Consider the following 115,343-nt stretch of genomic DNA (forward strand, 5'->3'; position numbering starts at 1 on the left):
GGGGCCACTGAAAATGCTGCGGCTGCATGGACGGATCGTTCTTCCGATCGCTGTTGTCCCCCGGATTTTTTAATTTCAACCCGCTTATAGCGGTCAAAATCCGGGGACAAAGGCGAATGCTTACGCTTCTACAGAACGATTCCGTCCACTCCGCCCGTTTTCAGCGGCCTCTGGCATCATAGAGAGCTTTTCATTTCATGCCTTGATTGATCCGGTTTATTTTAAATTGCACACCATCAAATGATTCCCATCGGGGTCTTTAAACGTAAACCAATGGTTATGTTCTATTGGCGACGTTAGATTCACCTGTTTGGATTTCATAAATTCGTATGTATATTTTCTGGGAATTACACACTACCTAACGGCATTCCATTTCACCAAACATAGATATAAAAATCGAATCCACTTAGCTTTTTCTCCGGAATATCTTCCTCACAAGGAGTAATAGCAGACTACCTGCTATCATAGTTATCCCTATTTTCATAACGATACTAGATCTGTAAGATTGTTTATTGAATATTTGTACTAATTCTGGTGTCGGGTCTTGATAAGGTAATATGGGGCCGATCCCAAATCCGATGATCACCGTGAGAATACCAAGACCGCAGCAGCACCATGCAGCGATATTCAAGGTCATGTTTCTTTTCACAAGTTCACGCTTCTCTCCTGAAAAATTGATGCTCTACCTGGCAAGAACTATATTCTCTATCGATCCATAATTTTCCTTCTGAGATCCCTCTCTACCCTTGCCGATGAGTTGAACGGAATCTGACCAGCACAGTCCCTATGATCACAAGAAAGAAGGCAACAGGCAGCCATAAAAGTACAACAGGACAATACCGCATCAAAGCCGCGGCGAGCACAGCACCCGAGCCATATATAACAATAGCTAGTAATCGAAGCACAGAGTCTGGAGAATAAGCAGACCTCGCATCTCCTCTTAAGTAGAATCGGCACTGATGCATGGTATCTTCCACGACATGGGCCAGGTTATTCGTCAGAACCGTAGTCGAAATCCCGGCAATACCCAATCGGCGTGCCACCGTAGTTTGAATCCCCATGGCTGTGCTTAACATCACGATTAGAAAATATACATTGATACCGGATGGCGGCGGTACCACTGATGCGACGGCAAATAGCAGAAGAAAGAAGCCCTCCATTCCGAGAGCCACCGTCACCCTGCTCGGCCAGAAGTCTTTATCCTTGCTGGAAGGACCCACGACAACAGCTGCGATTGCGATCCCTGCAATAAACCCAACCAAGGCCGTTACGGTCCGGAGTACCGCGAGTCCCTCCGCATGTCCCAAGGCCATTCCTAAAAGGACGATATTCCCCGTCATATTCGCGGTAAACACATGGCCTAAACCCAAATAACCCATCACATCGACAAGCCCACCGGTTAAACATAATAGAAGCAGTAAACCATTGCGGCAAGAAGTCAAATTCATCACGATAGCATCTCCTACTGTTGTTCCATCCTATTTAGCCTATCCGATAATATTTGCAAAGCCCTTCTGATTCAGTCATGCTCTGAAAGAAATAAAAGCCTTGTCAACGCCCGAATGGGATTGACAAGGCTTCTATCAATTTCAATTGCTCTATTCCACGAAAAAAAATGACGCACTGCAGTCTCGATCCTAATGGAGATTAGGCCTCCATCGCCGTTTCCTCCTGCTTGTCTGACTGCCAGGAGGGTCTTTTCTTGCCTGAGAATACGTTCAGCATCATTCCCGTGCCCAAGGCGGTACATTCAAGCGGGTTTTCTGCGATTTGAACCCTAACTCCCGTTTCTTTGCTGATGCGCTCACCGATTCCCTCCAGCAAAGCTCCGCCACCGCATAGCAAAATCCCTTGTTCAATCACATCCCCTGCAAGCTCAGGCGGGCATCGTTCCAGCGTAGCTCGAATCGCGTCTATGACCGACGTGAGGAAATCATTCACAACCGCATAAATTTCGGTCGAGACAAGCCGAACTGTCCGAGGCAGCCCGCTGATTCCGTCGCGTCCCCGTATATCCATCGACCGCTCGGTTGCCGTTGCGCTGGCCGTCCCGATTTGAATTTTGATCTGCTCAGCCGTCGGCTCGCCGATCTCCAGGCTGTACTGTTTTTTGACATAGTCCATAATGTCCCGATCGATCGACATCCCTGCCCGGTGGATGGTATGACTCGCAACGATCCCGCCAAGAGACAACACCGCCACCTGAGAGGTTCCTCCACCGATGTTAAGCACAAGATGGCCAATCGGCTCATCGATTCTAAGCTGAGATCCGAGCGCAGCTGCCAACGGCTCCTCTACGGCTATCGCTTTTTTGGCTCCTTTGTGAATCATCGTCTCTTCAATTGCCCGCTTCTGCACATTCGTAATCCCGCAGGGAACAGATATGTATATTTGTGAGCTTCGCATCAGCAAGGAGCGGCCTTGAATTTTTTTAATAAAATGCTGCAGCATGCTGCTTGTTTTGTCAAAATTCGCAATGACACCATTCGTCAGCGGATAGCTGATATCTACATGATCCGGTGCCCGTCCAATCATGGCCTGTGCTTCAGCGCCAACGGCCAACAGTTCTCCTGTGTCGAGATTCGTGGCTACCACGGAAGGTTCATTAAGGACGATTCCCTTTCCTTTTTCGTAGATTACGGTGTTGGATGTTCCCAGGTCAATCCCGTATAATTTATCAAATCGTTTCAACATTCTAACATTTCCTCCTTTATTGGAAAATCATGTCACAGCAGGGAGGGTGATGACTTTGTATAGTATTCTAGGACGACAGCGAATTTGTGGGGGCGTTATGAAAAATAGCCTGCTGCCAATACTTGACAACATACAAATGAACAAGAAAAAAGCCATCCCAAAGCGAGCTTTCCTGCTTGAGATGACTTTCCATTTTTTAGCGCTGCTAACCGCGTGTCGATTGAAACAGCTCGATCCGTTCCCCATCCGGACCCTCAATGAAGAAATAGCGCGAGCCGTTCGGCAGGGTTGTAATTTCACTGTCTACAAACGTAACCGCGAGTCCGCGAATCCGTTCCCATTCCTCTTCGATATCGTCCACCGTAAAAGCAAGATGATGCACCTTGCCTTCGTTCGGAAGGCTGTCATTATACCCCTCGACCAGCTCCATCTCTGTCTCGTCCTGGTTACGGAAGCCGAGAAACGCCAACCGGATAACGCCGTTCGTGTGCGGTATGATTTCTTTGAGCTCAAGTCCAAGCACTTTCTCATAAAAAGCCGCGGACGGTTCGATTTGCTTGACCATCACGCCGACATGCTCCATTCTTCTTACAGCCATTGTCGCATCCCTGCCCTATTCTGAAATATAGCTTTCGACTTGTTGGATTCGCCATCCGACTGCTCAAATCCTTTCGGAAGAAGTCAACTTCACAGAGCGTTTCTCTATAATCACTGGAACTAGCAGCAAGGAACCGATAAGGAACAAGATGCCGCTCCCTGCATATACGATAAAAGTGGAAAACATGCTTTTCCACACACCGGAGAACGACATCCCGATCACCATCATCCCCATAAACATTGGAGTCAGTACACCACCGACACGTCCGATGAAGGGTCCCTCTGTATTTTGATAAATCATGGTTTGAATCCCGATGTGAATGCAAGGGTAGCACAACCCGTTCAAGACCAGAAGCAGCATCGTCAAGACCACGCTTGTAGACCATCCTATACCGACGGTTCCGAAGGAGATGAAGAAGAGCCCTACCGCTAACAAGGTTTGCGGCTTTAGCCTTTTTCCGAATGTCATAATCAGGCTGCCGCCAACGAGCATAGCAGCGCCGTGTACCATCAGGAGCCACTGTAAGAACGATTTATCGTGTCCTAGATTATCCATCGTGACATAAATCATAAGAGGCTGAATCACGCCTGATGCCAGGCCCGACACAGCAAAGCTGGCCCCTAACGTCCTTAAAATACGTTTATTCCACACATAGCGTACCCCCGCCTTCAGTTCTTCCATAAAGCTTTGGGACTCTGCGTTCATACTTTGCTGCTCGTCGCGCGGCAGGGTTAATAAAATCAAGGAGGAACCGACGAACATCACACCCATCACTGCGACCGAGACCTCGATACCAAAGCGCTGGTAGACGTATGTCCCAATCATCGGGCCAATCACCATAAACACAGCCATTAAAGATTGGAACATCGCCATCACGCTCTGAAGCTGAGCTTCCGGAATGTGCTGTTTGAATAGCTTCATCGCAGAGGGCTGGGAGAATTGCGACAAAATGGCAGAAGCCAAAGTGGTGAAAAACAGCGCATACCAGGAGCCCTGAAGCAGGACAAGCAGCACGACCAATGCAGAAATAGCCGAAAGCACATCGCACCAAACCATGGTGCGTTTGGGCTGCCATCGATCCGCGAACGTCCCGCCGATGACGGAAAACATAAAAATTGGCGCAAATTCCGCTACAGAGATAAGCGATACATACAGCGGATCATTGTGCGTCACATCACTGACGTACAACAGAATCGCAAAATTCCTGATCCAAATCCCCAGCTGAAGCAGTATCCGGGACAAAATAATCGTGCGAACAAAACGGTTGTTCAACAAAGCACTTACTCCCTTTCGAAATAAAATTCTAATAAACAATCGAATCATTCGTCCGTTTATTTATAGACATTATATTTTAACATCTAGTTTTTATCAAGTCATATTTTATAAACGATCTCATGATTTGTTTGTATATTATTAGACGACGATTTTACTTGTTTGATTTTATGCAATAAAAAAAGCCATTCTCGCAGTCATCGGAGAATGGTTTTCAAATGCACCTGTTTATTTAAAATAAGCCCCCATTATAGTCTATCGATAAGATGCCGACAGGCTGTTCTTTTCGTTCCAGTTATCGCCTGTTGCTGCTTCGGATTCTTAACGATCGATCTCTCCCCTTACGGGGCTGAATCGACCGTTTTTTCATGTGATAACATCATCATCTGGCGTTGTTTTTTCCGGTCAGTGGGTGGGACAATTTGCTTCGTATTGGATGGTTTCGGATCGGATGTTTTTTGATATATTCATGGGGAATTGAATGTAAAATCCTGTGAGGTGTTATGATATGCCGTTATATGGCTACTATATTATGTTTGCAACCATTATGCTGTTTGCCCTTATTGCTACGGTTCTCGTCGGCCTTTCACAAAAAAACAAGGAAGGCAATCCAAACTATGACATGAAAACCAAAGGAAATTGGTCCCGGCTGACCTAGATATATGTGGCCGCGATCCTTCTAGGTTATATGGCATTAATTATTTATATCGTTAAGTCGAATACTTAGTTTCACGCTTTTTTCTGAAAAGCTTCCATCGATGGATAAGATAGACGATCGTCGGAATCACAGGGACATACGTTAAATCCCACGTAACCCAGTAACTGTTCGTGGAATTGAAGAATATGACATTCGGCGCCAGGATTAAAGCATATCCGTATGCAAGCATCCCTAGCGGAATGGTAAGACGGCGGTAGTCTTTCAATTGAAGCAGCTCTGCTACCCCTTTAATAAATGCATACACATAGATAACCATTCGAAAATAAGTGGAGAGCAGCCAGGTTACCGCGAATATGGCCTCCACTCTTTCGAGAAAATGTCCCACGCTTATTTTTTTGGCTAAGGTGTACGTCGAATACATTTGATGCTCGGTCAAGTAGGAGCCGAGAACTAACAGCGATATAATGACGATGCAAAATATGGCCAGCCCTGCAGTGGTTGTTGCAAGAATAAAGTCTCTGCGTTCGTGCTTGTTGGGCGTAACCTGAGGAAGAATCATCCACATCACAAATAGCTCGCAAAAAGGAAAAGAAGCGAAGTAGAGCGCACTTTGAATAAGCTCTGGTGTTCCGGCCTCCAATACGGGGGTCAGTTTGCTCCATTTGGCGTCCGGAATCAGAAGAATGATCGTTGCAGCAAACATGATGATAAATACAAGCAGGAATGCTTCGGCGGTCCGGGCAATCGATTCTAATCCGGATCGAATCGCAACGACGAGAACAATCACCATTAATAAGCAAATAGCCCTCATAGGCGTTTCCGTCATCATCTGTGTGGTGACCAAATCTCCGATTTCCCTAATTTGAGTCACACCGTTATTAAACATGGCCAACAGATACAACAAGGAAACGGTCGTTCCCAACCATTTCCCAAGCACCTGTCTATAAATCTGAACCAGATTTTGTCCCTTGAAGCATTGACTGAATTCATAAATGAACCACGCCATACCGACACCAACGACCAGACCGATTAATGCGGATATCCATGCATCCTGGTGGGAAATCGACGCCATATTGGAAGGAAGAAAGAGCAGCATGTCCCCTATGGTAAAAAAGATCAGGAGGACAGCCATCTGCTTGGTGTTTATTCGTTCCGCCTGCAACTGATCCAATTCGACTCAACCCCCTCCTGAGAAAGCATGGGCGAACCATGCATTCACCGGTTTATAAATCCATATCAAAAGCTTCAGCGGGCTCGGGAGACTATTATTCAAGCCTGTGACGATACATAAAACCGCGCCTGCTACGAACATCGCTCCATAGGTCCATGACTCCCTGGTCCAGCCCTTTCTAATGAGAATTGTCATTTCTATAACAGCTGCCGTCATGGCGGTGAAGAGAATAAAACCTGTAAATACACCGAACATGAGCGTTACTCCTTGAGATAATTTTTGAACGAATTGTTTGTTGTCCCGGTTCTAGGTATCGTAACCTGCATTTCATATTCGACTTTCAATTTGCTGAAGTACGATTCCCAATCAGCCTTGATTCTTTTCCATGCTTTGGGATCCGATTTGTAAATGGCTTGACCGAAGCCAAAGATATCGACATGGTAATTGTTTTGCACCTTGGCAATAACCTTTTGCATCAGCAGCTTAATTCGCTCTTGAACCTGCTGCTCCAGACTGGAGATGGTATTCGGATCAGTAATATCAATTTTACACTCCACCTCACCAATATTAGATTGATTTATGATTTTCAAATGAATGACTGGCTCTCCTTTCACCATTCGACCCTCCATTTTGGTATCCGAGCGCAGCGTTTCGAGAGCAATCTTGCCCCCATCAGGGCAATCCAGATGACCTACCGAGCTTTTCACATTGTTTCGTATATAGTTGTAGCCTCTGCCTTCATCCTCGTTAAGCCAGCCAATCAGCTTATCCTTCTTGAACATAGCTAACCCCGTCGTACGAAGATGGGACGAAGGCTCGATTTCCTCTACATTTGATTTCTGCTCACCTTTCTTCGTATTACCGATACGTCTCACCCCCGGCAGCACCAGATTCGTCCCTTCACTGACCATCTGATCAATGATTTCGTCCATTGTAATGGCGGTCGTTGGCGACCAAACCTTGGATGAAGTATCGATCGAATAAAACAAGTTATGGGCCGGAATTTTCTCCAATGAGGTCAGCACCTTGAGCGTATCCTCTGCCGGTGTGCCTCTTGAGACCACAACATAATAATCGGTCCTTGCTTCCGGGTTGCGGGAGAGCAGGTCCAGCACATTGGCAATTCCCTCTCTGGCAAGAGGCTCGCCAATCACCAGCGTACGAATATGAGCAGAATAAATTTTTCTTGGACTTGTTTCTGTCAGCTTCCGAAACGCTTCGAAAATGGTTGGTGCCGTCGCCTTGTACAATGTGACGGGAGCCCGTCCGCTGCTCAGCCGAGGAGTGACTTCCCCCGGTACGACCACCTGTACGGCGACTTGGTATTGATCCCCAACTTTATCGATAGCCGTCCCGACCTGAATGCCCAGCTCATTTAATTCCCTGCGGTTCCAGCAGCCTGCGCAGATGACCATCCAAAAAAGCAATAGACACAGCCTGATGATTTTATTCAACTTGCAGCGCCCCTTAGTCAAGACTTTTTGGACTCGCGTCTCAGATTGGCTTTCCCCGTGGACATCGGTCTGGTTGTCATTTGGGACCAGGGTACCCGGAACAGTGTGTCCTTCTGGTCTTTCCCGTGAAAAGGGGCGAGCGAGCTCATAAAGGGAACACCAAAGGAACGAAGGCACGATAAATGAATGACAAGCAGAAGCATCCCCGTCAGAATGCCTATCAAGCCGAATGATGCGGCAAGTCCCATCAGAACAAATCGGATCATTCGCACGGAAATGGACATACTGGGCGTCGGGATGACAAAGCTTGAAATAGCGGTGATCGCTACAATGATAACCATAACTGCAGACACAACTCCGGCTTCAACGGCCGATTGGCCTATGACCAGCGTCCCAACGATGGAAACGGCCTGTCCGACGTTTTTAGGCATGCGAACCCCTGCCTCCCTCAAGATTTCAAAGGTAACCTCCATTAGCAGCGCCTCCACGAAAGCAGGAAAAGGAACGCCTTCCCGTTGGGCAGCTAAATTGATTAGGAGGTTCGTGGGCAGCATTTCTTGATGAAAGGTCGTTACCGCAATATAGACCGATGGAGATAGCATGGTAATAAAAAAAGCGAGAAAACGGATCAGTCTCAGCAAGGTGCTGATATCGGCCCGCTGATAATAATCTTCGGCCGACTGAAAAAATTGAACGAACAGCGCCGGCACCAGCAGCACGAACGGAGTTCCATCCACAATAATGGCAACTTTGCCTTCCAGCAGTCCCGCCGCAATCGTATCCGGTCTCTCGGAATTGTAAACCGTCGGAAACGGTGTCAACGTCTTGTCCTGTATAAATTCCTCGATATAACCGCTCTCGAGTATACTATCGATCCGGATTTGATCCAGCCGGCGAAATACTTCCTCCACCAGGCTATCCTTAGCCAGCTGCTTCATATACATGACCGCGACATGCGTCTTTGTCAGTGTCCCGATCTCCCTGCCTTCCACCCACAATTGAGGATCCTTGATTTTACGACGGACAAGCGCAATATTCGTGCGTATATTCTCGGTAAAAGCTTCCATCGGACCGCGGACGACGGATTGGGTTGACGGCTCCCCTACATTGCGGTCCTCCCACCCCGCGGCCGCAATATGCAGCCCTTCGCAATAGCCGTCCACCAAGATAAGCACTTCACCGGACAGTAGACAATCCAGGAGTCCGTTCATTTCCTTCAGCATCCCGATATTTCCAACGGGAAGCACAATCTCTTTTAAAAAAACCGGCAGGCTTGCTCCCTGCTTGATTGCCTTGTAAGTATGCTGCTTCTCCTCTGAGAGCAAGGGTTGAATAATGGATTGATTCACCACATGAATATCAACCAATCCATCCATATAAATTATGCAAAGCCTCGTGTCCGAATAAAACATTTCCTTGATAATGACATCCTGGCTTGCTCCTAACCTCGCCTGAATCGCCTCAATGTTTGGGATCAGACTATTCCTTAAGCTGGTAAACTGTTCAACCTGTGGCGGCAATCGGTTCATCTCCCAACACCTCCCGCGATGCACGGCATGGTTGTAATATTATCCAGAGCAAGGAAGATTATGCATCCGTCTGACTGAGCGACTTAGCTTCTAAATTAACTTCTGGCGTGCAAAAAAACCGCGGTTTCCCGCGGTTCATCTACGAACAAGCTCTTGAATGTCCTCATGGACATCTATTCCCAAATCTTCTTTCCAGCGTTCTTCCATTTCCCGGTATAAGGCCTGCATTCCTTGTATGTTTCCGGAACGCTTCAATTCAACCAGCAACTCATAATAATAGGATTCGACGTAAGGATCCAGCTCGATGAGCTTGCGCCATATCGCTTGCTTTTGAAAGGTGTTCGCTTCAGACAAGCTTTCTTCCAATGCAAGCCGGTAGGCCGTTCTAATTTCGAGGCGCTTGGTATGCGCCCAACCATAGCTCTCCGTTTCCATGTAGTCTCCGCGATAGAGGGAGAGCAGCTTTTCCGGTCCCAATGGACGGCCTCCGCTGTCAGGGAACATTTCTTTTATCCTATCATAATCACTGCTGATCCATTCGCTTTGCAATCGGTAACGCTCATCGGCAAATGAAATAATATCCGGGAAGCCCAGAGCCTTTAACGTACTGCGTAAGCGGTACATCGTTGTATGCAGCAAGGCTTGGGCCCGATCCGAAGGTAATTGCGGCCATAACGCATCGAGAATATGGAGACGGTACACAGGTGCCCCGTTATGATGCCATAAATAAGCAAACAGCTCCTTCGTTTTCTTCGTTCGCCATGAAACAAGCTCCCCTGTCCGGTCGTACAGCTCGATACTTCCAAGCACATGAAGCTGAAGCTTGACCTCCTGGCCGGTTTGCTCTGCAAATTGCTGCTGTTTCTCCGCGGAAGGAGTCCCTTGCAGAGCCGGTGCAAGACTTCCTTCCTCACGCTCGCTTTTGAACCGATCCAGGCTTTTGACTAGCCTTTCTTTGGACACAGGCTTAAGCAGGTAATCTCTTGCATTGACTTCAAACGCATCAAGCGCGTATTGATGGTAGGCCGTAACAAAAATCACTTTCATGACCGGGAAACGGGTCATCAGCTGCTCAGCAGCGGTCAAACCATTCATTCCGGGCATCTCAATATCCAGGAAAATGACATCAGGCTGTAAAGTCTCCACTTGCTTCAAAGCCTCGGCCGCCTGCATAAACTTCCCGACAACCTGAATCCCACCGATGTCGTTCAATAAAATCTCCATCAAATCAAGCGCTATTTCTTCATCATCGATGAGCAGTGCTTTAAGCATTCTTATCCCCCGGTAAGCTGAATCGAATTTGTGTACCCTGACCAGGAACACTAGTAAGGTCCAGGGTTTGACCGAAAATCATGTGTAAACGGCGGTTTACATTGCTTAGGCCGACACCATTGCCTTGGTTGTGCCCCCGTCGGTTTGATTTTTCCTCATCCATACCAACTCCGTTATCTTCAACAAGGAATTCCACCCGCTGCTCCCGGTACCGGGCAATGATCCGAATGGTGCCGCCTTCGGGCTTCGGACCGATTCCGTGACGAACGGCATTTTCAACAAGAGGCTGGAGCGTCAGCGGGGGCAGCATGCAATCAATCTCTCCATCCAATAAGTATTCAACCTGAAGACGGCTGCCGAAACGGAGCTGCTCGATGGCCAAATACGCTTTGACGAGTTCCAGCTCCCTTTCGAACGGAACCAGCTGTTCCTGAAACACAAATGTAAACTTCGCCCGTAAATATACGGTCAGGTGGTGAATCGTTTCTCTCAGCTTATCGATATTTATATAGCTCAGACCCACTAATGCGTTCATACTGTTGTACAGAAAATGCGGTGTAATTTGAGCCTGCAAAAAATCCATCTCCCTGCGAATCGCCTGCTCTGAGGAGCGTTTCATCGCAAGCAGCGATTGGACACGCGCCCTGAGCTCCGCGAGCTCGAACGGCTTTTGGAGGATATCGTTCGCCCCGGCATCGAAGGATGCCGACATATCGCTCCATTGACCGGACGCTGTAAGCATGAGGACCGGAAGCTCCGACAAGCTGTGGCTGCTGCGGATCGATCGGCATATTTCCAAACCGGAAATGCCCGGCATCATCAGATCAAGCAGCACCAAATCGGGCTTGGGCGACCGCTGAAGCCTCTCCAGCGCTTCGCTTCCGCTTTGAACGGCTATATATCCCAGATTCATACCTGACAGGGTATCTACCAAAATTTTGAGATTGGACCACTCGTCATCGACAAGGAGTACGGTGAATTCACTGTTGTCTCCGCTTTGTTCCATTGTCAGCTCCAACTGCTGTGAGGGCTTATTGTCTGCAGCCGTCTGTGTGACTACTTCTATAGATTCCGCGATGGGTATGGTGAAGGTAAACCGGGATCCTTTGCCGATTTCACTCTTCATGTCCAACCGCCCTCCCTGAAGCTCGACAAGCTGCTTTGTAATACTTAATCCGAGTCCAATTCCATTCTGTACATCTCCGTCCGCCTGTTCCCCTTGCTCGAAGGGCCGGAACAACCTTTCCTGCACGTCCTCGGGAATCCCATGCCCCGTATCCGTTACCGAAACTGCAAGGGAACTCCCCTCTACAACCGCAGATAAGGTGACTGTTCCCTGCTTTGTGTACTTCAGGCCATTCTCCAGCAGATTATATAAAATCTGCCTCAGCCGGTTCTCATCCGCGTATACCAGCGGGAGGTCATCCGGGAGCTTGTCTACAATGATCACCTGCGAGTTTCTTGGTGTTATGGATAGCATCTCCTGTACGAAGCGGACAGACATTCGAAAATCTACAGGAGTTAAACGGATGCTCAGCTTGCCCTGCTTAATTAAGGACATGTCGAGAATATCATGAATCAGCCCTGCCAGGCGCCGCCCGACCAGGTTCAGCAATCGGATATTATCCCGATGCGGAGGGCTTAATGCCGTACTCCGGTCATCAAGCAGTGTCTGCGATAAATTAATAATCCCGTGCAGCGGCGTGCGCAGCTCATGGGACGTTTTGGCCAAAAATTCATCCTTCTGCCGGTCATAAGCTATCAGCTGCTTGGAAAGCTGCTCGTTCCTGTGAAAAGCTCTTTGCAGCCGGTCCGAGGATAAGAACGCTTGTGAAAATACGAGCAGCAGCGGCGTCACCATAATAAAATACGGATGGTCCAGCGCAAGCTCATATCGAAATTGGGCGAAGATCCACGAGATGATCATAAAGAACACGCCCAGCACAATAAACAGCGGCCTGTATACCTCCTTGCTCCTCTTACGGAATAAGGCGTAGAAAATAGTAATGAAAATGCCGCTCTGCAGAATCAGGTTGACGGCCAGCAGATGCGAAAGCCAACCATTCGGTGTCACCAGCACGATGAAGCATAGGGCATAGATGATCCACCGCAGCCAACGAAATATTCGATGGTCCGGTTCATCCAAGTAACGGTATATATAAAGGGCATAAAATACGAAGGACAAATAGACGGTCCAAAAAATCATTTTTTGCAGCCATACAAAGGAAAGACTGGGCAGAAGCGTTGCCGCTACAATTTCGTTATCGATACAAAAGAATAAGCCGGTCATTAAACAATACAGGCTGAAATACATCAAGTAAGGCTCTTTGTGCCACAGCTTGAACATACCTGCAAAATAAAGCGAAAAAACAAACATCGTTGTAATCAGAACCATGTCCGTCAAACGGGATTGATCGCGGCGCTCAGCCAGTACGAGATTCGTCCCGAATTCCGGCGCTTGCACCAGACCGCCGTTTATGAAGCTGTAGCTCGCAACCTGAATAATAATTTCAACATCGCCGGCCGCCGCTTTTTCCGAGCCAAAGAAGGGCAGGTTGCTTGGGATAAAATCCGTTTCGGTCAAGGAGGGCCTCCCGTTCCCCCCCACATCCATACCGTTGATAAAAACTTTGCTCGACAGACGCATTTTTTTGGCTCGAAGACTGTAAATATCGGTTTGATCCAGCTTGACGACAAGCCTGTACGTCCCCGCCCCATAGCCTGCAACCCCGTCGGTTTGCACCATGGCATTCCAATTTCCCGGTACGGCAGCCCATTGTTTCTCCTCAGCCAGCGTTTTGCGATCCCGGAAATCAGCAGGCGTCAGCAGCTGACCGCTGTAAAATTCCCATTCTCCCCGAAGCGGAAGGTATCCTCCCTGTTGGAAATCCCAACCCCTTGCATCCATAACGCCATTCCTTGCCTCCGGAAAGTGCCGCTGCTGATGAAGCCATTGAAACACAAAATAGACGGTCATCAAAATAAAACCAATTGTCATTCCTAGCATAAGCATACGTTGTTTTTTCATGATCTCGACCCGCCCAAGCAAATGATTCTCTAATCATAGCAGAAAGCACAAAAAGCCTCATTATAAAATCATATAAGAGGCTGCAAAGGCATCGATCATATTTTGGAAATCGCACTCAGGACACGTTCCTTTTGAAACGGCTTGACCAAAAAATCGATAGCTCCAGCTTTAATGGCTTCTACCACGGTAGGCTGCTCTCCCAGAGCAGAACAAATAATGACCTTGGCCCGACTGTCCTTCTTCTTAATTTCTTTCATAGCTGCAATGCCATCCATCCCCGGCATCGTTATATCCATTGTCACCATATCGGGCTTCAGCTGCCTGTAAAGCAGAATGGCATCCTTTCCGTTGGAAGCCTCTCCGATCACCACATGGCCTTCCGCTTCCAATATATCTCGTATGATATTCCTCATAAAGGCTGCATCGTCCACTATCAGTACTTTTGACATGTACACTCACCCCGGTGTCATCGTTATTTCCGTTGAATCCCACAAGTGTAGCACAACCATACTGAACAATTTCTAAACAAAGTCAAATGTTTGAGAATAACCACTAACGACGTCCATATGTGAACCCTATACGTTTAATGCATGGGGAGGGAGTCTGGTGTGGGGTCCCGGCAGCTGTTGAAACAAACGCAGACGCTTCCGCTGCTCCAGTCCACCCCACACCTGACTCCCTCCGTTCTACTCTGTGCTTGGCGCTCCTTCCTTTCCTAACCGGTCCTCAATCCGGTATTCGCATCCCATTTACATTTTCCAGCACGCGCCCTTCAAGCTTATCCGAGAATACTTGAAACATTCGGCTGACCGTGTAAAATCCTGCAGTAGAGACCAGCCCGATCCCCGCCAGCAATAAGAAGGCGCTGTGGAAGCCGAATTGAGCTACGTACAACCCGCCCAGCATCCCGCCAATAATCTTGCCTACGCTAAGCTGAATCATTGAATTCAGCATTTGTCCCGTTGCCCGCAGCTCCTTCACCACATGCTTGTTCACGTACTCGGCCAGACACATATAAAACAGGATGTAGGTCCCGCCGTGGAGTACCCAGCTTAAAATGTACGTGAACGGCGTTAAGGCGAAGGCATACAAGCACCACCTTAACGTATGAATGAAGCCGGAGAAAAGAAGAATACGCCGAATGCCGAATCGATTGTAAAATTTCTGGAAGAAAATCATAAACGGAAACTGACTGAACGAGCCGATCGCCAACCCGATCCCAATGACCTCCATGCTGATCCCCTGTTCTTTGCTGTAAATGGCCTGGAATGCCCATAAAAAGCCCATCGTTGTCGATAAAACCAACGTGTAGATGTACAGGACGACCAGCTGCCTGCTTCTAAATATTTCGGTCAGCTTCACTCGCTTGCTGCTTCCGCTCTGATGCCCAGCAACGGTCGGAATCCCGAGAGACAGGAAAAAGCAAGCCATCATGATCACCGAGGTAACCAAAAAGATAGTGTCGATATGCCGCGCAAACAGCCACCCGGCCGCAACCGAGATGAAGGCGTAGCCAACCGAACCGAAGGTCCGAATGGAAGAGAACCGTACAACCCCTTTGGAGGAAAGCTCCAATGTGATAGCATCACTCAAGGGATTGATGGCAATTTGAAAAACACTGAACAGCGCCATAGCAAGAAGCGCGGGAATGAACGCCGTACCTGCCCATGGGACAAGCCACACGGTTAATGCCGACAGCAAGGTGCACAGCATTAAGATCCGATTCTTCGTTCTTGATCTGTCACCAGCCAAGCCCCACAGGGGCTGAGCTACTAGGCCTACAACCGCACCGATTGAGGTAAGTATGCCGATCTCGGTATTCCCTATCCCCGCTTCAGTGAAATAAACGCCAATATAAGAGGAGAAAGACCCTGTACTCATATATATAAAGGCGTAAAACAACGCGAGAATGAACACATTTTTGTTCGGCATGTGAAAATACCGCCTTTCATCTGGTTTATAGTCGCTTCTCCAAACCATTTCCCGCTTCATTTCCCGGGCAACCGCACAATATGAACATATCTACGATTTATTGACACGGTTTTACAGCACGTGTAAAACGGTGCCGGAGGCACCACTCCTTATTTTATGAAATAAGCCTATGCAGGTTTGTGTCCGAGTATCCTTATTGGTTTAAGTATAGACTTTTTGGACACCAAGAGCTATGCTTGTTGCGAGAAAAAGAAAGGAAAGTTGTACCTATGGACATTCGCCAAATTTCTAAAGAAGCTGCATGGACTTTACGACATCAGGTCATGTGGCCTGAAAAGCCATTGGAATATGTTAAATTACGTGACGATGATCAAGGCACCCACTGGGGCTTTTATGCGGAGGATCGCCTCGTTTCCGTTCTATCCTTGTTCATCGAGCGGAACCGTGCGCAATTTCGCAAATTCGCTACATTACCCGAGGAGCAAGGCAAAGGCTTCGGCACCCGGCTGCTTCGGCATGTCATGGATGAAGCCCGCCGACACGGCGCAGATCAAATCAGGTGCAACGCCAGAGCGGATAAAGCTGCCTTTTACAAGCGGTTTGGTCTCATCGCAACGAATCAAGCCTTTGAAAAAGACGGCATTTCTTATGTGATTATGGAGACCCCGGTATCCGGCAACAACAAAGAGGAGACTTCATAGCAAGGCTATGAAATCCCCCCTTATCATTCAGATGGAGTGACGGTGAGCGGACCGCGCCGTCCCCGTTTTTTTCTCCAGAAAAGGAAAAGCATGACTGTATTTGCGGGCCTCTCTCTTTTCTTGACCCTCCTTGTCGAAGGTCAGCGTAGCATTGATTTCTCCGCCCAGCATCAGGAGAATCGAGCTCATATACAGCCAAAGCAACAGGACAATAATCCCGCCCAGACTACCGTACGTTCGGGTATAATTCGCAAAATGATTCACATAAAAGGAAAACAACACCGAAGCAATAATCCAGCCTCCGGTCGTAAACAACGCTCCCGGCACGACCTCACGGAACGTCAGCCTCCGGTTCGGAGTCATCCGGTACAGCAGGAGGAACACCGTCAGCATCGCTGCGATCGGCACGATATATTTCACAATCCCCCAAACCAGAGCAAAACTGTCCGGAAAGCCCGTCAGCTCGAACAAGTACGCGCCGATTGCTTTCCCGAAGATGAGCATAACGAGGGTTAAGCCAATAACAACCGCCAGCACGAATGTCGCTGCTAACGATATCCCTCGAACCTTCCAGTACGGACGGTCTTCCTCAACGTCGTACGCTTTATTCAAGCCTTTAATGACCGCATTGATGCCATTGGAGGCCGCCCAGAGCGTTGCGAGCATGCCAAAGGAAAGCAAGCTTCGGCTCTGATTCCCTGCCGCCTCACCCATCAGCTTCCGGACCATTTCTCCTGAATCCCTCGGCAGCATACCGATCCATTCATGCAGCAGCTCCTCCCCTGATAACGAAATGAAGCCCAGCAAACTCACCAGGAAGATAAGAAACGGAAAAAAAGCCAGGATTAAATAATACGTCAGCTGGGCGCCGAGCGCTGGAACCTCATCATCCCGAAATCGATACATGAGACAATGCAGAAATCGAACCGGCCTGGATTGTAAACTCATGGATTCCCCTCCTCCGCAAATGCAATTAAAGCTTATTACCCGCAGAGGACCGATGGATAACGCTGGAAACGATGGATTTACGTGTTGGGTTTCCCTTTAACGATTCGCCGTTATGGAAGGGATCATTTGCGGCTGGCCGTTGGCCGTCTGAAAAATCATTTTCTCCGTCAGCTCTACAGTTCGTTCACTCCCCAGCATGTGAATCCGATTCTGTTCGGGTGACAGCATATATAGCTTGCCTGATGAATCAGCATATACCTTTCCCTTCACATTGCTGTATAGCTTCTGGGCTGTACCGTCGGCTTGCACCTGCACCACATCCGCGGCTGTCCCATCCCAATCATTGTCTGATGCAAGCACAAGTACAGACCCATCCCGTAAACCTGTCAATACACGAATCATGGGAGCGCCCAGCAGCTCATGGATGGAACGGACATTGCCAGCTTTATCGATATGCCACAGATGCTGCTCATGTCTGGAGTAATAAGTATGTGTTTCACTCTGCTTGTACGCGCTGGAGAACCAATAGGAGCCGTCGGATGCCGAAACCAGTCTGTAAAATAAGTTATGGTCCAAGGAGGTCACTTGACCTGCATGCTCAAGGAGTAGAATGGATCCGAGTCCAGGCAATGAGGTGGATATGCGGATAAGACGGGATGCACCTAGCGGGATAACCGTATCTTCCAGCTCCATGTCCTGTTCTGTGAACGTTCGGGATGGGATGGAAGCATTCGCTTCGCTCAGAAGCGAATGTATGGACAGCAGCTTCACCTGGCCTAACAGAATAGCATCTCCTTCCATCCGCGTTTGCCCGCTTTGCGCCTCGGGATGTTTTTCCATGACCCTTAGGCCTTGATCCTGCGTATGGGGAGTGTTAACCTCATCAGAGGCTGCTTCAAGCATGCCCGTTAGCGACTTCGGGATCTTGATTGTCCCGTAAAGATTCGTGCTGACATATAAATGCGACTCGTCGTCAGTCACGATGCCTCTCATGATATATGCGTTGTTTCCCGAAATGAGGCGGAACCCTTGCACTGCATTCCAGGCAGTCGCCCAGCCGAATTCGTCATGTGCAAATCTCCAGGTTAATGGAAAATACGTGATTCCGCGAAAGGAGAGGATCGGATACGGCTCCTCGTCGTTATGTACCTGCTTGCCATTGACTGAAACGGGATAATCCGCAAGCTGAGCCTGATACGTTTGATTTAGGTCGTTAACCTTTTCGCCGGTCTCCGGTCCGGCCTCGGGTTGGCTCTTACCGTCTTCTTGCCGAATGGACAGTCCTTCACGCTCATTCCAATCCAGCCGGAGACCAAGTCTCTGACTGTTATCCCAAGTCATGGGAAGATATGTTACGTCTTGATACACAATAGGCGGATACGGGTTATACTCTACTAGAGGAGAATAAGCATTGACACTTACAGGAAAAGCGGGAAGATGCACCCTGACCTCATGAGATGAGGCCTCTGCCGTTGCTATCGCACTCAGACATAAAACGGCTGCTGTCATGAAGGTTACCGCCCAGCATCTTTTGACAGAGACAACCGACTTCCCCGCCCTTTGAAGGATATCATTCAAAAAAAAGCGCCTCCTTTGCAAGCTATCTGCAAATAAGACGCCTTCGTATTAAAAAAGTTGCAGCATCCGAATCGTTTCAATCTCCTTACTACGGCTTGCCCTGCCGCTTATTCCTCATATATCATTTTGCGGGTCATTCCCCCGTCGATCATGACGTTCGTTCCGGTAACGAAACGATTATCCGGATGCGTTAAATAAAGGCATGCACGGGCAATATCGTCCGGCCTCCCTACTCTGCCTGCAGGGTGCTGCGCATGATCGCTTGGTTTCAATGCGTTATAGTCTCCTGTCTCAATCCAACCTGGACTGATTGCATTAACTTGAATCTTATCCGGTCCCAGGGAGACTGCTAGCGCGTGAGTCAGCGCGACAATGCCTCCTTTGGAAGCAGCATAAGCTTCGGAGCTCGGTTCGGACATAAATGCTCTTGTCGATGCGATATTAACGATCGAGCCCCCCGTCTCTTGCTTCTTCATGAGCTTGGCCGCCTCCCTGGAGCAGACGAACGTGCCCCGAAGATTCGTGTTGATCACGTAATCCCAGTCCTTCAAGGAAAGTTCATACGGAGACACCCACCTGCCTAATCCCGCATTATTGATCAATATGTCCAGTCGACCGTGGTGGTCCGTAATTTGTTGAAAGCACGCCTCAAGCTGCTCTGGCTTGCTTACATCCACGATATATTCAAAGGCTTCCGCGCCTGCCTCCCGTATTCGCTGTACCGTATGCCGAAGCCGATCCTCTTCGCGGTCTACAACGATCAAACAGCCACCCTGTTGGGCATAAGCTATCGCAATCGCTTGGCCGATGCCTTGACCTGCTCCGGTCACCATAATCACTTTTCCTTGAAAACTCATTGTGTCTGCCTTCCTTCCGATGAAAGAAATGATTGATTATCGTTGTCGTATTCTTATTCACTCTGAAAAAGCATATCCAGCCACTCTTCCTTCGTCACCGGACCAAAGTAATAGGTTAAATCGATTGAATTCAGCACCTTCGCCACGGCAGCCGCTTCGAACCTTACGCCAATCAGCTTGTCTGCGACATCCTTCGCTTCTCCCATACCGAAGAAATCGCCATAGATGTGCATACTCCGAATAAGACCTTCCTCTACCACCAACTGGATATCAAAGGTGCCTGCACTGAGCCGCTTCATTTGACGGACGTTAAATACAGGAGAACGGCCATAATTCCAGTCCCAGCTGCGGTAACGTTCTTCAGCAATTGTATGTATGCCCGCCCAGTCCTGGTCCGTCAGCTCATACCGTTCTATCGCCTCGCCGCCGTATATCGATTCCAGGAGCTTGCTTCTGAACTGTTCAATCGTCAGCGGCTCCCGGATAAATTCCGAGATGTTCGCGACACGGCTGCGGATGGATTGGGTTGCTTTCGTCTTGAACTTCTCCGGGTTGACCTTCAACGCCGACACGACATTTTCAATCTCCGAAGCAAACATCAGCGTGCCATGGCTGAACATTCTGCCACGGGTTGAAAACTGGGCATTGCCCGATATTTTACGCTCTCCGACCTGAATATCATTGCGGCCTGTCAGTTCTGCTTCAACGCCAAGCTCTTTCAAGGCCTTCACAACCGGTTCCGTAAACTTCCGGTAATTATGGAACGATTTTCCGTCATCACGGGTAATAAAACTGAAATTCAAGTTGCCCAAGTCATGATAGACGGCCCCGCCTCCAGACAGTCTCCGGACGACATGAAGCTGCTGCTGTTGCACGTACTCTGTGTTAATCTCCTGAACCGTGTTCTGGTTCTTGCCTATAATAATGGACGGCTCATTTATATAGAACAGCAAGTAATCGTTCTCTGGAGGAAGCTGACGGAGTGCATATTCCTCTATAGCCAGGTTGATGGTCGGATCGTTTATATTCTTGTTATCGATAAACAGCATACCGTTGAACCCCTCCTCATACTATCGTGGTTCAAGGGTACCACAAATCGGCTATTGATCAAAGATTCCCCCTGCTTTCCCACGCAAAAAAAAGACAAAACCCCCACGACTCTAGAAATAGCCGCGGGGGTTGCCGGTGTTCAAAGTAATTTTATGGCTGTTTGGGCTTGTCGAAGGTATGCACTGCTTTCCAATGCTGCCCGCCATCTGCAGTCGTATACAGAACGGACGGATTCGCTGCGTCCTTGCTAATGAGCCAACCATTTTGCGGATCGCTGATCGCAAGCATCGCTCCGCTCGAGCCGGGAATTTGCTCTTTCCCGTTCACCCAGGTCTTGCCACCATCCGTCGTGTAGCCCACGGTATTCGGATTATCGCAAGCAGGACAATAGCCTCCCATGAACGCCGCCTTGGGATTGACTACGTAGAGCTCGCCCGGCTTGGAGCCTGCGTTCTTGGTCCCTGTATAATCCGCTGGAAACCCTGGAGCAGGACCGGCGCCGGCTGTAGAATTCGAAAGCACGGGCTGCCAGTTTTTCCCGCCATCCGAGGAGTGGAACAGCGAGTATGACGTTTGGGACATGCCCGAATCGCCTATCAGCTCAACCCACACGTCATCTGCACCGGCAGAACGAATGACTGTACCGTTCAGGAAAGTCGAGGTATCCCGGCTCAGGACGGTAGTCCAAGACTTCCCGGCATCCGTTGTCCGTTTCACAAGAATCTTTTTATCTTCTGCCGTCACGGCCCAGCCGTTAGTCTTGTCGTGGAAGTAAGCATCGCCAACCATATGATCGGGAACCGCTAACGATTGCCAGCTCTTGCCGCCATCCTTGGTGTACGCATTCGCAGCAAACCCTTCCTGCTTGGAAACAAAATGAACGAAGCCCGGATTAGGAAGCGGCCCTACCGTCGTCCATTGAGCTCCCCCGTCGGAAGTTTGAATGAGCTCCCGCTTTGTGCCATCCGCGGACTTCTCAATCATTCCCCAAGCATCCTGACCGTTTAGCGCAAAAATTTGGGCAATTTTGTCCTTGCCGCTGTACTGCATTTTCCACTGCTTGCCTCCGTCATCGGTACGGGCAATCCCCCCGTCTCCGCCTACCCAGCCCGAAGACGGATCTATAGCGCGTACCGCAGTCAAATGGCTCATGAGTCCACTTTCCGATACAGGCTTGGACGGCTGCTGATTGGTACTTCCGTTCACATTGCCGGTGCCTTCTGAAGAAGCGGCATCTCCCGGTTTTCCTTGTTCGGGTGCGTTCGTCTGACCGCTTTGCTGTGCGTTTGGCGCCGGATTTACGCTGGCAGGTGCCGGATCACTGCTGCACCCCGCTGCGAAGCTCAGAAAAAGAATAAGAAAAAGCAACGCGATCGGTTGTTGTATTGCACGGTTCATCCCTTTCCACTCCCTGCTGTTCAAATTATGCATCTCCATATCAGACGCAGCTTGAATCCTATTTGTTGCACTATACAATCAGTTCGGTGTCGTCTTCTTTAGTAAAACCAATTCCCGACTAAGCCGAAGGTTCCAATAACGAGATTGATCCATCCTAACCATTTGGACGTCTTATATTCCTTTTCCATCCCCCGTTTCTTATAGCGGTTCACATCAAATTGCAGAACGAACCAGCCGGATAAGAGGAGCAGAAACAGGATGAAGTTCATATAACTGACCACAACACCGGTAAACATGGCATTCATCCTTCCTTAGCGGGTGCTCTAGTGTTTAACGCTCCGTCTTAAGTAGCTTTCATTCCGATCCGCCGAACATGAATATCTACGCTGATATCCACCTTGAGCCCGCTATATTGCTCCTGCCAATGCTCTTCGGTTTTAATATGCTCATTCCAATATTTAGGCAGCTTGGCACGAATATGCTCACCGAAGCCAAAGATGTCAGAGCTGACAGCCTGTGTCTTGACAACCAACTGCTTGTAGCTTTGCATGGCAATCTTATCCAATTGGAGCTCAATGTCCCGAACAAGCGCCTCATTAAGTGTTACCGCTTCACTGCTTTTACTGAGCAGATTGCCTTCAATAATGACACGGACATTAATGTGCGGCTTCCCATCCTGCAGACTTACTTTAAATGTGGATTTGCGGGTGCGGCTTTGAAACATGAAATAATCGGATGAACCCTTTGGCTTGACATAACTCTCCCCGCCGCCTTCCCTGACCCCCATAATACCCATATACAATATAATTTCTCTTGGGTCCGTGACCGAAACCAGCTTGTCCCCTCTAAAAAGGGCAAGTCCGCTAATCTGGACGTTGTCATTCTCCATCATTTCCATATAAGGTAAATACCCTTCTTTGCCTTTGGCCGAAACGGAGCTCCAGAATATACCCAGAAAATCGTTGGGGAACCGGCCCATTTTGACTGCCTGGTCCATGGTCGTCATCAAGTATAGAGTCGGGACTCGTTCCAGTTGGGGGGATGCATGCATGATATTGGCTGCCTCTCCCTTGCAGATCACCATCCAGTTCGTACGCCGAACCTCTGGATTCCGTCGGAAATAATCGTTCAAATTTTCGATTCCTTTGCTTGCGACCACCTCGGATACCACAATGATACGCAAATGCCCGAAGAAGAGTGGGCGCGATACTCTTTGCTGAAGAACGTTGAAGGCATCCGCCACCGTATGTCCAACCGCTTCGACAACCCATACCGTCTTCTGACCGCCGCCTCCGCCTCCGCCTTCCCCCGGTCCTAACGGGATTCGGCCAGGAACAGCAATCTGTACGGTAACCTTGATAATATCCGTCCCCAACACTTTCATATCCTTATTGGCTGGGTGGGAGACCGCTTCATTCGGCTTCGTGTGTTTCTCCTTGGCCTTATCGATCCCAATTCCCAATACAACCGCCCTTTCCTCAATCTCCATCCGGTCCCAACAGCCAGCAAGAATAGGAAAGACGGTAATGACAAGAAGGAGAACACTAACCGTCTTGTTCCGTCGCTTTGCTGTCATCGAGCTCTCTCCTTTTCTTCCGCACCATCGCTACGACCAGCAGCAATAGCGGGTAGACGATCGTGATAAATAGTCCGGTTCGGGAAACCCACTGAATAATATGGTACATATGAAGAATGTTTTGCGGAATCATCGCCAGTACGAATAAGTAAGGCATAATAAACAAGGAAAGCATCTTGTGATCCCTCAACCGAAACAGTTTGCTGATGGCCCGGATCGTAAAATAATAACTGGAAAACAAGGTCGTGAACACCGCAGTTACCCACACGGCGAGAAATGCGGCGTCCAATCGTTCCAGCACGTTCCCCGGCAGCGTCGTGGTTTTGGCAAGCTCCAGGGTCGGCCATAGCAGCAGCTTCGTCTCCTCCTGTCCAAATACACTGACCGTCGCGACAACAATGGATAAATAGAGACCTCCTGCAATGAACATTCCCCAGAAGCTGGCCTGCATCGCCCGGTCCGGCCTCCGCATCGCTGGAATCACGATCGTATAGATGAATGTTCCTTGAAACAAGCCGGCAATCGTAAGCATTCCTTTGATCATGTTGCCCTGGCTTGCATCATTTCCATAAATAGGAAGGAGATTAATAACCTCCGCATTTTTCAATGAAAAGGCCACGATGAGAATGACCGGGAACACGAGCAGCGGTAAGTAGAAGTTATGTATGTAAGCGAAGGTCGTGACGGTGTTGCGGGAGGAAAAGGTCGCCAGCAGCAGCATCACAATGACCGTGACCTCCAGCGGGGTTCTTTTCAAAACCGTCGTAATCACGACTTCACCGAATTCCCGTGCCGTCAAGGAGGTCAGGACCCCGAAAAAAATAATAATCATCACACAGCCTAACCAGGCAAACCATTTGCCTATAATTTCCTCGCTGTATTGGATGATGGATTGGTTCGGAAAGCGCATGCCCAGCTTCGTAATGGTCCACAAGCCAACCGAAGCAATCAGTATGCCAAGAAAAGTGACAAGCGGCGCCCCGGTACCTGCGGCACGAACGGCAAACAAAGGCAGAGGAAGCACCCCGACCCCGATAATCGTACTAATCAGAACGGCTGCCGCTTGGATCATCGTGATCTGACGAGGATATTCCATCTTGGTTCCCCCATTTCTCATTTCCTACTTTAAGCGGATCTAACGTATTGTGCGTCGGTTTTTGCATCTCTCCTGCAACTTGATCCCCTACACGCTGGGGATTCGGCGAATGCAGCATGGAGGGTCTCTTTTTCATAGAAGAAAGCGGTGCGCGCATAACGGTATCCTTCATCCCTTGGAAGTTGCCCGGGATGACAGGACTCAAATAAGGAACGCCGAAGGAGCGCAGCGACAGCATATGGTTCGCAATAAGGATCAACCCCGCCATCACCCCATACAGGCCGAACATCCCCGCTGCGAATACAAGCGGAAAGCGGAGCAGCCGAAGCGCCAAAGCCGCATTATAAGCCGGCGTTGCAAAAGAACCGATCGTGGTCAACGCGATCACGACGACGGTAATCGGACTCACGAAGCCCGCAGCAACGGCCGCGGTTCCGATGACAAGTACCCCTACAATCGACAAAGCCCCGCCGATTTGCTGCGGCAGCCGCAAGGTCGCTTCCCGAAGCACCTCCATGGAGGCTTCCATAATCAGAACCTCCACAACGGAAGGAAACGGAACACCCGCCCGGCCGCCGGCTACCGCAACCGCGAATTCGGTAGGAATCAGTTCGGGGTTAAATGAAATGATAGCAACATATAGAGAGGGCGTGACCAAAGAAAAGGCAAGCGCCAGCAATCGTGCCAGCCGAATAAAGCTGACCATCACAAACCGTTCCGAATAATCTTCTGTCGTTTGATAAAACTGGCTGAATACACTCGGGGCAATTAACGCAAACGGAGAACCGTCAACGAGAACGATCACCCGGCCCTCCAGCATATTGGCTACCGCCTTATCCGGTCTTTCCGTATTCTGGATTTGAGGAAAAGGTGTGAAATGACTGTCCTCGATAAATTGCTCCAAGTAACCGACGTCCAGGACCCCGTCGATATCGATACCGGATAAACGGCTGATCACCTCTTCTACCAGCTCATTATTGGCAACCCCGTCCAGGTAGCATACCGCCACCTTGGATTTGGTCACCCGGCCGATCTTCATACTCTTGATGCGAAAAGCTGCCGTTGGAAGACGATACCTCATGAGAGCTATATTCGTTTCCAAGTTCTCGATAAAGCCTTCCCGCGGTCCACGGATGACCTGCTCCGTCTGCGGCTGGGTAATGCTGCGCATCGCAATGTTACACGACGGGAATACGAAGGCTTCGTTCATTCCCTCGATAAATACGAGGGTATATCCTCTTAGCAAGGATTCCATCAGCTTATCCATGTCGCTGTCCAGCTCGCCTTTGCAGTGATAGAGCGTGTCGTGAAGAAGCACCTTTTTCAATTGCTCCGGCTCCAGGCTTACTCCTTCGAATCGAGCTGGAGGATGCATGAGAGGCTTCAATATATCTGCACTCACGATATCCGGATCGATCATACTCGATAAGTACGTCATCACCGCTTTATATTGACCCAACGCGTCAAATCGCCGCAGCTTGAAATCTTCCGTCGAGCCCAGCATCTTCTCCAAGAACTTTATGTTGGCTTCCAAGCGGCTGCTGATCAGATGTTTTTGAGGTTGGTCTGGTGGTGCTGTGCTGCTTGTGGCCTCGTTTCTTGTCCCCCCTTGACGGGCAGCATGGTTCCGTGACTTTCCATATTTCATTTTTTGCCAAAAGAACATGCTGTCCACCTCCGGAGGTCGCCATTCGGTTGACCATTTTTTGTTTAGTATAGCCTGTAGGGCTATCCCTTATGTAAACTACCTACTATAACAACCAGTAACTTCCACACCTTTTCGCCGGCCCTCCTAAGAAGGTAGTCGAAGAAATAAAAAACAAGAGAAAGGATTTGCTCCCTCCTCTTGCCTTTTAACCTATGATTATTCCTTTGATAATACTTGCTTTGGCAGCCCTTCAAATGCCGGGACATCGACCAGATAAAGGTTGCCGTACCCGCTAAGGTCACTTGTGAACAGCACCTGGGTCCCATCGGGGCTGAACCGGGGATGCACATGAATTTTTTGGGACTGAAAGCTTCCCCGGTGCCGGCATAAGATCCGAGGGCCTTCCAGCCCTTCGTCCGTTTTTTTCCATAAGCAGATTGTATCCTGGAATTGATCGCCGTGATAAGCACTTGTTTGCTGGCCGTCTCCTACAATCAACTCGGAGTCATTGGAGTGAATATGCATGTTCTGAAAAGGAAACGCATACTCCTCGCACTCGGTATTATCGTAACGGACCGAACCGATAAATTTACCGTCTTGATTATGAAGCGATTCGGTATAGCCGTGATACCCGATTCGAAGCCCGTCGGCATGCCAGTATTCGTGCCCGACAAACACATTGTCCTCCGAGGTACGAATCTTCCATACCTCTCCGGTTTCAATGTTCATGCACCAAATCCGGTGATCGACAAGATCCCAGGGACCTTCATGGCAAAAGCTCAGCAGGTGCGGCTGGGTTGGGGAGGCGTTGACGTGACCGATCCAAACCTTCTCTTCATGTATGACTTTGGAAGCGCCGCCGTCCGCTGGAATAAGCACGATTTTGCAATGCGGCTTTGCTCTGGCCGTTTCTTCAAAGCCGATATACCCGGCCCCTAGCGAGGTTTGAATCCGGTCGCTCAAATCCTCCTTGATACAGGCGCAAATCCAGGCGCCGTCTGCAGTGCAGCTCAGATTGCCTAATCCAAAGCCAGCAGGCGCCTCATAGATCACTTGCTCCTCCAAGGTATCCAGATGAATCGAGATCATCTGCTTCTCCTTCGTGTAGTAGGCTTTGAGTCCGTCGGGACTTAGATAGCACTGTTGAATTGCGGCCGTGCTTCCCGAGTAATCGGTCAGCTGAGTGATATCCCCGCGGATCAGGTCCAGGCTGAATAAATTCGTCGCATTGCTTCGGTCGGACCCGAACAGCAGCTTCGACCCGTTATCATACCAGCCGTTATTGGTGAAATATAGGTGAAAGCTATGCGAAAGGTGATTCGTTAGCTGGCGCATCGGTATGCCAGTAATCAAGTCCTTCGTCCAGCTCCACTCTGCGGGCCACACTTTTCCTTTTGCCGAAGTACTCATTCTGTCCACTCCATTCGTCGATTGTAAGCTCTTGCAGACTCAGACTAATCGAAGATGTCCTGACTGGCAACGGGACTTTTTTGCAGGGGGCAAGACAGGGGTAGCACTTTTTTTCAATACTTGCACTTTGTTAACATGAAGAACACCCGGTCGCTTCCTTCCGAAGCATGCCGGGTGTTTATTGGTTTCTATAGCTGAAGCATCAAGCAGACTCTGGCGCTGACGATTCCGGACGGGTACGCTTCCGCTGCACATACAGAAGCCGGCAGAACAGCCCTATCGCACCGAAGGCGAGACCGGTGATTAACCCGATCCAATAGCCGAATGCCCCATATGAAGCCATGTGCGCGAGCGCATAGCCGACGGGCAGTCCGATGAGCCAATAAGACACTATCGCGACAACTAATGTGATATTGACGTCTTTATATCCGCGCAAGGCCCCTTGGATCGGTGCTGCCAACGCATCGGACAGCTGGAAAAATAACGCAAATACGAGAAATTGCTGCGTCAGGACAAGCACCTGTTCATCCGCGGTGTAGATCCCCGCGACCTGCTTACTGAACAGCAGAAGAATCGCAGCGCTGAAAATGGCCATACCCAGAGCCAACAAAATACCTAGGAAGCTGTACTGCTTGGCATCCTTGAACCTTCTTGCTCCCACCTCAAAGCCTACCATAATCGTCAAAGCCATGGAGATGCTTAGAGGGATCATGTACAAAAAGGAGGCGAAATTCAAGGCTGCCTGATGCGCGGCAATCGTAGCCGTGTTGAACTCGCTCATGAACAAAGTGACCGCTGCAAAAATGCTCACCTCGAAGAAGATCGCGAAGCCGATCGGCAGGCCGACCTTCAGCAGCTCCTTCCAAGCGGTTAAGGAGACTCGATACATTTTGCGGAAAATATGATAGTCAGCGAACGGTTTTACCCGAATAATAACGAACAGCGCGATAAGGCAAATGCACCAGTAGGTGATACCGGAGGCTACCCCTGCGCCAACGCCGCCCAGGCGGGGAAAGCCCCATTTACCGAAAATAAACACAAGATTCAAAAAGCTGTTTATGGGCAGGGAGATGAGTGTAATAAGCATCGACATTCTCGTCTGTCCCAGTCCGTCCATATAGCTGCGAAGCACCGAATAGACGAATAAAGGAAGGATACCTATCGCAATCGCCGTCAAAAAACCGTGCGCCGTCTGCCTTACCGCAGCTTCCAGATTCATGCGGTCAAGGATCGGATTCAGAGCAAAGCCCCCGATCGCTACGACAGCAACCGCAACGACGACCGCCAAATAGATGCTTTGGACAACCTTATACGGAACCAGTTCTTTGCGCTTCTCTCCCACCAGCTGAGCAACGATCGGCGTTACGGCAAACAAGATACCGGTCAAGCCCGTCTGAACAGGGATCCAAATACTGGTGCCGATAGCTACCCCGGCCAAATCCGCCGTGCTCGAATGGCCCGACATGAAGGTGTCGAGAAAGGACATGGCGAACATGGACACCTGGGTAACAAGAATCGGCAGTAAAATAACAAGCAGCTGACGTAATTTTTGCGGATATGAAAAGGTTTGTTTCATCGTTTGCAATTCCTCTGACTTCCATCGTTAGTCTCTGTTGAACAATAAATAAAGGTTAATCTTATCAGATTCCAACCCAGATTCCAACCCGGATGCCAACCATCAGGTTGCAAGGGTTTGCAGCAGTGTTCCCCATCCCGGACCTCACATAAATAGGAAGCCGCAGAATGGGATATTCTAGTATGCATAGCTTGGTTTTAATCAGGCATTGAAAAGGAGAGAGCCGCATTGGTTGCCGTCGTGTATTCCGTTCTTTGGATCATCAGTTCCTTCAAGCTCGTTCACTGGCGCTTGTGGTATACCTATTATCCTACCGCTTTATACGCGGCAATAGGCAATCTTCTCTATGAGGTCATATGCGATGATTACCCGCTCTGGCAGATGGAGCCGAATGGCCTTCCAAACCAGACAATGCCCGAAATTCTGTTGATCGTCATCGGCATGCCGTTATCCACGCTTGTCTTCTTATCCCATTTCCCGGAGCAAAGATTCATCAAACAGTTGCTGTACATCATCGGATTTGTCTTATTATTTCTTGTCATGGAGTGGATCTCGGTCCATTACGGCTCCATCACGTATCACAACGGCTGGAATCTGTATTGGTCCATTTTGTTCGATCTGATCATGTTTCCCTTACTTCGCATCCATTACCGTAATCCCCTGTTGTGCTTGTGCTTGTCCGCCGTCTTTGTCGCTTTTCTGTCCATCACCTTCCAATTGACCTTGGATAAAATGGAGTAGCTACCCGGCTGCGCTGGAATATCTCCGCAAGCCAATCCGCCAAAAGCTGTAGGCCAAAAGCATAATGACCATGGCGCCCAGCGGAACAACCCATCCGGCCCATGCATATCCCGAAGGTCGAAGCAAATAAGCGGCAGGGAAAAAGCTGCCAAGTGCATACGGAATGGCATAGGTGAGCAGTCCGCGCACAAACGGGTGAAAAATTTCGAGCGGATAGCGGGTAAAATCGTACAGCCAATTGACAGGGTAAATGACGGATCGGACCTCAAGCACCCAAAAGGAAGTAACACTGATGGTCAATAAAATCGCAAATTGAATGACCGCACTGCTGATCAGCGCGATAACGATATAGAGCAGTGTCCACGGGGTCCAGTTCAACTGAAGGTGCCACGCTGCATAACACAACATCGCAATTCCCGTCACCGATTGACCGACCCCATTGAGCTCCTGTGAATGGCCAACCGCCTGAAACAGCACGCCTACCGGTCTGGCCATCATCACATCCATCTGTCCTCTTCGAATCAAACCGTGCAGCGAGAACGGTGCATTAAAAAAGGTCTGGTTCAGTGCTTTCCCTGTTGCGGCGAGACCGAAAATAAACACCAGCTCATAAAAATTCCAATCCGCCAGCTGGGGGATACGTTGAAATATGACCGCCAAGAATAGCAGGGTGCTTCCCTGCACCATGATCCCGGCAAGTACCGAAATGATCGTATCCGCGCGGTATTCGACCAGCGTTTTGCAATAAATCTTCAAATATTGACCATACATCCCGATCCAGTACAGCAGCTGCTGCCCTGGATTTCGCTGCGGCATCAGCATGTTCTCACCCCCCATTGATGGACAGCCGTTTGGCCGCCCGCATCCACAATACCCGGCTGATGACAATCATAATCACAGCCCATACACATTGCTCCAGCAGCGCCTGCACCATAGCCGAGCCCGTTAATTTCCCGGTATAGATCGATAAAGGAATGTACGCCATCGACTGAAAGGGTAAATACTGCACGAGGGCTTTAAGCCAAACCGGAAAAAACTCAAAAGGAATCAGCGTTCCGGCGAAAATATCGACGATAGCCCGCTTGATCAGCTGGACACCAAACGTATTCGTCGTTAGAAAAGAAATCATCATCACGATTGAATTCAGGCTGAACGCCACCAAAAAGCCGATCATAAGGCTCAGGGCAAATCCGAATGCAGCGGCAAGATCGGCCGGCGGAGAAATGCCCAACACGAAAATAAGCAGGAACATGGCGGGAAGGTTCACCCACAGCATCTCGACGACAAAAAATCCGGCGGCCTCCAGAAACCGCTGCACTTGAAAATCGATCGGACGGATCAAATCCAGCGCGATATCTCCCGACCGCACCCTTGCAGCCGTTTCATAAGTAGGTGCACGTTCGGCAGGCGACCACCTGGCAAAATTGATCGCTTGCCCGATCATCACGTAGGTGATAAGCTGCTGCCAAGGCAGCGCCATGCTCACCGAATTGCTGTAGATCGCTTTCCACAGCATATAATACATGACACTGAACATAAGGGTAGACAGCAAGGTCATCATAAAATCAAACCGGAAATGCAGCCGCTGCCTCACTGCAATCCCGGACATTCCCGCCATACGTTGAATCGCGTTCATTATTGCGCCACCCCCCCGGTGACCCGGAGCGGTTCCCCAATATGCCGGTGAGGGTGTTTGGACTCCGTTATCCCTTCGCGATAAATGCGGCTGATCAGCGCATCCACACTCTCGTCCTGCATCGTCAAATCCCTTGGATTGGCCCGCTGCAGCAGCAATCGCAGCAGTTCGGCCGTATCCGTCACATGCTGGTCGTAGGTCAGACGGAGCACTTGCTCCTCCAGACGGACACTCACACCGGCCATGTCCATGTATACACCTGCAGCCAATTGGGCAGCCACGGCATCAGGAAAAACAGCTCGAATTTGCCGTTCCGTCGCAAAATGCTCTTTAATATACTGGAGGCTGCCATCGTAGATCAAATGGCCTTTGTCAATAATCATGGTTCGATGGCACAGCCTCTCAATGTCGTTCATATCGTGAGTCGTCAGCAGTAAAGTAACCCCCTTCTCACGATTAATTTTCTCGATAAACGCCCGTATTCGTTCCTTAGCCACCACATCAAGGCCAATCGTAGGCTCGTCGAGAAACAATATTTCCGGCTCGTGCAGCAGCGCCGCCAAGATTTCACAACGCATCCGCTGACCTAAAGAAAGCGTTCTCACTGGCCGGCTGAGCAAATGCCCCACTTCTAATACATCGGCAAACTCATCCAGATTCCGGCGGTATACAGAATGCGGGATGCTGTACATGTAGCGAAGCAGCTCATAGGAGTCCTTGACCGGCAGATCGAACAGCAGCTGAGACCTTTGACCGAACACGACGCCAACCTGATAGCTGTTCCGTTTGCGGTTCTTGTGTGGAATCAGCCCTCCGATGCGAATCGTTCCGCCGCTTGGCTCCAATATGCCTGTCAGCATTTTGATCGTCGTTGATTTCCCGGCACCGTTGGGACCGAGATAGGCAACACTTTCCCCTTGCTCAATACTGAAGCTGATGTCCTCCACAGCGGTTAAGGTCTTCATCTGCGGCCGGATTAAGCTTTTGAGCATGCCGAAACGTCCCTCCCGCCTTATGGAGGTTTGGAAAACCTTTTGAATGTGATTCACTTCAATAAGCGACAACCGATTCTCCCCCAATCTGGTTTCAATCTATAAAATATGTAAATTTCTATAGTATATCAGATTCATTCCAGATTGTGGCATATTTTCGCGTATTACCTTGTAAAATCACAAACGAACGGCTTCGTTCGCAACAAAAAGCCGACGTACCTGAGAGACGGCAGCCGGCTTGTCAACATGCAGCATATTCTTATGCCTTACGGCAAATTAAATTTCAATATCAACAATAAGACTATCGACTCTTCCCACTTCACGGATAAAGGCAGCGACCTCTTGATGCTGAGGATTCGGACCGTAGGCTTGCAGTGCCGCCCTGTCCTCAAAGCGGACGGATAAGACCACCTGGTAGCCTTGGTTTTTTTCCGAGAAATTGATTCCGGCCTGCAGGTCGACAATCCCTGTCAAATGGCTGCGCAGCGCCTTAAAACGATCCACGACTTCCTGGAGCTGCTCCTGTGTCGTGCTCTCCCCGAATTTCACCAGTACAATATGATCTATCATAGCAAGACCCTCTTTTCTAGTATAATCTAGTACACTATATCATGTTATTCCCGTTTCTTCCAGGACAGCGATGGGATCGTTCGGCCTTGCTCCGAATCCTCAATCAGAACAGCCAGTCTTTTAGCCCGCGTTTCCTCCTTCTTGGCACTCATGACCCAGTGAATGGCGGTTTTCCTGTACCACGGCGCCTGGGCTTGGAAATAGCTCCACGCCTGTGGATTGGCGCGTAGCCTCTCCTCGAAAGCATCGCTAAGCTTCGCAGGCTCCTTCTGCTCAAAGGAATACACGGCGGACCGCTCCTTGGAACGCAATTCATACGCACGCAGCCCTTCCGGCTTCATTCGCCCCTGGCGTTTCAGCTCCTCCACGCGGTTCATATTCACAACGCTCCATATGCTGCGAGGCTTCCGCGGCGTGAAACGAATCATATAGCTTTCCGCGCCAAGGCTTTTGCGAAGGCCGTCAATCCATCCGTAACAAAGCGCTTCGTCCACCGATTCAGGCCAAGTAATGGTTGGCTTGCCGGCGCCTTTCTTATAATAGCCGACCCAAAGCTCCTGCTCGCGGTTATGGTGTTGCTCCAGCCACTGCCCAAACTCCCCCGGTTCCGTGAAAAATTGTGGTGTCACTTCAGCCTCTCCTTTCGCCAAGATATATTTGGTTCATTTTACCATAAAAAGGCTGGTGCACCAAGATTCAACGGCTTCGAGGTATTCAGTACTGCTTGTGGGAGAAAATTCTGTGTGTGCTTTCTCTACCATTCGTTATTTTTTATTGCTGCCAAGCGAGTTGAGATCAATGAACGGCGTAGCGCCGCTTGTCACGGCAGGTAAATGACCATCCCATTTCTCCAGCGCCTTTTCCTGCACCTCGATCTGCTTGAGCTGTACCAATTCAGCTGTAACCTCTTGCTTTTTCAGCTTTAGCGATTCGGCTTCGGCTTGAGCCTGAGCAACCTTTTGCTTCGCCTCGATTTCAATCCGCTTCAAGTCGTTTTCCGCTTTCAATGCCTGCTGCTGGGCAACCTGCTTGGCTTCGATCGACTGATTAAATGCATCGGAAAATTTAAAGTTTACAATGTTAATGTCATTTACAATCAAATCGTACTTCGCCAATCTCTTCGTCAAATGATCGCTAATCTCTGAAGCGACGACGTCCCGCTTTGCGATTAAATCCTCAGCCGGGTATTTGGCGGTCACTTCCTTCACGATTTCCTGAATTGCCGGGGCAATGATGACCGTATCATAGGAGCCGCCTATATTATTCATCAAATGGAAGGCCGCTGCTTTATCGACGGAATAGTTGACGGCCACATGGGTGGATACCGGCTGAAGATCCTTGGAGGAGGCAGAGGTATCCGTCTCCGCTTTGGTTACCTGGGTGTTGACCTGGATGACGCTTTGAATAAACGGAAATTTCAGATGGATGCCCGGACCCAGGATATCATCGTTTAATTTGCCGAATGTCTTGTATAATCCGACATGGCCGTACTGGACAGAAGCGAAGCTGTTGAACGCTAGCACGAGTACAATAAACGCTCCCAAACCCAAATTAATAAACAACCCGATCGGACTTTTTTTCGTATTCTTGCTTACTTCCGTATTCATCATATCGACCTCCAGCGTAGAGTAAGGATGCATATCTTACATACGTATGCCGAAGGCTGTTGTTTCAGGCTGCTGGCTATAAAAAAAGAAGCAGGCATATGCCCCCTTTTATTCATCTTACCTATAAATGCCCAAGCCTTAGCGTATCTCTTTACATAAGCTAAATCGTCTTCATCCTAACTCTTTTTGCAAACGGCCTTCCCTGTTCGATTCAGGAGGTCGTTTTTTTTCGTTACCTTCGTCAGAAAAACCAGGACACCCATTGGGCCAGGAAGACCAAAGTGAAAAATACGGTAACGGGTATAACAAGGGAAGTCACCTTCAAGTATTCACCCCAGGTGATTCTTACCTTACCTTTTTTTATCATGTGCATCCACATCAGCGTGGCTAATGTACCGATCGGCAGCAGCAAGGAGCCCATATCACTGCCAATGACACTGGCCAGATACGATATTTTCAAAGTTAACGGGTCAAGACCCATATGGGTTAAGGTGAGGGTACCAACCATCAAGGCAGGATGATTATTAAAAATATTGGACAAAACGGACATCACGAAACCCATGACGACACTTGCGTGAAGCAAGCTGCCCTTAATAACAGGCTGCAGAAGCTGAATCAGCATTTCCGTCAGTCCGATATTGTGCAGGCCGTAAATAATCACATACATACTGAATGCGAATATCAAAATATACCATGGTGTTTTCTTCAGCATATCCAGGGGGGAGATTTTCAGGTAATACCAACGCCATGCGAGCAAAAAAGCGGATCCGATGACCGCCATCCACGGGACAGGGAAATGAAGGTATGAAGCGGCAAAGAGGCTTAATCTTACACCCAAGACGAAAATGAAGATGTTGCGCATGAGTTTCGTCTGCTTCTCCCTTGGAACAACCGGCTTCGTATCCTTGAGCGGATGGTGCCCGGGGGCAGCAGGATAGGGCTGGTACCAGGGATCGAGTTGAACGTTAGCCAGCCTGCGCGGCAGCACCCGGTAGAAAATAAAATAAAGCATGAATGTCAGCAGTACAAGCCCTGCCGAAGCCGGTACGAACATCATGGCCGTGTGCATGTATAAATCCATATTGACAATTTTGAGCGCGATCAGATTCACGATATTGCTAACCCCGATAGGGGCGCTGGACGCCGTGGCTATGAGTGCACCGGACAGCAGATAAGGAATCTTTTGATGATTTTTCAAACGCAGCCGCTGCAGCAGCATGAGCAGAATCGGTGTTGTGATCAAGATACTCCCGTCGTTGTTCACGAACAGCGTCATAAGGAAGCAGAACCCGTTGGTATACCAAAATAATCGCCTGCCCGAGCCCTTTGCTTGCTTCAGCAGCAGCGAGGCGGCCCAATGAAAGAAACCGAAGCTTTCCAATACAATGGCCATAACAATGGTAGCTATAATAGTAATGGCGGCGCCGCCTATCGTTTCAGTAATCAATCCCAAGTCTTGCAATGAAACGCTGCCACTGATCAGGACCACCAAGGCGCCGACGCTTGCCGGTATCGCCTCATTAACATGAGGCCGCCAAAATATAAAGGATACGGTACATAGAAAGCTTATTATAGTAATCGGGACCATCAGATCATGCATGTGACCTCACCTTCTTTTCTATATTTCTATTATTTTTTGCTTTATCCATTTCGGGCTATCATCGTTACCGCCTCCATCTTTATATGTCCTCTATGCTCATTCGTATTGTATGTATACGTAACCTAGCAAGTACTAAGCCATTTCATCATTTCTAGCATTTCCAACTATTAGCTCTCATTCCTATTTATCTGCTAGTTATATTTATCTAGCATTGACATTTGGCTCTGAACTTCCGCCCTCTTATGTGCACGCAAAAAAAAGAAGACCGCAGGCGCCCCGGCGATCTCCCTTACTCATTTTAAAATATCCTGCTGTGATGAGCCTCCCGCACCTTACCTGTCCATAATATCAGCGAACAGCTGGTCTCTTTCCGCCTGCTTGTCCCGATAAATATCCAGATAATCAAAAATAGCAAAGGAAAAGTCGACAAATGCCCGCCCTTTGGCCGTAATGACATGACCGTCTTGGACCACTCGCTGCTCGAGGTATTGCTCCCTCGGAAACGGATCCGCTACGCCCAGCCTGATGATGCGTTCAACTGCGCATGACGTCGTGAATTGACGGCGGTTCAGCACTCCGGCTCTCCCCAAATACTGCGGGCCGTTGCATACGGCAGCAAGCAGCTTTTCCTCTTGATCCAGCTTCTGGATCAGCTCTGTCAGCTCCTCCTTCTGATCGCGTATCGGCCCTCCCGGAATCAGCAGCCCCTCGACCTCATGGAGATTCAAGGCATCCTTGATCGCTAGATCCGGCTTGTAGGTCAAGCCGGATTCGCTCATGACGGGATCCAAATTGTACCCGGCACACAAAACCTGTTTCTGACCGACTTGCGTCAATTTATGGCATGCCAAAGTGATCTCAAAATCGGCAAACTGATCGGATATAAAGCAAATGATCGTTCCCATGCTGCCTCCCCGGATAAGTATATTTTATAATTCCTTGTAAGCAAATTCACGGTAAGTTTGAAATCCGTGCTTGGCGTAAAATTTTATGCCCAAGCTAGAGTAAGCCTTGAAGCTCAGTCAGCTCGCCAATGGTGAATTTGGGCTTTTGATGCTCCGGCACCATTCGATTTCTTCGGTTATAATAGCAAAAATCGACTCCGGCATTGACAGCGCCCATATAATCATCCGTTAACGAATCCCCTACGAATAAAACTTCATGCTTTCTGAGATCCAGCTCCTTCAACGCAATATCAAATATCGCTTTGTCGGGCTTCCAATACCCAACCTCATCGGAGATCACAACCGAATCAAAATAGTGACCCAAATTACCGGCCGCCAGCCTTTTTCTTTGGGCTTCTCCAATCCCATTCGTAATCATCCCCATGGCATAGCGGCCATGAAGCTGCTCCAGCAACCGATCCGCGCTTGGCTCCAAATGGCAGGAATTGCAAAACAATCCCCAATACGTTTGTGAAATGGACCCGGCTCTAGAGAAGTCCCGATTCAATTCCTTCAATGTGTCGGCAAACGAATATTCCAGCACCTGAGAGATGTGATGGTTGTTCGTATTGCGGCTTACCCAGTAACGGTCGTTAATCGGAGCAAAGATCCCCCAGAACTCCTCCCAAACCAGGTCGTTCAATTGATGCTGGGCAAGAGTTTGTTTCATACAATGAAGCTCGCTCCGGCTATAATCCAGTAATGTATTATCCAAATCAAATATAATCGCCTTGTACATAGACAGCCCCTCTCCTAAAGTAGTTATTCACCTAGTAAATAGCAGGATTCGCCCCATATTCACCACATTTTACCATGCTATGCTGAGTTTGTATTTATCTAATTTTGAAAGGATGATGTATCATGAAAATGCGCAAGTGGACCACCGTTCTGCTCTTGGCTCTATCTTTAATATTGGTCGCTCTTCCCGTTCATGCCGCAGGCTACAAGTATTTTGAGCTGGACTCCAGGTATGACAAGGACTATTACCTAACGAATCTGATTCCCGGATCGCATGCTCAGGTTAGTGTTGCTAACGGCGGCTTCTACCATCCTTACGAAAGCAATGTGAATTATATTTTATACGATGGAATGATGAATGTGTTAGCCAGCGGCTCCTTAATCCCGTATTACGATTACATTAACGACATCCGGTCGGGAGAATCAGGATTCGGCGGCGAGTTTAATACGACAACCGGAGGATTCCAATTATATGTAGAATGTGACTCCGCAGCCCCTTGCTACGCTGAGAATTGGCTTGATGTCACAGACTAGAGGCATGCCGCTCCGATCCTCATGACAAGGATAACCGGCTTCGCCATCTTTCCAGATGGCATGCGTTTGTCTTATCTACTGAAGAAAATCCGCCCCCCACGGGGCGGATTTTTTAACTACAATCGAATTTAGAAGTTTGCGGGGTCATCGGATGTGAAGGTTGTATTTGGTGATAAAACCAGCTATAGAAGCTGTCCCTCATTGTACCGGCTGCTCAGTCCTCCGGCAATAGGGACAGCTCGAAGCTTTCATTCCGGTCGCAGATCAGCCGGCCATCCTTCACATCCAGCCTTGCAACCTGAATGGATGTACGCCGTTCGGCGTAGGTTTGAGGCAGCTTGTGATGGTCAGGCCGGTCCGGATGCGTGAAATAGAAGATGTAGGCCTGATCCTGCTGCACCACGACGTCTGCGTGAAGGCCGATGGTTGCATCGTCTGTACGAGTACCGGGTTCATTCAGAATCCATCCGTTCCTTTCCCATGCTTCCCCGTCTGCCGACTTGAAGACACCTTGCCCTCTCCATTCATCAACGACCATCCAGAAGCTTCCCTTGAAATAAAATACGTTAGGGCCTTCGTGCGCCCGTTCCGTCAAGACGGGCCCCATAACCTCCCAGTGGTACAGGTCTTGGCTGTCGGCTGCGTAAGTATGGGAATGATGATTTTCGTCCTTATACCACATCCGGAAACGTCCGTCCGGGAGCTGATGAATGCAGGCATCGATAACCCGCTCCGAGCTTAGACGAAGCTCAGATTGAAACTTCCATTGCAATAAGTCCTTGCTTGTGTAATGCAGCATTTTCCGGGGATGTCCGTCCCAGTCATAGGGCACGCCTTGAATATAGCTGACATACATGTGGTATTGTCCCTCATGCCAGATGACTTCCGGTGCCCAGAACGTATTGCGGCCCCATTCGATATCCAGACCTTCCATAATCCCGCGATACAGCCACGTCTTCCCTCCGTCTCGAGAAGAAGCGATGCCCAAGTCCGTCCCATGCACCCAGGCAAATTTTGGCCCTTCCGCCGTGGCCCTTCGGTTCGTATAAATCATCCACCATTCCTCTGTTTGGCGGTTCCAGATTAAGACGGGATCGGCTGCACCATCATACATCGGGTCTCGGAACAACGGCGATTGCATGCTACACACCCTCCTTTTTATTGTACAGGGAACCATCCAGCCCTTTGGATAATCATCTGCCAGAGAGGATCGGGAATGACCAAACGCTGCTGATCCTCCTTCGTCAGGAAAGTGGCGATCTCCGATTCCCGTCCTGAAGCAACTTTCTCCACCCAGTCCGGCTCGATAATAAGCTCACGACCGAGAGCCAGCAGGGCAATACCGGTTTCCATCGCTTTGGCAGCTTCCTCTGCTGTATGGATGCCGCCCACTCCGATGACCGGCACTTTATCGCCTATCCGCTCCTGAATAATCTCTACCCTTGATCTAGAGTCATCGACACCACGGCGTGGAGCGGACCAGAATTCATTCAGCGAAATATGCAGATAATCAATTGACTTGGCTGCCAGTGCATCCAGAAGAACGAATGTTTCGGCCATCGTAATTCCAGGTGTCTCCGCCTCTTCCGGTGAGAACCGATAGCCTACGATGAACGGCTGTTTGGCATGTTTCGCTACGACATCCTGTATTTCATCCACGAGCGCCAAAGGAAAAGCAAGCCGCTTCTCGACGCTTCCTCCCCACTCGTCTTCCCGACGGTTCGCATGCGGGGAGAAAAATTGCTGTATCAAATAGCCGTTGGCTCCATGAATTTCAACTCCGTCGAAGCCCGCCTCAATCGCCCGTCTTGTCGTGTCCCCGAAGCGCTTAATCATAGCATGAATCTCTTCGGATTCAAGCGCTCTCGGGACTATCGCGCCTTCCCTCTCGCTCGCTACAGCACTTGCACTTACGACATCGCCGTTTGGAACCGCATCCGGCGGACAAAGGCGGCCGCCATGAAAAATTTGCAGCACCGCTTTGGCACCTTTGGATTGTATGGCGGCAGCAAGCCGCCGCAGGCTTGGAATGAAGGAGTCGTCATCGGCAGAAAACTGGCCGGGAAAACCTTTTCCATTCGGCGTCACATACGTGCATGCCGTTATGACCATGCCTGCTCCTGCAGATCTTCGCGCATAGTAATCCAGCTCTGCATCGGAGACAGTGCCGTCCGGGTTGGAAGAGCAATGAGTCATGGGTGCCATGACAATCCGATTTTTTAATACGATGCCGTTATGCAGCGTTAGGCTTTCCAGCAGGGAGCTATACTTAGCGTTCATGTATGTACTTCCTCTCCATATATGTTTTGTAAGACTCTCACTTAATTATAGTAAAGGATAACGCCGTTGTACAATTTTACCAGCTGCATCATGATTTGGAGCGGTACGCCCTCTCGTGAAAGCTCGTAATGTAGCGAAAGAGCGTCTTACCGTCCTCAGGCAGCCGGTTATCCTCCGTTAAATGAAGTATCATCGCACGGTAAAGCTCAGGCACCCAAATATATTGATGCACTTCGTCGGTAAGACGGAACCCGTTGCGTTCCCAAAACCGGATACGGCCAAGATTCGCCTCCGTCGGCTCAGCCTCCACCTCAATGACGATTCCGCGGCAGACGGACTGCTGCTCTGACCAGGCTCTAATGTAGTCTATGAGCCTCCGGCCCAAACCTTGATTGCGGTACCCTTCATCAACAGCGAGATAGTCAATGATCGTCACCTCCCCCTTGGCACTGTGCCCCGTTAAAGCCATGGCAATCGTTTCCTTATGAAGCACAGCCGTATGCAGCTGCCCTATTCCTCTCTCGAGCATCCTACGGATAATCGCAGGACTCTTCCTCCCTGCTGCGGGAAACGCCTGCTCATAGACGGGCTCCGCTTCCTTCCAATGTCGCTCATTCCACTCCGTGGTCGTGTTAAATTCCAATGAGGTCACCCTCTCTTTATATGCGATAAATCAAAGTGAAATGGCTTCACATTCTTTCAGGCTGGCATGTGTTTGTCAAGGTAGATCAAGCAGGAGAAGCTTATGCTGACTTATCTGCTGAGAAAAAAGCCCGTAGCAACGGGCTCTCATGAGGGTTCTGGATGTCATTAGACACTTGGGCTTGTATTTAGTCATGCTCCTGATTCGGCGACTCTTTAACAAGCTTATCGTATTTGGCATACCGGTCATCGACCTCTTGGGCCATTTGACGGAATCTGCGGGTTTCATCCACGACAGGATCCAGCACGGCCTGAATCCGGATTTCAGTTTGGGGCGGAAGCTTCTTCACAGCGGCTTCGTCAGGCTCTTCACTTTGTAATTCACCTTCTGTCAGCTTCTGCACCAGCTCTTCTTCAATTTTCTTTGAATCCATGCGTAAGCACCTCCCATATCCTTATTATGGCTTTATTTTGTCTATTTTGTCCAATAGAGGGCGTTCGGCATTCACCAAAAGTAGGAGTGGTGTGATGATTCATTCCACTCCTATAAAGTAACAAAAACATACCTGCACACGTAATTATATATTACATAAGAATCTCATTAAACTCCGCAGCATCCATATACTATACCAACAACAAAGAAATGCGAGAGGGGAACGAGCCCTATGGGGAGTACATTACGCAAGGTGGCCATTGTCGGTACCGGTTATGTCGGCGCCAGCTGCGCCTATTCCTTAATCAATCAATCGATCTGCGATGAAATTATGCTCATCAACCGCACCCCGGACCGCGCTTACGCGCAAGCCCTTGACTTGTCCCACTGTATGGATTTCATCCATTCCCGCACCAAGGTATACACTGGCACGTACGCACAGTGCCGCGATATGGATATCGTCATTTTATGCGCAGGCGAGACACCTCCTAACAGCAAAAACCGTTTGGATGCCCTCGATTCGGCCGAACGGATCCACCTGCCTATGATCGATCAAATTACGTCAAGCGGATTTGACGGCATTTTCCTGGTTGCGTCCAATCCAGTTGATCTTGTCACTTATATGGTCTGGAAGCGATCCGGAATGCCTCGCAATCAGGTGCTGGGCAGCGGTACTTCCATCGACTCCGCCCGCTTGAAGACGCTGCTGTCCAATTATTTGCCTGTCGATCCCCGAAGCGTTCAAGGGTATGTCCTTGGTGAGCACGGGGAATCCCAATTCCCCTGCTGGTCGCACGTGACCATCGGCGGCAAGCCGATTCTTGATATTTTATCCCAGCATCCGGAACGGTTCGGTCATATGAAACTCGAGGAAATCGCTGTGCAAACGAAGGATGCAGGCTGGGAAATTTATAACCGTAAAGGTTCTACACATTACGGCATCGGGAATGCTCTTGCTTTCATTACCCGCTCTATCCTGAATGATGATCATAAAGTCATTGCCGTCTCGGCCGTCCTGGAGCAGGAATACGGGCAGTCTGATTTATGCGCAGGCGTCCCTGCTATCATCAACCGACAGGGAGTTAAGGAAATTGTGGAGCTTAACCTATCACCGAAAGAAAAAGTCCAATTCAACCATTCCTGCACCGTCATTCGTCAAGCGATGAAACGCTTAGCCTTATGAGCTTGCTCCGCTCAGGCAACCAGGAGCATGGAAGCAGCAACCCAAAGAACCCGGTCCGCCCACCGACTGATCGTCCTGTCGTCCCATGACAGAACCTGCAGTTATCGGGTAAACCGGGTTCACATTGAACGAAGCTGGCCTGCTTCGCTCTTGTTTATTTACTAACCCAAAACTTAATATTGCCGCCGGTCGTAACGGTCGTATTCGGCATCGGCTCTTGCTTGAATACGGTGTTGTTGGGCGTTTGGTCGTTCGCCTCGATCACAAATTCATAATGAAGCCCCGAAGCCAGCGCCTGCTTCTCCGCCTGCTCCCGTGTAAGTCCCATCAATGATGGCGCAGGGATCGGCTGTCCCGCGGCCGGAGGAGTCACGGCAGCCGAATCCGGCTTCGTTTCCTTCGGGGTGACCGTCTGCTGCGGCTGCGTTTGCGTTGTCGGAGGCGTCTGCTCGGCAAACGTCTGCTCCTCCCCACGGCCAGGCTTGCGATTATCCAGTAAGCCAATCAGTATGGCTCCCGCCAATACGATGACGCCCGCAAAGACGGTTCCGTAAATCAGCACCCGTTTGGCAAGGGTGCCGAACGTTCTTTTCTCGGGCTTCACCGCTCCGAGCACCATGGTAGCCGTATCATCTTCTTCCTCTTCTTCGATACGCACCGGCTGTGGACGCGGCTTCGAATCGGACCTGGAACGCGAAGGAGGCGCCACCGCCTTCTTCAGCTCCTCGATCCGCTCAAGTTCGATTTCCTTCGTCAGGCCCGAAGCAGAAGACCGGGATTGAAGGGCGGCTGCATCCGGCTTCGCGGATCCTATGGCTTGGCTGCCCCGAAAGCTCAGCAGCTGCCGAAGCTGGAACGTAAAATCTTGAAGCGTCAGCAGGCCCGAGGCGGCGCTGTCGTAAATGTGCAAAAGCCCTTCCTTCTGCTGGGCAGGCAATGCAGCTATCGACTCCCGAAGCAGCAGTATCAAGCTGTTCCAGGAAGCAGGAACGGTCAAGGCACCGGTGATGAGCTGGTACAGCAAGCCGCACAAGCCGGTCACGCCCCGGTGCCGTTCAGCCCCCGTCTCCCAATAATTCATCACAACGATCTGCTTCTCCTCATTCAGCCACAGATTATCGGCGTGCACCGAAAACTGCGGAATGCCTTCCGCAGAAGCCTTTTGCATCGTGACCCCAAGCTCGCAAACCAGCCGTACGCTCTCCTCGAAGCCTGCGGTCCGACGGCCGATTTCCTGAATTAACGGATTGCCGTTGCACGGCTTCAAGATCGCCATCAGACGATTGGATTCCGTGTCGATGCCCAGATCCAAAATATGCATGAAGTTTTCCCCTGTAAACTGGGAAGCTTCTCGCAGCTGACGGATGTATTGGGCCGCGAACGTTTCATCCGGGCTATCAACTCCGTAAAGAATAATTTGACGCTTTAACGATAAATCTGTCCCCAGATAGATCATCCCGCCCGGCAATGGCAATATCGGTTTCTCTGGAACATACCGGTTCCCAATGCTACCTTCCATTAGGTTGACCCCCTTATCTCTGCTCACCGGTAATACTATACAAATGAGTCCTTACACATCTTACTTATATAGTTCGTACCATAGTCCTGTTTTCCGCGTCATTTGGCAAAAGTTTTCAAGCTTGCTGAGGAAGCTGCGCCTGGTTCAGCACCGCGTCTACCTTTTGCAGATGCAGCAGCATGAGCTTCTCAGCCAAGGCTTCGTCCTTATTCATAATTGCCTGATAAATATCCGTATGCTCCAGAAGCAATCGTTCCGCAGAGGCCAGCTCCCCATAGAACCATAACGCTCGTGACTTGCCCATACTTTCCTGAAGCCGGTGTGTCAAGGATTCCATAATTTGAATTAACAGCTTATTATGGCTGGCCGCCGCAATTTGCAGATGAAAGTCAACGTCCGCCTGTTCCCCTTGACGCTCATCGGACAGAACCTCCTTCATTAAGGCAATTGTCCGTTCCATTGCACTGAGGTCCGCTTCCGTTCGGTTCCTTGCCGCCAAGGCCACGCAGCCGACTTCAATATATTTACGAACCTCCAACACCTCCTTCAAGGAATCGGCCCCTTCAAAAAGCGGCTGGGCAGCAGAAGGCTGCTCTGTTCCCGGAAGCTCTTTACAGACGAAGGTCCCTCCGCCATGCCGGATATCCAGCCATCCCATAGCTTTTAACGCGCTCAATGCTTCGCGGATCGTGGATCGGCCTAATTGAAAGCTGCTGGCGAGCTCCACAACGGAGGGCAGGCGGTCGCCGGGCTTTAATTCTCCCGATAGTATGCGTTGTCGGATCGCTTCCATCACCAGGTCTGAGCCTTTTTGCGGCTTCACGTTCGTAAATTGATTCATACAATCCCCCAAGGATAAACGGATTCGCCATCTTTGTATGATGGCACGCGTTTGTCAAGGTAGACGAAAGTTGTGAAACTTATCCTTTCATATCTACCGAAAAAAAGAATATACACTTATTCAAGCATACGTTATAATGAAAGAAAAGTCATCTGATGACCTGTTCTCTTTTTTAAAAAATTCGATTAGCGAACAAATCAAAATGTTACCCTTAGGGAGGCTGCCATTCCATATGTTGATTGATTCCATTCGCCATCAGCTCCGCTCCATTGTAGGCGAAGCTTATTTCAAAGATGATCCCGAAGCGCTCGTATCCTATTCTTACGACGCCACTCCGATGCATCAATCGCTGCCTGACGGGGTCATTTATCCTGCCGATACAGCCCAGGTTGCTGCCATCCTGCGCATTGCCAACGAGCACCGCATTCCTGTCATCGGCCGCGGCGCCGGTACGAACCTGAGTGCGGGAACCGTCCCTGTAGCCGGAGGCCTCGTCATGGTGATGAACCGGATGAACCGGTTAATCGAGATCGACCGGGATAATCTTACCGCCACCTTTCAGCCCGGGCTCAACACGAAGCAGTTTCACCAAGCGGTTGAGCAGCTGGGATATTTTTACCCTCCGGATCCGAGCAGCATGGTCATCTCGACGATGGGCGGCAATATTATGGAATGTGCCGGCGGACTGCGCGGGCTGAAGTATGGCACGACCAAGGATTATGTCATTGGTCTGGAGGCCGTACTTCCTTCAGGGGAAATCATCCGTACAGGCGGCAAGCTGTACAAAGACGTTGCCGGCTATGACCTCACGAAGCTGCTCGTCGGCTCGGAAGGAACGCTCGCTATCATTACGGAAGCGACCGTAAAGCTGCTAACCGCTCCTACATACAAGAAAACAATGCTAGCCATGTATAAGGATATTTATGCCGCTGCCCGTACCGTTTCCAGCATTATCGGCCAGCACCGAATTACGCCGTCGACGCTGGAGTTCATTGATAATCCGACACTGCGGGTCGTCGAGGACTTTAACAAAATCGGTCTCCCGCTCGACATGGAAGCGATTCTCCTCATCGAGCAGGACGGCTCCGACGAAGCGACGATTGATGCCGATATTGAGAAAATTAGGCATATATGCTTGGAGGAAGGCGCAGCCGAGGTACAGCTGGCCCGCAGTGCCGAGGAGGCAGAGAAGCTGATGAAAGCCCGCCGCAGCGCATTATCAACCTTGGCGAGAATCAGCCCGACTACCATTCTGGAGGACGCTACGGTGCCCCGTTCCAAAATCGCCGAAATGGTTATTGCCATTAACGACATTGCGAAGAAATACAACGTCAATATATGCACCTTCGGTCATGCCGGAGACGGGAACCTCCACCCTACCTGTACGACCGACGCCCGGAATCCGGAGGAAATTCATCGCGTCGAGCAGGCGTTCGAGGAAATTTTCGAAAAGGCTATCGGCCTCGGGGGAACCATCACCGGGGAGCATGGCGTAGGCGCTGTCAAAGCCCCTTACCTGGAATGGAAAGTAGGAGCCGCCGGAATCGAGCTGATGAAGGCCATCAAGCATGCGTTCGACCCGAACCAGATTATGAACCCCGGCAAAATTTTTGCCAAGCCTTCACGGAAAAGAGTGGTGATCCAGCATTGAGTACGTCTGTTCAAACCAAATCAGCAACGATGACACCTGCCAAGCTATCCGCACCAACCAATGCCATTATGGAACAAATGAAGCTGAAAATAAATTATGACGAGCTTACCAACTGTATGCGCTGCGGGTTTTGCCAACCCGCCTGTCCGACCTTTCAGGAAACCGGCTATGAGGCTGCTTCCCCCCGTGGACGGATCGCCCTGATGAAAGCGGTGACTGATGGATTGATGGAACCGGACGCCTCCTTCCGGCAGCAGATGGACCTGTGCCTAGGCTGCCGCGCCTGTGAGCCCGTTTGTCCGGCCGATGTGAAATACGGACAGCTGCTGGAGCAAACGCGGGCAGTGCTGGAAGAAGAGCCGGAGCATCACCGCTGGTGGGTTCGAATCGCCCGGCGCGTCACGTTCACGCATTTGTTTCCGTATCCGAAGCGGATGCGGCTGATGGGCAGCGCCCTGAAGCTGTACCAGCGGTCAGGTCTTCGGGGCTTGGCTCAAGCCTCGGTCATGAAAATGTTTCCTGAGCATCTCCGCCAGATGGAGTCGATCCTTCCCCCCGCAGCCTCCAAAGGGGTTGTGGAGCAGCTCGGCACCTTTTACCCGGCCAAAGGCGAACCGATTGCAACCGTCGGCATGTTTCGCGGCTGTGTCATGGATATTCTTTTTACCGAAACGAATATCCGTACGGTGAAGCTGTTGGCTGAAGCCGGCTTTAACGTCGTCATTCCGGAAGCCCAGCAGTGCTGCGGCGCACTTCATGCCCACAGCGGCGAGCTGGAGCAGGCCAAGCAGCTGGCCAAGCAAAACATTAAGGCGTTTCAGGATGCGCAGGTCGATTATATTATTAGCAATGCCGGCGGCTGCGGCGCGCTTCTGGTCGAATATGACCACCTGCTGCATGACGATGCGGAATCGGCCGGCGCTGCCGGATGGTTTGCCTCCCGAGTCAAGGACGTTGCCCAGATGATTATGGAAAAAGGACGCATCTCCGCGGTCATTCCCTGGGCCTCCACAACCGGGCAGGCAGCAGCAAGCAGCGATGCAGGCAGGAGCAAAACGAAAGTCACTTACCAGGATTCCTGCCATCTGCGCAATGTGATGAAAGCCGGTAACGCACCGCGTGACTTGTTGAAGCGTACAGGAGATATTACTTTTGTTGAGCTGCCGGAAGGAGACCGCTGCTGCGGCTCAGCCGGTATTTATAACATCGTCCAGCCGGACATGTCGATGCAGCTTCTCGATCACAAGATGGAGCATGTGAAGCAAACCGAGGCCCATGTGCTGCTGACAAGCAACCCCGGCTGTCTACTGCAGATGAAGCTTGGAGCCGAACGTGAGCAGTTGTCTGACCGGCTGAAAGTTATGCATGTGGTCGATTTCCTGCATGAGCGCTTGGAAAAGCAGCGGCAATAAGCGTTCCGGGGCTTCACCCGCGGCAGCAAATGGTTGCCGCAACGCAGCATGCACCGGACTCCCGCTCACCGCTCTGGGCGTATGACCTCCCTGCGGCCATGCGGAGCTGCAATGTACGCGCGGCATTCGTGAACCCATAGAACAGAGGCTGTCCCCTTAACAGAATCGTAAAGGGATAGCCTCTTTCTTTTCTTCCAAGCCATTACGTAGCGCACACACGACTGCGGTAATCCTGAGGCGACACGCCGACATATTTTTTGAACGCTTTGCTGAAGTAATTGCTGTCATGGTAGCCAACCTTTTCGCAAACCAGTTGAATTTTGAGCTCGGTATCCGCCAGCAGCTCCTTCGCCCGCTCCATCCTTACCTTCAGGATGTACTCGTACAGGCCGCAGCCGTATTTTTGCTTGAACAGCCGGATCAGATGCTCTTTACTGAGATAATATTTGTCCGTAAAAAAAGCGATCGACAAGTCTTCGTAATAATTCGTATCGATATACGCTTTAATTTGCTCGACATTGACTTTGTCCTTCGGCTTCCGATGAAGCCTGTATTCGCGAAATAAAGCCACGAGCCACGCTGAAGCCTGCTCGACAAAGGCTTCATACTCCTTCACAGGGTAGGCAAACAACCGGTTGTACTCATGCCAGACCTCACCGAAATCGATTCCCGGGTTCGGATGCTCCGATACGATCTGCTCGACCATCAGCCGAAGCTCCGATTCGGTCTTCAACAAATCGTCGATGGTGAACAAGCCTGACGTTCGCAGCCCGCTGAACATGTCCCGAATGACATGCTCGGCATACACCTCACTGCCGGTTTCCAGCGCATGCACCAGCAAATCCTTCTTATTCCATAACGAGGGACGTTCTGTCCGGGCCTCCGGCAGCGGCTCTCGAATATAGACAGGCTCCGGGTGAAGCAGATCGGACTGCAGGAGCAACGACTTCGCTTGGGTGTACGCCCCGTCAAGCTCCTTAAGTGAGGCTGGCTCCGGCCCCATCGCTGCCATCGCCTTCACACCGAAGGTGTCACTCATCTGCTGAAGCACCTGCTTCAATTCCCACTGTGTACGCTGCAGCTCCAGACGATGGGATGTCGTCACGACGGTGACCATCTCCTGGTCATCCCGTCCGCTTTTGAAGGTGAACGCCTTGCCCAGGCTTTCCAGCAGCTCATTCATCGCATTGGTCAGCGCATAATAGCAGGCGTGCAGGTCACCCGCGAATTTGGTGCGGCATACGTCAGACATATTCAGCACGACCATCACGATGGTGTAATAAAAATGTGTACCGGATGTTGGAAGAATGAGCCCTTCCAGCTCCTTCATTTGATGAAACCGGCCGTTCTGTTCGATGATGGAGGTGAAAATTTTCTCCTTCAGCAGCGGCGAAGAAATGTTCTGAAAGATCATTTCCTCGCGCTCCCGATTTTGCTGCTCCCGTTCCTGCCCGAGCTGCTCCGCCACCTTCTGCAGCGCTTGATTCAGCTCCTGCTTCTTGATCGGCTTCAGCAAATAATCCAACGCGCCTGCCTGGATCGCGCTGCGTGTATATTGAAAATCATCGTAGCCGCTGATGACGATATATTTCGCCTCGCGCACGAGCTGTCTGGCACGCTCCAAAAATTCCACGCCGCCAAGCAGCGGCATTCGCATATCCACAAACACAAGCTCCGGCCGGTGCTCGGCCAACAGCTCCAGGCCCATTTGCCCGTTCCACGCCTCCAAAATCGTACTAAAGCCATAGGTTTCCCAGGCTCCAAGGGCGCGTATCGCCCGTCTTGCCGGATCCTCGTCATCAATAATCAGTACTTTGTACATATTGTCGTACCTCCTTTCTTACAGGCAGGTCCATGCGGATCTCCGCTCCATGCCCCGGTTCACTTGCAATCGTAAGCTCAGCCGCTTCACCGAACAGCAGCTTGATGCGGGAATATAAGTTCTTCAAGCCGATTTCATCCTGGTAATCAAGGTAATGATCGTTAAAGCTGTTTCGTACGTAGGCCAGCCTCTCCGGAAGAAACCCCGGTCCGTCGTCCTTCACCTGCAGACGGAGCCCTTCCTGCGATACGGCAGCCGTAATCTCGATATGGATCGCTTGGCTCATTTGCTCCAGCGCATGCTCGATTGCGTTCTCCAGCAAAATTTGGAGCGACATCTTCGGAATCATGCAGTCCAGCGCTTGATCGGCAATTTGTGTTTCGACATGAAGCCGGGTGCCGAAACGAGCGTGCTGGAGAATCAAATAATGGCGAATGTGCTCAACCTCGTCCGACAGCCGCACGGTTTCCCCATCCTTGATGCAGTAGCGCAGCGATGACGCAAGCGCATCCACCATCAAATGGATCGAATCCATTTCATATATAATCGCCTCGGTTGATATCGCCTGAAGCGAATTGTACAGAAAGTGCGGGTTGATTTGCGCCTCCAGCGCACGCAGCCGGGCATTCCGCTCACTGATTTTGATTTCATAGCGCTCTGCAATCAGCTCATTGATATTCACTACCATCTGATTGAATTTTTTGGATAGCTGAGCAATTTCATCCGTCCCTTTAAACTCGTAATCCAGAGTAAAATTCCCTTCGCCAAGCTGCTCGATCCGGCGGGAAAAGGTTTTCAGCCTGCTGGTAATCGCATTCGATAAAACCACAATTACGATAATAAAAAAGACGAGCAGACCGCCGCCCACCACAAGGTTCAACGTCCTCGCATTGGATGCAGCCTGATTCAGCACCGCAACCGGTGTCAGCTTGACCAGCTTCCAGTGGTAAACCTGCGAAATATGATCTATCAACACAAAGTTAGTGTTATCGGAGCTCCAGTTGGAATACTCCGCTTCTCCCTCTCTATCCTTGATGTAAGGAAGGAAATCATAATGCCCTTCGGTTCTATCCATCCCTTGCTTATAGATCAATTGATTCGACTCGTCAAAAATACCGATAAACTCCTCCGGGTTATCGGCAGCGTCGAGCAAAATTTTATTAAACTCCCGGTCGTTCAATGTAATCGAAATCGCGGCCAGCGGCGCTTTATTCGTAATGTTGATGAGTACCCTATGAAAGGTTAACCATTCCGACGAGGAAGCCGCTGTGCCTTGCGCGCCAGGCTCAATGCTGCGAAATTTCGGTCCCCGTATGGCCTCGCGATACCAGGCGGACTGCTCCGTCTCGTTATCCAGACGCTGGGTCAGATTGACCGTCTTGCGGGAAATCGTATAGCCCTGCTTCGTGAGAGGCGTATATACGGAAATTTTCTCAATATCGTCCCGGGAGTAAAACATATTTTTTATCTGATTCTGAATATACACCTGGTCCAAATAATCTCCCGACAGTAAGGAGTCCATAAATTCCGTGTCGTTTCTCGGAGACAAGCTTAAATCGTCAATTTGACCGATATACCGGTCCAAATTTTGATTGACCAGCTTGATCAGCTTCTGATTGTTCACTAAATAATTTTGCCCGTTGATCAGCACCGTCTGCCTGTACGATAAGTAAGTCAGCAGGATCACAATGAGGACCACGATCGTCGAAAAAGTAAAGATGAGCTTGTTGCGCAGCCGCCCCGTCACAAATCTTGATGCCCTTTCCGCCCATTTTGTACCCATAACCGCCTCCAACTGGTAATCCCTCAATAAAATGTATGAAATCCCCCTTGGTTCCTTCAATCGAAGGCAAGGGGGAACGCTTAAAATCAATTATAAACTTATGTGTATCGTTGCATTCGTTGAATCCGGCAGGATTCGCACACCGTGATCGCCGGTTTCTGCAGTCCCTCCGGCAACGGAAGCCACCTTTTCGATTCCGCGCAGAATCAGGCTCCAAGGCTTACCTGCCTCTAAGTCGGTAACAACCGTCAGCCGATCCTTTGTACGGTTGATAGTGATTCTCGCCGCAGGCTCGCCCTTGCGGTCCACCACTTGAGCCGTCGCGCTGCGTCCCTCCTCCAGCTCGAACAGGTGGTATTCCACGCCATCCGCATAATCGTAATCCGGACGCTGATTCACACTGCCGACCGCGACGATGGAATTTGGACGCGCCATCAGCGGAATGCTCAGGTACGAATGCTTCTCACTGTGCCATACGCCGCCCTCGAGTTTTTCACCGGTCAGGAAGTTCGTCCAGGTCCCTTTCGGCAAATAATAAGAGGACATCCCCTCATCATTGAAGATCGGAGCCACGAGCAGCGAATCCCCCAGCATATATTGGCGATCCAGCGTATCGCAGTTCGGGTCACCGGCAAATTCGAGCATCATCGCCCTCATCAAAGGCAAGCCGTATTGTGATGCGTCCGCGGCCGCGGAGAACAGGTACGGCATCAGGCTGCATTTCAGCTTCGTGAAGAAACGAAGGACATCCACTGCTTCTTCATCATAGAGCCAAGGTACCCGGTACGACTGGTTGCCATGCAGGCGGCTGTGGCTCGACAGCAGGCCGAAGCCAAGCCAACGCTTGTATAAATCTGCTGTCGAATTGCTTTCGAAGCCGCCGATATCATGACTCCAGAAGCCAAAGCCCGACATACCGAGCGATAGTCCGCCGCGCAAGCTCTCGGCCATCGATTCATACGTAGCCGTGCAATCGCCACCCCAATGGACGGGAAACTGCTGGCCTCCAACCGTCGCAGAACGAGCGAACAGCGCCGCTTCGCCTTTGCCCAGCTTTTCCTCCAGTACATCAAACACGGTTTTATTATACAAGTATGTGTAGTAGTTGTGCATCTTTTCCGGGTCCGAGCCGTCAAAATATACGACATCCGTCGGAATCCGCTCGCCGAAGTCGGTTTTGAAGCTGTCGACACCCATATCGACGAGTCTTCGCAAATGGCCTGCGAACCATTCGCAAGCTTCCGGGTTTGTGAAATCGACAATGCCCATGCCCGGCTGCCACAAGTCCCACTGCCATACGCTGCCATTCGGTCTTTTCAACAGGTAGCCCTTCTCCATACCCTCATCGAACAATCGGGAGCGCTGGGCAATGTACGGATTGATCCATACGCAAATTTTAAGTCCGCGGTCTTTCAGACGCTGAAGCATTTGCTCCGGCTCCGGGAACACCCGCTTATCCCATTCGAAGTTCGTCCATTCGAACTCCTTCATCCAGAAGCAGTCAAAATGGAACACATGCAAGGGCAAATCCCGCTCCGCCATGCCGTTAATAAACCCCGTTACCGTCTCTTCATCATAATTCGTTGTGAACGAGGTCGTAAGCCACAGGCCAAACGTCCAATCGGGTGGCAGCGCCGGCTTGCCTGTCAGCGTCGTATAATTGTCCAGCACTTGCTTTCTGGAATCGCCGCCGATAATATAATACTCCAAATATTCTCCCTTGACGCTGAATTGAACCTTCGACACTTTCTCCGAGCCGACCTCGAAGGAAACAAGCTCGGGATGATTGACGAAAACCCCGTAGCCTTTATTCGTCAAATAAAAAGGAATATTTTTATATGCCTGCTCGGAATTGGTCCCGCCGTCACGGTTCCAAATATCGATGCTTTGCCCGTTCTTCACCAGCGGCGCAAACCGCTCCCCGAGACCGTATACATATTCGCCGACCGAGAGGTTCAGCTGCTCTCTCATGTACGTTTGCTCGTCATCCCCAATAATGTACCCCATGCTTTTGAAGCCGCTTGTGGTCAGCAAACGTCCCTTGTATTCAAACCGCACTGTCCAAGGCTGGTCCTTCGCAACGCTCACGCTCAAATCCCCGCTCGTCAATCCCGCTGCCGTTGCGTCGTCGTACACCTGAACGGGATGGTCTTCCGTTGGAAAAAGCTGAAAGTGAGGTCCTTTGCGGACCTGCCCTTTATAGTGAAACATTTGCACCTTAATTACATCCGGCAAGGGGGAGGAGAATTTCACCTCAATCAGCGGCGTATCCAGCTCTCCCATTCTGTCATGAATCGGCTTCGGAGGAGCAAAGATCGTGAGTGATTTCTCCTGCGCCTCCACATCATGCACCTCAACCGGGCTTATGATTTGAAACCCTTTGCGGGTTAACCATTGTCCATCGCTAAATTTCATCCGGAAACATCCTTTCATCCACCATTTGGGGCCATGTCATTATTATCCTTTAACCGCACCCGAAACCATACCCTCAATAATGTATCTTTGCATAAACAGGAAGAAAAGTATCGGCGGAAGCGTAACCAGCACAACCGCGGTCAGCGCGAAATTCCACTCGCTCTTATACTGTCCAAAAAACTTGTACGCCGCAAGCTGCAAGGTTGCTTCCTGTCCATTCAGCATGATCAGCGGAAGCAGGAAGTCGTTCCAAATCCACATTACGTTCAAAATAATGACCGTACTGATGACAGGCATCATCACCGGCATAATGATACTGAAAAACAGCCGGTAAGGGGAGCAGCCGTCAATATAAGCACATTCTTCAAGCTCCATAGGAATGGATTTCACGAAGCCGTGAATGAGAAACACGGCCATCGGAGCGCCGAGGCCCCAGTAAATGAACGTAAGACCCGACAAGTGATTGATCAGGTGCAAATCCTTCGCCAGCTTCGTCAACGTCACCATAAACGATTGGAACGGAAGCATCATGGGAGCAATCGCCAGGAAAAACAGGAACGCGCTCAGCTTCGTCTTCGTCCGGCTCAGCTTGTAGCCAGCCATCGCTCCGAACAGCACGATACCGGCCACACTCGCAAAAGTCAGCACAAAGGTGTTCGCGAACAGCTTTGGATAATTCATTGAATTCCATACCTGCGTATAGTTGCCGAGCACCCAATGCTTCGGCCAGCTTACGACATCGGTTACGATTTCCGCATATCCTTTGAACGTATTGATAATAACAAGGAAAAAAGGATATAAGAAGGCGATAGCGAGCAACAGAAGAATGACCTCGATCGCAATCATATTGCGTTTGTCCGCTCTGGTCATGCTTCCACCTCCTTGCTTTTAAAGAACTTCACTTGAATAAACGTAATAATCAAAATGATCACGACGAACACTAACGACTTCGCCGTCGCATAGCCGAACCGGTTGTTGACAAACGCTTCGCTGTAAATGTCCATTGTCGTACTTGTCGTTGATTTCCCCGGACCGCCAAAGGTCAGTGTGAAAATAATGTCAAAAATTTTGAGGGAGTTCGAAATCGACATAAACAAGGCGACCGTAAGCGATGGAATCAACAGCGGCAAGGTAATTTTGAAAAAGCGTTGGAACGAATTTGCACCGTCGATGCCCGCCGCTTCGTTCAGATCGCTAGGAATCGCCTGTAAGCCCGTAATATAAATCATCATATAGAAGCCGACAGACTGCCAAATGCTGACGAGCACAACCGAGACGAACGCCAAATTCGGCGTCCCAAGCCAGCTCCAGTTAAAGAAATCCCAGTGCGTCCAATTGTACAGCGAAGTGAACGCGCTCGAGAATATAAATTTCCAAATGAAGCCTATAATCACGAGGCTGACAATATACGGCACAAAAAAAGCGGCACGAAGCACATTGTTCAGCTTCAGCTTTTTCGTCAGAAACACAGCAAACACCAACGCAAGTACATTCGTCCCGATGATGTTAAATACACTGAACTGTACTGTGAACAAAAAGGCTTTCAGCGCATCCTTGTCCTGCGTAAACAGCTCAATAAAGTTTTTAAAGCCGATAAACGTAATATTTTTCGAAATTCCGTTCCATTTTGTAAATGAATAATACAGCGACATCAAGAACGGAATTTCGGCCGATATCAAAATTAACAGGATGACCGGGGCTACAAAGGATAGAAACACCGCCCTGTCTTTCCATTTGTTCTTCACTACATTCATGTTGTTACACCTCGTAACCTGTCTTTAATTTGAGCTTCAGCCAGAAGCTTGTACGCATTCTGGCTGAGCCCGGATCACACTTATCTTATTTCGCCGCGGCAGCAAGCTTCGCCCACGTGCTGTTCAGTTGATCGATCGTTTGTTCCTTGTTAAGCACTTGACCTGCATACTGCTGAAGAATTTGACCTGCTTGCTGCTCATAGCCGTCTGGGTAGTAGCCTTTCACCCAAGGGTATGTTTTACCGTTCTTCAAATAATCGTTTGTTTCTTTAGCCAATTGGGCATCCGGGAACGGAGCGTCCTTGATCGTAGAAATTTGTTTCACGACATTCGGTACGAATTTTTTACCATAATCGGAAGTGGTCAGCCATTCAAAGAATTTCAATACTTCCTTCAAGTTTTTGGAATCCTTGTTGATGCGGTAAACCACGTTGGAATCGACCATCAAGCCGGCTTTGGACGCATCGTCTCCCACCGGATGAGGCAAGTAGCCCATGTCGATCTTCGGATCGATTTTGCGGATGGAATCCTCTGCCCAAGAGCCATTGTGAAGAATCGCCGCTTTGCCTTGTGCAAACAGGGCAACCGAGGAGTTAAAGTCCGTTTCGAGCGGCTTCGGATTCGAATATTTCAACGTCAGATCCAGCAGCGGGAACACGTTGCTCAGTTCCTTCAGGTCGCTCAGCTTTTTCTTGCCGCTGTTCACGTCAGCAAACGTTTGCTGATAGTTACCGCCTGTGGAGGCCATTACCGGTGTTAACGTTTGCTCCATAACCCACCACTCTTTGTAAGCATTCGCGAACGGCGTAATGCCTTTGTCCTGCAGCTTTTTCGCCGCAGCTTCGAGCTCTGCATACGTTTTCGGCAGCTCGGTAATGCCGGCGTCGGCAAACAACTTTTTATTATAGATAAAAGAGTACGATTGCAAAATGAGTGGATAGCCAAGCTGCTTGCCGTTCAGCGTTACGCCCGTTTTCGCCGTGTCGACGATGTTTTTCATAAACGGCTCGTTCGTCAGATCGTACGAATAATCCTGATAGGTAACATTGTCGTTATAGGCGCCGGTCATGAAAATATCAGGCGTGTTGCCCGAATTAATTTTCGTTTTCAGCAGCGGGAAGTAGTTATCTTGATTGATTGTTACGTTAATCGTCACGTTCGGATTTTCTTTGTGATATTGATCCGCCAGCTGATGCATCGCATCCGCCATCTCCGGAGAGTATTGGAACAGCTCCAGCGTTACCGGCTTAGAGCTGTCTCCCGATGCTGCGCCGTTCTTGGCTTCGTCCGCTGTATTGGAGCCGCAGCCGGCAATGAGCGCTGCAACCAAGGTCACTGCGGTAGCTGTGCTAAGTACACGATTTATTTTCATTTTCAGACCTTCCCTTCAAGTCGTTGTCTTGTTTTACTTCTCTAATTAAACATCGGATCGGCAAAGCGTTCCATGGAATATCGTGCAGAGATTAGGGTAAAAAAGTGTCACGTCACGATGTTCCGCTTCAACCTGAACGGCTTCCCGTCAAAAGTACCGGTCATAGCATGAACCTGTAGTATGTCCATATAAAAAAAGACGATAACGCTTCAAGCCCGCGTTATCGCCATTCATGAATCCGAGATTTATTGTTCTGTCTTCAAATCCGTCACAGCCCCTTGGGAAGCCGAAGAAACAAGCCTTGCATATTTCAGCAGCACCCCGGAATCCGCTCTCAACGGCGGCTTCACCCATCGAGCCTTTCTTGCCGCCATTTCCTCATCCGGCACATCCATATGAATTTCCTGCGTTTCACTGTCAATGGTCACGATGTCCCCCTCCTGCAGGAAGGCTATCGGTCCCCCCACCTGAGCCTCCGGAGAGACATGGCCGACAACAAATCCGTGAGATCCTCCGGAGAACCGGCCATCGGTCATGAGCGCAACCTCGCCGCCAAGCCCTTTCCCGACAATAAGCGCAGTAACGGAAAGCATCTCCGGCATCCCCGGTCCCCCCTTCGGCCCGGCATAGCGGATGACCAGCACATCCCCCTTGCGGATTTGGTTGTTGATGATCGCTTCCGTTGCTTCCGCCTCGCTATTGTACACCCGGGCAGGACCGGAAAAGCGAAGCTTGCGGAGTCCGGACATTTTCGCAACGGCACCATCCGGCGCCAGGTTCCCTCTCAGAACAACCAAGGGACCATTCGGTTTTAAAGGCTGATCCATAGGGCGGATAATTTGCTGACCATCGGCAAGCGGCTGCATAGCAGCCAAATTCTCGGCTAGCGTTTTGCCGGTGACGGTCATGCAATCGCCATGCAGAAGGCCTTGCTCCAAAAGCAGCTTCATGACGCCCGGCACCCCGCCGACGTCGCTCAAATCCTGCATCGCGTAGTTGCCGCTTGGCTTTAAGTCCGCCAGGTGAGGTACCTTCCTGCGAATCCGCTCGAAGTCGTCCAGGGTTAGATCGACTTGTACGGAATGAGCGACAGCAAGTAAATGCAGGAAGGCATTGGTCGATCCTCCCAGTGCCATGACCACTGTAATGGCGTTTTCGAACGCCTTCTTGGTCATGATATCGCGCGGCAACATATTTTTTTCCAGCAATTGCAGCACCAATCTCCCTGCTTCGGCGCATTCCACGGCTTTATGCTGTGCAATGGCCGCTGTCGATGAGGAGCCGGGTATGCTCATCCCCATCGCTTCCGCAGCCGCAGCCATCGTATTGGCCGTGTACATGCCCCCGCAAGCACCCGCTCCAGGACATACGTGGCATTCGACCTTATGAAGCTGCTCTTCACTCATTTTGCCGTCATGATATTGTCCCACCGCTTCAAACGCCGTGACAATATCAACCTCTTTGCCGTCCAAATGTCCCGGTTGAATCGTCCCGCCATATACATATACGCTTGGCAAATTCATTCGGCCGATCGCCATCAAACAGGCAGGCGTATTTTTGTCGCAGCCTCCTATCGCTACGAGCCCGTCGAACCGTTCCGCATTCACTACGATTTCGATGGAGTCGGCAATAATTTCTCTGCTCGGCAAGGAGAACAGCATCCCCTCATGCCCCATCGAAATGCCATCAGACACGGTAATCGTGTTAAAAATTAGCGGAGCGCCTCCGTGCAGGCGAACCCCCTTCTTTGCCTCGACGGCCAATTGATCAATATGCATATTGCAAGGCGTGACCTCGCTCCAGGTACTGGCTACACCGATCATCGGCTTCTTGAAATCCTCGTCTTGAAAGCCAACGGCTCGGAGCATCGCCCGGTTAGGGACTCGGTTAACCCCTTCGCTGATGACTTTGCTGCGGATGCGTAAATCTTTAGAACCTTCCATCGCTCATCGCTCCTGTCCCTTTGTCAGATTAACGCGTACAATTCCCCCATCGGTCTGATCAGGTTTTGCTTCATTACTGCCGAAGCCGTCCCGGCATCCTTTTGTTCCAATGCATCAATTAGCGCCGCATGCTCCTCAACAGAGGATCTCGTTCCGGTTACCGGCTGCTTCAGAAATACATATTTAAACCGGCGGATATGGATTTGCAGAGAAGCGCTATAGGAAGCGATATATGGATTATCGGAAGCCTCCACGATCAGATTATGAAACTGCTCGTCCCATTCCATCGCTTGGTAGGGCTGTTCCCGTTCGATAGCTTCAGAGAATCGGGCATTGAGCTCCTTGAGCTGCTCGATCTGCGCCGGCAGGATCAAGCCTGTCGCAAGCTCCGCTGCCAGAGCGTGCAGTGCCGCCAGTGTCGGATACATCTTGAGAATATCGTCCTTCTCAATCGTGCGGACTTTCGTATCCTTACCCGGATGCATCTCAACCAATCCTTGGACTTCAAGCAGCTGCAGCGCTTCTCGGACAGGTGTCCTGCTGACGCCCAAAGCCTCGGCCAGCTCAGCGTCGATCAGCTTTTCCCCCGGCTGAATCGTTCCATCGATAATCCATCGTTGAATTTGCGACAAAGCACGTTCTTTTGCAGACATTCGAACCGGAGTTGAAAAATTACTGGGAATTGGCATGCGATTCCTCCTCACATTTTATAATATGCAATATATCGCATATATATATTTTATGCAAGACATAAAATAAGCCCCTCTTAATGAAATCTGAGAGACCTCTCGCAGTTGAACCGATCCGACTTCCTTCATCTTCCCTATCGATTGGCCAACAGTGTATAATGAATAAACCAACTTTGTCATCTATATGGTACTTTACCTTACATACCAGAAAGGTAGTGATGTTCCATGGTAACCACCCTGCTGCAGTTAACCGTGAGAGACATTTTACAAAGACCTTTGTTTCGTAAGGCTGAAGCGATTGCAAGTGAGGAGGCTTTGAATCGCATCGTGCGATGGGTGCACATCATGGAAGTAACCCATGTAGGCCATTTATTAAATGGCAATGAGCTTATTTTATCCACGGGTATCGCGTGGCACGCGGATGAGGAGCTCTGCATCTCCTTCCTGCAGCAGCTTATGGACAGCGGAGCCTCGGGCTTGTGCATTGAGCTGGGGACTTACACAAAAAAACCGTTTGAAGCCATGAAACAGCTTGCACAACAGCATCATTTTCCTCTTATTTTATTCCACGAAGAAGTCCGCTACATCGATATTACCCAGGACCTGCATTCCTACTTTATTCACCAGCACCATCGCATGGTGTCTGAGCTTGAAGCCTTATCCACCCGGCTGAATCAATTGCTGCTGTCCGGCAAAGGCATGCCGGCTCTGCTCAGGCTGCTTCACGAAACAACGCAAGCCCAGGTGGCTTTCTTCCCGCTTCATGCCGAAGCCGCGTTCGTGCCGCCTTTGCCCAAGGACCAAGCCGACGGCTTCTATCAGAAATGGATCTACGGCAATCTGTTACAAGCCGCCGAAACGAAGAGCCGGTTGGCCCATCGTCCGATTCTCGCCCTCGATCATTTGCTTGCCGATTTGCTGATTCATGCGAGACAGGAGCTTAGCGAATTTCAAATTTTGGCCCTTGACCGGTGCGCGACGGCAATAGCCCAAGAAATGATGCGAACCAACTACATCGAAGAGAAACGGCGGTTTCAGGATGATGCATGGGTTATCGCCTGGCTTAACGGCAAACACACGGACCCGGAGATCCGTGATTATTTGAAGACGATGAAGCCTGCTATGAAGCTGAATCGGGCTTCCGTATGCATTTTCGATTGGAACCAAAGCAAGCATCCGTCCGGGTCCAGAGACAGGGAGACACTGTTTATTCAGAAGACGATGGTCGCGCGGGCTATTTTTGAAGGGGAAGGGTTCTATTTGCTGCCTTGCGTGCATCAGGAGCAGATCGTCTTCGTCCTGCTGGATCAACGACCGGCCCCTGACGGAAAAGCACGAATCATGAAAGCAATCTGCAGATTGCAGCAAACGGAAACGCACCAGGAGTTCCCCCTGTTCTCCTCCTTTGTCGGCATCGGAAAGGAAGTTCACCGCCTCCCCGGTATACAGGAGAGCTATGAAACCGCTCTGGAAACGCTCCGCATTCAAAAGGATATCGGGCCTTTGCCAGCTCCTTTCTACAGCGATCTGCACTGCTATAAAATCATATCCGGACTCAAGAAAGCCGGACTGCTGTCCTCGTTGATCGAAGAATATATCGAGCCAGTGGCCGCCTACGACCGGGACAAAAACGGGCAGCTGCTCAAGACATTGAACGTCTTTCTGGCGCAATCGGGAAGCAAGCAGGATACCGCCAAGGAGCTGTTCGTCGTCAGACAAACGCTGTATCATCGGTTGGATAAGCTCGCCTCGCTGCTCGGTGACGATTTCATGGAGCCGCAGAAGCGGTTGACCATTGAGCTAGCCCTTCGGGCGTATGAGTATACGCGAGGGGCCATTTCTTAAAACGGCGTCTTCGTCTTTTGTCTCAGCATGACCGAGACGAAATATTTTCTCGCATCCGCCGTTTCCAAACGAAGCGTCACCCGCTCTCCGCCGGGATGCTCCAGCGTAAGCAGAGTGCCGGTCAGATCCTCTTGAACTGCTGTGATGCGGAACTGCTGTGCGGCGTAAGCATCCAGCTTTTCTTTCTCCGCTTGAAATTGCTGATAGGCTGACATGTGCTGCACCTCCTGTCTGCTAGAGCTGGACGGCATCCTCGCCGGGGAGCAAACCGCCGGACCCTGCGGCATAGGTTCCTCTTTTCAAATACCGGCCGGCTCCCGGACGTCCGACGAACTGCTTGTCACGAACAATAAACTCCCCCCTGGACAACACGCTGACAGGCTCCCCGGTGACGGACATCCCCTCAAAGGGGTTATAATCTACATTCATATGATGAGTGTCGATGGAAAGCGTACGCTTCGCCAACGGATCGAACAAGACGAGGTCGGCGTCGCTGCCTACGGCAATCGTCCCTTTTTGCGGAAAAAGACCGAACAGCTTCGCCGCCCGTGTCGATACGAGCTCCACGAATTGATTCAGCGAGATTCGCCCTTTCGTTACACCTTCCGAATACAGGATGGTGAACCGATCCTCAATGCTCGGTCCGCCGTTCGGGATTTTACTGAAGTCTCCGCGCCCCAGCTCCTTCTGACCTCTAAAATTAAACGAGCACTGATCGGAGCCGATTGTCTGAAGCTGCCCGTTCTTCAGTGCATTCCACAGCACCTCTTGGTGAAACCTTTCACGGAGCGGCGGAGACCACACATATTTGGCTCCCTCGAAATCAGGCAGCTCCAGGCTGGATTGGTCCAATACGAGGTATTGCGGACACGTCTCTCCCCATACATCGAAGCCCATTTGCCGAGCCTCCGCAATTTGCTGCACGGCTTCCGCACAGGTTACATGCACCACATAAAGTCTCGCATTGTTGGCAAGCGCCGCGAGCTTCGCCGCTCTTCCTGTGGCTTCCCCCTCGATCTCGGACGGCCGCGTCAACGCATGGTAGATCGGGTCGGTATTGCCTTCCGCCAGCGCTTTGCGGACCAAATAATCAATGACATCGCCGTTCTCTGCGTGAACCATGACCAAGGCTCCGAGCTCCTTGGCGGCGAGCAGCGTTCTGAACAAAGTACCGTCGTCGGCTTGAAATACATTCTTGTAAGCCATGAACACCTTCAGCGACGTGATGCCCTCTTCGACTATGATCCGAGGCAGCTCGGCCAGCACCTCTTCATTCATCTCGCCGATCATCAGATGAAAGCCGTAATCGATTACCGCTTTGCCCTTCGCTTTCTCATGCCACGTCCGAATCGATTGACGGAGCGGAACCCCTTTTTGCGTCAAACAAAAATCAATGACTGTCGTCGTGCCGCCAAAGGCCGCCGCCATCGTTCCGGTCTCGAAATCATCCGCCGTCACCGTACCTCCGAATGGCATATCCAGATGTGTGTGCGGGTCTACTCCGCCGGGAAAGACGAGGTACCCCTCCGCTTCAATCATTTCCGCATCTCCTTCCTCAAGCCCCCGGCCGATTGCCTGGATGATGCCGTCCTCGATGAGCACATTCGCCTGATACCTGTCGGTTGCGGTCACGATCGTTCCGTTCTTGATTAGCTTGGCCATAGCTCACACTGCCTCCTTCGAATCGCTGGATTTCGGATTCGCCCGGGTGATGTCCGCAATCGCTTCCTGTCTTTCGTTCCAGGTCAGCGGCGGCTGTTCAGAAGGAACCTCCACCATCGTAATAGCTCCATCCACCGGACATACAATAGCGCACAAATTGCAGCCTACGCAATCCTCCTCCCGAACCTGCAAATAGCTCTTGCCATAAGGGTCCGTCAGCCTATCGATGCATTGGTGCGACGTGTCCTCGCAGGCGATATGGCATTTGTTGCAGTTAATACAGGTGTCGGTATCAATACGGGCCACGACCTGATAATTCAGGTCCAGGTTCCCCCAGTCCGAGTATCGGGATACGGATTTACCAATCAACTCGGTAACGGAGGCTAGCCCCAACTCATCCAAATAATTGTTCAGCCCGTCGATCATATCTTCAACGATACGGAAGCCGTGATGCATTGCTGCCGTGCAGACCTGGACGCCTGTCGCGCCCATGAGTAAAAATTCGGCCGCATCCTTCCAATTGGAGATGCCGCCGATACCCGAAATCGGTACGTTGATCTGCGGATTGCGGGCACATTCCGCCACCATATTGAGCGCAATCGGCTTCACGGCCGGACCGCAATAGCCGCCGTGGGCCCCCTTGCCTCCGACATGGGGAATCGTATTCCAGCTGTACAGATCGACTCCCGCCAGGGAATTAATCGTATTGATCATGGAAATGGCATCCGCCCCGCCTCGAACCGCCGCCTTAGCCGTCGCGGTAATATCGGTTATATTCGGCGTCAGCTTCACAATGACCGGTGTCGATGCCGCTTCCTTGGCCCACATTGTTTGCGCCTCGACCAAATCCGGCTGCTGGCCGGAAGCAGAGCCCATGCCGCGTTCGGCCATCCCGTGGGGGCAGCCGAAGTTCAGCTCCAAGCCGTCGACCCCGACGGCTTCCACTTTTTTGACAATTTCATGCCACTTTTCCCGCTTCGGCTCCACCATCAAGGAGACGACGACAGCATGGCCCGGAAATCTTTTTTTCGTCTCGTAAATTTCTCGCAGATTGACGTCCAAGGGCCGGTCCGTGATCAGCTCAATGTTATTGAAGCCCGCTACACGCTGACCTCCAAAGTGAACCGCAGCGAATCGGGAAGATGTATTAATGATCGGGTCCCCCAAGGTTTTCCATACCGCACCGCCCCAGCCTGCCTCAAAAGCCCGCTGTACCTGATACCCCGTATTGGTTGGGGGCGCACTTGCCAGCCAGAAGGGATTCGGGGAAACAATACCTGCCAAATTGATTTGTAAGTCCGCCATAAGGTGTGCCCTCCCTGTATTTGGTTTTAAGCCGATGCGGATTCCGATTCCGATTCAGATTCTGACGGCGAAGCCGCCCCGGATTCGGCCGCCTGCCTGGAAGGGCCGGAGCGCTCGGCAGCCATCAGCTGCTTGTAGATTGCATAGGCCGCTTGCTTCCCTTGCTGTGCGGCGGAAACCACCATCGCCTCGCCCTGACCTTCGCCAAAAATGACATCACCCGCTGCAAAAATGAGCGGATCGGACGTCCGGCATGTCTCCATATCAATACGAACCACACCTCTTGTATGCTCTAAGCCCAGCTGTTCGACAAGCGGCACATAGCGGGTCTGGCCGATGGCCTTAATAACCGCGTCCACCTCGACCTGAAACTCCGAGCCTTGCACAGGCACCGGGCGTTTCCTTGCCGATCCTCCTGCTGTCTCCAGCTGCATCCGAATGCATTCGAGGGCAATCACCTTGCCGTCCGCATCCCCTATGATGCGGCTCGGCGCCGTCAACCAGCGGAACTCCACGCCATCCCGCTTCGCGAAATCGAATTCGAAATCATAGGCCGTCATTTCCTCCTGCGAACGCCTGTAAACGATTTGTACCTTTGCGGCACCCAATCGAACGGAACAGGTCGCCGCATCGATCGCGGTATTGCCCGCACCGATGATTGCCACACGCTTCCCAACAAGCTCTGTTGAAACGGATGCTTTCGTCGATTCCACGAAATCGATGGCATCATAGACCCCTAGCAGCTCCTCCCCTTCAATCCCGAGCATCGGCACCTTGGACATCCCCACGGCCAGCACAATCGCATGATAGCTCCGCTTTAACTCCTCAATGCTCACATCACGGCCTACCAAGGTGCGCAAACGAAATTCAACTCCGAGCTTGCGCACCTGCTCCACCTCCCACAGCGATACTTCCTGCGGAAGCCGGAAGGAAACGATACCGTAGGTATCCAGCCCTCCCGCCTGCTCCTTGGCCTCAAACACCGTGACTGCGAACCCGAACCGGGCCAGCTCCCGTGCCGCCGACAACCCGGCAGGTCCGCCTCCGATGACGGCAACCTTCTTCCCGTTGCTTGTGCCTGCGGCAAACAGCGTTTGCTCGTTTCGGATGGCCCAATCGGTTGCGTATCTTTGCAGGTCGCCGATCCCTATCGGCTTGGAGGAATGATTCAGAACGCAAGCCCCCTCGCACAGCTCCTCCGTGGGGCATACCCTGGAGCAGCTGGCACCTACCGGATTGGCCTCCATGATGGTCCGAGCCGAGCCTTTCATATTGCCGGAGGCGATCTTTTTAATAAAGGACGGGATGTCAATACCCGTAGGGCACGCTTTAATACAGGGAGCGTCATAACAGTACAAGCAGCGGTTCGATTCCTCCATGGCTTCCTTCGGCCTCATGGCGGCCTTGACTTCGGCAAAATTACGTTTTAAATCTTCAACGGAAATAAACGATTGATTCATTCTTTGACCCATGCAATCATCCTCCCTCCCGGGTACTCAACCGCTTAGCCGTACGGTACAGCAGCTCCGCCCCTAACGCAATATCCTCCGGATTCGAATATTCCATCGGGTTATGACTGATGCCGTCCTTGCATCGAACAAAAATCATGCCGTAATCGCACACATAAGACATCGTTAACGAGTCATGGAACGGTCCGCTCATCAGCTCCGGCGGTATCATCCCCATCTGTGCCGCCTGTTCTCGCATCACGTCCTTGATCGATTCCGCACAATATCTCGGTTCACTGTTCGTATCCTCCTGAACCGTGTAAGTCAGCCCGTGCTCTTGAGCCACATCATCCATACGCTTCCGAAGCTGTGCTTCCAGCCGATGTCGCCGGCTCAGATCGATATCCCGCAAATCTACGGTGAAGGTGACCTTCTCCGGAATGATGTTGCGTGAATCCGGGAACACCTTCATGCTTCCTACCGTGCCGACGGTAGGCGCTCCCGGCTTCTGCTGCACCAATTCATTGAGTGCTACGATCACCTTCGCGCTGCCTACCAGCGCATCGTGCCGCATCGGCATCGGGACCGAGCCGGCGTGTCCGGCAAAGCCGGTCATTTCCACGGTGAGCCATAGCGGCCCGGAAATACCGGTTACGATGCCGATCGGCGCATCCAGCGCTTCCAGCACCGGCCCCTGCTCGATGTGCAGCTCGAGAAAGGCGGCTATGCGCCCGGGCTCGAAGCGGTAGGACGCGAATCGCGCCGGATCGCAGCCGAATTCGATCAATGCCTCCCGGCGGCTTATCCCGTTCTTGTCGGTACGCTCCAGCTCCCCCTCCTCCAGCTTCCCGGTCATTCCCCTTACGCCGAAGAGTCCTTTATTAAACCGGCAGCCTTCTTCATCACAAAAAGCAACAACCTCAATATTGCAATCCGGCACCCAGCCTTCCTCCCGCATCGTCTGAACGGCTTCAATGGCTCCCAGCACCCCGATGACACCGTCGAACCGTCCTCCGTACGGTTGGGAATCAATGTGCGAGCCCAGCATCAGCACAGGTGCATCCGGATTTCGCCCGTTCCATACGCCGATCAGGTTGCCGAACGGGTCGATCCTTGTTTGCAAGCCTGCTTCTTCCATCCAAGCTGCGACAAGCTCTACCCCCTGCCGGTCTTCCTTCGACAAGGCGAGGCGGCATACGCCGGTCTCACCGATCTTTCCAACGAGGGACAGCTCTTCAATCTTGTTGTGCAGCCTTGCTGCATGAATGGTCAGCTTCGGTATAGAAGGCATCGAAGTTCATCCTTTCTCTCACGCGATGGAAAAAAGGGACCGCAGCAGCAGACATTTCTTCTACTTCTACGATCCTCTCCCGTTGTCACGCTTACTTCTTATTCGCATCCTGCAAAATCGTTCTATCGATAGAACCGCCCAAATCCGCCGCTTTCTTAATCAAACCGTATTCAGTGCGATATCCGCCGTTCGTTTCACCGACTCATCCCCGAACATCCCCCACCCGTTCATCCTTGTACCCCTCCGGGGATAATTTCCACATCCAGCCCTTCATCCCGGAAAAAGCCTTTTCCTTGGCGTCATAAATGCCTGCGAATTGAGCTTGAGGCACCCATTTCAATCTTCTTCATCGGTGCAGGCGCGGGTGTCGCATCTTTCGTTGGCACGTTCCGGGGGAAGGCGCAGCCGTTGAGGCCGGGGCGGCTTTTTGCTCGAGCATGTGGAAATCGTCATTAGCACGAATACGATACTAAGCGATACAGCGGCTTGCCAGACATGGTTTCCTTTCTCATGCGGATCAATCCTCTCCTAATTCATATTCTTCTATAGAAAAGATGATGACATTCCAAGATGATCAGGAGTTACCTAAGCCTGTTTCAGGCGTTACCGGTAGGAGACATGCCATGGAATACAAAACCGTTCTACACATGAACCACGTAACAACCTGAAACTGAACATCACGGAGAGCCGTCACCTCCTGCCCCTTCTTACCGAACACCATGGACACGCCATCCACCAATATTTCCACCTGTCGATCCGGCTCCACGAACGAATGCATCCCGCTTCCTCCTTCGCAGGTTTTATGTAAGCTATTAGACATTTTTAATAACTATTTACGTTAAATTATATTACACGTATATTTTTTTTCATTATACAACCTGTTATAAAATAAGGCGGCGCATTTGACACTATGTAAAATCTTTGAAAATAAAAAAAACGCCTTGCGGCGTCCTCGTCCTCGGGTGACCCTATACGTCTGTACATGGAGAGGGAGTCAGTGTGGGTTCCATCCGATTTCTCATCCATTCAGAGCAGGCCCCCGACCGGACCGAATCATACTCGTCGGTTATCCCTATGGATTGCATACAAATAAGTTTTGAAATCTCGATTCCTTGCATTATTGAACTCTGTCTCCAGGGTCATTCCCAGCTTTTCTGCAACCCTACGCGACGCCGTATGATCGTAGGCCATATTTGCGACCAGGCGATCCAGCTTCGCCACTTCAAAGCCGTACTCCAAGCAAGCTTTCGCTGCTTCATAGCCATACCCTTGCTCCCAATAGGCATGATCGATAATGTAACCCAGATCATTTTCCGTCTTGCCGTTAATGACAGCTTTCACAATGCCGCAATCCCCGATCATGCGACCGCAGTCCTTCAGAGTCACGACCCATCTTCCGAAGCCCCATTCTCTGTAATGGTGGAGGTTGCGTTCGATCCAGCCTTTCACCTGGTCCTCGTCGAATGGCTTCGGCCAAAACCGCATCGTCATTTCACTTGTGAACATACTTAGCGCTACTGGCAGATCCGCCTCCGTATACTCCCTCAACAGTAGTCGTTCCGTCGTTATCTTCATCCCTGCGCCTCCTCCGATTCGTTTCCTTCTTTTGTAAGATATCAATTCATCTATCATAATAGTACGCCATATGCAGCTCGTCTAGGCTTTTCCCATTTACCTTGAGTGCATTTCGCTCGGTACCGTACGTTTGAAAGCCTAATTTGGTATACAACGCCACGGCCGCTTCATTCGTCGTGACCACGCACAGACTGATTTGATCCAGCCCCTCCAATGCTCTGCCTCTTTCGAGAATTTCTCGCATCAGTTGTCTGGCGATTCCCTTTCCCTGATAGGCCGGAGTTACATATACACCCCATATCATCGCTTTATGCTGCAGCTTGATCCGTCGTTCCCGCACAAAGCCTGCCATCCCTACGATATGCCGTTCTTCGTTAAAAGCCCCAAGGATATAATCCTCCTCGGTATTGTTCATCCGCTGCTTCACTTCCGCCATAGTCAAAGGCACAGATTCCTCATACGAGGAGCCGAATGACTCCGGACTTACCCGAAGCCCCTCCAGCCTTAAGCTCCAGTACAGTGCCGCCTGCTCTGGAGCGACATTCTTCATCGTTATCATGCCTCGCCCTTCCTTTCTCCGGCTTACCTTCGTGTCCGCTCTCCATGACGGCAAGCTGCTGCTCCAGCTCGGCTTCCATCTCTTTTCTACCAGCGGCAACGGCGAGAATCGTGAATTATTGTCATACTCCGCTGCCTGATCTCTTGGATTGAAGAATGGCCTTGAGCTCGGACAGCTGTGCGATTTCATAGGTTGGTTGAATTTCTGATATATTCCTCTTGTCCTTCGGATTGAACCAGCAGGTGTCGATACCGTAGTTGATGCCGCCACGAATATCTGAGGTTAATGAATCACCAACCATCAGCACTTTATTTTTTTCGACAAAGCCTAATCGTTCCATCGTATATTCAAAAATGGCTGCCTGCGGCTTCTGGACACCGGCGTCCTCGGAAACAACAATCAGCTCGAACGCTTCAGACAGAGCCGAAAGCCCGATCCGCCCAAGCTGCACCTCTTTAATCCCGTTCGTTATGACAGCTAGCCGGTACCCGTCCGACTTCAAATATTCGCACAGCTCAACGGCCCCATCGATTAAAAACGCACTTGCCGCCAAATGCTGCAGATACGTTTCGCTAAATTGCTCCGGATGGATATCCACCTTAAGCTGATGTCTTTCAAAAAGCCTTTTGAATCTTTCCGAGCGAAGCAAGTTTAACGTTACCGTTCCCAGCTCAAATTCATTCCATAGCTGTTGATTTATCGTTCTATAGCTCTCGATGAGCTCAGGGCTGCATTCGAGAGGGATATTTCCAAAAGCACGCTCCAATGCAAAGGCTTCCGCTGCGGAGTAATCGAATAAAGTATCATCTGCATCGAATAAAATGACTTCGTAAGACATCAAAATTCCTCCTTAAAAATGCATAGCCTTGACCACCCGGTCATAACACCTTAGCTGCGTACCTGCCTGGGATAGCGGTCATGCTCTTTTTTCCTCACTGGCTCTTTTCATAAGCAGTAAGCCATTCCTTTCCAGTCGACCACTGCTTTATCGGATTGCGCTCCCCCAAAATATCCGCGCACGCCTTCGCCATAATCCATTCCTTCAACCCGTTGTGCTCACTTTTCTTAAGCTCCGCCGTTAAATATTCGAAACCGTCCTGCCCTTGATTGACAATACTCTGATAAGCATCCGCGTTTGCACGAATAGAATCGCCCGGATTGCTGGACACGGACGTCATCTGATTATTTACGAGAAGTTGAAGCTGTTTTTCAATAGTTGCGGTTGGGCTTGGACTCGCCTTCGCCTGACAAGACGTCAGCAGCAGCGCCATAACAACACACACGATGAAGCCTGATTTGTGCATAGCAGCAGTCTCCCTCCTTGCTACCTAAAGGTATTCGCGTCTTTAGTTTTTGAGCGAAGTGTCCAACAACAGATATTCGCTGGTCCGGTAAAACAGTGGTAGGCGACTCGTACTAATGTAAAGCGAGTACGCGTTTGATGATCTCCTTCACGAACTGATCGCCAATCGGTTCACGTGCGAACCAGCGGCGGTAGAACAGTGGCCCCAGCAGGGCTGCGACAATCGTTGACACATCGGTGTCTGCCGGCAGCTCGCCCCTGCCTACCGCGCGCTGCAGGACCTCTCGCAGGGGGGCCGCGTGGCCGTGCTGAATCCGACTGTGGATTTCCGCGAACTCTGGATTTCGCTCGGCAGTGTCGACGATTGACGGCAGGATGAAAGACCAATTCGCCGTCGGTAGCAGGTGCGCGATTTCCATCAGGATAGCCGTAACATCACCTTCGAGTGAGCCGGTGTCTGGCGTTTCCTGCTCTGTTATCATCCGTGAACAGGCGTCGATCACCAGTGCTTCCCTCGTCGGCCAGTGACGGTAGATCGTCGTCTTTGCGACCCCGGAGCGACGCGCCACCTCGTCGACGGTGAAGCTAGCTACACCGCTTTCGCTGAGCAGTTCAAACGCAGTGGTCAGGACGACATGTCGTGACCGTTCGACGCGTCTATTCAAATTGGCCGACGGCACACGTTCGGATTTCTTATACGTAGTCACCATCTTCCCTCCAACATAAAAGTACTTGAACTGTGATTCATTGCCTTAAAATAAAAAGTCCTTCACATTATACCATGGAAGCATCCTTATCGCCGGGGATTTCGGCTTGCCATTACAGCACTCCTTGTTTGTGCTTCAGTGAGGCAAAGAAGCATTTTCGAGCACTGTATTTGTTTGTCATCCGGTCACTTGTATTTTCCTGCCCAATATGTTACGCTACGATACAGTATCGTAGCGTTTATTTCTATTATTGAAAGGATGATTTCTCGTGAATTTCGCTTCTGTACGCATCATTACTGACGACTTGGATCGACTCGTCATGTTCTATGAGAAAGTCACATGTGTTTCGGCGAAGCGCCCCGCGCCAGTCTTCGCAGAGTTCGTTCTGCCGTCGTGTACCCTGGCGATCGGCCACAGCCAGACGGTGCAGCTGTTCGGCGCCGGTTCCGCGCGCGCGGCCGACAACCACACAGTCATCATTGAGTTTCTCGTCCACGACGTCGATGCCGAGTTCACGCGCTTGAAGCCACTTGTCGACGAGTGGGTACAGGAACCGACTACGATGCCATGGGGGAACCGCTCTGCACTGTTTCGCGACCCCGACGGCAATCTCGTCAACCTCTTCGCGCCGGTTACCGAGGAAGCGCTCGAGCGGTTCAGCGGCAGGCATTGACAGACCACGTTCCTACCTAAAGCGTACTAATGAAGTTCGCGACTGAAACTCTCCTACCCGACGTGAGACGTATCAAGGCAGGTAGTTTCCTCAGGTCGGGTGCTGGCGGGTGCTGAAGCTCTCGGGACCGTTAATTGGATGAATGAGAACAGCGGCAGGTCTAAGACTTTATTTTTAAGTCTTGGTCCGCCGCTGTTTCTTTTAACGGATCAAGTATCTGATTCTGCTTCGCATCCTAAGTCGCCACTGCCGTATAGCCGCTTTCTGCCCCAGACCGAACACCGCCCCGCTACGAAAAATCGGCCCTGCTCGTAACCCGGCTCGGATACAGCCATTTCCAGCCCCGCCCCCTATCAATACCCTAGCTGCAGATTCACTTTATGCTCGGCAGAAAGTTCACCTTGCTCCACGCCTTCGAGCACTTTGAGAAAATCCCTCGCGGCCTCTTCCGGGCCTGTAACGGCTGAAATATGCGGAGTGATTCGAATCCCGGCATGACTCCACAACGGAGAATGAACCGGCAACGGCTCCTCTTCGAAAACGTCCAGAACCGCCACTCTTACTTGCCCTTGGTCGACGGCATTCAGCAAAGCATTTGGACAAACAGAAGCGCCCCGACCTACATTTATAAAACCGCACTGCTTCATCCTGGCAAAAAAAGCTTCGTTGACGACAGATTCCGTCTCTTTCGTCAGCGGCAGCGTATTAATAACCCAATCGGCCGTTTCCAAGTACTCACCGCTTGCTTCCATCGTCACATTTCGTACAAAATGAGCCTTGCGGCTGCCGCCCCTCGATACGCCGGTTACCTCCATACCGAAAAATTCCAGACTGCGAGCAACCTCCTGGCCTATCGTACCTGTGCCCAGAATAACAGCTCTTTGCCCCCGCAGCGATCGGGGCGGTACAGGCCCCCAGCTTTTCATCTGCTGCTGGCGTGCGAACGTATCGCGGTGCTGGGCATCCGCCAGGATACAGCTTAAGCAATATTCACTGATTTGCTGTCCGAAGGCCCCGATCGTTCTCGTTAACAGCACATTCGGGTTCCATGCAGGATGCTGCAAGAAAGCGTCAACCCCAGCTCCCAAAGCATGAATCCATTTCAAGCCTTCCGGTCGAAACTGCGCCGCAGGGCGAAAACCGACAAACGCATCGGCCCACTCATAGTCCGCTGTATTAACCTCTGACTCCTGTATGAAGCGAAACTGTTTATCTGTTCGACCCCGGAGCAGCGGCTCAAGCTCAAGATATAGCCTTCCGGTTACCAAAATGTGGTTTATGTTCATCTTCATTCTTTACCTCCGCTTATAGATCAATCCATTCACACCAACGAAAAAACCCGCGATACTTGATCATATCTGCGGGTCTTCCTTTGTGTATAGGTCAGAGATACTTTACGTCAGATGGAACGAACTAGCCCTGCAGCTCAGCCATCTGCTTTCTTGCCGCTTCAATCAAATCATAAAAATCCGGACTGGCGCTCAGCAACCAGTTCCTATGCAGAATCGCCGTTTGATCCTGTTCCGGCTCCCCATACGGCCAGGAACCCAGGAACCCTACGGCGTAATCCTTCATCAGCATCAGCAGCGCGGCGCTCCATTGGCGAGTTCCGCTGATCTTCGGAACCAATGGATAGTATTGATCATATGCAGCACGGATCAGCATATGCGCCACCTCCTGGAGAACACTAGGTACATCCGCTTCGTTCAGCTTCTCCATAATTTCTTCCGGCAGATCTGCCTCGTCCGTTGAAGCAATGTCTTCATACTGGGCAGGTGTCACCAAGCCTTGCTGCTTAGCTACCCATAGCTTCATCCGATCCAGCACCGGCTTATAGGCTGCCGGGACCGAAACCGTCAGCTCCGGTTCAGGGTTATCCAGACTAATAATGAACGATTCTTCGAACTTGTTTAGCGCTGCATTGCCGCGTACGCCTAACCAGCGAAGGGCCAACAGCGCGTGAGTTCTAACCTTCGGATCGATTTGTTCGTTACGGCATACCCGGCGCAGCAGCTTTTCACTTCGAACATCCGGCAGCATGCACAGCAGCCTTACCGCCGCCAGCACCATATTCGGGTCTTCAATCCATTGCTTCACGTGCTCGAGAATTTTGTCGAACGACTCTTCCATGAGCCAGTCCAATTCAATCCGTCTGCCTGCGTACTGCTCCAGGCTAAGCATACCTTGGCTTTGCAGCTTTTCTTCGCCGTACTTGCTGACAAGCTCCTGATAGGCAACCTCCAGCTCGCCTGCCATTTGCGACAGAAGCTGTTGATCCTGCTCGCTTACGCCCTGCATCTGCAACACCCCGCGCAGCCACTCGGACAGCGCACGCGGATTTTGCTGCCACAGCATCATGACGAAGGTGACCATGTCCCGGTCAAACGTAAGTCCAGGCTGCAGAGCAAACCGCGCCAATACGGTCTGGGAATCATCTTCCTTGCGCATCAAGCTCAGGGCTAATACCAGGCCGTTCCATGCATTGCCGTTACCACGGTCCTCCAGAAGCGCCCGATAGAAGCAAAACGCGGCCGCTCCGTAAGAATCTGCTTGCAAATAATGACGGCCAAGCCCGGCCAAATCTTCATATGGATTCATTGTGAGTGATCCCCCAACTTATAGTAATGTAAGTGTATTAGTTCGCCGGACCGGCCTCTGCACGCAATCCGCGGCAGTAGTTTACCACCTGGCGATACGGCAGGGTGCCGCCGAATATATCTAGCGCGCTTCCGATGGTGATGTCCAGTTTACCGCGTCCCAGCTTACCGAACAGCTCCAGGTCCTCCAAGGAACGCGCTCCGCCTGCATAGGTCGTCGGTATGGACACACAATCAGCCAAATGCTCGATCAGCTGCCGGTGAATACCTGTGCGCTTCCCTTCCACATCGACAGCGTGAATAAGAAATTCATCACAATAGCTTTGCAGCTCCTGCAAGTTCTCAACATTCACCTCGAATTGACTGAACGTTTTCCACTGGTTCGTGACGACAAACCATTTGCCGTCTTTTTCCTTGCAGCTCAAGTCAATGACGAGCCTGTCCTTTCCAACCTCGGATACAATTTTATGTAAATGATCCATGTTAAGCTCACCGTCGCGGAAAATATACGAGGTCACAACAACATGGGAGGCACCTTGCTCCAGGTATGAAACGGCATTCTCTGCGGTAATCCCGCCTCCGATTTGCAGGCCGCCGGGATATTCCTGCAGGGCTGCAACGGCCGCCGCCTCATTACCGCCGCCCAGCATAATCACATGCCCGCCTCTCAGCCCGTCCTGCTTAAACATGGCCGCATAATAAGACGAGGACTGGTCGGAAACGAAATTTTCAATAACCGGTCGGTGATCGTTTAAGGTTTCGCCTACAATTTGCTTGACCTTTCCTTGATGCAAATCGATACAGGGTCGAAAATTCAATGAGTGTCCCTACCTTCATAGAAGTTCATAACAAGCTTATCCTTCTATACTACCATGAAAAGGATGATTTTAGGTAGTGCCCCCGGAATCGAGAAAAAGACAGCCTTCTTACCGTCGTAAGAAACGAGCTGTCTTTCCTATAGATCAGGACGTTTTGTTTTCCAGCAATTGACACATTTCCTCGATCGCTTCCTCTTCATCGGTCCCCTTCGTTTGCACAGTGATGACCGTTCCCGGCCGGAAAGGCAAAATCATCATGCCCAAAATGCTTTTGGCATCCAACAAGATGTTATCCTTCTCGAATCGGATGCGGATATCCGAACGGTAAGTACTGGCTCGGTGTGCAATCAATTGTAAATACTGGGGTTGAAAATCATTCGTAATGGTCATTTCATGTACTCTCATAAGGCTCCTCCGATCCACAGCTGCGTAAGTTTAACAATATAGTATGCTTTGGAGTACAAGCTTGTGCTCCTATTATACACAATTTGCCTTTATAAGGTAAGCGTTTGCAGACTAATTATTTTCCATGCAGCCCGTGTTCATATTTTCCATAAATCAGACAGTTCTGTCAATCAATGAAAAGAAAAAAGACAGTCACGAGCTGAACCGTTCAGCCCGGACTGCCACTTGTATATTCAACAGGTTAGCCCCAAAAGGTTTGGTACAACAGATACGCATTCAGTAATGCAATAATACACGCCACCGTCCAGGACAGCACCTTTACCCAAGGGGCGTTGACGAACCGGCCCATTTTTTTCTTGTCATTGGTAAACATCACCAACGGAATTACGGCAAAGGACAGCTGAAGCGATAAGATGACCTGGCTCAAAATGAGCAGCTTGGCGGTACCGCTCTCTCCCGCAATGGCGGTTACGATCACAGCAGGAATAATGGCAATCAATCGCGTAATCAAGCGGCGCAGCCAGCCGGGCAGTCGTATATTCAGAAATCCCTCCATCACAATTTGGCCGGCTAATGTACCGGTTAAGGTGGAGTTTTGCCCCGAGGCCAGGAGTGCAACCCCGAATAAAATACTGCCTAAGGCCGTTCCAAGCAGCGGTGTCAGCATATGGTAGGCATCCTCGATCTCCGCGATATCGGTCATCCCTGCCTTATGAAAGGTGGCTGCGGATAAAATGAGAATAGCCGCGTTAATAAACAAGGCGAAAAACAAAGCAATCGATGAATCCCAGGTTGCAAACCGGATCGCTTGCTTTTTCCCCTGATAAGAACGGTCAAACTCCCGCGTCTGCACGATAGAGGAATGCAAATACAGATTGTGCGGCATCACCGTTGCACCGAGAATCCCAATGGCAATGTAGAGCATCATGGGATTCGTCATGATCTCCGCACTTGGTACAAAGCCGCGTGCAATGCCCCCGAGGTCCGGTTTGGACAATATCATCTCGGTTACGAAGCAGCCCCCGATCGTAATCATCAGGACGATAACCAAGGTTTCGATGAAGCGAAACCCTTTGTTTTGCAGCAGTAAAACGACCAGCACATCCAAGGCGGTGATAATGACACCATAGATTAACGGTATCCCGAACAACAGCTTCAGCGCTATGGCTGAACCGATGACTTCCGCGAGATCGCAGGCTGCAATGGCAAGCTCACACAAGAACCACAAACCGATGGAGACAGGCTTACTGTAGTGATCTCTGCAGGCCTGCGCCAAATCTCTTCCGGTCACGATACCCAGTTTGCCTGCCAACGATTGAAGCAGCATAGCCATCAGGTTCGACAGGAGAATAACGGACAGCAGGGTGTAGCCGAATAAGGACCCGCCCGCAATATCCGTCGCCCAGTTGCCCGGGTCCATATAACCCACCGCTACTAAATACCCCGGTCCGACGAAGGCCAGAAATTTGCGGAACCAGGTTCCTTTCTTCGGCACCTTCATCGACCGGTACACTTCAGGAAGTGAAGGAAGCTTCGATTCACTCCGCCAGGCTTCCATATCTATCGATTCGATCTCCATCTCTTTACGCATGGGAACACCTCTTTCTGTTTGCAACTCCTTTTGATGCATTAAGCTAACTTTGTTGTCCTCGCGCAACATTTTGGCAAAAAAACGAACCGCTCATGCTCAAGTATATGGCGGTCATCTTTAAAAGTTGCTAATTTTGTAAGCTATTTTTGGCGGCTTCGACGAGCATGTCGAAATATTCGTCATTTTCTTCAAGCAAATCCTCGACTTCCAAAATTTGTTCTTCACTTCCCGATTGCTCGAGAAAGTGCAGACCATAGCTCCACTCTTTGCCTTTGGTGCTGTAAAGGGTGATTTCGTAAGGAAACTTGTGCCCTTCGACTTGAAACTCGACCTGCCCCACATAGCCGTCTTCCTTCGTGTGGGTCATACAGGCGGATTGGATCTTGATCAACGGATTCACCCTTTTATCTACATAGATTGTTTGTGAAAATTATAATGAAAACGGAGATGTAATTCAAGAGGACTCTTACTTTTTGTTCAGAAAGACTTCGGCAAGCGGAGCCAGCTCCGCGTCTTGGACCTGCTTGTGTCCGTACCGCGCTTTGTCATACAGGGCAAGTAACGCTTCTTGATCTTGAGCTAATTCCGTAGAGGGACGCTTCTTTTTTATATCTTCCAGTGTTTCCTGCGGCGTCAAGCTGGATTGAAATGCATAGCCCTCCTCGATGGCGCGGCGGAGAACCAACCGGTATAAGTAGCGGACCCGATCCCGATTGTTCGACAGACTTCCCCATTTCAACGTGCGCTCTGTCCGCGCCTCCCTCCAGCTTCGCCACCTTGAGGCCAGCATTTCATTCCAGGAACGCCAGCTTACCAGTTGCTCAATGTCGTCCACATAACCGGTCCCCTGCTTTCGTTCGGCAGACCTGCTCAGCCAGCCGTTCAACCAGCGCACACACCGATTGAACAACCCAGCAAGCTGACGGAACAGTTTATATAACAAAATTAGACATGCTGCAGCTAGCACCACCGCTGCAGCCGCATAGGCTGCTTTCTCCAGCCATAGCAGCCAGACGGAAGGCTCACCGTTGTCAGGCGGCATCGGAGGAGGCGCCTGCGGACTTGCGGGACGGCTGTCCGGCTGCGGCTCTGCAGTCCTGTTCAACAGCCATTGCAGCAAAGACACCAGCTGCTCCTTAAGCCACCTCCACGCCTGCTGCAGCTTACGGATCAGAACAATTCCCAATGCAGCTACAGCAATGCCGGCAATCAGCAGCCGATTGTTCCACAAGACCGGGGCAGCCACAACCGGTTCCTTGTCGCCTGACAAGGTTTCCTGCCGCACATTCGCAAGATTGGCCATGAACAGCGTCACCAGCAGCGCTGCAAGGCCCGTACCGTTCAACAGGCTGACATAGGGTTGAAACACCGGCAAGCTCGAGAATAAAATCGATGCTACAAAATACCCCCCCATTCCGAATAAATAATAAGGGGTCGTAAAATATAATCTCCAAGGGACCTCCGCCAGCCTCGCACCGCGATAAACAGCCAGCCATGTTAAGGGCAGCAGCCAAATCAATGCAAGCGACAGCTGATAAAGAATGACAGCCAGCGCAGCACTTAGCAGCAGCGTACCGCCAAGAAACGTATAAAGACGCCGAAATGCAAACCGCCGGCCGACCGCATAACCTGCCCCATAGCCTAGCAGGAGTCCCCCTGTCCAATGCCAGGCGGAAAGCTCCGGAGCGGCAAGCACGTTCAACACAAGTAGCGGCGGTAAATATAACAGCAGCTCTATGCCCCCCTGAAGAAGAGTGAGCCCAATCCCCGCAATGATACGCGTCTTCATCCTCATGCGCTGGCCCCCCTATTATTGGATCCTTCAGCTGCAGTATCTGCAGCCGGCTTTAACCAAAGCACCTCCACTGCGTTGCCGTTATGTCGCAACTGCTCCATAGGCAGCTCCATCTTATCGCTTACATAGGCCGACAGGATGAGAATATCGCAATTCGTTAGTCCGCTACCGGCCTCTTCTTCCAGGAACGTATCGAAAGGAATACGCCGGGCCACCACGACACGCGCCATCGTTGTCAGCAGCAGCTCCAGCTGCTCCGAGCCGTTTCGCGGCTCCACCCGGACAGAGTCCAGCGGACGGTCGATGTCACAGGCGTTGGTCCCGAAGCCGGCTGCCATGCCTTGTTCGATGGCGTACTGGGCAATGCCCGCCGCATACGACATCCCCAGCTCGAACAGTGCCTCGTCATTGACTTGGCTCCACATAGCAGCATGATCTTCCACATTCAAGTAAATCATGAGCCTGTGATCCGCAGTATAATCCCGCTGGTGCACCTGGAGTCTCCCGCTGCGCGCCGTCGCCTTCCAATGGATTCCGCTCAACGGATCGCCAGACTGGTATTCCCTCGCTCCGGCCCTCATGAACGGATCGTCTATGATCCAGCGTCTAACCGAAATATCGCCCATCCAGCTGTGGGAAGGAAGCTCCCACTCATGCAGCTCCGCCGGCCGGGGATAAACGAGCAGCTCGGCATCAAGTGATAATCGGAGTGTATTGCGGTACAACCCAAGCAAATCGCCGCTTGTCAGCGTTGCCGTATTCAACCTGTAGCAGCCTCTCTTGGTCGTTACGATCCGATGACGTCTCGTAATCTGCGTAAACGGCATCAGGCTGAAGAAGCTCTTGTGGTTCTGGAACAGGGTTCCCGAGTCGATATCCAAATTAGCCTGTCTTCGAAATTGAAGGCTTGCATGCATCAAGGATTCCAATCGCAGCCAAGGCAGCGGACGGATGCTCCGGTTGGCGATCCGCTCCACCAGCTCGACCTCCTGTCCGGCATAGCAAGCCCTTGTGCCGAAATATCGTTCATACGTGAGCCCCCGGCCTCCGAAAAGGCGAAACAGCATCCCCTGCAAGGCAAGCAGCAGGAGCGTTACAAGGACGAACCAGTGAACAGCCATGCCTCTCTCCTCCCCTCAGGAACGCAGCATCGTTTCCGATGGCACGGGAACCTCTCTTAAGATGGCCTCCACGATGGACTCGGCCATTTCCGATCGGGAACGAAGCGAGCCCTTCACGACAAGCCGGTGCGCAAGCACAGGCAGCGCCATCCGTTTCACGTCATCCGGCGTAACAAAGTCTCTGCCCTGCAGCAGCGCCTGCACCTGCGCGGCTTTAAGCAGCGCTTGGCTGCCGCGGGGGCTGACGCCGACAGCGACCTCGCTGTGTGTGCGCGTCCGCTCCACCAGCTGGAGCAAGTAGCCTAGCAGTTCGTCGCTTACGGCCACCGAGCTGTAATGACGCTGCGCTGCGACGATATCGTCAGCGCTGGCCACGCAAGTGATCCGGTTCAGAGGATTCTCCTCCTTGAACCGTCGCAATATATCCAAGCCCTCCGCCGTGGTCGGATACCCCATTTTGACCTTGAACAGGAACCGGTCGAGCTGTGCCTCTGGCAGCGGGAACGTACCTTGCTGCTCCAGCGGGTTTTGCGTTGCAATGACAAGGAACGGCCTCGAGAGCTGCTTCGTCTCGCCGTCAATGCTCACCTGGCGCTCTTCCATGCATTCGAGCAAGCTTGACTGCGTTCGCGGCGTTGCACGGTTGATTTCGTCCGCGAGCAGCAGATTCGTGAATAAGGGACCGGGGCGGAATTCGAATTCCGACAGCTTTTGATTGAAAAAGTGTATGCCGCTCAAATCCGAAGGCAGCAGATCAGGCGTAAATTGAATGCGCTTAAACTCGCACTGCAGCGATTTGGCCATAGCCTTGGCCAGCAGTGTTTTTCCCGTGCCGGGCACATCCTCAAGCAGAATATGACCTGAAGCGATAATGGCAATCAGCAGCTTGTCGATGACCTCTTCCTTCCCTACGACGACTTGACTTATATTGGATCGAATCCGATCGGCCAGCTTTTGAATTTCAAACAGCTCCATGCTTTATTCCTCTCCATCCCGGCGCCTGCGCCTTAAGTCTATTTGAAACGTTTACATGCTGTCTCTACTATATCACCACTTGGAAAATCCGTGCAATCGCACGCCTTTTCAACCTAGAGGGACTGTACTATACTTACAGCAGAGGTGAATCGCCATGAATTTATTAAAAGTAAAAGACCGGCAAGAGCTGGATAAAAAGCTTCCCTCCATGCCGTGGTATGTAGAGAAGTTCATTAATTATAAATTGCCGGACTTATCTCCCTCCTCGCTGCTGGAATATGTTCGGGATTACGATACATTTTTCTCCTGGCTGCTGGCCGAAGGACTCGCCGAGGCGGAGTCGATCCGTCAAATTCCGATTGAAGCACTGGAGAAGCTTCATATGGAAAGCATAGATAATTTTCGCATGTTTCTGCTCACCCGCAAAGAAAATGCCAATACCCGGACGACGATTTCGCGCAAGCTGTCGTCCCTCCGCTCCCTGTTTCATTACTTGAGCCAGATCGCGGAGGACGAGAACTTTTACCCGCTGCTGAAACGGAACGTCATGGCCAAGGTCGAAATCAAGCGAACTCAAAAACCGAAGGACACCGCAGCCAAGCTCGAAGGAAAGCTGCTTCAGGAATCGGAAATTTCTGAATTTCTGGACTACGTACAGAGGGGATATGAGCAGGACGTTGCCACCAATAAACAAGCGCTTTACTCCTATCAGCGCAACAGAGTACGGGATACGTGCATCGTTAGCCTCATCCTGAACTCCGGCCTTCGTGTTTCCGAGGTGTACAATCTGAACGTCGACGATATTGACTTGAAGAAAAGGCTGACGCATGTCTATCGCAAAGGTAAAAACGATGATACGTTTAAGACCCCTGTCTATTTTCGACAGGAGGCGATTGAAGATCTGACCCATTATTTGGAGCTAAGAACCTCCCAATACAAGGCGCCCAAACGGGAGAAAGCCCTGTTTCTCGCTGTAGCCAACGGTAAAAAAGAGGGGGAACGGATGACCAAGCGAGCTATTCAGGAAATGGTCATCAAGTATGCCAAAAGATTCGGCAAGCCCTACCTGTCCGTACATAAGCTTAGACATTCTTTCGCAACGGATTATTATTTGCAGAACGATCTGTATAAAACGCAGGAGCAGTTGGGACACGCCTCTCCGGAAACGACGCAAATTTATGCGCATTTGACAGACAAAACGATGGCAGAAGCAATTGATACCCGCAAAGAACCATCCTGAATCGCCCCGTATCGTCAGCCCCCCCCTCAAAATGTCGCTTTGCCTCGAATGGTGTAGGATGGCGGCTTGGTTTGCCGGAAGGCTTACATAAGCTGCCCTTTATACATATGACGGAGGTGCAAGCCCATGGGAGAGACCAAACGGCTGCTCCAGCGCCGGCTTGAACATTGGAGAAACGCAGCCGCTCAATGGATTGGCGGGACAGAGGAACCGGAAGAAACCGAATCATTCATCGAGGAAGCGCAAGAATCCCGGTTCATTGAGCTTGATCCTGCGCTACACGCAAGATGCAAGCAATTGGCTGAAGCTCAACGCACGACGGTGGATGCCGTGGTTCAACAAATGGTTGAACACTATTGGGCGAGCCGCAGCAGTGAATTGATTACTCCGATATCACGCGAGCAGCTGGAACGAAACCCGCTGCTGCAGCTGGATGCTTTGAGCAAACGTAATTTTCGCCCCTTTGGAGAGACTGCCTATGAAACCGAATGAGCAAAACCATGCACATACCATATTCGTTGACCTAACAGCCTTTACCGCTTTCATGAATTCGAGTGACCCGTACTATGTCAAGGCACGCACCCTATTCCTTGACCTGGACGATTTGGACCGCAGCTTGATTACGACCAATTATGTCGTCTTCGATACTCATCAATGGCTAAGAAACAGCTACGGATTTCAACAAGCGCAATTTTTCCTTGAAACCATCGAGCAATCCGTTCGCAACGGGAATTTGACTGTCATCTCAGGCTCTCCCGAATTCGAAAACGAGTCAAAGCGGCTCATCACCGATTGTCCGGATTTGCAGCTTTCGTTAAGCGAAGCTCTTACGGCGGTTGTTATGATAACGTATCAAATCCGGCGTATTTTCACATTTAATCCAAGCTATGCCTTCCTGCCCAAGATGGACCCGGGTATTAAGGTCATCCCTAGCATTTGGTAATTAAAGGTAAAAGAACCCTCGCTTCACGCTCTTTTGAGCTTGGAAGCTAGAGGGTTCTTTTCATTTTTGGTAAATTTTTATTAAAATGTGTACGAAATTACGGAAATTTGGTCGATTAACTATTATAATAGGAATTATCTTACTATTAGGAGTGTGTGGCGATGCAAAGCGAATTGTCCAAAACCGGATACGATCCACAAGACGCAAAAAATAACAAAGTGGTGGCTGCACTAGGCTACATCCTCTTTCTGATTCCGCTGCTTCTCGCGAAAGATTCCCGTTTTGCCATGTACCACGCGAACCAAGGTCTGCTGCTGCTGATTGTCAGTGTCATAGCGAATTTCGTGCTAGGCCTCATTCCCGTTATCGGTTGGATCCTGCTGCCGATTGCGAATCTCGCATTGCTCATTATGGCGATTCTCGGTATTGTTAGAGCTGTAAACGGTGAAACGAAACCGCTCCCGTTTATCGGGACTTATACGCTGCTGAAGTAGCATCACGTTTCATATTTTTGACAAGGGAGCCTGCTGATGCGGGTTCCTTTCTTTTTATATGACAGATCTCAGCACCAATCAGAAGGTCTACCGTGATCGTTAGAGGGGGGATTGCTTCAATGGAGGCTTTTGCTTTATCATGAAAAAGCACCTGTATTAAATTCGCCTGAAGGGATGAATCTATACAATGAATTCTACGGCTTGGAATCGACTCACCCAGGCTTCGTCCGAAGCGGAGCTGAAAGAGCTGCAAACATCAGTCCACAACGGAGGCTATTCCGCTTTTCATTTACTGCTTGAAGACTTCAAGCAGCAGCTGAAAACCATGCAGGATGAGGAAGTCCCCCATATCGTATCATGCATCCAAACCGCGAGACGGCTGTTTCCCGACCCTTCGCAGTTCAGTCCTTCCTGGCGTTTTATTTGGGAGGAGCTTGAACAAATCGCTGCCATCAAAGCAAACATTATGCAAACGATTGCACCCCTTGACCGTAATGGAGAATGGCAGGTCATTCTGGACAACCCTTACTCGGTACAAGGTGTCGTCTGCCATCCGGGCTTAACCTTTCACGAGGCGGCTTATTTATACAGCTATTTCCGTCCGGGGCTTGAGCGGAATGAATACATACGGCTACAAAAAATTCAGCTTGCGGTTACGGATGTAGGTACGTAGCGCGTGCTGCAGCCGCAACCTGCGCCTATCCCTAGCCTTGCTTGGCAGCCGAGCCGGTCGAAGAAAGCAGCATCAAAGGAGTGAATCGAGCGACATGGAAAGCCGAGAGCAGCTGCAAATGGAACTTCAGGAAATGACCCGTTGGGAACAAGATCAAAAGGATCTATGGTTTTGGGAAAAGCTGGGCCGACTGCCCTTCGCTCTGCTGGATCGATGGATTCCGAAAGGGATACAGGAGAAAATCGGCGAAGCTTTAAATGAGATCGGCCAATTCATTCAAACCGGAGGAGATTACTTAACGTCTCAGGCCGGGATTATGAACAAGCTTCAACAGCGGAGCTTGGAGCATTCTCCGATGTTGGTCCAAGAAGACACAGCGACAGAGCTCACACTTGCCGAAGTGAAGCGGCTTCCTCTCTCGGTTATGGATCAAGTGGCCGATGAGCTAGGGGCAAGCCATACCAAATTTGCAACGGTGCAAGGCGCGACAACGGGCTTTGGCGGGTTGTTGACCGTTGTGGTGGACATTCCGGCGATGCTTGGCTTGTCATTGAAGGTATTGCAGGAAATCGCCATCTGTTACGGTTACGACCCGCAGGAAGAACGGGAACGCACCTTTATCGTCAAGTGCCTTCAGTTCGCTTCCTCCGATATTGTCGGCAAGAAGGCGGTGCTGGAAGAGCTTGCTGAATATGACAGCGAGACCAAGAATGTGCAAGTTATGAGTCAGCTGCAGGGCTGGCGCGAAGTGGTGACGATCTACCGGGACAACTTCGGCCTGAAAAAAATGTTCCAGCTTATCCCGCTGGCCGGCGCGCTGTTCGGCGCCTTCATTAATCGGGATGCGCTGCAGCAGGTATCGGAAGCCGGGAAAATGATGTACCGCAAACGCAGAATATTGGAGCGTCTTCGTGCGTTGGACGTGGATGCTGCCGAGAATTAAAAAACCGAAGGGCACTGTTGTTAAAATAACAGTTGGCCTTCGGTTTTTGTTTTAGATCCATAATGTATGGTGCATGGTGCATTGCGGTACGTGGTACACCTTACAGTTGCGATACCGGCGCCTCTTTCGTCTTGTCCGCAAGAAGCCGGGTTCCATGAGCATAGGCTCTCCCCCAGCGCACTGTCAAGACGGAGGCAGCAAGCCCGAGCAGTCCGGCAAAGTAAAAGCCGCTCTTCAGACCGCCGAACTCGTTAAGCCAACCGGCCAGAAAAGGCCCGGCGAACATCCCCACCGCATAAACAGCTTGGTAAAATCCCATCGCTGTGGCTCTCTTCTCCTGCTTGATATGTTGAATGGCAAGCCCCAGCAGCAGCGGAAAATGCAAGCCCTGGAAAAAACCGTTCAATACCTGGGTCACGAGCAGCCAATGAAAGCTGGTAACCAGGGAAATAGACACCGTACACAGCGCACTGACCACGAAGCCTAAGAGTACGACGGTCCACGAGCCGAGCTTGGGCGCTGCCACTTTACCGGAAATATAGTTGCTGAACGCGTGAGGAATCATGAAAGCGAACACGAGCAGTGTCAAATCCATTTCACTGGCACCGAGCGCCAAAGCATGGGACGGCGTAAAGCCGAACATCGTAATAAACAATACGCTGTGTGCAAGAATGGACAGCAGGGAAACTTTGAGCAGCAGAGGCTCCTTCATGACGGACAGAAGATCCTTGAACCGGATCGGTTCTCTCGCTGCGCCGCCCTTCGGTTCCTTAAGACCTATGCTGAGCAGCAGCCCCGCGGCCCCGATGGCGCCCCCCACCCAGAAAGTGGAGCTCCAACCCCACGTTTTGACAAGATAACCGCTGACACTCATCCCCATGAGCTGGCCGCTTGCCGTAAGCAAGCTGATTAGACTCATGGCTCTTGTTGCCTGCTCCTGACTGTAATAGCTGGCGTACAATACGGTGAACGCAGCCCAGGTGGAGGCACCGATGCCGGAAATGATCCTGCCGCTCAGCGCCAGCCCCAAATGCTCACCCCATGCAAAACAAATGCAGCTGATCGTCGTCGTCAGCATGCCGAGCATAATATAGGGCTTACGAGCTTTCATCCGATCCGAAGCGATGCCAAGAGGCAGGCGAAGCACAATCTGGATAAAGCCGTAGCTCCCCAGCACCAAGCCTGCAAAGGCATACGACGCCCCCAAATGATCCAGATACGGGGATAAAATAGGCACATACGTATAAAGGGAAGCCCAGTACATTAACGTCACAGCTATGAAAATCAGATGCTGTCCTCTTGCAGGACCTGCATGGCGCATCTCTGATGAAGTCATCATTGCACTACAGGCTCATCTCGATAATTTGCCGCACATCCGCTTCGCCCAACGGTTTAAACGCGCCGACCGGACCGAAACGTACGGTTTCTTTGGCCATCCGATCCACGTCCTTCGCATCGATTCCAAGCTCGCTCAAACGGGACGGTGCACCGATCCTTGTGAAAAAGTCCCTCGTCGCCTGAATTCCGGCTAGCGCAATTTCTTCCTCCGTACGCCCCTCCGGATGAATCCCCCATACCCGAACGGCAAACTGGACGAAACGCTCCATCCGTTCTTTGAACACATATTTCATCCAGTTAGGGAACAAAATGGACAGCCCTTCGGCATGGGCAATATCATATATTGCACTTACTTCGTGCTCAATCATATGGGTCGCCCAATCGTTCTGCATCCCGACGCTGATCATGCCGCCATTCAACGCATATGTGCCGCACAGCATCAAGTTTGCCCGCGCCTCATAATTGTCCGGTGAGGCAAGCGCAATCTCTCCGTTCTCGATCACGGTTTGCAGAATGGATTCGCACAACCGTTCCTGAAGCGGTGTATTCGTTGTCGGGCTGAAGTATTGCTCGAACACGTGGGACATCATGTCCACGATCCCGTTCACCGTTTGGTTGGCCGGCACGGTATAGGTCAGCGTAGGATCTAAAATGCTGAATTTGGGATAGGCATGAAGACTGCCGAACGACTTCTTCAAGTTTTCCTCCCAATTCGTAATAACGGAGTTGCCGTTCATCTCAGAGCCTGTTGCTGATAAAGTCAGCACTGTACCCAGTGGCAGCGCAGAGTGAATCTCCGCTTTGCGCATCAGGAAATCCCACACATCCCCATTATACGGGACACCTACAGCGATAGCTTTGGCTGCATCCAGCACGCTGCCGCCGCCTACGGCCAGGATGAAATCGATGCCCTGCTCCCGGCATATTGCAATTCCTTTACGTACAGTGCTGAGGCGCGGATTCGGCTCAACACCGGACAGCTCATGGACAACAGCCTGAATGTGCTTCAATTGCTGCTGAATTCGGTCATACAATCCTGTAGCCCGGATACTGCCACCGCCGTAGACGAGCAGCACCTTTTTGCCATAAGCGGATACCTCCTGACCCAGCTGATTCAGCATACCCGCTCCAAACAGCAGCTTGGTCGGATTTTGAAAGTGAAATGAATTCATCGTATTGCCTCCCATGGATAACGAAATGTACACCTATTATAGCTCCATGGGTCACTGTTGAAAATGACTGACCCCGGCTTCATCAACTCACCTTCAGGTAACTATGCTCTGCTTATCTGCCTCTAGAGCTTAAGCTTTCGACAAGGAGAGCCGCCTCACCGGCGTTCAAGATGGCGTGCTTTTGCCCAGGCTTGTCCTTCTACACACCTTTTACCACTACACTTCCTCATCCTTTTAAGGCCGAAGAGCATATACTCTTGCTTCATAGGGGCGCAGTGCGATGCTTTGGCCCCATGCACCGGATTCCGCGTCATAATTCCCCAGCAATAGCTCCGGGGTGCCGGTCAGCAGCTCTTCCGGCAAGCGGATGGTACATACGTGCTCGGAGAAGCTGCACAGGATCAGCATTTGCTCCCCATCCAAGCTTCTTACATAGGCGTACACATTCTCATCCTCAGGGAGCACCAGATCATAGGAGCCAGCAACGAGAATCTCCCTTTCTTTACGAAGGCGAATCAGTTTCTTGTAATAGTTCAGTATGGAATTCGGGTCCTCCAGCTGGCCTGCAACGTGAATCAACGGATAGTTCGGATTCACCTGCATCCACGGCTCGTGAGTAGAGAAGCCGGCATGAGGCGCATCACTCCATTGCATTGGCGTCCGGCTGTTATCGCGGCCTTGATGATAAATGGCTTCCATCGCCTCTGCATGGCTCAGGCCGTTCGACCGGGCTTCACGGTAATAGTTTTTGATCTCGACATCCCGATACTCTTCCACGGTAGGAAATTTCACATTAGTCATACCGATCTCTTGCCCTTGATAAATATAGGGCGTTCCTTGCATCAGCATGAACAAGGTTGCCAGCATTTTGGCGGATTCGACCCTGTACTTCCCATCGTTCGCAAAGCGGGATACAGAGCGGGGCACATCATGATTTTCCAGGAACAAAGCGTTCCAGCCGCGCCCTTCCAGCCCTTTTTGCCAATCGGTCAAAATCGCTTTCAGCTCGGAAAGCTTCCAGTCCGCACGGTAATCCCATTTGCCTCCCGGCCCATGATCGACCGACATATGCTCGAACTGGAAAATCATATTAAAAATACCCTGCTTCTCTCCAACATAGTCCTCCGCCTGCTCGATCGTAACCCCATTGGCCTCGCCAACTGTCATAATATCGTACTTCGCAAAGGTCTCTTGATGCAGCTCCCGCAAATAATCCAAAATCCCTTCCCGATTGCGGTGCCCGTCCCAGGAGGCGACATACCGCTTCTTATCCGGATTCGGCAAATCAGGCAGCTGGGCCAGCTTCTTAATGTGCGTAATCGCGTCAACGCGGAAGCCGTCGATTCCTTTATCCAGCCACCAATTGACCATTTCATACAGCTTGCGTCGAACCTCTGCATGCTCCCAGTTCAAATCAGGCTGCTTGGTGGAAAACAAGTGCATATAGTACTCATCGGTTGCCGGATCGTATTCCCAGGCGGAACCGCCGAAAATCGATTCCCAGTTGTTCGGCTCCTCTCCCCCGCGACCCGAACGCCAAATATAATAGTCCCGCTTCGGATTCGTCTTGGAGGAACGCGATTCGATGAACCACGGGTGCTCATCCGACGTATGGTTGATAACCAGGTCCATAATGATTTTGATGCCTCTTTGGTGTGCAGCTGCAAGCAGCTCGTCGAACTGCTCCATCGTACCAAACTCGTCCAGAATGGCGCAATAATCACTTATATCATAGCCGTTATCGTCATTAGGGGATTGATAAATCGGGCAAATCCAGATCACGTCGATTCCCAGATCCTTCAGGTAATCCAGCTTGGAAAGAATGCCCGGCAGGTCCCCGATGCCATCGCCGTTGCCATCCATAAAGCTTCTCGGGTAAATTTGGTAGACGACACTTTGCTTCCACCAAGATCTCTCGCTGATTATTTGTGTATTCATGTGGCTTTTCTCCCATCCTAACCTTCTCTTGGTCCATTGTAAGCTCGATCGGAACATCGGAACAACGCAGGATATTGAACAAAAAGGTGTTCTTTATTGCTCTAATCGGATGGTTCAAGTATCGCCTTGGCTAACCGATTCTAACCCAGCACGTAAACAACGCAGGAGGCAACAAGGTAAAAGGCTTCGCCGTCTTGGGCGGTTATAACAAGTCAATCGCGATACTATCACAGGCTAGGGGCTGTCCCTAAAAGTAACTTCAACTAGTCATTTGGACAGATTCGATGTTTGGAAAAGATAATAATTGGAATGCAAAAGGAGCTAAGCGGATTATACTTGCTTAGCTCCTTTGCTTTTGGCATCAGGTTGTGTAACATCGTCGAAATTCTGCAAAAGCCGCCGTTCCAGACCTTTTTCGTTTGATTTTAGTTCTTGCATAATCGGAATGTCCATATCGGTATTGGGGTTGTATTTAAGGCCCCAGTGCATAACGGCAAATACGACCGGAAACAGATCAAGTGCTTTTTGCGTTGGTCGGTACATCGTTTGTGCGCGACTTGAAGTGCCTTCTATTTTGACAAGAAGACCTGCATCCGTGAGTGATTGGAGTCGTGCGCTCAAAATATTGGTTGCTATGCCCTCGCGTGAAGCAAGAAACTCGCGGTAATGCCGCTTGTTATGGATAAGGACATCGCGAAGTATGATGAGGCTCCATGGATCGCCCCATATGTCGAGTGCATATACGATCGGACAAACTGTGTGGACTCGTTTTTTCATGAGTAAATTATACTATTCATACTTGCATCTCGCAAGTTGACATATCCGTTCTATCTATACTTGCATTTTGCAAGTATAGACTTTATACTAAGAGTGCCTATTACCAAATATTGAGAGGAGATAGCTTGCATGAATCAAAATTACACCACTACCTTTAATGTGGACCAGAGCCCGGACGAGGTCTTCGCCGCCATCAATAACGTCCGAGGATGGTGGTCGGAAGATATTGAAGGCAGAACCGACGAACTTGGCCAATTCAAGCACCACTACCAGGACATTCACCGCTGCACCATCGCAATCACCGAACTTATTCCAGGTATGAAGGTTGTTTGGCACGTTATGGATAACTACTTCAACTTCGTAACGGACAAGAGCGAGTGGAAGGATACCGACATTGTCTTTGAAATCGCCAAGAAGGACGGCACAACAGAAGTTCGCTTTACGCACGTAGGTCTAGTCCCATCATACGAATGCTACAGCGTCTGCACGGACTCCTGGGGCACCTATATCAACGGCAGCCTGCGCAGCTTGATTACGGAGGGTAAGGGCCAGCCCAATCAGAGCGAGCGAATTGCAAATAAACACGGCTTAGAAAATTCTTAGAAAGACATCCCATATGCGCGCCCCCGGCCCAACATCCCTCTAACCCGAAACCCAAATGTGGGATTAAAAGCTAGCTGATTGGGTATGTACTCTTCAATCGACTTCAGTCGAACTGGGGGTTTTCTTATATAATAAATAGGCCAGCCCGATGACACAGGCTGACCTGACGATTACAGTTAAGTATGACTCCACGAAGCTGGGCCATTGCTTTGCTTTGGCGGAAAATCCGGCTTGCATGAGGTTCAAATGGATTCGAGCACAGACCACGGCCGATGAAACAAGGTGGTCACAGGCTCCGTCTCCGCCAGCACCTCGCCGCGGTAGATGACATAACGGCAGTGCGGCTGGAGCCGGAGCAGGTCTGCCGGCTCGGTTACCGGATAAATCACCATACTCCCCGGTTTCCCGACCTCGATTCCATAGTCCCCATCAATTCCCAATGTTCTGGCCGCACGGAGGGTCACCATGCGAACCATTTCTTCAAGCTCTTCTCTTCCCGTCATATGCGCCAAATGCAGCGCCATATGGGCGGCCTGCATCATATTCGCACTGCCAAGCGGATAAAACGGTGTTTGAATATCGTCATGGGCTATGCTCACATTTACCCCGGCCTGCCAAAACTCCTTGATCCGGGCAATTCCTCTTCCTCTTGGATACGTATCGAAACGCCCCTGCATTGCACTGTTGATTAACGGGCAGGCCACGATATGAATGCCGGAACGGGCAACGAGGCCAAGCAGCTTTTGAAAGTAGGCTTCGTTATAGTAAGCCGTTGCGCTCACATGGCTCGCCGTCACCCGATGCCTTAGTCCGGTCTTGATCGCCATCTGCGCAACGACCTCTAGAAAGCGGGAATGCTCATCATCCAGCTCGTCGCAGAAGACGTGCACCTGTTTATCGTATCGTTTGGCCAAATCGAAGCAAATTTTCAGCGATTCCACTCCTGCCTCGCGCGTCGGCTCACAGTGCGGAATGGCGCCAATGCCATCGGCTCCCAGACGAATCGCCTCTTCCAGTCGGGCCTGATTGTCGGGGCAAGCGACAAGTCCGTCCTGAGGAAACGCGATGACCTGCAACGTCATATAAGGCGCTACCCGTTCGCGTACCTCGAGCAGCGCACGTAGGGCGGTCAGCAACGGATCGGAAATATCCGCCTGCGACCGAACAAACAGGATCCCCTGCTTCATCTGGCTTTCAATGACGCGCATCGCTCTGGCAAGGACATCCTCCCTGCTTAACGCAGCTTTGCGTTCCTGCCAAATGCCGATACCTTCAAACAGGGTCCCGCTTTCATTCCAGCGCGGTGTACCAGCGGTAAGAACCGTATCCAGATGAATGTGCGATTCCACTAGCGGCGGCAGCACCAATTGTCCTGACGCTTCAATCACTTGCCGGGCGACCGCATGGGTCAAATCGCCGATATGCGCGATGCTGCCTTTTTGAATGCCAATGTCCACAGGAGCTTCTTGGGAGAGAAGCTTGGCCTGGCGAATCAGTAGGTCGAACATAGTTGACTCCTCCCCCAAACGTTATTATTAACGGCCATGACGGCAGTGTTATTTCTTCGGAATGAAATCCGTATTGAATACTTTGGTGACATCGATTTCCGATTTCAGTAAACCGATTTCAACCAGCTGCTTCATTAGCGATTCCCAGCGGTTCTTCGTCATGTAGCCCACACCCTTCGTGGCTGCATCGTCTCCATAGACAAAGGGGCTCATAGCCTTAGCGCTAAATTCCATCTTGTCCAATGGGGTATCAGGGTTCTTCTCTTTAATAAATTCGTTAATTTCTTGGTAGTTGTCCTTGTAATAATCCCAGCCCTTGATGGTGGCTTCGACGTATGCTTTGACCACTTCCGGATGCTCCTTGATCATTTTCTCCGTTGTAAACAGCACATTTCCGTACGGTGAATAGCCGGAATCGGCATTCAACAAATAGTCCGTCTCCACGCCTTGCTGTTTCAACGCAAACGGCTCCGAGGTCACATAGCTTTGGGTTACTGAGGTAGGATCGCTAATAAAATTCGCCAACTGCCCGGTATATTTGAGCTCTTCCACTTTATCGAGCTTATAAGCTTTCTTGATATATTCCCAATAGGCTACGCCGCTGCCGACATATACTTTACGCCCGTTCAGATCGGAAAAGCCTTTGATCGCCTGACCTTTATGGAACAACAAGGCCTGCGGATTTTTTTGGAATATCGCCATGACGGCGACGAGCGGTATGCCGTTCTGGCGGGCAAACAAGATTTCATCACCCTGCCCCATCCCGAAGTCCGCTTTGCCCGAGGCTACGATTTGAGTCGCCGAAATGCCCGGTCCACCGGGTTGAATGGTCATATCCAGCCCTGCATCCTTATAAAAGCCCTTCTTCAACGCTGCATATTGACCGCCATGCTCCGGCTGTGCGAACCAGTTCGTCACCTGGGTGACGGCCACGACTTTTTTCTCTGCAGTCTTCGCTTGCTCGGCAGCCGGTGCAGCCCCTCCAGCAGCGGGCTTCTCAGTCGAAGCAGAGGTACCGCAGCCTGCGAGAACGAGTGAACATAGAGCGGTTACGGTGATCATACGATGGGCAGAACGTCGAATTGCCGATTTGTTTAAAAGATGCTTCATTGTTGGTTCCTCCCATGAGTATGAAATAGATTATTTGAGCAATAAAACGGAGTCATCCCATAGTGCGGTTAGCTCCGGGCTTCCCCAGCTGCTGTCCTGTCTTGCTCCATGCAGCCATTTCCCTGACTTGTAGACCCAGCGCCCAACCGGCTGTTCCGTGAACATGCGCTCCGCGGATTGAGCGTCTACAATAACAAAATCGATCGGCTTGCCGATACCCACGCCGTAATTTCGGAGCCCCAGAACTGAGGCCGGGATCTCGGTAATCATCCTCAGCAGCGTCTGCTGATCCGCAGCGCTCCCCATATGAGCGGAGTAGGCTGTAATTAACGCAATCTGGAGCAGATCCCCCCGACCGAACGGATGAAACGGATCCTGGATATTATCCGATGCCGTCGCAAGCCGTATGCCGGCTTCCAGCAGTTCTCTTATCCGGGTAGCTCCGCGGCGAACGAGTCCCCGGTCTCCCCGGCCTTGTAAATACAGGTTGACCGCGGGCAGGGTAACCGCCCCGAGATCGGCCTTCGCCATCAAGGCGATAGCTTGATCCGCTTTTTCTTGGGAAAGTGCGGATAATGAGCATAGGTGATCAACCGTTACACGTCCCTGATAGTCATGGCGAATCGTCTGCTCCGCTATGTAGGAGACGGTATGCACCTGTGGATCGTCGCTCTCATCAGTGTGAAGATCCAACGGCAATCCATACTTCAGCGCAAGTCCGAATATCCCGTCAATGTCCTGGAAGGGCGTTTCCGACAGATGGGGAGCTCCTCCGACGCCGTCTACGCCGAGCCGGATCGCTTCTTCTACTGCGTCCAGCTCCATAGGCGTGATGCCTGTGAAAGGAACCATCGGAAACAGCTGCAGGTCAACCACACCGCTCAGCATTTCTTTGGCTTCAAGCGCGGCATGCATCGTTCGGAAGGCGACTTCCTTCCCCGCTTTCAGGTTAAAGTCCAGATGCGTACGAATCGTCGTCGTCCCATAGGACAGAGCGGACATTGCGGATTTGATGATCCTCCGTTTGATCTCCTCCTGCGTAAACTTAGGTGACATGGCTTTGTAGTTTTGGATCGCTTCAAGGAGCGTCCCGGATACATTGCCTACCTGCGGGAGCGAGAAGGCTTTATCCAGATGCATGTGGGCGTCCACCAACCCGGGCAGCAGCAGCTTTCCCTGCAAATCCAGTCGAAGCTCCTGTGAGGTTAGGCCCGGTAATCTTCCTTGCTTCGCGAAGCTATCCAAGGTTTGAAATCCCGGCAGGTTCATGACGCCCTGCTGCGGTTCCATGGAGATCCATGTCCCCTTATCCCCCTTCAGCTCGAAGAGACGTGTCGGATCGGATAGCGGCAGCGCCACATTAATGAAATGAAGTGCAGGTTTCGATATCGCCAAATGGTGTCACTCCTTAAAAGTTTTCTGAAGGAAAACTTGCTTCGTAAGCATGCGCTTTGAGTTTTCTGAAGGAAAACTTGCTTCGTAAGCAAACCGCTTAAGTCCTCTGAATAAATGGACCGCTCCACGGGCGGATCATTCTTCTGATCGCTGTTGTCTCCGGATTTCTTGAATGTTATACAATGTTGAAATCCGTAGACAAAGGCGAACGCTATCGCTTCTCCAGAACGATTCCGCCCACTCCGTTGCTTATTCTCCGGTCACAAAACTTGCTTCGGATGGTCCGCCGGCCATGGGCAAAACGAAAGAGCGGCGTACGCGAAGAAGGCTCGGTCTTTTGTACAAGTCCGCTTCTACTGTATACCGCCCTCCCCTGATGTCGTATGATGTTCACTTCGTCCCTACCCGAAGATATTTAATTTTCTGTACGCATTTCTGATTCGTGCCAGGAGCTAAGCATCCACTTGGAGAATGCATTGACCAAGAGGAAGAAAGCAATCCCCAATACGGAGGCCGATAAGCCGCAAGCGAACAAGTAAGGCGTTTGCAGTCTCGAAGCCGCAACCGTGATCGCATAGCCGAGTCCGCCCTTCCCTCCGCCAATACCTGCAATGTACTCGCCGACGATGGCACCGATAACAGCCAGAGTACACGAAATTTTCAGACCTGCCACAATATACGGAAGAGCTGCCGGTATTCTCAGCCTCCACATCGTTTGAAACCGGTTCGCATTGTACAAGTAGAACAGGTTTTTCATATTGTGATCCGTGGAATTAAGCCCGATTAACGTGTTGGACAGCATCGGGAAAAATCCGATCAAAAAGGCAATAATCACGATTGCGTTCATACCCGCACCGAACCAAATGACAATGATGGGAGCAATTGCGACAATCGGAATGGTTTGCAGGATGACCGCGTAAGGGTACACGCTTTTCTCAATCACTTTGGAACTGGCGAGCAGCACCGCCCCGCACACACCCATAATAATACTGAAGATAAAGCCCAGCACAGCCTCGGAGATCGTTGTAAAAACGGATACCATCAAGCCGTGGCCATTCTCAATGCCCGCCTTCACAATATCCGAAGGCTTCGGCAAAATGTAAGGCGGGATATCCATTCCCCTTACAATCAGCTCCCACCCGCCGATAAATACGAAGAAAGCAACGACCGGTGGCAGTACTTGCAGAAGCCATTTGATCGGGTTAAAAGAGGATTGAGCCCGTTCGGGCGAAGCTTTGACCATCCTTGGCTTGCTGCCCGGGTGGGGCGCATACATTTCCTCAGACACAGGAGCGGTCAATTGACTTTTGTCGATAGCCATAGGTATGTCTCCCTTCCATCATGATTGCTGATTCATTTTGCCGGGATTGAGCAGTCCTAGCGGATCGTTCTCCCGTTTCCTTTTACTCATGCCGCCGAATTCGCCCCGGCCGCCGTCATTTAATACCCAAGTATGCGGATCGAATATTTTGATGCCATTGGATTCAAAAAACTCGATAATCTCATACAACCGTTCCTCTGTCGTGAAGCGGACAATAGGCAATGCATTCGGTGTAACGACACCTCCGTTGCGGGCCCATTCAAAATGCAGCAGCACCTCATCGCCGAACGTATCCTTGACCAGCTTAATCTGCTCCATAAACAGTACCGGTGAAAATCCGGCTTGCAAATACGTAATGGTCGGATCTGTTTTGAGGCCCCACAATGTAGTATGATTCCACGAGAAGTCGGACAACCCGATCGTCTTCCGGTACTGTGAGGGGCTGATGATATGGCCAACGCTTCCGTTGTGGCTTGCAGCATGCGCTTCGATCGCATCAAGTGTTCCGTCGACCGTTTCCAGCAGCACGGCGGCAGCGCCTTCCTTCAAATGTTTGACGATGGGCAGAAAATACGAAGGAATCGGCCATTCCACTGGACAAACGAGCCGTTTACGAACCGAATCATCCTTGGACAAAGCTTCCGCAAAAAGCATCGCATCCTCGAACCGGTCGAATTGAACGACCGTTTGCATCCACTCATTGCGGGAAGATATCGGAATTTTCAATTCGGTCACAATCCCGTTCGTTCCGTAGTTATGAATGTAATTCAACAGATCAGGCCCGGTGACCACCAATCTGCGCGGCTGTTCTTCCATCGTCATGACTACGGCTTCCAGCACGTTGCCGTCCCACAAATTGCCCCAGGTAATCGACCCGATGCCGCCGGACCCGCCGCAGACAAAACCGCCGACGGTTGCTTTCATGAACGTGCTTGGATAGATACGAAGCTCCTGCCCCTGCTCCCGCAAATGCTTTTCCAATGCACCAAGGCGCACCCCGCACTGCACGCGGGCATAGCCGTCGCCCACCTCTACGATCGAGTCCAGCTTGCTGAGATCCAGCACAATTCCGCCGAACAGCGGCACAGCTTGCCCGTAGTTGCCTGTTCCGGCTCCTCGTACAGTTACCGGCAGCTTATGCTTGTAGGCAAAAGCTAAAGCTTTGGCGACGTCCTCCTCATTCAGCGGAACGACAATGCCGTCTGCAACCTTCTCCTTCAACTGCCGGTCCAGAACCGGAGAATACCAGAAGTAATCTTTAGACAGCTTATCCCGCGACTCACGATCCAGCAGCACTTGGGTCTCCCCAAGCACATCCAGCATTTCTTTCTCCCAACCAATAGCCATATGATCACTTCCTTCTAAGTTTTCTGTAGGGAAATCGGCAGCGTCAGCTGATATTAATGTTTAAGCGCCCCGGAGACGTAACGGACAAGCTCACTGAATCCGGTCGTCGTTCTGAACGTTTCATCCCTTGGAAATGGCTCGGGAATTTCGATGGTTGCAGATACTTTCCCGGGTCTCGGCGTCATCACAATGACCCGAGTCGACAAGAACACCGCTTCAAACACATTATGTGTAACGAACAGCACCGTCATTTTTTGATCCTGCTGCCAAATGCTCAACAGCTCATCCTGCAGCGTTTGGCGTGTAATTTCATCCAAGGCACCGAACGGCTCATCCATGAGCAGCAGCTTAGGCCGGGAAACGAGCGCACGGGCGATAGATACACGCATCTTCATCCCGCCGGAGAGCTGTCTCGGCAAAGCTTTCATATAATCTTTCAAGCCAACAAGCTCCAGCACCCTTGCGGCTTCCTCTCTTTGCGTTTTTTTAGGTACTCCGCGAAGCTCCAGCGGCAGCATCACATTATCTTGAACGCTGCACCAGGGAAGCAGTGTGTGGTCCTGGAAAACGAAGGCAATCTCACTTTGTTTTCTCGCTTCCTTCGGCGTCATGCCCATAATATCCAACGTCCCGCCCGTCGGGGCGCCGAGGCCTGCGATCATTTTGAAAATCGTCGATTTCCCGCATCCCGACGGACCTACGAAGCTGAGAAACTCGCCTTCGGAAATGTCCAGATTCACGTCCTGCAGGGCAATGGTACCGTTCCCGTACACTTTTCCGAGGTGCTCCATCTTCACCAAGAGCTTACCTTGACCGGGATCGAAGACTGCTGGTTCATGACTGCCGCTCACTGCTTGATTGTCGATTTTCACTTGCATAGGCCATTCACCGCCTCTAATTTATTTTAAGTTAATGCCGTGCTTTTCTGTGCCCGCAAGCTGGTCATATCGAAAGCAGCCATTTCAAGCATAGCCTCCGCCAACAGCTTCCCGCCCAGCATCAGCATGGCGTTCCCTTTATCCGGTGTCGCTAGGGTAGCATCCCCTGCAATGCCGGTTTCGGAAATATCATCCGTAATCCAGGCAAAGGCTTTGCTTTTGAGCTGCAAGAAGCTCGATTTCGGAAAATTCGGCATCTCCTTCGGTGCCAGCGTATCGTTCACCCAAGTGCGCTGCAGCGCCATGACGACGGAGGTTTCCGTGTCGCCTGCATGAATGCCTACCCGCTTCTCCTCTTCCGTGATCATGCCTTCGCCGAGCTGGAGCGCTCCGGGATCCAACCGGAAAACATCCATGCCGGTCGCAATCCGTATTTCCCTGGCCATCATGTTCAGTAAATCGCTGTTGCCGCCATGCGTGTTAAACAACAGCAGCTTGCGGAAGCCGCTTCGTTTAAGACTGGAGCTGATATCCGTCAGGACGGCCATCAATGTCGTCGCCGATAAAGAGATGGTACCCGCATGATTCAAATGCTCGTTGCTTTTGCCAAAAGGCAGCGGCGGGAGCAGCCAGACCGGCGCATCGTCCGGCAGCTGCTCGAACGCCTCGGTCAGGAAGCCTTCGCCAATTAATGTATCTGTAAACACCGGCATATGCGGACCGTGCTGCTCGACCGCTCCGACAGGAAGAACGACAAGTGCGCTTTCTTTCGGAATTGCTTTCGTTTCTAATGTAGTAAGACGAGGAAGAAAATGACGATCCCATGCTTTTCCTGAATATCTTGATTTCATTGAGGACACCTCCGTTTGCTTGATCTCATTGTAAAAGGAATCATGACTCCATTCAATTTATATGTAATGTAATTGTCATATATCATAACACAAGGAAATGATTTTGTGCTCGACGCACGTAAGGATCTGAATTTTAATGTTATATATAATGACATTCTTCTTTCGGATTCCATTATTCTCCATAAAAAGAGCCGGGATCCTAAGATCCGCGGCTCACTCGATTTTTTCACCATCCGGTCATTCCGTCCCAAATGTAACGCCCCATTCGCGAAGCTTTTTGCGATATGCGATACTGATCCGGTCGCATTTCAGATGCAGCTCCGCCTGCAAATCCAGCGGGAGCAGCTCCGGCTTCTGATTCTCCAGCATCAATCGATCCTGCTCGATCAGCTTATCTTGGAACCGGATGAAGAGCTCATCCGCCTCATCCAGCATATAATTGCGCTCGCTCACCATGAAGGCTGTACTCATGTTATTCGCTTCCGGCAGCACCGCCAAGTAAAGACGCATAAATTCCGAGCTATCCCGGCTCCTCTTCGTGAAAGCTGCGCAAAACGGGCTGAACACCTCATAAACATAATGGCTGTACACCCCCCGCCCCGTACCGTCCGGGTCCGGCTGATACACGACAATTTCGTCCGAACGAAGAACCCCGTTAACCTCATGCACATGATAATCTTCAATTTCAGGAAATGCGCTGTCCCCCAACAACCCTTCATGAACAAACATAAAATGGGAAACATCGAGGAAGTTTTCAATAACCCTGGGACCTGCAGCCTGCAAGGTATAAGGCCCCATAGCAATTTCTTTATGCCCCGACTCCAGCGGTTGATCAATGAGCGGATGTCGTCCCTCCTCCGGTTCGCCGAGACTGACCCAAAGAATCCCCCGTGCTTCCTTGCATTCGTATGCGAACGCATGGGCCTTGGACGGAATCGATTGGCTTGCGGATAGTGACGGAATGCGGGTACACTGCCCACACCCGTTGTACCGCCATCCGTGGTAAGCGCAAACCAGCTCATCGCCATCCACTCTGCCAAGGGATAAAGGCACGCCCCGATGGATGCACAAATCTTTAAAGGCGTGTACCCCGTTCGATGTACGGAAAACGACGACTTTTTCACCAAGCACATCCACAGCCACAGGCTGATCCCCTAACGCATCGGAGCGCATGACCGGATGCCACTCCTTCAGCAAAGCCATATCCCGAACCAGCATGCCTCCATCTCCCCTCTCCCGATTATTTTGGAACCGTCCCCTTGATCCCTTGGACAAACCAGTTCATATTCAAAATATCTTCATCCGACATTTTCTTGCCTTCATCAAACCTTTTCTTGCCTTCTTGATCGACAATCGGCCCTTGGAACACATCAAAGGCTCCGCTCATGATGTCAGCTCTTTTCTTTTCTACCAACTCCTTAACCTCTTGCGGCACATTTTTACCGAAAGGGGCCGTTGTCGTAATCCCTTCCTTCATGCTGCCGAAATACGCCGATCCCGGTTTCCAGGTACCCTCCATAATTTCCTTGACAACCTGTACGTAGTACGGACCCCAATTCCATTTCGGGTTGGAGATGTAGAAGTCCGGCGCATATTTCCCCATATCCGAGTCATTGCCGATCCCCCATACCTTTCTTTCCGCTGCCGCTTGAATGCCTGCAGGCGAATCCTGGTAGGCCGCAAGGACATCCACCCCTTTGTCAAGCAAGCTGACCGCCGCCTGTCTCTCCGTGGCCGGGTCGAACCAGGTGTTACTCCACACGACGGAGACATCGATATTCGGATTCACGCTTTGCGCCCCCAAAGTGAAAGCATTGATCGTATAAATCACTTCCGGTATCGGAAAAGCACCGACGTAGCCGAGGTGATTATTTTTGGTCATTTTCCCGGCGGCCATCCCGACGAGATAGGCGCTTTGATATTCCCGCCCCATATAGGTCCCCAGATTAGGCGCCGTCTTGTAACCCGTTGCGTGGAGGAACGTCACCTTCGGATATTTTTGCGCCACACTAACCATCGCATCCATATACCCGAAGCTGGTGCCGAATACGATGTCATTCTTTTGCGCCAATTCTTCGAATACCCGGGCTGCATCCGCTCCCTCAGGCACATTTTCCACGATCGTCGCCTTAATTCCAAGCTCCTTCTCCAGCATCAAGCGTCCTTGATCGTGCTCGTAGGTCCAGCCTCCATCCCCGGCAACACCGAGGTACACGAATGCTACACGCGGCAGCTTCTTCTCCGCAGGCTTTGCCCCTTCCGGCTTCGTCTCCGCTTTCTCGGCAGTAGCCGGTGCAGAGCTGCTTGGTTTCGCGGATTCCTGAGAACATGCCGTAACAAAAGCCAGCAAAAAGACAATCAAGGATAACATGATTTTTTTCATATGGATTATTCCCCTCTCTTTGTACGAACCTTGCCTTCCTCGGAACCTGCTGCAGCGTGCCATCGACCGACTAGAAAGAACTCACCTCCCGCTTATGATCAGAGCATAGGGTCACGCTCTTTTCTCCCTGTCGTAAGGAATGCCGAGAGCCGCCGGCTCCCCGGTAGGCTTCCCGCGGTTCCGCCACCCTTCGAGCATAAGCACCGCGATCGTGATCACATAAGGGATCATTTTCAGAAAATAAGACGGGATCGATTGCTCCAGCAGTTGAATCCGGAACCCCAGCGCATCCAAACCTCCGAACAAATACGCACATAATAGCGCCCGAAGCGGGTTCCATCTGGCGAAGATGACCAGCGCTACGGCAATCCATCCCCGGCCTGCCGTCATATTCTCGATCCAACTCGGCGTGTAGGCCAGAATAAGATAAGCCCCGGCCAAGCCCATCAGCATGGAGCCCGCAATCACGTACAAATAACGTGCCCCCGTCACCGACAATCCCATGGAATCGGCCGTTGCCGGGTTTTCGCCGATGGCTTTTAATTGAAGCCCCCAAGAGGTACGGGTCATATAAACGTGCAGCGCAACAGCCAGCACAAGGCTGAACCAGATCAGCACATCCAAATGGGAAAATACCCTGCCAAACAGCGGTATGACCTCCAGCCAAGGCAGATCCAGCTTGGGCACCGCTCCGTTGACGGGTCTTCCTGCGAATGGCTTACCGATATAGGCGCTGAGGCCTGTGCCGAACAATGTCATCGCCAGACCGGAAATCACCTGATTCACGCCCAACGTGACGGTTAAGAAAGCATGCAGCAAACCAAGTGCTGCACTGACCGCAAGCGCAGCCGCCAAAGCCGGCAGCAGACTGCCCGTTTGTATATACACCGAGCAGGCACTGACCGCGCCCATGAGCATGATCCCCTCTGTTCCCAGATGTATGATCCCGCTGCGTTCCGATAAAATGCCGCCCAGCACAGCAAACAATAGCGGGGTACCTGCCGTAACGGCCGCAATCAACAGCATCGTATAAAACTCCATCAGGACCGTTCACCTCCTGCGTTCCAATCGATAACGGATAACTTTCTCTCCTCCAATAAGGAAAAACAATACAGCCCCCTGAATCATCATCGACATGGATGACGGAAGTCCCAGCGATTGCACACTGTAGCCTCCCACAATCATGCCGCCGAAGAGTACCGACGATAAAATTATCCCGAATGGATTCAGCTTTCCCAAGCAAGCCACGATGATGGCCGTATAGCCATATCCGGGGGAGATGCCGTACATCAACCGGTGAGCCACTCCCGATACTTCGCTCATGCCTGCAACTCCAGCCAGCCCTCCGCTAATCAGCATCACCAGCAAAATATGCTTGCGAATCGGAATCCCTGCGTACCGAGCGGCATGAGGATTGGCGCCGAGCAGCTTCCATTCGTACCCCCAGCGGCTGCGGTATAGCAAATAAGCCAGTATCCCTACCGCTATCAATGCGTACACGAGGCCGAGATGCACCCGGGTTCCCATAAAGCTCAGCAGCTGCTGCCCCGGCTTAAACATCGGCGTACCCGGAAAATTAAACCCTTTCGGATCTTTCCACGGTCCGAATACAAAATAGTCCAGCAACGAGAGCGCGATATAATTCAGCATTAATGAGCCGATCAGCTCATTAACCTGGAAGTATACCTTCGGCACCGCCGTACACAACGCCCATACCGCTCCCGCTAACGCCCCGGCCAGCAGCATAACCGGGATGGACCATACCGTCGGAAGACCGGGAAAATAGATCGTTACTGCCGTTGCCGCTATCGCCCCGACGATGAACTGGCCTTCGGCCCCAATATTCCATACATTCATGCGGTATGCAACAGCTACTCCCAAGCCGCATAACAGCAGCGGAATCGATTTGACGATCGTCTCGCTCCAGCCATACCTCGAGCCGAAAGCCCCTTGAAACATGGCAGTGTACACCGCAGCCGGATTTTTGCCATTCAGCGCAATAAACAACCCGCAAAACAGCAAGGCCAGCACAACCGAACCGACGGGCACCCACCAAGGGGTCCGCAAAACCTCCCGCTTGACCACCCGGTATGGCAGCAGGCCGCTTCTCGGCTCGACCGGATGCGATGGAGCTACCCCCGTTAACAGCTTTTCTTTCATCGAATCCCCCTTTCTGCAGAAGAGATCCCGGCCATCAGCAGGCCGATTCGCTCCACATCGACCTCATCCGCAGCAAATTCGCCTACGATCTGGCCCCCATAGATGACAAGAATGCGATCCGATAGCTCGATGAGCTCATCCAGATCCTCAGAGATCAGCAGCACACCGCTGCCCTTGTCCTTAAGCTCCATCAGCATATGATGCACCGATTGCGAAGCCCCGATATCCAATCCTTGCGTAGGATGCACCGCAATCATCAGTCTCGGATTCTGCGATATTTCTCTTGCGAACACCAGCTTCTGCTGGTTGCCGCCGGACAGCTGCTGAACTGGCGCCAACGGCCCGGGTGTCGACACTTGAAATTGGGCGATCATTTCTTCCGTCCATTGTTTGTTACTGCGGGTGCGCATCGCTCCCCAACGGCTCCTTTCCGTTGTCCGATACGACTTTAACAACAGATTCTCGACACTGCCAAGGCTGCCGGCCAGCGCTGTTTTCAACCGGTGCTCAGGCACATGGGCAATGCCGAGATCAATGCGCTTGCGGATGGAGGCTTCCTGCAGGCTTTGCCCTAAATAGTCAATCGAACCCCCTTGCTGCGGCCTGAGTCCCGTCAGCACCTCAGCAAGCTCCTTTTGCCCATTGCCGGCTACACCGGCGATACCGACGATTTCCCCGGCGCATATCTTGAAATTCACCTGATGTAACGCCAGTTGACCATGATCCCCTCTTGCACTCATCCGCTCCACCGTCAAAATCGGTTCCCCGGCTTCCTGCCGGGCCGCCCTCATCGGAGTACTCATTTCTTTATCCACCATAAGTCCTGCCAGTTCATGCACATTCGTATCAGTGATGGCCATCGTTCGAATCATTTTCCCTTTACGCATAACGGAAATCCGGTCCGCCGATGCCATGACCTCTTTCAATTTGTGCGTGGACACGACAATCGTTGCTCCCTGCTCCTTCATTCGCTTCAAGGTAGCATAGAGCTGCTCGGCTTCCGCCGGAGTCAGCACGGACGTCGGTTCATCCAAAAGCACGATATCCGCACCACGGTACAGTGTCTTCAAGATTTCCAGCCGCTGCTGCTCGCCAACGGACATTTGCCACACTTGGCGTTCCAGCACTACCTCCAGGCCGTATGTCGCCGCGATAGCTTCGATCTGCTCCCGCTTCGCTTTCATCCAGGCCCTACCCTGCCAAAGCCTCGTCTTTTCGGCCAAAATGAGATTTTCCAAAGCGCTCATCGTTGGCACCAGGCGAAATTGCTGGTACACAACCCCAATCCCCAGCGCCATGGAAGTCTTGGGAGACCCCAGCCTTTCCAGCTGTCCGCGAATCCGGATTTCTCCGCTGTCCGCGCGGTACAGCCCTGACAAAATACTCATCACCGTACTCTTCCCCGCTCCGTTCTCGCCAAGGAGGGCGTGTATTTCCCCTGATCTCGCACTAAAATCCACATGATCGTTGGCGAGCACCGACCCAAATCTTTTGACGATTTGCTTCATCTCTACCGTAGGGTTCGACACCGCACCATCCCCTCCATTCTATTGACCCCGCGTTGGCGCCCCGGCAGCTGTACTGTTTTGGTACAACGCGGGTTGCGAATCGGTTGTTATCACTCAACATACAAGGATGTGATTAATATGTAAATTATTCTCACATCCATTTTGTAGTAAAATATAGTTTCTCGCTTAATTATTGTGCTCATTGCACGAAAGCATCTTTTAGTGTGGATAATCATTACATCCAACTGACAAAAAATAAAGAATCCGCAGCATCAAGACTGCAGATTCCCGTTTGTAACAACAACATATCCAAAGCTCATCTCAAAGGCATGGCCCGCAAGGCCGCAGCTACCTTCGCCACCCGCTCACCTAATCGGGAGACCATGATTAATTCCCTTTCATCCGGCGTTCTCGAGCTATCCGGCCCGGCAAGCGTTGAGGCCCCATACGGAGAGCAGCCAATAGCATCCGCCGTCAAATATTCAGGGTTCTCCGTGTAGGGCAACCCGACATAGATCATTCCGAAATGCAGCAGCGGAACAATGGAGGTCAACAGTGTAGCCTCATGCCCCGTATGGATCGAGCCTGTACTCGTGAATACACCGCACGGCTTTCCTTCCAGTTCACCTTGCGAGCACAGCTCGCCTGCAAATTCGAGAAACAGCTTCACTTGGGACGGCATCATACCGTAATACGTCGGAAATCCCCAGACAATCCCGTCCGCCCATCGCAAATCATCATTCGTGGCTACAGGGATATCGCTTTGCTGCTCCAACGCCGTTTCATATTTCTGAAAGCGTGCCGCCACATTAAATTTCCCGGAAAGCTTGAGTGCAACATCCGGCAGCTTGCGATCGAGCAAAGCTACGCGATTCGATGGAGATTCCATCTCTGGAATACGGACGACCCGTGCCTCGCAGCCCTTCAGCCGTTCAGCGCCGCTCACTGCGCCCTGAGCCATTCGGTATACGTGCCCGAATGCACTGTAATAAATGATAAGCACTTTCGTCATTCACTCTGACCTCCCGGTTTATACCCTGCTGTGCCCTGTATCGCTTACCTTCGACGGAAGGGGGAAAGGCGACGGCTGCGGACGGACGGCTTATGCGAATTACGCTTTGCCACCACCCCGCCTGCCTGTCCCCAATTCCCCATTGTTCAAGGTCAGGTTATTTTTTGGGCAGAAACTCGGTTGTAAACACTTTGGAAACATCCTCTTCCGTTTTCAATACGCCAATCTCGGACAACTGCTTCATCAGCGTGCTCCAGCGCTCCTTCGTCATTGTACCGACGCCGCTTTTGACCGCATCGCCGCCGTATACTAGCTCCGCTTGCTTTTCAGCCCCGAATTTCATCGCGTCCAAAGTCATATCCGGATTGCTTTCTTTAATTTTGGGATTGACTTCATCCGCATGATCCTTGTAATACTCCCAACCCTTTATAGAAGCTTCAACAAATGCCTTGACTTGATCCGGATGCTCCTTAATCATCTTCTCCGTCGTAAACAGAACGTTAGCGTACGGATTGTAGCCGGAGTCCGCGTTCAGCAGCATTTCCGTATCATATCCCTGCTGTTTCAGCGAGTAAGGCTCCGCCGTAATGTAGCCTTGGGTCACCGCTGTCGGGTCGTTAATAAAGTTGACCAGTTGACCGGTATATTTCATATCCTGAACTTTGTCCAGGTTGTATTTCTTCTTAATAAATTCCCAATATCCCGCCGCCGATGCCACATACACTTTCCGGCCGTTCAAATCAGCGAAATCTTTAATCTGCTGTCCTTTATGGAAAATCAGCCCTTGGGGATTTTTCTGAAATGCCGCAGCAACAGCCACGAGTGGAATGCCTTGCTGGCGCGCAATAATCAGATCATCTCCCTGAATCATGCCGAATTGCGCTTTGCCGGATGCTACGATTTGCGCAGCCGATACTTGAGGTCCCCCGGGCATAATGGTCATATCGAAGCCGGCATCCTTATAATAACCTTTCATCAATGCGGCATATTGCCCGCCATGCTCCGGTTCCGCGAACCAGTTCGTCACCTGGGTTACGGCAACCGTCTTTTTCTCCTCTGGTACTTTAGACTTTTCAGCATTGGCGGCAGGTGCGGCAGCTGCCGGGGCACTCGGCGAAGCGGAAGCATCCTTCACCGGCTCTTTGGCGCCACAGGCCACAAGACCCGACGCCAATGCAGCAGCACACAACGATAATACAAACGAACGACTCCAAAGAGCAGTTTTCAAGGCAACAGTCGATTTCTTCTTCATACAACGACCTCCATTAGTTTGTTTGTTGTATTTCAGCACCCGCTAGCAACTATCCGCAGCATATTTCTATTTTTTAGGCAAAAAGTCCGTTGTAAACAATGTTTTAACATCCGGCTTTTTATCAAGCATTCCGATTTGCACCAGCTGATCACTCAACTGACTCCACCGCTCCTCCGTCATATACCCGACACCTTTCGTCACTGCATCGCCGCCAAAAATAAAGTCGCGCTGCATCTGCTCTCCGAAATTTAATTCCTCGATCGACAGCTTCGGATTTTTCTCCAGAATGTAAGCATTCAGCTCACTAACATGGTCTTTATAATAATACCAGCCCTTTACAGTGCCTCCGATAAAAGCTTTCACCGCATCCGGGTGCTCCTTCAAATATTTCTCCGTTGTATAAATGACTGCCCCGTAAGGCTTATAACCGGCATCCGCAACCAGCAGAGTATTCACTTCAACCCCCTGCTGCTTCAGCGCAAAAGGTTCGCCCGAGACAAAACCTTGACTGACCGATTTCTTATCATTAATAAAGTTTACATGCTGTCCCGTATACGCCACTTCTTTCGCTTGATCCAGCTTGAACTGCTTTTTCAAAAATTCCCAATAAGGCTGCCCCTGCTGTATGAAAACCTGCCGGCCGTTTACGTCGGCAAAGGTCTTGATCGGTTCATCCTTATGGAACATCAGCATTTGCGGACTGATTTGGAAGGTTGTAGCCAATGCAACAATCGGAATCCCCTGTTTACGTGCAAGGATGAGCTGATCCGCATGAGCAATGCCAAATTCGGCTTTACCGGATGCAACGATTTGTATCGAAGAAACTTGTGGACCGCCCTGCTCGATCGTCACATCCAATCCGGCATCCTTGTAATAATTCAACTTCTCCGCCGCATACAATCCGCCGTGCTCATGCTTGGCGAACCAGTTGAGCACGACCTTCACAGCCTCCGGCTTCTTCGATTCCGTAGGCTTGGCTGAAGCTGAATTGGTGGTTTCTGCAGGCTTAGTTGGAGTCTCGGTTGAACTCGTTTTTGCCGCTCCTCCGCAAGCAGTCACGAGACACATAGCCATCAGCAGTGCGGTGGTCCCCAAGCCCTTCCAGCCTGTAAGCCCGACTCCCTTCCTCTTTGTCACAAACAAGCTCGATTTCCCCTTATTTTTCCCTAGCATCCGATCGCCCTCCCCTTCTATCTACGCGTTTTCTTTATCCAGCAAGCTTCTTTTCTGTATCGCCCGTTCTACAGAGCGATATATCCCCCCGTACCCGGTACAGCGGCACAAGTTGCCCGACAGCCCTTCCTCGATCTGCTCTCTGCTTGGATTCGGGTATTCTTCCAGCAAGCCCATCACCGACATAATCATGCCTGGCGTACAGTAGCCGCATTGAAAGCCTCCCTCTTCCAGAAAGGCACATTGAATCGGATCCTTTTCTTCAGCCCCCACTCCCTCGATGGTAACAATGCGCTTGCCGGAGCATTGATAAGCCATGGTTAGGCAAGCATTGTACGGCTTCCCGTTAATGTGCACCATGCAGGAGCCGCAGCGTCCCATTTCACATGAGATTTTGGTCCCCGTTAACTGCAGATCCTCTCGCAAAATATCGATCAGACGGCGCGCCGGAGCAACTGTTAATTTTTCCTCCTTCCCATTAATTTGACAGCGGAGAACAAAAGCCGGAGCATGCATCGTCATAAGCTGCCCTCTCCCTTCGTCCAATCCACAACCTCGATCAATTGCGAGGAATCGATCGGTAAACGGGTTATCCACTTGCCTACAGCATGATGAATCGCCGAACAAATGGCAGGGGCCGGTCCGATGGTCCCGATTTCCCCTACGCCGCGCGGCCCGTAAATATCTTCCAAAGGCAGCTCGTCGATGGCCTCTACTTGGATATGGGCGGGTACGTCACGAATCGTAGGGATCAGATACGTATCCAAATTTTTGGTGAGATAATGACCTTCTTGCATGACGGCATCCTCTGACAATGTAAAGCCTAACGCCATGGAATTCCCACCCTCGATTTGCCCAATATAGCCCATCGGATTGACCACCGGTCCGGCCGCCACCACATGATGTTGATCTATAACCCTTACTTTCCCGGTCAACGTATTCACCTCGACCTCCACCGCTACAGCCGAATAGGTGTAAAGATAATGACCGCCCGTCACGGCATCCGGGGTAATCGGAAAATGAAACTGGGTTTGGGCCATCATCCCATGCGTCCCCTGTTCTGCAATTTGCAAATAGGTCAGCACCGGCTCATCAGATCCATTCTGATGTTCAAGCTGCGATTTCTGCCAGACACCCCCCGGCCCGGTGCAAAGCTGCTCTGGCGGGATACCCGTCAGCTCCGAAGCTCTTGCAAGCAGTTTCCCAAGGAAAACCGGCACCAATCGGTTAAGCGAATGCCACAGCATACTGGTCACCCGGGAAGCAGTGCTTGAACCACTGGAAGGAACCAGATCCGTGTCTCCGATGACCAGTCTCAGATCCCCTGCCTCGCAATGAAAATGCTCCAATAGCATAATTTCCAATGTCGCCAGCACACCCTGACCGAATTCCTCATACCCGAATGCCGCTTCGATTTTCCCTTCACGGTTAAGCAGCAGTCTGCCTCCGGCAGGATCGGGAATGCCGAAGCCAAGACCCGAGCCATGCATGACCAATGCCGCGCCGATACCGCGCCGAAGCCAAGGCTCACCTGTATTCGAGGAAAGCGCGCTGCGTCTCTCCCAAATCGGCGAACGTTCTAAAGCCTCCCATACCTGTACCGCACCGTCCGTAGGAACAATGCGTTGACCCATCGGACCGGCATCGCAGGCACCACGAACGTTGATCCTGCGAAGCCGCCAGGGGTCCATTCCAGCCGCTTCAGCCAGCCGGTCCAGCTGGCCCTCAAGCGCATAAATCGCCTGATTGCCGCCAAAGCCGCGAAATTCCCCCGACACTCCGTTATTGGTATACACCGACACACCTTCTACATCGGTATGCACAATGAGGTATGGTCCCAACACATGCTCGGCACAAAAGTTGAGTACCGCAGGACCGAGTGTTGCATAAGCCCCGGTATCCGCCACAATCCGTACCTGGTGCGCGATCAGCTTGCCTTGATCGTCGATGCCGGTGCGCATCGTAATTTTCATCGGATGCCGCTTTAATCCCGCCCGGACCGATTCCCATCGGGATTGGTGCATTTTGACCGGCTTCCCGGTTTTCAACGCAAGCAGGGCTCCGTAAGGCTGAACATTCAATTCATCCTTCCCTCCGAAGGAGCCGCCGATCGGACTCGAGACGACGCGTATTTGCGAGTCCGGCACTGCCAGAATGCGCCCCAGCTGCATCCTGTCTTTGAAGCCGTGCTGTGTCGGCGCGTAAACCGTTAACCGCCCCTCTTCTTCCGGTACGAACAACCCGCCCTCCGTTTCCATGTAGGCATGCATTTGTCTTGGCGTGTAGTAGGTTTCCTCAACAACATGGGCACACCTTGCAAATCCTTCCTTCACATCGCCTCGTTTGTATGCTGAACGGTGAAGCACATTGCCTCCCGGATGAAGCCTTGGAGCATTCGGCAGCAGCGCCGCTTCCGGATCATCCACGACCTGCAGCGGCTCGTAATCCACTTCAATGAGCGTAAGCGCCAGCTCCGCAAGCTCCTCTGTCTCCGCAGCCACCGCTGCAACCGCATCTCCAACATAGCGGACATGATCCTCACAGAGCACAGGCTGATCCGGGATGGCGATCCCGAACCGATTCATACCCGGCACATCCAAGTGCGTAATCACCGCCCGTACTCCAGGCAGCCGCTCGGCACGTTCCGTACGAATCGCCAAGATCCACGCGTGCGGATGCGGACTGCGGAGTACTTTGCCGTACAGCATGCCTTCCATTTGCATATCGGTCAAATATTTCAGGGCTCCCGTCACTTTATCCGGCCCGTCCGGACGCAGATGCCAGCGTGCGCCGCTCGATTGTTTCGTAAGCAGCATAAGCTTCCCTCCGTTTCACCGTTTATTCAGCTGGAAGATGATTTCAACAGCTTCCAAAGCTCAGCGACCAGCACATTGGCTGCAGCCAGCTTTCGATAGTCCGAAGAAGCGAAAGCATCGTGTGCGGCCGGCCACTGTGCCTGTATGGAGCTATGAATTTGCCCAAGCAGCTTGCCGCTGAGCGGTTTATCCAGCAGCAGCTGCTCCGCTTCCGTTAACCGGATGACAGGACTTGCTCCTCCGCCAACAGCAAGCCGGATATACTTGAGAGATCCGTTCTTTCGTGGAACATCGCTCATTGCAAGAGCAACGGTAACAACAGAGGCTGTAAAGGCCTCTCGACGCCCTACCTTTACGAATTTCTGAAGCCCCTTCTCTCCATCCAATCCCCATTCCGTTGTATTCAGCATCAGATGACTTAATATTTTTCGTTCCGGCGCCGGATCCTTCTTTTTTTGTTCCAACCAATCGTTCAGGAGCTGCTCTGTCCAGCCGCTCCCCTGATACCAGACAAGAGTCGCATCATTCACAAGCAGCGCAGGGATCGAATCGCCTACCTGTGATAATACATTTCCACCCAGTGTCCCCTGCCTTCTTACCGATGGGGCTGCGATCCTTTTGCATGCCTCCGTCAATGCCGGTGCTTGCCGCTCGATTAAAGCATGCTGCGCACCGTCAGACAATGTCGTCAAGGCCCCGATATGAAGCTCGCTCGCTCCCGCGGTGTAAAGCGCATAAACCCCGCGCATCGAAGCAATGCCTTCAAGACTGATCAAATGACGCGGCATCGGAACCAAGCCGGACTCCCATTGTGTTCGGAGCAGCGTACCTCCCGCTGCGAACCGCCCATCATCACCCAATGCTTGCTTGGCCTCCCACGCTTGCTCCAAATCCGCCGGCTGCCACACCTGAGGAACCGAAGGAAGCTCATATGGATTCGTAGCCATCATTTGTCCCCCCTCCCCTGTGGATGGTTGCCGTGATGCAAGGAATACCGGGCACTAAATCAACACAGGGATAATGGAATGTGATTTCACATCGACCAATCCTTTATCCGTCATCCCCAATTCAGGTACAGTTGGCAAGGAAATGAAAGATAACGTCATAAACGGGGCCGGAAGACGGCACCCCATCGCCCGAACCGCGTCATTCAGATGCTCCATCCGCCCGATCACCTCTTCCGCTCCAAGATCAGTGACCAATCCGCCGATGGGCAGCGGCAGTACGGCCTGAATAACCCCCGAGCTTACAGCCACCAGTCCGCCTTGATGCATTTCAATGGTGCGAACCGCAAGCTCCATATCTTTATCGTTCGTTCCAACCACCACAATGTTATGATGATCATGTGCCACACTGCATGCCAACGCACCATCCTGGATACCGAAGCCTTTGACGAAGGCCACTCCGACGTCTCCCGTCCGGCCGAACCTTTCGACAACCGCCAATTTCAAAATATCCCTGGCTGCGTCAGCGCGTATCTCTCCGTTCGCAGGCTGCAGCGTCTCGACAGAACCAAAATTTACAATCTGGTTCGGATACAGATGTATGACCCTTACTTTGACTGCAGCCGTTTCGCCCGATAACACCTTGAATTGCTCCGCTGAGAAATCAGCTCCAAGCCGTACCGTCTGCCGAAGCCGCTCCGGATACACCGGTCGGGCAACAGGTGCAATCAGCTTGCCTTGCTGTGCAGCAATCGTTCCACGGTAAAATACAACCTCAGGCCGAATCCGCTCCAGCTCTTCAACCAAAATCAAATCTGCCCACTTCCCCGGTGTAATCGAGCCGATTAAATGGTCTAAGCGGAAATGCTTTGCTGTATTCAAGGTTGCCATTTTGATCGCCTTCATCGGCGGAACTCCAAGCTGTACAGCCCTGTTGACCATATAATTCAAATGCCCTTCTCTATGAATGTCATACACGTGCTTGCCGTTTGTGCAAAACATGATCCCGTCGTAAGGCAAGCGCTCCCTCAATAGACCCGTAATTAACGCATCCAGACTCCGTTCTGCGCTGCTCTCCCGTATGAGAACCCCCATTCCGAGACGCAGCCGCATCAGCAGCTCGTCATACTCTACGCATTCATGATCATCTGCCAGACCGGCGCAGGCGCAGACATTCAACTCATCCCACTTCAGCCCAGCCGCTTTTCCATTCACAATTTTACCCAGGCTTTGGGCCATCAGCACCTCATTCAGATGCGTCTCACTCAAATCAAGCGCTTCTGAGGATAAAACCTCCCCCATGCGGACCGAGTAAGACTGTGCCAGCTTACGGACAACTTCCTTCTC

The 115,343-nt window shown here is 51.1% G+C and carries 105 protein-coding genes (1 of these 105 running past the window's edge); 16 read left to right on the top strand and 89 right to left on the bottom strand.

Annotation, left to right across the window (positions count from 1 at the left end; all coding sequences use genetic code 11):
• Positions 1–740 precede the first annotated feature (740 nt).
• The 4 genes from CF651_RS00725 to CF651_RS00740 all read right to left on the bottom strand — a co-directional run bounded on the left by CF651_RS00725 (position 741) and on the right by CF651_RS00740 (position 4,567).
• A complete protein-coding gene (locus CF651_RS00725; protein WP_094012927.1) occupies positions 741–1,448 on the bottom strand; it encodes a YoaK family protein in 708 nt (235 codons plus the stop codon).
• Between the two features lie 199 nt (positions 1,449–1,647).
• Complete coding sequence (mreB, locus tag CF651_RS00730; RefSeq protein WP_094012928.1) at positions 1,648–2,694, bottom strand: rod shape-determining protein; 1,047 nt, start codon at positions 2,692–2,694, stop codon at positions 1,648–1,650.
• 205 nt (positions 2,695–2,899) lie between these two features.
• Positions 2,900–3,292: a VOC family protein gene (locus CF651_RS00735; RefSeq protein ID WP_094012929.1), complete on the bottom strand. Its 393-nt coding sequence runs from the start codon at positions 3,290–3,292 to the stop codon at positions 2,900–2,902.
• A 63-nt stretch (positions 3,293–3,355) separates the two neighbouring features.
• Positions 3,356–4,567: an MFS transporter gene (locus tag CF651_RS00740; protein WP_245855577.1), complete on the bottom strand. Its 1,212-nt coding sequence runs from the start codon at positions 4,565–4,567 to the stop codon at positions 3,356–3,358.
• Positions 4,568–5,072: 505 nt separating this feature from the next.
• Here CF651_RS00740 and CF651_RS00745 point away from each other — a divergent pair.
• Positions 5,073–5,222 carry a hypothetical protein gene (locus tag CF651_RS00745; protein WP_245855578.1) on the top strand — a complete coding sequence of 50 codons (150 nt, stop codon included), beginning with the start codon at positions 5,073–5,075 and terminating at the stop codon, positions 5,220–5,222.
• Between the two features lie 52 nt (positions 5,223–5,274).
• Here CF651_RS00745 and CF651_RS00750 read toward each other — a convergent pair whose 3' ends face one another.
• The 8 genes from CF651_RS00750 to CF651_RS00785 form a co-directional block, all read right to left on the bottom strand.
• Positions 5,275–6,393 carry a GerAB/ArcD/ProY family transporter gene (locus CF651_RS00750; RefSeq protein WP_094012931.1) on the bottom strand — a complete coding sequence of 373 codons (1,119 nt, stop codon included), beginning with the start codon at positions 6,391–6,393 and terminating at the stop codon, positions 5,275–5,277.
• A 6-nt stretch (positions 6,394–6,399) separates the two neighbouring features.
• Positions 6,400–6,648 carry a hypothetical protein gene (locus CF651_RS00755; RefSeq protein ID WP_094012932.1) on the bottom strand — a complete coding sequence of 83 codons (249 nt, stop codon included), beginning with the start codon at positions 6,646–6,648 and terminating at the stop codon, positions 6,400–6,402.
• 5 nt (positions 6,649–6,653) lie between these two features.
• Positions 6,654–7,847 carry a Ger(x)C family spore germination protein gene (locus tag CF651_RS00760; protein WP_094012933.1) on the bottom strand — a complete coding sequence of 398 codons (1,194 nt, stop codon included), beginning with the start codon at positions 7,845–7,847 and terminating at the stop codon, positions 6,654–6,656.
• A gap of 17 nt (positions 7,848–7,864) precedes the next feature.
• The gene (locus tag CF651_RS00765) at positions 7,865–9,376 is read right to left on the bottom strand and encodes a spore germination protein (protein WP_094012934.1); all 1,512 of its coding nucleotides are present in this window, start codon (positions 9,374–9,376) and stop codon (positions 7,865–7,867) included.
• 135 nt (positions 9,377–9,511) lie between these two features.
• Positions 9,512–10,648, bottom strand: a complete 1,137-nt coding sequence (locus CF651_RS00770; protein WP_094012935.1) for a response regulator — start codon at positions 10,646–10,648, stop codon at positions 9,512–9,514.
• Entirely contained in the window at positions 10,641–13,676 is a 3,036-nt protein-coding gene (locus CF651_RS00775) for a hybrid sensor histidine kinase/response regulator (protein WP_094012936.1), read from the bottom strand. The genes CF651_RS00770 and CF651_RS00775 overlap by 8 nt, the downstream gene beginning before the upstream one ends.
• Positions 13,677–13,771: 95 nt before the next feature.
• Positions 13,772–14,125: a response regulator gene (locus CF651_RS00780; RefSeq protein ID WP_094012937.1), complete on the bottom strand. Its 354-nt coding sequence runs from the start codon at positions 14,123–14,125 to the stop codon at positions 13,772–13,774.
• Between the two features lie 277 nt (positions 14,126–14,402).
• The gene (locus CF651_RS00785) at positions 14,403–15,608 is read right to left on the bottom strand and encodes an MFS transporter (RefSeq protein ID WP_179232638.1); all 1,206 of its coding nucleotides are present in this window, start codon (positions 15,606–15,608) and stop codon (positions 14,403–14,405) included.
• 269 nt (positions 15,609–15,877) lie between these two features.
• Here CF651_RS00785 and CF651_RS00790 point away from each other — a divergent pair, with 269 nt between their 5' ends.
• The gene (locus CF651_RS00790; protein WP_094012939.1) at positions 15,878–16,309 is read left to right on the top strand and encodes a GNAT family N-acetyltransferase; all 432 of its coding nucleotides are present in this window, start codon (positions 15,878–15,880) and stop codon (positions 16,307–16,309) included.
• Between the two features lie 27 nt (positions 16,310–16,336).
• Here the strand turns inward: CF651_RS00790 and CF651_RS00795 are convergent, their stop codons facing one another.
• From CF651_RS00795 to CF651_RS00845, 11 genes are all read right to left on the bottom strand, one after another.
• Positions 16,337–17,257, bottom strand: a complete 921-nt coding sequence (locus CF651_RS00795) for a YihY/virulence factor BrkB family protein (protein ID WP_094012940.1) — start codon at positions 17,255–17,257, stop codon at positions 16,337–16,339.
• A gap of 96 nt (positions 17,258–17,353) precedes the next feature.
• Positions 17,354–18,835: a hypothetical protein gene (locus CF651_RS00800; protein WP_094012941.1), complete on the bottom strand. Its 1,482-nt coding sequence runs from the start codon at positions 18,833–18,835 to the stop codon at positions 17,354–17,356.
• A gap of 107 nt (positions 18,836–18,942) precedes the next feature.
• Positions 18,943–19,692 (bottom strand): SDR family NAD(P)-dependent oxidoreductase, encoded by a 750-nt coding sequence (locus tag CF651_RS00805; RefSeq protein WP_094012942.1) that lies wholly within the window; start codon positions 19,690–19,692, stop codon positions 18,943–18,945.
• Between the two features lie 53 nt (positions 19,693–19,745).
• Positions 19,746–20,741 carry a lipoate--protein ligase gene (gene lplA, locus CF651_RS00810; RefSeq protein ID WP_094012943.1) on the bottom strand — a complete coding sequence of 332 codons (996 nt, stop codon included), beginning with the start codon at positions 20,739–20,741 and terminating at the stop codon, positions 19,746–19,748.
• A 151-nt stretch (positions 20,742–20,892) separates the two neighbouring features.
• On the bottom strand, positions 20,893–22,140 hold the full coding sequence (locus CF651_RS00815; protein WP_094012944.1) for a WD40/YVTN/BNR-like repeat-containing protein: 1,248 nt from the start codon (positions 22,138–22,140) through the stop codon (positions 20,893–20,895).
• Between the two features lie 98 nt (positions 22,141–22,238).
• Complete coding sequence (locus CF651_RS00820; protein ID WP_094012945.1) at positions 22,239–22,436, bottom strand: CLC_0170 family protein; 198 nt, start codon at positions 22,434–22,436, stop codon at positions 22,239–22,241.
• Positions 22,437–22,483: 47 nt separating this feature from the next.
• The gene (locus tag CF651_RS00825) at positions 22,484–23,716 is read right to left on the bottom strand and encodes a Ger(x)C family spore germination protein (protein ID WP_094012946.1); all 1,233 of its coding nucleotides are present in this window, start codon (positions 23,714–23,716) and stop codon (positions 22,484–22,486) included.
• A complete protein-coding gene (locus tag CF651_RS00830; RefSeq protein ID WP_094012947.1) occupies positions 23,685–24,812 on the bottom strand; it encodes a GerAB/ArcD/ProY family transporter in 1,128 nt (375 codons plus the stop codon). Before CF651_RS00830 ends, CF651_RS00825 begins: the two co-directional genes overlap by 32 nt.
• The gene (locus CF651_RS00835) at positions 24,760–26,478 is read right to left on the bottom strand and encodes a spore germination protein (protein WP_094012948.1); all 1,719 of its coding nucleotides are present in this window, start codon (positions 26,476–26,478) and stop codon (positions 24,760–24,762) included. Before CF651_RS00835 ends, CF651_RS00830 begins: the two co-directional genes overlap by 53 nt.
• A gap of 198 nt (positions 26,479–26,676) precedes the next feature.
• Positions 26,677–27,870: an oligogalacturonate lyase family protein gene (locus tag CF651_RS00840; protein WP_094012949.1), complete on the bottom strand. Its 1,194-nt coding sequence runs from the start codon at positions 27,868–27,870 to the stop codon at positions 26,677–26,679.
• A gap of 202 nt (positions 27,871–28,072) precedes the next feature.
• Entirely contained in the window at positions 28,073–29,446 is a 1,374-nt protein-coding gene (locus CF651_RS00845) for an MATE family efflux transporter (RefSeq protein WP_094012950.1), read from the bottom strand.
• 228 nt (positions 29,447–29,674) lie between these two features.
• Here CF651_RS00845 and CF651_RS00850 point away from each other — a divergent pair, with 228 nt between their 5' ends.
• The gene (locus CF651_RS00850; RefSeq protein WP_094012951.1) at positions 29,675–30,187 is read left to right on the top strand and encodes a CBO0543 family protein; all 513 of its coding nucleotides are present in this window, start codon (positions 29,675–29,677) and stop codon (positions 30,185–30,187) included.
• On the opposite strand, the gene CF651_RS00855 is transcribed toward CF651_RS00850, so the two are convergent.
• From CF651_RS00855 to CF651_RS00895, 9 genes are all read right to left on the bottom strand, one after another.
• Positions 30,188–31,009 (bottom strand): ABC transporter permease, encoded by an 822-nt coding sequence (locus CF651_RS00855; protein ID WP_179232639.1) that lies wholly within the window; start codon positions 31,007–31,009, stop codon positions 30,188–30,190.
• Positions 31,010–31,013: 4 nt separating this feature from the next.
• Positions 31,014–31,823 (bottom strand): ABC transporter permease, encoded by an 810-nt coding sequence (locus CF651_RS00860; RefSeq protein ID WP_094012953.1) that lies wholly within the window; start codon positions 31,821–31,823, stop codon positions 31,014–31,016.
• Complete coding sequence (locus tag CF651_RS00865; RefSeq protein ID WP_218827825.1) at positions 31,823–32,815, bottom strand: ABC transporter ATP-binding protein; 993 nt, start codon at positions 32,813–32,815, stop codon at positions 31,823–31,825. Before CF651_RS00865 ends, CF651_RS00860 begins: the two co-directional genes overlap by 1 nt.
• Positions 32,816–33,091: 276 nt before the next feature.
• Positions 33,092–33,385, bottom strand: a complete 294-nt coding sequence (locus CF651_RS00870) for a Dabb family protein (RefSeq protein WP_094012955.1) — start codon at positions 33,383–33,385, stop codon at positions 33,092–33,094.
• Between the two features lie 44 nt (positions 33,386–33,429).
• Positions 33,430–34,014: a YdeI/OmpD-associated family protein gene (locus CF651_RS00875; protein ID WP_094012956.1), complete on the bottom strand. Its 585-nt coding sequence runs from the start codon at positions 34,012–34,014 to the stop codon at positions 33,430–33,432.
• A gap of 135 nt (positions 34,015–34,149) precedes the next feature.
• Entirely contained in the window at positions 34,150–34,995 is an 846-nt protein-coding gene (locus CF651_RS00880; RefSeq protein WP_245855579.1) for a prohibitin family protein, read from the bottom strand.
• A gap of 238 nt (positions 34,996–35,233) precedes the next feature.
• Positions 35,234–36,592 (bottom strand): arsenic transporter, encoded by a 1,359-nt coding sequence (locus CF651_RS00885; RefSeq protein ID WP_094012958.1) that lies wholly within the window; start codon positions 36,590–36,592, stop codon positions 35,234–35,236.
• Positions 36,593–36,924: 332 nt separating this feature from the next.
• Positions 36,925–37,497: a DJ-1/PfpI family protein gene (locus CF651_RS00890; RefSeq protein ID WP_094012959.1), complete on the bottom strand. Its 573-nt coding sequence runs from the start codon at positions 37,495–37,497 to the stop codon at positions 36,925–36,927.
• Positions 37,498–37,591: 94 nt separating this feature from the next.
• A complete protein-coding gene (locus tag CF651_RS00895) occupies positions 37,592–38,275 on the bottom strand; it encodes a YjjG family noncanonical pyrimidine nucleotidase (protein WP_245855580.1) in 684 nt (227 codons plus the stop codon).
• 122 nt (positions 38,276–38,397) lie between these two features.
• Here CF651_RS00895 and CF651_RS00900 point away from each other — a divergent pair, with 122 nt between their 5' ends.
• Positions 38,398–38,808 carry a hypothetical protein gene (locus CF651_RS00900; protein ID WP_094012961.1) on the top strand — a complete coding sequence of 137 codons (411 nt, stop codon included), beginning with the start codon at positions 38,398–38,400 and terminating at the stop codon, positions 38,806–38,808.
• A gap of 214 nt (positions 38,809–39,022) precedes the next feature.
• On the opposite strand, the gene CF651_RS00905 is transcribed toward CF651_RS00900, so the two are convergent.
• From CF651_RS00905 to CF651_RS00920, 4 genes are all read right to left on the bottom strand, one after another.
• Positions 39,023–39,949, bottom strand: a complete 927-nt coding sequence (locus tag CF651_RS00905) for a glycoside hydrolase family protein (protein ID WP_094012962.1) — start codon at positions 39,947–39,949, stop codon at positions 39,023–39,025.
• A 17-nt stretch (positions 39,950–39,966) separates the two neighbouring features.
• Positions 39,967–41,088 (bottom strand): NADH-dependent flavin oxidoreductase, encoded by a 1,122-nt coding sequence (locus tag CF651_RS00910; RefSeq protein ID WP_094012963.1) that lies wholly within the window; start codon positions 41,086–41,088, stop codon positions 39,967–39,969.
• Between the two features lie 88 nt (positions 41,089–41,176).
• Positions 41,177–41,731 carry a GNAT family N-acetyltransferase gene (locus CF651_RS00915; RefSeq protein WP_094012964.1) on the bottom strand — a complete coding sequence of 185 codons (555 nt, stop codon included), beginning with the start codon at positions 41,729–41,731 and terminating at the stop codon, positions 41,177–41,179.
• A 187-nt stretch (positions 41,732–41,918) separates the two neighbouring features.
• Entirely contained in the window at positions 41,919–42,164 is a 246-nt protein-coding gene (locus CF651_RS00920; protein WP_094012965.1) for a hypothetical protein, read from the bottom strand.
• Positions 42,165–42,395: 231 nt separating this feature from the next.
• Between CF651_RS00920 and CF651_RS00925 the strand changes: the two genes are divergently transcribed.
• Entirely contained in the window at positions 42,396–43,346 is a 951-nt protein-coding gene (locus CF651_RS00925) for an L-lactate dehydrogenase (protein ID WP_094012966.1), read from the top strand.
• 154 nt (positions 43,347–43,500) lie between these two features.
• On the opposite strand, the gene CF651_RS00930 is transcribed toward CF651_RS00925, so the two are convergent.
• Positions 43,501–44,865 carry a PASTA domain-containing protein gene (locus CF651_RS00930; protein ID WP_094012967.1) on the bottom strand — a complete coding sequence of 455 codons (1,365 nt, stop codon included), beginning with the start codon at positions 44,863–44,865 and terminating at the stop codon, positions 43,501–43,503.
• Positions 44,866–44,980: 115 nt separating this feature from the next.
• On the bottom strand, positions 44,981–45,706 hold the full coding sequence (locus CF651_RS00935) for a FadR/GntR family transcriptional regulator (protein ID WP_094012968.1): 726 nt from the start codon (positions 45,704–45,706) through the stop codon (positions 44,981–44,983).
• Between the two features lie 232 nt (positions 45,707–45,938).
• On the opposite strand from CF651_RS00935, the gene CF651_RS00940 reads away from it, so the two are divergent.
• Positions 45,939–47,357, top strand: a complete 1,419-nt coding sequence (locus tag CF651_RS00940; protein WP_094012969.1) for an FAD-binding oxidoreductase — start codon at positions 45,939–45,941, stop codon at positions 47,355–47,357.
• Positions 47,358–47,386: 29 nt separating this feature from the next.
• Positions 47,387–48,769: a (Fe-S)-binding protein gene (locus CF651_RS00945; protein ID WP_094013477.1), complete on the top strand. Its 1,383-nt coding sequence runs from the start codon at positions 47,387–47,389 to the stop codon at positions 48,767–48,769.
• A 202-nt stretch (positions 48,770–48,971) separates the two neighbouring features.
• Here CF651_RS00945 and CF651_RS00950 read toward each other — a convergent pair whose 3' ends face one another.
• From CF651_RS00950 to CF651_RS00985, 8 genes are all read right to left on the bottom strand, one after another.
• Entirely contained in the window at positions 48,972–50,591 is a 1,620-nt protein-coding gene (locus CF651_RS00950) for a response regulator (RefSeq protein WP_094012970.1), read from the bottom strand.
• Positions 50,569–52,374 (bottom strand): cache domain-containing sensor histidine kinase, encoded by a 1,806-nt coding sequence (locus tag CF651_RS00955; RefSeq protein ID WP_094012971.1) that lies wholly within the window; start codon positions 52,372–52,374, stop codon positions 50,569–50,571. Before CF651_RS00955 ends, CF651_RS00950 begins: the two co-directional genes overlap by 23 nt.
• Before the next feature lie 90 nt (positions 52,375–52,464).
• The gene (yicI, locus tag CF651_RS00960) at positions 52,465–54,789 is read right to left on the bottom strand and encodes an alpha-xylosidase (protein ID WP_094012972.1); all 2,325 of its coding nucleotides are present in this window, start codon (positions 54,787–54,789) and stop codon (positions 52,465–52,467) included.
• A 42-nt stretch (positions 54,790–54,831) separates the two neighbouring features.
• Complete coding sequence (locus tag CF651_RS00965) at positions 54,832–55,659, bottom strand: carbohydrate ABC transporter permease (protein WP_094012973.1); 828 nt, start codon at positions 55,657–55,659, stop codon at positions 54,832–54,834.
• A complete protein-coding gene (locus CF651_RS00970; RefSeq protein ID WP_094012974.1) occupies positions 55,656–56,543 on the bottom strand; it encodes a carbohydrate ABC transporter permease in 888 nt (295 codons plus the stop codon). Before CF651_RS00970 ends, CF651_RS00965 begins: the two co-directional genes overlap by 4 nt.
• An 85-nt stretch (positions 56,544–56,628) precedes the next feature.
• Positions 56,629–57,915 carry an ABC transporter substrate-binding protein gene (locus CF651_RS00975; RefSeq protein WP_094012975.1) on the bottom strand — a complete coding sequence of 429 codons (1,287 nt, stop codon included), beginning with the start codon at positions 57,913–57,915 and terminating at the stop codon, positions 56,629–56,631.
• 245 nt (positions 57,916–58,160) lie between these two features.
• Entirely contained in the window at positions 58,161–59,858 is a 1,698-nt protein-coding gene (gene ilvD, locus CF651_RS00980; RefSeq protein ID WP_094012976.1) for a dihydroxy-acid dehydratase, read from the bottom strand.
• A 23-nt stretch (positions 59,859–59,881) separates the two neighbouring features.
• Complete coding sequence (locus tag CF651_RS00985; protein ID WP_094012977.1) at positions 59,882–60,547, bottom strand: GntR family transcriptional regulator; 666 nt, start codon at positions 60,545–60,547, stop codon at positions 59,882–59,884.
• A 225-nt stretch (positions 60,548–60,772) separates the two neighbouring features.
• Between CF651_RS00985 and CF651_RS00990 the strand changes: the two genes are divergently transcribed.
• Positions 60,773–62,392, top strand: coding sequence for a PucR family transcriptional regulator (locus CF651_RS00990; RefSeq protein ID WP_094012978.1), 1,620 nt, complete (start codon positions 60,773–60,775; stop codon positions 62,390–62,392).
• Here the strand turns inward: CF651_RS00990 and CF651_RS00995 are convergent.
• The 11 genes from CF651_RS00995 to CF651_RS01045 form a co-directional block, all read right to left on the bottom strand.
• Positions 62,389–62,607, bottom strand: a complete 219-nt coding sequence (locus CF651_RS00995; protein ID WP_094012979.1) for a hypothetical protein — start codon at positions 62,605–62,607, stop codon at positions 62,389–62,391. The genes CF651_RS00990 and CF651_RS00995 overlap by 4 nt on opposite strands.
• Before the next feature lie 19 nt (positions 62,608–62,626).
• Positions 62,627–64,054 carry a dihydropyrimidinase gene (hydA, locus tag CF651_RS01000; protein WP_094012980.1) on the bottom strand — a complete coding sequence of 476 codons (1,428 nt, stop codon included), beginning with the start codon at positions 64,052–64,054 and terminating at the stop codon, positions 62,627–62,629.
• 3 nt (positions 64,055–64,057) lie between these two features.
• On the bottom strand, positions 64,058–65,359 hold the full coding sequence (gene preA / locus CF651_RS01005) for an NAD-dependent dihydropyrimidine dehydrogenase subunit PreA (protein ID WP_094012981.1): 1,302 nt from the start codon (positions 65,357–65,359) through the stop codon (positions 64,058–64,060).
• A gap of 26 nt (positions 65,360–65,385) precedes the next feature.
• Positions 65,386–66,831 (bottom strand): NAD(P)-dependent oxidoreductase, encoded by a 1,446-nt coding sequence (locus tag CF651_RS01010; protein WP_245855582.1) that lies wholly within the window; start codon positions 66,829–66,831, stop codon positions 65,386–65,388.
• 4 nt (positions 66,832–66,835) lie between these two features.
• Entirely contained in the window at positions 66,836–68,098 is a 1,263-nt protein-coding gene (locus CF651_RS01015; RefSeq protein WP_094012982.1) for a M20 family metallo-hydrolase, read from the bottom strand.
• Between the two features lie 574 nt (positions 68,099–68,672).
• The gene (locus tag CF651_RS01020) at positions 68,673–68,876 is read right to left on the bottom strand and encodes a hypothetical protein (RefSeq protein WP_094012983.1); all 204 of its coding nucleotides are present in this window, start codon (positions 68,874–68,876) and stop codon (positions 68,673–68,675) included.
• A 275-nt stretch (positions 68,877–69,151) separates the two neighbouring features.
• A complete protein-coding gene (locus CF651_RS01025; protein WP_094012984.1) occupies positions 69,152–69,673 on the bottom strand; it encodes a GNAT family N-acetyltransferase in 522 nt (173 codons plus the stop codon).
• Between the two features lie 46 nt (positions 69,674–69,719).
• The gene (locus tag CF651_RS01030) at positions 69,720–70,232 is read right to left on the bottom strand and encodes a GNAT family N-acetyltransferase (RefSeq protein ID WP_094012985.1); all 513 of its coding nucleotides are present in this window, start codon (positions 70,230–70,232) and stop codon (positions 69,720–69,722) included.
• 121 nt (positions 70,233–70,353) lie between these two features.
• A complete protein-coding gene (locus tag CF651_RS01035; protein WP_094012986.1) occupies positions 70,354–71,070 on the bottom strand; it encodes a YjjG family noncanonical pyrimidine nucleotidase in 717 nt (238 codons plus the stop codon).
• Positions 71,071–71,164: 94 nt separating this feature from the next.
• Positions 71,165–71,536 carry a hypothetical protein gene (locus CF651_RS01040; protein ID WP_094012987.1) on the bottom strand — a complete coding sequence of 124 codons (372 nt, stop codon included), beginning with the start codon at positions 71,534–71,536 and terminating at the stop codon, positions 71,165–71,167.
• A 112-nt stretch (positions 71,537–71,648) separates the two neighbouring features.
• On the bottom strand, positions 71,649–72,245 hold the full coding sequence (locus tag CF651_RS01045; RefSeq protein WP_094012988.1) for a TetR/AcrR family transcriptional regulator: 597 nt from the start codon (positions 72,243–72,245) through the stop codon (positions 71,649–71,651).
• A 265-nt stretch (positions 72,246–72,510) separates the two neighbouring features.
• On the opposite strand from CF651_RS01045, the gene CF651_RS01050 reads away from it, so the two are divergent.
• Positions 72,511–72,915: a VOC family protein gene (locus CF651_RS01050; protein ID WP_094012989.1), complete on the top strand. Its 405-nt coding sequence runs from the start codon at positions 72,511–72,513 to the stop codon at positions 72,913–72,915.
• A 353-nt stretch (positions 72,916–73,268) separates the two neighbouring features.
• Here the strand turns inward: CF651_RS01050 and CF651_RS01055 are convergent, their stop codons facing one another.
• The 9 genes from CF651_RS01055 to CF651_RS01095 all read right to left on the bottom strand — a co-directional run bounded on the left by CF651_RS01055 (position 73,269) and on the right by CF651_RS01095 (position 82,217).
• Complete coding sequence (locus CF651_RS01055) at positions 73,269–74,207, bottom strand: D-2-hydroxyacid dehydrogenase (protein ID WP_342746536.1); 939 nt, start codon at positions 74,205–74,207, stop codon at positions 73,269–73,271.
• A 121-nt stretch (positions 74,208–74,328) separates the two neighbouring features.
• Positions 74,329–75,513, bottom strand: coding sequence for a hypothetical protein (locus CF651_RS01060; protein WP_094012990.1), 1,185 nt, complete (start codon positions 75,511–75,513; stop codon positions 74,329–74,331).
• 37 nt (positions 75,514–75,550) lie between these two features.
• Positions 75,551–76,330 carry a phosphoribosylformimino-5-aminoimidazole carboxamide ribotide isomerase gene (gene hisA / locus CF651_RS01065; RefSeq protein ID WP_094012991.1) on the bottom strand — a complete coding sequence of 260 codons (780 nt, stop codon included), beginning with the start codon at positions 76,328–76,330 and terminating at the stop codon, positions 75,551–75,553.
• 144 nt (positions 76,331–76,474) lie between these two features.
• Positions 76,475–76,735 carry an HPr family phosphocarrier protein gene (locus CF651_RS01070; RefSeq protein ID WP_094012992.1) on the bottom strand — a complete coding sequence of 87 codons (261 nt, stop codon included), beginning with the start codon at positions 76,733–76,735 and terminating at the stop codon, positions 76,475–76,477.
• Positions 76,736–76,976: 241 nt separating this feature from the next.
• Complete coding sequence (locus tag CF651_RS01075) at positions 76,977–78,314, bottom strand: Nramp family divalent metal transporter (protein ID WP_245855659.1); 1,338 nt, start codon at positions 78,312–78,314, stop codon at positions 76,977–76,979.
• 139 nt (positions 78,315–78,453) lie between these two features.
• A complete protein-coding gene (locus CF651_RS01080) occupies positions 78,454–78,726 on the bottom strand; it encodes a hypothetical protein (protein WP_425436172.1) in 273 nt (90 codons plus the stop codon).
• A 66-nt stretch (positions 78,727–78,792) separates the two neighbouring features.
• Complete coding sequence (locus CF651_RS01085; RefSeq protein WP_094012994.1) at positions 78,793–80,121, bottom strand: DUF4129 domain-containing protein; 1,329 nt, start codon at positions 80,119–80,121, stop codon at positions 78,793–78,795.
• Positions 80,118–81,242 (bottom strand): DUF58 domain-containing protein, encoded by a 1,125-nt coding sequence (locus CF651_RS01090; RefSeq protein ID WP_094012995.1) that lies wholly within the window; start codon positions 81,240–81,242, stop codon positions 80,118–80,120. Before CF651_RS01090 ends, CF651_RS01085 begins: the two co-directional genes overlap by 4 nt.
• A 15-nt stretch (positions 81,243–81,257) precedes the next feature.
• Positions 81,258–82,217, bottom strand: a complete 960-nt coding sequence (locus tag CF651_RS01095) for an AAA family ATPase (RefSeq protein WP_094012996.1) — start codon at positions 82,215–82,217, stop codon at positions 81,258–81,260.
• Positions 82,218–82,371: 154 nt separating this feature from the next.
• Between CF651_RS01095 and xerS the strand changes: the two genes are divergently transcribed.
• From xerS to CF651_RS01125, 6 genes are all read left to right on the top strand, one after another.
• Positions 82,372–83,457, top strand: a complete 1,086-nt coding sequence (gene xerS, locus CF651_RS01100) for a tyrosine recombinase XerS (RefSeq protein ID WP_094012997.1) — start codon at positions 82,372–82,374, stop codon at positions 83,455–83,457.
• A gap of 126 nt (positions 83,458–83,583) precedes the next feature.
• Positions 83,584–83,949, top strand: a complete 366-nt coding sequence (locus tag CF651_RS01105) for a hypothetical protein (protein ID WP_094012998.1) — start codon at positions 83,584–83,586, stop codon at positions 83,947–83,949.
• Positions 83,936–84,400 carry a type II toxin-antitoxin system VapC family toxin gene (locus CF651_RS01110; RefSeq protein ID WP_094012999.1) on the top strand — a complete coding sequence of 155 codons (465 nt, stop codon included), beginning with the start codon at positions 83,936–83,938 and terminating at the stop codon, positions 84,398–84,400. Before CF651_RS01105 ends, CF651_RS01110 begins: the two co-directional genes overlap by 14 nt.
• 161 nt (positions 84,401–84,561) lie before the next feature.
• Positions 84,562–84,894, top strand: coding sequence for a DUF4870 domain-containing protein (locus CF651_RS01115; protein WP_094013000.1), 333 nt, complete (start codon positions 84,562–84,564; stop codon positions 84,892–84,894).
• 187 nt (positions 84,895–85,081) lie between these two features.
• Positions 85,082–85,567, top strand: a complete 486-nt coding sequence (locus tag CF651_RS01120; protein ID WP_094013001.1) for a hypothetical protein — start codon at positions 85,082–85,084, stop codon at positions 85,565–85,567.
• A 94-nt stretch (positions 85,568–85,661) separates the two neighbouring features.
• On the top strand, positions 85,662–86,510 hold the full coding sequence (locus CF651_RS01125) for an EcsC family protein (protein ID WP_094013002.1): 849 nt from the start codon (positions 85,662–85,664) through the stop codon (positions 86,508–86,510).
• Between the two features lie 100 nt (positions 86,511–86,610).
• Here CF651_RS01125 and CF651_RS01130 read toward each other — a convergent pair whose 3' ends face one another.
• From CF651_RS01130 to CF651_RS01145, 4 genes are all read right to left on the bottom strand, one after another.
• Positions 86,611–87,849: an MFS transporter gene (locus CF651_RS01130; RefSeq protein WP_245855586.1), complete on the bottom strand. Its 1,239-nt coding sequence runs from the start codon at positions 87,847–87,849 to the stop codon at positions 86,611–86,613.
• A gap of 4 nt (positions 87,850–87,853) precedes the next feature.
• The gene (locus CF651_RS01135; protein ID WP_094013003.1) at positions 87,854–89,020 is read right to left on the bottom strand and encodes an iron-containing alcohol dehydrogenase; all 1,167 of its coding nucleotides are present in this window, start codon (positions 89,018–89,020) and stop codon (positions 87,854–87,856) included.
• A 234-nt stretch (positions 89,021–89,254) separates the two neighbouring features.
• Positions 89,255–90,958: a glycoside hydrolase family 13 protein gene (locus CF651_RS01140; protein ID WP_094013004.1), complete on the bottom strand. Its 1,704-nt coding sequence runs from the start codon at positions 90,956–90,958 to the stop codon at positions 89,255–89,257.
• Positions 90,959–91,288: 330 nt separating this feature from the next.
• Positions 91,289–91,735 (bottom strand): winged helix-turn-helix transcriptional regulator, encoded by a 447-nt coding sequence (locus CF651_RS01145; protein WP_094013005.1) that lies wholly within the window; start codon positions 91,733–91,735, stop codon positions 91,289–91,291.
• Positions 91,736–91,864: 129 nt separating this feature from the next.
• On the opposite strand from CF651_RS01145, the gene CF651_RS01150 reads away from it, so the two are divergent.
• A complete protein-coding gene (locus CF651_RS01150; RefSeq protein ID WP_094013006.1) occupies positions 91,865–92,338 on the top strand; it encodes an SRPBCC family protein in 474 nt (157 codons plus the stop codon).
• Positions 92,339–92,580: 242 nt separating this feature from the next.
• On the opposite strand, the gene codA is transcribed toward CF651_RS01150, so the two are convergent.
• From codA to CF651_RS01245, 19 genes are all read right to left on the bottom strand, one after another.
• Positions 92,581–93,846 carry a cytosine deaminase gene (gene codA, locus CF651_RS01155; protein ID WP_094013007.1) on the bottom strand — a complete coding sequence of 422 codons (1,266 nt, stop codon included), beginning with the start codon at positions 93,844–93,846 and terminating at the stop codon, positions 92,581–92,583.
• A 48-nt stretch (positions 93,847–93,894) separates the two neighbouring features.
• Positions 93,895–94,956 (bottom strand): ABC transporter substrate-binding protein, encoded by a 1,062-nt coding sequence (locus CF651_RS01160; RefSeq protein WP_094013008.1) that lies wholly within the window; start codon positions 94,954–94,956, stop codon positions 93,895–93,897.
• 30 nt (positions 94,957–94,986) lie between these two features.
• The gene (locus CF651_RS01165; protein WP_245855587.1) at positions 94,987–96,351 is read right to left on the bottom strand and encodes an amidohydrolase family protein; all 1,365 of its coding nucleotides are present in this window, start codon (positions 96,349–96,351) and stop codon (positions 94,987–94,989) included.
• A gap of 415 nt (positions 96,352–96,766) precedes the next feature.
• Entirely contained in the window at positions 96,767–97,594 is an 828-nt protein-coding gene (locus tag CF651_RS01170; RefSeq protein ID WP_245855663.1) for an ABC transporter permease, read from the bottom strand.
• Between the two features lie 96 nt (positions 97,595–97,690).
• Entirely contained in the window at positions 97,691–99,019 is a 1,329-nt protein-coding gene (locus CF651_RS01175; protein WP_094013010.1) for an FAD-binding oxidoreductase, read from the bottom strand.
• Between the two features lie 53 nt (positions 99,020–99,072).
• A complete protein-coding gene (locus CF651_RS01180; RefSeq protein WP_245855664.1) occupies positions 99,073–99,810 on the bottom strand; it encodes an ABC transporter ATP-binding protein in 738 nt (245 codons plus the stop codon).
• A gap of 113 nt (positions 99,811–99,923) precedes the next feature.
• Positions 99,924–100,748 carry a creatininase family protein gene (locus CF651_RS01185; RefSeq protein WP_094013012.1) on the bottom strand — a complete coding sequence of 275 codons (825 nt, stop codon included), beginning with the start codon at positions 100,746–100,748 and terminating at the stop codon, positions 99,924–99,926.
• 237 nt (positions 100,749–100,985) lie between these two features.
• Entirely contained in the window at positions 100,986–101,966 is a 981-nt protein-coding gene (locus CF651_RS01190) for an aromatic ring-hydroxylating oxygenase subunit alpha (protein WP_094013013.1), read from the bottom strand.
• Positions 101,967–101,988: 22 nt separating this feature from the next.
• A complete protein-coding gene (locus CF651_RS01195) occupies positions 101,989–103,131 on the bottom strand; it encodes a BMP family ABC transporter substrate-binding protein (protein WP_094013014.1) in 1,143 nt (380 codons plus the stop codon).
• Between the two features lie 111 nt (positions 103,132–103,242).
• Entirely contained in the window at positions 103,243–104,172 is a 930-nt protein-coding gene (locus CF651_RS01200; protein WP_094013015.1) for an ABC transporter permease, read from the bottom strand.
• Between the two features lie 9 nt (positions 104,173–104,181).
• Positions 104,182–105,291, bottom strand: coding sequence for an ABC transporter permease (locus CF651_RS01205; protein WP_094013016.1), 1,110 nt, complete (start codon positions 105,289–105,291; stop codon positions 104,182–104,184).
• Positions 105,288–106,820: an ABC transporter ATP-binding protein gene (locus CF651_RS01210; RefSeq protein ID WP_342746537.1), complete on the bottom strand. Its 1,533-nt coding sequence runs from the start codon at positions 106,818–106,820 to the stop codon at positions 105,288–105,290. Before CF651_RS01210 ends, CF651_RS01205 begins: the two co-directional genes overlap by 4 nt.
• A 295-nt stretch (positions 106,821–107,115) precedes the next feature.
• Positions 107,116–107,811 (bottom strand): NAD(P)H:quinone oxidoreductase, encoded by a 696-nt coding sequence (gene wrbA / locus CF651_RS01215; protein WP_094013017.1) that lies wholly within the window; start codon positions 107,809–107,811, stop codon positions 107,116–107,118.
• Between the two features lie 157 nt (positions 107,812–107,968).
• Positions 107,969–109,063, bottom strand: a complete 1,095-nt coding sequence (locus CF651_RS01220; protein WP_094013018.1) for an ABC transporter substrate-binding protein — start codon at positions 109,061–109,063, stop codon at positions 107,969–107,971.
• A gap of 66 nt (positions 109,064–109,129) precedes the next feature.
• Positions 109,130–110,236, bottom strand: a complete 1,107-nt coding sequence (locus tag CF651_RS01225) for an ABC transporter substrate-binding protein (RefSeq protein ID WP_245855588.1) — start codon at positions 110,234–110,236, stop codon at positions 109,130–109,132.
• A gap of 21 nt (positions 110,237–110,257) precedes the next feature.
• A complete protein-coding gene (locus CF651_RS01230; RefSeq protein WP_094013019.1) occupies positions 110,258–110,758 on the bottom strand; it encodes a (2Fe-2S)-binding protein in 501 nt (166 codons plus the stop codon).
• Positions 110,755–113,052, bottom strand: a complete 2,298-nt coding sequence (gene pucD, locus CF651_RS01235) for a xanthine dehydrogenase subunit D (RefSeq protein ID WP_094013020.1) — start codon at positions 113,050–113,052, stop codon at positions 110,755–110,757. The genes CF651_RS01230 and pucD overlap by 4 nt, the downstream gene beginning before the upstream one ends.
• 26 nt (positions 113,053–113,078) lie before the next feature.
• Positions 113,079–114,002, bottom strand: a complete 924-nt coding sequence (locus tag CF651_RS01240) for an FAD binding domain-containing protein (RefSeq protein WP_094013021.1) — start codon at positions 114,000–114,002, stop codon at positions 113,079–113,081.
• A gap of 51 nt (positions 114,003–114,053) precedes the next feature.
• Positions 114,054–115,343: the 3' portion of an adenine deaminase gene (locus CF651_RS01245; RefSeq protein WP_094013022.1), read on the bottom strand. Its footprint extends 474 nt past the window's final position; the window shows 1,290 of its 1,764 coding nt (coding positions 475–1,764); its start codon lies off the right edge, out of view; it ends in the stop codon at positions 114,054–114,056.

The sequence above is a fragment of the Paenibacillus rigui genome (genome assembly GCF_002234615.1).
GTDB lineage: Bacteria > Bacillota > Bacilli > Paenibacillales > NBRC-103111 > Paenibacillus_S > Paenibacillus_S rigui.

Coding starts and splice junctions, on each gene's coding strand:
- CF651_RS00725 (WP_094012927.1), bottom strand. CDS start 1,448: ATGAATTTGACTTCTTGCCGCAATGGTTTACTGCTTCTATTATGTTTA.
- mreB (WP_094012928.1), bottom strand. CDS start 2,694: ATGTTGAAACGATTTGATAAATTATACGGGATTGACCTGGGAACATCC.
- CF651_RS00735 (WP_094012929.1), bottom strand. CDS start 3,292: ATGGCTGTAAGAAGAATGGAGCATGTCGGCGTGATGGTCAAGCAAATC.
- CF651_RS00745 (WP_245855578.1), top strand. CDS start 5,073: ATGCCGTTATATGGCTACTATATTATGTTTGCAACCATTATGCTGTTT.
- CF651_RS00755 (WP_094012932.1), bottom strand. CDS start 6,648: ATGTTCGGTGTATTTACAGGTTTTATTCTCTTCACCGCCATGACGGCA.
- CF651_RS00765 (WP_094012934.1), bottom strand. CDS start 9,376: ATGAACCGATTGCCGCCACAGGTTGAACAGTTTACCAGCTTAAGGAAT.
- CF651_RS00770 (WP_094012935.1), bottom strand. CDS start 10,648: ATGCTTAAAGCACTGCTCATCGATGATGAAGAAATAGCGCTTGATTTG.
- CF651_RS00775 (WP_094012936.1), bottom strand. CDS start 13,676: ATGAAAAAACAACGTATGCTTATGCTAGGAATGACAATTGGTTTTATT.
- CF651_RS00780 (WP_094012937.1), bottom strand. CDS start 14,125: ATGTCAAAAGTACTGATAGTGGACGATGCAGCCTTTATGAGGAATATC.
- CF651_RS00785 (WP_179232638.1), bottom strand. CDS start 15,608: ATGCCGAACAAAAATGTGTTCATTCTCGCGTTGTTTTACGCCTTTATA.
- CF651_RS00790 (WP_094012939.1), top strand. CDS start 15,878: ATGGACATTCGCCAAATTTCTAAAGAAGCTGCATGGACTTTACGACAT.
- CF651_RS00795 (WP_094012940.1), bottom strand. CDS start 17,257: ATGAGTTTACAATCCAGGCCGGTTCGATTTCTGCATTGTCTCATGTAT.
- CF651_RS00805 (WP_094012942.1), bottom strand. CDS start 19,692: ATGAGTTTTCAAGGAAAAGTGATTATGGTGACCGGAGCAGGTCAAGGC.
- lplA (WP_094012943.1), bottom strand. CDS start 20,741: ATGCTGTTTATCGATAACAAGAATATAAACGATCCGACCATCAACCTG.
- CF651_RS00815 (WP_094012944.1), bottom strand. CDS start 22,140: ATGAACCGTGCAATACAACAACCGATCGCGTTGCTTTTTCTTATTCTT.
- CF651_RS00820 (WP_094012945.1), bottom strand. CDS start 22,436: ATGTTTACCGGTGTTGTGGTCAGTTATATGAACTTCATCCTGTTTCTG.
- CF651_RS00825 (WP_094012946.1), bottom strand. CDS start 23,716: ATGACAGCAAAGCGACGGAACAAGACGGTTAGTGTTCTCCTTCTTGTC.
- CF651_RS00830 (WP_094012947.1), bottom strand. CDS start 24,812: ATGGAATATCCTCGTCAGATCACGATGATCCAAGCGGCAGCCGTTCTG.
- CF651_RS00835 (WP_094012948.1), bottom strand. CDS start 26,478: ATGTTCTTTTGGCAAAAAATGAAATATGGAAAGTCACGGAACCATGCT.
- CF651_RS00840 (WP_094012949.1), bottom strand. CDS start 27,870: ATGAGTACTTCGGCAAAAGGAAAAGTGTGGCCCGCAGAGTGGAGCTGG.
- CF651_RS00845 (WP_094012950.1), bottom strand. CDS start 29,446: ATGAAACAAACCTTTTCATATCCGCAAAAATTACGTCAGCTGCTTGTT.
- CF651_RS00855 (WP_179232639.1), bottom strand. CDS start 31,009: ATGCTGATGCCGCAGCGAAATCCAGGGCAGCAGCTGCTGTACTGGATC.
- CF651_RS00860 (WP_094012953.1), bottom strand. CDS start 31,823: ATGAACGCGATTCAACGTATGGCGGGAATGTCCGGGATTGCAGTGAGG.
- CF651_RS00865 (WP_218827825.1), bottom strand. CDS start 32,815: ATGCTCAAAAGCTTAATCCGGCCGCAGATGAAGACCTTAACCGCTGTG.
- CF651_RS00870 (WP_094012955.1), bottom strand. CDS start 33,385: ATGATAGATCATATTGTACTGGTGAAATTCGGGGAGAGCACGACACAG.
- CF651_RS00880 (WP_245855579.1), bottom strand. CDS start 34,995: ATGATGAATACGGAAGTAAGCAAGAATACGAAAAAAAGTCCGATCGGG.
- CF651_RS00885 (WP_094012958.1), bottom strand. CDS start 36,592: ATGCATGATCTGATGGTCCCGATTACTATAATAAGCTTTCTATGTACC.
- CF651_RS00890 (WP_094012959.1), bottom strand. CDS start 37,497: ATGGGAACGATCATTTGCTTTATATCCGATCAGTTTGCCGATTTTGAG.
- CF651_RS00895 (WP_245855580.1), bottom strand. CDS start 38,275: ATGTACAAGGCGATTATATTTGATTTGGATAATACATTACTGGATTAT.
- CF651_RS00900 (WP_094012961.1), top strand. CDS start 38,398: ATGAAAATGCGCAAGTGGACCACCGTTCTGCTCTTGGCTCTATCTTTA.
- CF651_RS00905 (WP_094012962.1), bottom strand. CDS start 39,949: ATGCAATCGCCGTTGTTCCGAGACCCGATGTATGATGGTGCAGCCGAT.
- CF651_RS00910 (WP_094012963.1), bottom strand. CDS start 41,088: ATGAACGCTAAGTATAGCTCCCTGCTGGAAAGCCTAACGCTGCATAAC.
- CF651_RS00920 (WP_094012965.1), bottom strand. CDS start 42,164: ATGGATTCAAAGAAAATTGAAGAAGAGCTGGTGCAGAAGCTGACAGAA.
- CF651_RS00925 (WP_094012966.1), top strand. CDS start 42,396: ATGGGGAGTACATTACGCAAGGTGGCCATTGTCGGTACCGGTTATGTC.
- CF651_RS00930 (WP_094012967.1), bottom strand. CDS start 44,865: ATGGAAGGTAGCATTGGGAACCGGTATGTTCCAGAGAAACCGATATTG.
- CF651_RS00935 (WP_094012968.1), bottom strand. CDS start 45,706: ATGAATCAATTTACGAACGTGAAGCCGCAAAAAGGCTCAGACCTGGTG.
- CF651_RS00940 (WP_094012969.1), top strand. CDS start 45,939: ATGTTGATTGATTCCATTCGCCATCAGCTCCGCTCCATTGTAGGCGAA.
- CF651_RS00945 (WP_094013477.1), top strand. CDS start 47,387: ATGACACCTGCCAAGCTATCCGCACCAACCAATGCCATTATGGAACAA.
- CF651_RS00950 (WP_094012970.1), bottom strand. CDS start 50,591: ATGTACAAAGTACTGATTATTGATGACGAGGATCCGGCAAGACGGGCG.
- CF651_RS00955 (WP_094012971.1), bottom strand. CDS start 52,374: ATGGGTACAAAATGGGCGGAAAGGGCATCAAGATTTGTGACGGGGCGG.
- yicI (WP_094012972.1), bottom strand. CDS start 54,789: ATGAAATTTAGCGATGGACAATGGTTAACCCGCAAAGGGTTTCAAATC.
- CF651_RS00965 (WP_094012973.1), bottom strand. CDS start 55,659: ATGACCAGAGCGGACAAACGCAATATGATTGCGATCGAGGTCATTCTT.
- CF651_RS00970 (WP_094012974.1), bottom strand. CDS start 56,543: ATGAATGTAGTGAAGAACAAATGGAAAGACAGGGCGGTGTTTCTATCC.
- CF651_RS00975 (WP_094012975.1), bottom strand. CDS start 57,915: ATGAAAATAAATCGTGTACTTAGCACAGCTACCGCAGTGACCTTGGTT.
- ilvD (WP_094012976.1), bottom strand. CDS start 59,858: ATGGAAGGTTCTAAAGATTTACGCATCCGCAGCAAAGTCATCAGCGAA.
- CF651_RS00985 (WP_094012977.1), bottom strand. CDS start 60,547: ATGCCAATTCCCAGTAATTTTTCAACTCCGGTTCGAATGTCTGCAAAA.
- CF651_RS00990 (WP_094012978.1), top strand. CDS start 60,773: ATGGTAACCACCCTGCTGCAGTTAACCGTGAGAGACATTTTACAAAGA.
- CF651_RS00995 (WP_094012979.1), bottom strand. CDS start 62,607: ATGTCAGCCTATCAGCAATTTCAAGCGGAGAAAGAAAAGCTGGATGCT.
- hydA (WP_094012980.1), bottom strand. CDS start 64,054: ATGGCCAAGCTAATCAAGAACGGAACGATCGTGACCGCAACCGACAGG.
- preA (WP_094012981.1), bottom strand. CDS start 65,359: ATGGCGGACTTACAAATCAATTTGGCAGGTATTGTTTCCCCGAATCCC.
- CF651_RS01010 (WP_245855582.1), bottom strand. CDS start 66,831: ATGGGTCAAAGAATGAATCAATCGTTTATTTCCGTTGAAGATTTAAAA.
- CF651_RS01015 (WP_094012982.1), bottom strand. CDS start 68,098: ATGCCTTCTATACCGAAGCTGACCATTCATGCAGCAAGGCTGCACAAC.
- CF651_RS01020 (WP_094012983.1), bottom strand. CDS start 68,876: ATGCATTCGTTCGTGGAGCCGGATCGACAGGTGGAAATATTGGTGGAT.
- CF651_RS01025 (WP_094012984.1), bottom strand. CDS start 69,673: ATGAAGATAACGACGGAACGACTACTGTTGAGGGAGTATACGGAGGCG.
- CF651_RS01030 (WP_094012985.1), bottom strand. CDS start 70,232: ATGATAACGATGAAGAATGTCGCTCCAGAGCAGGCGGCACTGTACTGG.
- CF651_RS01035 (WP_094012986.1), bottom strand. CDS start 71,070: ATGTCTTACGAAGTCATTTTATTCGATGCAGATGATACTTTATTCGAT.
- CF651_RS01040 (WP_094012987.1), bottom strand. CDS start 71,536: ATGCACAAATCAGGCTTCATCGTGTGTGTTGTTATGGCGCTGCTGCTG.
- CF651_RS01045 (WP_094012988.1), bottom strand. CDS start 72,245: ATGGTGACTACGTATAAGAAATCCGAACGTGTGCCGTCGGCCAATTTG.
- CF651_RS01055 (WP_342746536.1), bottom strand. CDS start 74,207: ATGAAGATGAACATAAACCACATTTTGGTAACCGGAAGGCTATATCTT.
- CF651_RS01060 (WP_094012990.1), bottom strand. CDS start 75,513: ATGAATCCATATGAAGATTTGGCCGGGCTTGGCCGTCATTATTTGCAA.
- CF651_RS01070 (WP_094012992.1), bottom strand. CDS start 76,735: ATGAGAGTACATGAAATGACCATTACGAATGATTTTCAACCCCAGTAT.
- CF651_RS01075 (WP_245855659.1), bottom strand. CDS start 78,314: ATGGAGATCGAATCGATAGATATGGAAGCCTGGCGGAGTGAATCGAAG.
- CF651_RS01085 (WP_094012994.1), bottom strand. CDS start 80,121: ATGAGGATGAAGACGCGTATCATTGCGGGGATTGGGCTCACTCTTCTT.
- CF651_RS01090 (WP_094012995.1), bottom strand. CDS start 81,242: ATGGCTGTTCACTGGTTCGTCCTTGTAACGCTCCTGCTGCTTGCCTTG.
- CF651_RS01095 (WP_094012996.1), bottom strand. CDS start 82,217: ATGGAGCTGTTTGAAATTCAAAAGCTGGCCGATCGGATTCGATCCAAT.
- xerS (WP_094012997.1), top strand. CDS start 82,372: ATGAATTTATTAAAAGTAAAAGACCGGCAAGAGCTGGATAAAAAGCTT.
- CF651_RS01105 (WP_094012998.1), top strand. CDS start 83,584: ATGGGAGAGACCAAACGGCTGCTCCAGCGCCGGCTTGAACATTGGAGA.
- CF651_RS01110 (WP_094012999.1), top strand. CDS start 83,936: ATGAAACCGAATGAGCAAAACCATGCACATACCATATTCGTTGACCTA.
- CF651_RS01115 (WP_094013000.1), top strand. CDS start 84,562: ATGCAAAGCGAATTGTCCAAAACCGGATACGATCCACAAGACGCAAAA.
- CF651_RS01120 (WP_094013001.1), top strand. CDS start 85,082: ATGAATTCTACGGCTTGGAATCGACTCACCCAGGCTTCGTCCGAAGCG.
- CF651_RS01125 (WP_094013002.1), top strand. CDS start 85,662: ATGGAAAGCCGAGAGCAGCTGCAAATGGAACTTCAGGAAATGACCCGT.
- CF651_RS01130 (WP_245855586.1), bottom strand. CDS start 87,849: ATGATGACTTCATCAGAGATGCGCCATGCAGGTCCTGCAAGAGGACAG.
- CF651_RS01135 (WP_094013003.1), bottom strand. CDS start 89,020: ATGAATTCATTTCACTTTCAAAATCCGACCAAGCTGCTGTTTGGAGCG.
- CF651_RS01140 (WP_094013004.1), bottom strand. CDS start 90,958: ATGAATACACAAATAATCAGCGAGAGATCTTGGTGGAAGCAAAGTGTC.
- CF651_RS01145 (WP_094013005.1), bottom strand. CDS start 91,735: ATGAAAAAACGAGTCCACACAGTTTGTCCGATCGTATATGCACTCGAC.
- CF651_RS01150 (WP_094013006.1), top strand. CDS start 91,865: ATGAATCAAAATTACACCACTACCTTTAATGTGGACCAGAGCCCGGAC.
- codA (WP_094013007.1), bottom strand. CDS start 93,846: ATGTTCGACCTACTGATTCGCCAGGCCAAGCTTCTCTCCCAAGAAGCT.
- CF651_RS01160 (WP_094013008.1), bottom strand. CDS start 94,956: ATGAAGCATCTTTTAAACAAATCGGCAATTCGACGTTCTGCCCATCGT.
- CF651_RS01170 (WP_245855663.1), bottom strand. CDS start 97,594: ATGGTCAAAGCTTCGCCCGAACGGGCTCAATCCTCTTTTAACCCGATC.
- CF651_RS01175 (WP_094013010.1), bottom strand. CDS start 99,019: ATGGCTATTGGTTGGGAGAAAGAAATGCTGGATGTGCTTGGGGAGACC.
- CF651_RS01180 (WP_245855664.1), bottom strand. CDS start 99,810: ATGGAGCACCTCGGAAAAGTGTACGGGAACGGTACCATTGCCCTGCAG.
- CF651_RS01185 (WP_094013012.1), bottom strand. CDS start 100,748: ATGAAATCAAGATATTCAGGAAAAGCATGGGATCGTCATTTTCTTCCT.
- CF651_RS01190 (WP_094013013.1), bottom strand. CDS start 101,966: ATGCTGGTTCGGGATATGGCTTTGCTGAAGGAGTGGCATCCGGTCATG.
- CF651_RS01195 (WP_094013014.1), bottom strand. CDS start 103,131: ATGAAAAAAATCATGTTATCCTTGATTGTCTTTTTGCTGGCTTTTGTT.
- CF651_RS01200 (WP_094013015.1), bottom strand. CDS start 104,172: ATGGAGTTTTATACGATGCTGTTGATTGCGGCCGTTACGGCAGGTACC.
- CF651_RS01205 (WP_094013016.1), bottom strand. CDS start 105,291: ATGAAAGAAAAGCTGTTAACGGGGGTAGCTCCATCGCATCCGGTCGAG.
- wrbA (WP_094013017.1), bottom strand. CDS start 107,811: ATGACGAAAGTGCTTATCATTTATTACAGTGCATTCGGGCACGTATAC.
- CF651_RS01220 (WP_094013018.1), bottom strand. CDS start 109,063: ATGAAGAAGAAATCGACTGTTGCCTTGAAAACTGCTCTTTGGAGTCGT.
- CF651_RS01225 (WP_245855588.1), bottom strand. CDS start 110,236: ATGCTAGGGAAAAATAAGGGGAAATCGAGCTTGTTTGTGACAAAGAGG.
- CF651_RS01230 (WP_094013019.1), bottom strand. CDS start 110,758: ATGACGATGCATGCTCCGGCTTTTGTTCTCCGCTGTCAAATTAATGGG.
- pucD (WP_094013020.1), bottom strand. CDS start 113,052: ATGCTGCTTACGAAACAATCGAGCGGCGCACGCTGGCATCTGCGTCCG.
- CF651_RS01240 (WP_094013021.1), bottom strand. CDS start 114,002: ATGATGGCTACGAATCCATATGAGCTTCCTTCGGTTCCTCAGGTGTGG.